The following is a 115,343-nucleotide window of genomic DNA, read 5'->3' as shown; positions in this document are numbered from 1 at the left end:
AAAAAGGCCAACACCACCGGGACAATCCCCATAAACAGCGATAGCCTTGTGCCGAGAATCAGCCTTGATAGCATATCGCGCCCGAGCTCATCGGAGCCCAGCGGAAAGCCGTCGGTGCCGATCGGCTTGAGGCGTAAAAACATCGACGTTTGATACGGATCTTTAACGATCAGCCAGGGGCCGAACAGCGCCAGCGCCAGCAGAACGAGAATGATCGCGCCGACGAATACCCCGCCCGGGTCGCGCAGCAGGCGGCCAAACACGCCGCGCCAGTAGCCTTGCCTGGCAACCGTCCTGGCAGGGACGGCAATGCCTTTGGTCGTCACGGTATCCACCATCGTCAGCTCCTCTTAATTCGCGGGTCGAGACTGGTTTGCAGCATATCCACCAGCAGATTGAGCAGGACAAAGAACAGCGCCAGTACCCAGATGGTGCCCTGCAATAGCGGCAGGTCGCGCTGGAAAATGGCGGTGTTCAGCAGCAGGCCGGTGCCGGGCCAGGAGAAAACCGTCTCCACCAGAATCGAGCCGCCCATCAGATAGCCGACCTGCAGCCCCATCACCGCCAGCGCGGTCGGAGCGGCATTCTTCACCACGTGCAGAAAGATCCGCGATTCGTTGAGCCCCCGGGCGCGCAGGCCGACGATAAACTCCTGGCTGAGAATGTCCGCCACCTGCGAACGAACGGTGCGGGCGATGATGCCGGTCGGGATCACCGACAGCGTGAAGGCCGGCAGCAGCATGAACTGCAGGTGTTCCCAGTCCCACTGCCAGCCCACCTCGCCGATTGGCCCGCCGCCGGTTGCCGGTAGCAGCGCGAATTTGACGCTAAAAACGATAACCAGCAGCATCCCCAGCCAGTAGTGCGGCACGCTGACGCCGAATACCGACAGCACCGAGGCCAGGCGGTCAATAATGCTGTTACGAAAATAGCCGGCGACAAAACCAAACAGGCTACCCAGTACAAATCCGATCGCCGTCGCCAGCAGCGCCAGACGCAGAGAGTAGGTCACCGCCGTCATGACCTCGTCGATGACCGGACGGCCGGTGGCGACCGACATGCCCAAATCGCCGTGCAGCGCCCGCCATAGCCAGTGCACAAACTGCAGCGGCAGCGGTTTATCAAAGCCGTAGGCCTGCATTAAGGTCTGACGCAGCGATTCCGAGGCGTCCGGCGGCATCACCGACACCAGCGGGTCGCCCGGTGCTATCTGCACCAGCATAAAACAGATCACCGCGACCCCGAGCATGGTGGGGACGGCCAGCAGGATGCGATATAGCAGGGTATTGATCATCTCTTGCTCCCGAATCAATTACTCTTTTTTGCTCACCAGGCTAAGGTCGATAAACCAGCTTTGCGGCTGCACCACTCCGGTGACGGCAGGCGAAATCGCCCTTGGCCCGACATCGTGAGCGACGAACAGGAACGGCACCTGATCGACCAGCGCGGCGTGCAGTTCGCCCGCGGCTTTATCCATTTCAGCCGGGGTAAACGCGTGCTTTACCGCCGCCGCCAGCTTTTCGGTTTCCGGCGTCGAGAAATAGCCCCAGTTGGTCGCTACCGGCGGGAAGGCTTTCGCGGTGGAGAAGCGGATCATGCCGAAATAGGGATCGTTAACTGCGGCGCTAACGTTGATCGCGTCGATCCCTTTCGCCGATGGATCTTTCGCCCCGAGACGCCAGTTGGTAAACAGGGTGTTCCATTCATTAACTTTAATGTCGACGTTAAAGAAGCAGCTTTTCAGGCTCTGCTGGATGTACTCGTTCATCGGCAGCGGCTGCATCTGCCCGGAGCCGGAGGCCGAGGTGGCAACCGTGACGTGCAGCGGTTTACCGGCGCTATAGCCAGCTTCGGTCATCAGCTTGCGGGCGGTTTCAGGGTCATATTTGATCTGGAAAGTGGGCTTGCCGTGCCACGGGCTGTCGGCCTCGTAGACGCCGGTCGCTTCGGTCATATAGCCGCCGAGATAGCTTTTAAGCTCGGCGCGGTTCAGGCACAGGTTGGCGGCTTTACGCACGCGAATATCTTTCCACGGCGATCCCTCTTCAAAGGAGAACTGCCACGGCCACAGGTGCGGCTGGGTGTTGGCATAGATTTTAAAACCCTGCGCTTTTATCTGATCGACCGCGTCCGGAGCCGGAGCTTCAATCCAGTCCACCTGCTTCGAGAGCAGCGCCGCGGTGCGGGCGTTAGCTTCCGGCAGCGGGATCAGCACCACTTTATCCACCCGTGGAATTCGTTCTTTGTTCCAGTAGTCGGGGTTCTTATCGAGGATCAGCTGCTGGCGGGGAACCAGTTTTTCCATTTTGAACGGGCCGCTGCCCACCGCATGGGCGGCGAACTCGGTCCATGCCTGTTTGCTGCGCGCCGCGGTATCGCCAGCGCTTGCCGGCACCGCGTCATACAGCTTTTGCCACGCGGTGGGCGAAACGATAAACAGATTGGTGATGTTGTAGGGCAGCAGCGCGTCAGGTTCGGCGGTGGTCAGCGCCACGGTATGGTCATCAATTTTCTCCGCGCCGGTCAGGGTCGGCATGCGTGAGAGAGTGTTGCCAATCTGGCCTGGCGCATACTGCGGCGCGGCTTTATTCAGTACCTTCTCCACGTTCCAGACGATGGCGTCGGCATTGACCTCCGAGCCATCGTGAAATTTAACCCCCGGGCGCAGGGTGAAAATCCAGCGGCTTTGATTTTGCGGGTCAACGTGCCACTCGGTTGCCAGTCCCGGCACCAGACCGCTGGGCTTTTCGCCTTGCGACAGATCCCATTCAACAAGGGCGTCGTAAAGCGGAATGCCGGTGAAACGGTTCCCTTCAAAACCCTGATCGGGCTGCCCGAGGGTCAAAGGAATATCGGCGGCAGTCATGGCGATCCGCAGAGTTGAGGCATGGGCCGACACGCTGGCAAACAACGCCAATGCCCCGCTAACAGCAACGGCGAGATGGCATCCAGGCGAAAATATTTTTTTCTTCAGCATCACATTGTCCCTGTTAAATAAAAGTCGCTAACTAACAGGCAAGATGCATACCAGTTCTGCAAGGGCGGGAAATAAGGGCGAAACGGCGTATAAAATAAGGATGACTTATATTATCTCGATGATTTTCATTGAAAAATAGAATCAGCTTATCTTTTTGCACCACTGACGGGAAATGTGTTGCAGGATTGCACCAGCCTTACTTTCTTTTGAAAGGGATAATCACGTGGCGTTATTTTCTATAAATTAAATTCATAATATTCGGCAAATCATCAGTTTGAGGCGTTGTCTTCTATACTTTCTGATAAAGAGAAAGAGGGAGTCGCCATGCCGTTACCTGATTTTCACCGCTCCGAGCCGTTTACCCTTGGCATCGAGCTGGAGCTCCAGGTCGTCAACCCGCCGGGCTTCGATCTGAGCCAGGACTCTTCCGCGCTTATTGATGAGGTCCAGGGCACGCTGAAAGCGGGCGAGGCCAAACATGACATCACCGAAAGCATGCTGGAAATCGCCACCGGCGTCTGTCGCGATATCCATCAGGCCACGGCGCAACTGAGCGCGATCCAACAGGCGGTGCTGCGTGCCGCCGCCCGCCATCATGTGCAAATCTGCGGCGGCGGAACGCATCCATTTCAAAGCTGGCAGCGCCAGCAGATCAGCGATAACCCGCGCTACCTGAAAACCGTTGAGCACTTTGGTTACCTGGCGAAGCAGGCGACTATTTTCGGCCAGCACGTGCACGTGGGCTGTCAAAATGGCGATGATGCGATTTATCTTCTGCACGGCCTGTCGCGCTTCGTGCCGCATTTTATCGCGCTGAATGCGGCCTCTCCCTGGCTCGACGGGACCGATAGCGGCTTTGCCTGCTCGCGGCTTAATCTTTTTGCCGCTTATCCCGATAACGGCCCGATGCCGTGGGTCAATAACTGGCAGGCGTTTATCGGCCTGTTTCGTCGTCTTAGCTATACCAGCATGATTGATAGCATGAAGGATCTGCACTGGGATATTCGCCCTAGCCCGCGCTTTGGCACCGTTGAGGTACGAGTGATGGATACCCCGCTGACGATTACCCAGGCGGTAAATATCGCCGGGTTTATCCAGATTATTGCCTGCTGGCTGCTGACGGAACGGCCGTTTAAACATCAGCCCGAAGATTACCTGTTGTACCCCTTCAACCGCTATCAGGCCTGTCGCTATGGCCTGGATGGGATCAACACCGATGTGAACGGCGGCGAACAGCGAACCTTTCGCGAAGAAATTCTACAGCTGGCGGATAAACTGGCGCCCAGCGCCCATAAGCTGAATGCCGGCAGCGCGCTGGAGGCGATTGTGCGCCAGGCGAAGCAGGCTCGCAGCGAGCCGCAGCAGATGCGCGAGTTCGTCGCCAACGGCGGTTCCTTAATCGGACTGGTGCAAAAGCACTGCGAGATCTGGACGGCGTAGCGGCGGTAACAGGGTATACTGCACGCTTTCGTCGTCTTTCTGGAACTTGTCGTGCGCTTTTTCTCTCTTCTGCCGCTGCTACTGGTATCTTTGCCCGCCTTCGCCAGCGGGAAATGCTCGCTGACCGATCCATCGCTCACGCTGCAAAGCTATCGCGTCGATCCGCAGCGCGAGCGCATTGTGATGTACTGGCAAAAAGAGGACGGCAAAGCCTGGGGGTCGCTGCGCTCGCTGCTGGCGGATATCGACCGCAACGGGCAGGTGCAGATGGCGATGAACGGCGGAATTTATGATAAAGCCTACGCGCCGCTGGGGCTGTATATCGAGAAAGGCCGGCAGTTGATCCCGCTTAACCGCGCCTCCGGCGGCGGCAACTTTTTTATTCGTCCCGGCGGGGTGTTTTATCTGCGAGGGCAAAACGCGGGAATTGTCAGCATTGATAAATTCAAGCCGTCGCCAGCCATTCAATACGCCGTGCAGTCGGGGCCAATGCTAATTGAAAACGGCAAGATCAACTGGCGGCTGAAGCCGTCCGCCAGCTCGCGCAAGTTGCGTAACGGTGTGGGCATCACCGGCGATGGCAAAGTGGTATTTATGCTCAGCGAGCGCGAAACCAATTTCTACGATTTCGCCTGCTACGCGCAATCCAGGCTCAACGTGCGCCAGATGCTCTATCTCGACGGCACCATTTCGAAGATGTACCGGAAAGGCGGCAGCGTGCCGTGGCAGTACCATCCGTTCGTCACCATGATCGCGGTGGAGAGCAGATAGTCTTAATAACATCGTCTGCGGGGAGTAGCCCCCGGGAGATTTTTATGCTGCTGTGGATATGCCTCTGAAACGACGTGATATGCAGCGATGCCCTGGCCCCCGCTGAAATCGGCGAACCGGAGGGCCGAAGACAAGGGCTGGCCGCCAGGGATGGCGGACAGAGGCGAATCGAGACACGACAAAATTGCCTGGGGCAATTTTGAACAGCGCTTGCGCTGGCCCCGTAGGGGCGAGTCCCAGGGATGGGACGAGTAAGGTCGAGTTGAGCCGACCGCAGGCTGAGGTCCGGGAGGTGAGCGCTGTGCGTAGCACCGATTTCTTTGCGGGACCGCGGGGATTGTAAAGGGGGAGACGGTTTTCTCCCCCTTTACCCGTTCACCTACCGCGGTGAGACATTTTCTGCGGAATAATAGTGAACGGAACCCCTCAACACCGTCCCGGAGGCGGCGCTTGACGCGCCTGTCCGGGCTACCAGGTCCGGGCCACCTACATCCGGCGGTGCGCCCACTCGCGCAGGCGCTGGAACAGCACGTACAGCGACGGAATAAACAGAATGCCGATCGCCGTCGCCACCAGCATGCCGCTGAACACCGTGGTACCGATAATCCGCCGGCTCTGCGCCCCGGCGCCGGTGGCGAGCATCATCGGCACAATCCCGATGATAAAGGAGACCGCCGTCATCATCACCGCGCGGAAGCGACGGGTAGCCCCTTCGCGGGCGGCGTCGACGATCGACATCCCCTCTTCACGCTTCGCCCGGGCAAACTCGACGATCAAAATCGCGTTTTTCGCCGCCAGCGCGATCAGTAGCACCAGCCCTATCTGCACGTACACATCGTTGGCATAACCGGCCCACCATAGCCACAGCAGGGACCCGCCGATAGCGAACAGCACCGACAGCATCACGCTCGCCGGCAGCGTCCAGCTCTCATACTGGGCGACGAGAAACAGCCACGCCATCGCCACCGCCGCCAGCACGATCCATACCGCCTGGTTACCGGTCTGCTGCTCCTGCCACGAGATGCCGCTCCAGGCATAGTCATAACCGTGCGGCAGATTCGATTGTAAAATCTGCTCCATCACCGCCATCGCCGCCCGACTGCTGACGCCTTCAGCCGCCGAACCGCTTATCGATACCGACGGGAACTGGTTATATTGCTGAATAAACGGCGCGCCAACCGTTGGCGTAATCGTCACCAGATTACTCAGACGCACCCGCTCGCCGCTGTCGCTACGCACGTAAAGCTCGCTAATCTGCTCGGCCCGCTCGCGCCACTGCATCTCATTTTGCATCACCACGTGGTAGACACGATTATTGATGCTGAAATCGCCGGCGCGGGTGCCGCCAAACGCGGTCTGCAGGCTGCTGAAAATTCTTGCCACCGGTACGTTCAACCGGGCCGCCTGGTCGCGATCGACGGTGAGCGTCAGCTGCGGCACATTGCTGCTCCAGGTGGTAAAGACCCGGCTAAGCTGCGGATGCTGGTTGGCCATTCGCAGGACCTGATGGGTGACCTGCTCCAGCTCCGCCGGCGATTGTCCAGCCTGCGCCAGAATGCGTAAATCAAATCCAGAGGCGTTGCCCAGCCCCGGCAGCGTCGGCGGCGCAAAAGCCATAATCGTCGCTTCCGGCAGCCCCAGCAGCTGGCCCTGTAGTTTTTCCATCACCGCGTCCAGCGGCGGCCGCTGATGCCACTCTTTCAGCATCACGGAGATAAACCCGCCGTTCGAGGCGCTGGTGCCGTTGAGAATATTAAAACCGGACACCTGAATCACATCCTCAACCGCCGGGTTCCTCAACAGCAGCTCCCGCGCCTGGGCCATTACCGCCTCGGTACGCTCCAGCGAGGCGGCTTCTGGCAGCTGCACGCTGGCAAAGAAATAACCCTGATCTTCCTGCGGCAGAAAGCCTTTCGGCATTGTGGTAAAGCTCAATACCACCAGCCCTGCCGCGGCTACCGTCGCCGCCAGCGCCAGCCAGGGACGGCGATTCATGCCCCCGACCAGACGCCCGTAGCCGTCCCGCACCGTATCCAGGCCGCGGTTAAAGCCGCGCCAGATGGCGGCAGGCCGCTCCGGACGCGGACGCAGCAGCAGCGCGCACAGCGCAGGCGTCAGGGTCAGCGCCACCACGCTCGACAGCGTCACCGCCGTCGATAAGGTGACCGCAAACTGGCGATACAGCTCGCCAACGATCCCCGGCAGCATTGCCACCGGCACGAACACCGCCAGCAGCACCAGGGTCGTGGCGATCACCGGCCCGGCGATTTGCCGCAGCGCTTCGGCGGTTGCGGCGCCGCGATCCAGCCCCTCCGCCATTTTTGTTTCCACATTCTCCACCACCACGATAGCGTCATCTACCACCATCGTCAGGGCGAGGATAATCGCAAACAGACTCAGGGTATTGGCGCTGTAGCCCAGCGCGTAGAGCACCGCGAAGGTACCGATAAGCGACACCGGGATGGCCAGCGCGACTATCAGCGTCGCCCGCCAGCTCTGCAGGAACAGGGAGACCACCACCACCACCGCCAGCAGGGTCAGCGCCAGCGACACGCCGATCTCTTTGATCGTCGCCGCAACAAAGCGGGTAGTATCAAACTTCACCTCCCAGGTGAGATCCGCCGGAAAGCGCGCATGCAGCCGGGTCAGCTCGGCGCGTACCGCAGTAGCGACCTGCAGCGAGTTAGCGGTGGGCGTCGGGTAGATGCCGAGATAAGCCGAGTCTTTGCCGTTGAGCTGCGCGCCGGAGCTGTAGCTGCGAGCGCCCAGTTCAATAGTCGCCACGTCGGACAGGCGTACCAGCTGGCCGCGTTCGCCGCTGCGAACCACAATTTGCCCGAAACCGGCGGCATCGCTTAATCGCCCAATACCGTTGATGGTCAGCGTTTGCTGCTGGCCGTTAAACACCGGCGGCGTGCCTACCTGCCCCGCCGCGCCCTGCACGTTCTGCTCGCGCAGCGCAAGGGCAATATCGTCGGTCGTGATATTCAGCGCGTTCATGCGGTCGGGGCGCAGCCAGATGCGCATGCTGTAGTCGCGCGCGCCGAACATCTGCACTTCCCCGACGCCGGGAAGACGCGCCAGCGCCTCGCGCACCTGGGTGCTGGCGTAGTTGCTGACAAACAGCGGCGACAGGGTGCCGAGCGGAGAGTAGAGACTCACCCCCATCAGCAGGTTTGTCGCCCGCTTTCGCACCTGTACGCCGTTCTGCTGCACGTCGGCAGGCAGCTGCGCCACCGCCTGCGACACGCGGTTCTGCACGTCGATTGCGGCTAAATCGGCGTCGGTTCCGGCAGCAAAGGTCAGGCTCAGGCTGTAGGTCCCCTCATCGGAACTGGTGGACTCCATGTACAGCATATGATCGACGCCGTTGAGCTGGGTCTCCAGCGGCGCGGCAATAGCTTCCGCTACGTCCGCCGCGCTGGCGCCAGGCCAGCTGGCGCTAACGTTGATGACCGGCGGCGTAATCTGCGGATACTGCTCGACCGGGATCAGCTTTAGCGAGACCGCGCCGACAAAGGTCATCAGCAGGGCAATCACCATCGCAAAGCGCGGGCGTCGGATAAAAAATGTCAGCATCCCCTCTCCCTTATTCACTCAGCAACTGAATGGCCGCGCCGTCACGCAGGCGCTGGGCACCTTCCGTCACTACGCGCTCTCCCGCTTTCAGGCCATCCGCCACCACGAAGCTCTGGCCATGCTGACCGGCGGGCGCTAAACGGCGCATCGTCACGGTGTTGTTCGCCGTTACGACCCAGCAGTAAAAGCCCAGTGCATCCTGCTGTAGCGCAGAGGCCGGGATCATCGGGCTCTCCTTAAGTTGCTGCGGACGGAAGAAAACCGTGACGTTGCCGCCCGGCAGTAAACGGTGCTGCGGGTTAGCAAATTCAGCGCGCAGCGCCACGCTGGCGGTGCGGCTATCAATACGGTTATCAACGGAGGTCAGGACGCCGTCTTCACGCCGTCCATCCAACTCCACCTGCGCCAGCCACGCCTGCTTCATCGCGGCGATATCCGTGTGCTGCCCTGCTTTCGCGAAAAAGGCGGATTCATCGAGCGAGAACGCCACGCGAATCGGATCGAGCTGGACCACTTCAACCAGCACGCCGCTGGCGGGATTGACCAGGCTGCCGACGTGAAAAGGACTATGGCCGACGCGCCCGCTCACCGGCGAGGTAATGCGGGTATAGCCGAGCGTTATCTGCTGGGCGGTAATGCGCGCCTGCGCCTGCTCTACGGCGGCGGCGGCGACATCGCGCTGCATCTGCGCGGTATCCACGTCATGACGGCTGATTGAATGGTTATTTTTCAGCTGCTGATAGCGGCTCAACAGCTGCTGGGCCTGGCGCAGGGAAGCCTGCGCGCTTTTCAGTTCGGCCTGTGCGAGCGCCAGCGCGGCTTTCGGCTGGGCGTCATCCAGCGTAAATAGCGGCTCGCCTTTTTTGACGTACTGCCCATCCTGGAAATGGCGCTGCACGATCGTCCCTTCGGTACGGGCGCGAACGTCGACGGCGTGAATGGCCTCAACGCGGCCGGAGATTTGCCGTTCATCGGCATGCGGCGCTTGTTCAACGGTGGCAACGCGCACCGGAATGGCCGGCGCGGCGGCGGCGATAAGCGCGTAGCCTGCCAGGCCGCAGGCCAGCAGGGCGGAGCGGATGATCTTGTTCATGGGGAATTCCTTACGACGATGCGGCGTCCCTTCCCCGCAGGAGAAGGGACGCCGGACGGGTCAGACACGCTACGCGGCTTTGCGGAAACGACGAGTCAGGCGCTTCTCAACTTCCACCACCAGGAACATCGCGATACCGATGACCAGGGTGATGAACCAGTAGCGCAGCGGCAGCCCTTCGGTGCCAAACATCGTCTGCATCACCGGTACGTAGATGATGACCAGCTGCATCAGTAGCAGCACGCCGCTCACCAGCCAGATGCCTTTGTTACGCAGAAGCCCCATATTCAGCGAGAAGCTGTCGCTGCTGCGGCAGTTAATCATGTAGACCCACTGCGCGGTGACCAGCATCTGCAGCAGGACGGTGCGGATAAACTCCGGGCTGTGGCCGCGCGGCGCCAGCCAGGCTTCAAGAATAAAGGCGGCGACGGCGATCATCGTGCCGACGAAGGCGACGCGCCAGACGGCGAAGGCATCCATGACGTGCTGGCCGGTTTTACGCGGCGGTCGGTTCATGGCGTTGCGCTCGGCGGCTTCAAACGCGAGGCCAAAGGAGAGCGTGGCGGAGGTGGCCATGTTCATCCACAAAATCAGTACCGGCGTCAGCGGGATAATGTTCCCCGCCAGCAGGGCGATGATAATCAACAGCCCCTGCGCCAGGTTGGTCGGCATGATGAACAGAATGGTCTTTTTCAGGTTATCGTATACCCGGCGCCCCTCTTTGACCGAGCTGGCAATAGTGGCAAAGTTGTCATCGGTCAGGACCATATCGGCGGCCTCTTTGGTCACCTCAGTGCCCTTAATGCCCATGGCGATCCCGACGTCGGCCTGACGCAGCGCCGGAGCGTCATTGACGCCATCGCCGGTCATGCCAACCACTTCACCGTTATCCTGCAGCGCTTTCACCAGGCGCAGCTTGTGCTCCGGGCTGGTGCGGGCAAAGATATCGAACTCCACGGCGGCTTTCGCCAGCTCGGCGTCATCCATGTGCTCCAGCTGGTAGCCGGTCATCGCCTGGCTGCTGTTGGTGATCCCTAACATCTGGCCAATGCTCATCGCCGTCTGCGGGTGGTCGCCGGTAATCATCTTCACGCGGATCCCCGCGTTCTGGCAGGCGTGGATAGCGTCGATCGCTTCCGGACGCGGCGGGTCCATCATTCCGGCAATGCCGAGGAACACCAGCCCTTCGCGCAGATCGTCGTGGGACAGCGTGGTGCTGCCGACGTCAGCCGGTTTGTAGGCGGCGGCGACCATACGCAGGCCCTGGCGGGCAAAGCGCGCCATCTCCTCTTCCCAGTACTGCGGCTCAAACGGCACCGCCCCCTGCTTGCTCATCTGCTGGCGGCACAGGGCAAAAATCACGTCCGGCGCGCCGGTAATCAGCACCTGCTCGACGTCGCCCATTTTCTGGTGGGTCGCCATGTACTTGTACTGCGAGTCGAACGGGATTTTCGCGACCAGGCGGGCATCGACGGGCTCCAGCCGCGCTTTCGCCGCCAGCACCTTCAGCGCGCCTTCGGTTGGCCCGCCGGTAATGCCCCACAGGCCGCGCTCGTCCTGAATCATCTGGCTGTCGTTACACAGATCGATGGTGCGCAAATAGGTTTCCAGCACGCTGCCCGGTTTAATTTGCACCGGCTCGTTGCTGCCTTCCAGGCAGATGTTACCCTGCGGCTCGTAGCTGTCGCCTTCGACGCGGTAGCAGCAGTCGGCGGTGATGATCGCTTTAACGGTCATCTCGTTCATCGTCAGGGTGCCGGTTTTATCCGAGCACACCACGGTCATGGCGCCCAGGGTTTCCACCGTCGGCAGTTTGCGGATAATCGCCCGCTGACGCGCCATTGCCTGTACGCCCAGAGAGAGAATAATCGAGATAATCGCCGGTAAGCCTTCCGGCACGGCGGCCACCGCCAGGCTAATCAGGGAGAGCAGCAGCTCGCCGAGAGGAATATCGCGCAGCGCCAGGCTGAAGACGAACAGCGCAGCCATCATCGCCAGGATGATAACGAAGATCGCTTTACCGAGCTTATCCATCTGCACCAGCAGCGGCGTACGGTGCTTTTCAATGCCCGCCATCATCTGGTTGATGTGGCCGAGTTCGGTATCCTGGCCGGTTGCGGTCACCACGCCAACGCCGCCGCCGGCGCTGATGGTCGTGCCGGAGAAGAGCATATTGGTACGGTCGCCCAGCGGCAGTTCGCCTTCCAGCGCGTCGGTGGTTTTATCCACCACCGTCGACTCGCCGGTCAGAATGGCTTCTTCAACCCGCAGATTATGGCTCTCAATCAGGCGCATATCGGCAGGCACGCGGTCGCCCGCGCGCAGAATCACAATATCGCCCGGCACCAGGTCGCGGGTCGGGATGGTTTCGTGTTTACCGCTGCGCTGCACGCGCGCGTCGCTGGAGAGCATATTGCGGATGCCCTGTAGCGATTTTTCGGCATTGCTCTCCTGGATATGGCCGATCAGGGCGTTGATCACCGTGACGCCAAGAATGACAAGGGTATCGACCCAGTGCCCCATAACCGCGGTGAGCGCGGCGGCGGCCAGCAGGACAAAAATCAGGACGTCGTTAAAGTGGGCAAGGAAGCGCAGCCAGGCTGGCTTGCCTTTTTTCTCCGGCAAGGCGTTCGGGCCGAAGGTCTGCAAACGCTCGGCGGCTTCAGCGGCGCTGAGCCCGTCGACATGGCTTTTTTTCTGCGCCAGCACCGCATCAACCGTCTGCTGATATGCCCGGCGTGGCGCGACATCCCCTGAGGGGGTGGTATTATTAGTTTTGATCATTTTGGTCAAAATATATCTCCCTTAAAATTCCGTGAGGCGGAAAGCCTGGAATCATTCCGGGCCAATGAGAAAAATTTTAAACAGGCGGGAGATAATTAGAGCTTGCGCAATATTTAATCTCTCGCAAATACAAAATTTATGGTAAGTTAATTCTATAGAACAACTATTGCAGAATATTAATAAACCTAAACTAAACGAGGTCTACTATGTTTGGAATCTATCGCGGACGCCGCCTGGTGCTGTACATTCTGCTGGCCATTATTATCGCTACTCTGGTGGGATATAGCACCTATACTTTTGTAAAAGCGCTGGCTTAATAATGACGTTAATTTACATTAAAGCGTAATTAACTTAATCACAAATAAGCCCAAAATAATTAACAAAGAAATGAGTGAGAACGTTTAAATATAATACTTAAAGCGTATTTTAATTGCGTACGAAACGATATTGCATTGATTCCCTTTTTACCGGACAATATGTTTTTAACTGATGATTAACAAATAATGAAACATCCGCTAGAAACGCTCATGAGTGCCGCCGGCATTCTCCTGCTGGCTTTACTCTCCTGTCTGCTGCTGCCGGCGCCCTCGCTGGGTCTGACGCTGGCGCAGAAGCTGGTGGCGACGTTCCATCTGATGGATCTCAACCAGCTTTATACGCTGATCTTTTGCCTGTGGTTTTTAGCGCTGGGCGCCATCGAGTATCTGGCGCTGCGCTGGGTCTGGCGTCGCTGGTTCTCTCTTGAGCGCTAATCCGCTCAGGTCGCGCATACCGTTGATCAGGCCTTCGCACCAGGCGACATAATCGTGGCCGCTCGAGGAGGGATGAAAGCTCACCGTATACCCCTTCTCGCTCAGTACCCGCCCGAACTCAAGCGTATTGGCATAAATACCGCCGTCCGGCCCGCGGGTCTCAAATCTTCCCGCCTGTAGCCAGAAACGGACCGGATAGCGCGGCGAGTGCTGATACTGTCGGGTCAGCCAGCTGGCCTCTTCCCCTTTCGGCGCCCACCAGTACGACCCGGACAGGCTCAGTACGTTGCCAAACTGCCGGGGATAGCGCAGCGCCACCCAGGACGCGGCCAGCCCGCCGTAGCTGGATCCTGCAACCACGGTTTTTTGCCGGGTCAGGCTGAGCCCCTGGCGGTTCAGCCAGGGCAGCAGCTCATGGGCCATAAAATCGGCAAAGTGCGGATTTGGCGGCAGCTCCTTTGCCCGCCGCGGATGATCGAGGCTATCGATAAACACCACGTTAATCGGCGGTAGCCTGTGGCTGGCGATCAGGGCGTCCAGCACGTTGGCGAAGCGGTATTCGTCCTGGTAAGTTTTACCGTCAAAGAGCAGCAGGGTCCAACGCGCGGGCTGCGGCAAACGTGGGCGATAAATCATGACTTCACGCGCGTTTTGCAAAAAGTCGCTGCGCAGCTGATGGCGGGTCAGCGTCCCGTAGCGTAGCGGCTGCGCCATCCGCGGCGCCGAGCAAAAACGCGCGGGGTTAAGAGCCAGCAGGGAGTAGCGACTCCAGCGGTCGTGGGCGGCATTGACGCTATTCGGGTTTAGCGGGTCGGCCTGGGCGCTGACCAGAATAGCCCGCCGCTGCTCGCGCGCGCCGCCGGCTACCTGCGGCACATCCGGGGCCAGCTTATACTGCATTAAGGTATCGGCAGGTACGACGTAGCTACGAAACCAGACGTCAGAATCACCGAGACGAAACAGCGGATCGTGATCCCCCGCCGGCGAACCCAGAATAAACACGTTGCGGCTCGCTCCGCGCCACAAGAAGGTCACCCGCTTATGGCTGGCGTCCACCGATTCCACCATGGGCGTTCCCTCCAGTTCACGCTCCCGCCAGAAAGTCGCCGTTGAGCCTCCCGCCGCCAGTTCCTTCTTCAGCAGCTGCAGGCGCGGGCTGACCGGGTCCAGCGTCTGGATTTTGGCCAGCGCGGTGGTTTCCCGCATCTGCCACTGAAAACGCCAGCGGGCTCCTTCTTCACCGTGGAGCACCAGCGAGGAGGCGCGGTTTACCGGCAGAGAAAATAGCAGGGTTTGCTCGCCGTCCGCCGGGCCGCCCGCCAGCAGCGTGCGCAGACGGCGGTTATGTTCATCCAGCAGTCGGGCATCGGTAACGCCGGAGAGCGTCGCCGCGACGTAGTTCTCTCCTAGCCTGGGCAAGTCAAAACAGACTTCACCGCTGGCGTCGAACTTCCCCTCCAGCTCTCCCTGTAACGAAGGGGATTCACAGTTCATCGCCGCCGCCGGTAAAGCACTTAACCCCAGCAGCAGACCGCTCCACGCCGTTTTCATTGCCCGATAGTTCCTTGTAAGAATTTGTTAATAACGCTAATGCAAATAATAACTATTTGCAATAACATTAAGGCCGTTAATGATGACCGCTGAAGGATTCACTTCGATGAGGGCGGTTTTTGATGGCGATTTAACCAAGGAAAAATCATAAATATGTTTAAATATAATAAGATAACAGCATTATGGACTGCGACTCTGGCGGTATCTTCGATCGGGAATCAGGCGCTGGCGGCGGAGGAAACGCTTGTCGTCACCGCGGGCAGTAGCGAAGATCCTACAGCGCCGCTTAAGGGAATAGTGGCCACCAGGACGCTATCCGCGACAAAAACCGCCGCAGAGATCGTCAAAACGCCGCAGTCAGTATCGGTGGTTACCCGCGATCAAATGCGCGCGCTGGACGTCACCTCGGTATCCCAGGCGCTGCGCTATAGCGCGGGCGTTTTTACCGAATATCGCGGTTCATCTAACCGCAACGACGAGGTTTTCGTTCGCGGCTTTAGCTACGTGCCCAAGTTTCTCGATGGCCTGAGCTACGGCGCGACGGCCTCCTCGCAAACCGGTACTTTCGACCCGTGGCTGCTGGAACGCGTCGAGCTGGTACGCGGCCCGGCCTCGGTGCTGTTTGGCCAGGTAAACCCCGGCGGGCTGATCGCCATGACCAGCAAACGCCCTGTCAGCCAGCCGATTCATGAACTGCAGTTCCGCACCGGCAATCATCATCTTGCCGAAGGCGCTTTCGATTTTGGCGGCCCGCTGAGCGATGATGGCCGCCTGCTCTATCGTCTGAACGGGATCGCCCGTACCCAGAATAGCCAGGTTGAAGATTATAAAGAGACGCGGATGGCCATCGCCCCCGCCCTCACCTGGTATCCTGATGACGCCACGCGCATGACGTTATTAACCAGCTATCAGAAAGACCCGGATGCCGGTTACCGTAACTTCCTGCCGCGCTACGGTACGGTGGAAAGCGTCGACGGCAGCTATATTCCGCGTGATTTTAACGTCAGCGATCCCAGCTACAATCAGTCGTGGCGGGAACAAACGATGATTGGCTATGAATTTGAGCACCAGCCAGACGATACCTTTACTCTGCGCCAGAACGCCCGCTACGCCACCATCAAACAGAAGTATCGCTACCTGGTTTATTCCAGTAGCCCCGCCAACAGCTCGGTACTCTCCCGCCGCGCCCAGCATGAAACGCGCCAGACCGATGAGTTTGGCATTGATAACCAGCTCGAAGCAAAGTTTGCCAGCGGCCAGGTGGCCCATACGGTGATTGGCGGTCTGGATTACAAAACCAGTAAAGATAAGCAGTATCTTGGCCGGGCCGGAGGCTCGCAGTACGATCTCGACTGGCGCAGCCCGACCTACGGCGTTAGCGTCGATGAAAGCGCCTTCAGCCCCGCCACTAATGAACAGCAAAATCTCGATCAGGCTGGGGTCTATGTTCAGGATCAGCTGAGCTGGCAGAACTGGGAACTGTTAGTTTCCGGGCGCTATGACTGGGCGGAAGTACGCACCACCGATTTTACCGATGCCAGCAGCACCCAGCAGAATGATAATAAGTTCACCTGGCGCACCGGCCTGCTGTACGCCTTTGATTCCGGTCTTTCCCCCTATATCAGCTACAGCACCTCCTTTGAACCTAACCTGCAAACCAACCGCGCGCCTGGCGTTGGACCGTTCGATCCCAGCGAAGGCAAGCAGGTGGAAGTCGGCGTGAAATACCAGCCTGACCCAAACGCGCTAATCACCCTTGCGCTGTATGATTTAACGCAAAGTAACGTCGCCACCTACAACAGCGCCGCCGGATGGTTTGAGAATAGCGGTAAAGTGCGTTCCAAAGGGGTTGAGGCCGAAGCGCACGCGACGCTCTTTGAGAATCTCAATCTGATCGCTTCATACACTTATACCGATGCAGAAACCGTCAACACTACCGTTGTCGGTACCGAAGGGAAAACGCCAGCGCGTATTCCGACCCATATGGCTTCAGCCTTCACCAGCTATACCCTGCCGGACGGCGCGCTGAAAAGCCTGACTGCGGGAGTGGGCGTACGCTATATCGGTACCAGCTATGGCGATGCGAAAAACACCTTTAAGGTTCCGGCAGTAGATCTGTATGACGCCATGGTCAGCTATGAATTGGGCGAGCTAAACTCGAGCCTGAAAGGCGCGCAGGTACAGTTCAACGTAAACAACATCGCGGATACCAGATATGTGGCCTCCTGCGCCAGCGATAGCGCCTGCTTCTACGGCATTGGTCGGACGGTGACGGCAACGGTCAGCTACGCCTGGTAAGAACAGCCTCCGCCGGTTTCCCCGGCGGACGCTTTTTCAGTGCGCGCGGCTGTGATTTTCTTTACGGTAGGCACCCGGCGGCTGGTTAAACGTACGGGTGAAGATGCGGGTAAAAGTTTGCTGCGAGTCAAAGCCGTATTTCAGGCAAATATCGTAAACCCGCTGATCGGTATCGCGCAGATCGCGCGCCGCCAGCAGCAGCTTACGCTCGCGGATATAGCGCCCCAGACTCTCCCCTTTGTACTGTAAAAACAGTCGTTGTAAATGCCACTTCGAATAACCGGCATGGCGCGCAATATCGTCAATACGTAGCGGTTGATGCAAATTTTCATCAATCCACTCGACGATAGTATCAATGACCTGAGCGGAAATAGTCATATGTCCTCTCTCCTCCTGAACCACTCTCATCGTTAGCGCCACCAGGCGTTAAATGATTGCGTTTTATCAGCGACCCAAACCGGCTCACCCAGCATAGGCGTCAGCAGTCGCCACGGTCGCCCTGTGCTGGCCTCCGCCAGTCGTTTATACGGATCGTCCCACGTGTGTTTTGCCAGCACGAAGCGCCCGGCATGGCCCGGCAGCACCGCGCGTGCATGAATATCATCAGCGGCCTGCGCCGTCTCTTCCGGCATCATGTGGATGTACTTCCAGTCCTGGTCATACTGACCGTTTTCCATGATCGCTAAATCCACTTCGCCAAACTGTTCGCCAATGGCTTTAAAGTGCGGGCCGTAGCCGCTGTCGCCGCTGTAGTAAATTTTCTGCTGCGGGGTAACGAACATAAAGCTGGCCCATAGGGTCTGGTTGCGCTTGAGGCCGCGGCCGGAAAAGTGGCGCGCGGGCAGGACATGTACCGTCAGCTCATCGCTCACCTGCAGCGCCTGATTCCAGTCCGCCTCGCTGATTATCGCGCTCTCCATTCCCCAGTAGCGCAGGTGCGACCCCACGCCCAGCGGCGTTATCACGCGCTTGACCTTCGGCATCAGGGCTTTGATGGTGGCGTAATCGAGATGATCATAGTGATCGTGCGAGATGATCAGCAGGTCGATCTCCGGCATTCCCTCAGCGTGCCATGGGTAATCCCCGGTAAAGGCCTTATTAATAAAAGAGAAGGGTGCGGCATAGTTGCTAAATACGGGATCAATCAGGATGCGTTTGCCCGCCAGCTGCAGATACCAGGAGGAGTGACCGAGCCAGACCATCGCGTCCTGCCCTGACGGCAGGCCCGCCAGATCGGTGTTCACCAACGGCAGCGGCTGGGCCGGTCTGGCGTTCTCGCGCCTGGCGACGAGAAACTCCCACCACGCGGCCAGCATATTTTTTTGCCCGGTAAAACCCGGCGTCGGGAGCTGATTGTGAAACTGGCCGTCATGATAGTGCGGCGACTGTTCCACCAGGCTGAGCTGCGCGCCCTGCGGCGCCTGGCCAAATCCGGCATTTAACACAAACGGCAAAGTTGTTGCTGACGCTAATAACATGATGGCGACCACGCTGAAAATGACACGGTTCATATCCTGACCTGGCGAAATCCTCCTTCCTGGAGGTTTTTGTTATAAGGGTTGATTATGAGTGAGTAAGCACTCATTATTAGGAAGAAGCTGAAAGTCGTCAAGACGATTTTCAAATTTTGACAGACACCGTTGCAGTGCCCGTACCGGGCATGCTTAGATCGTGGTTTTATAACCTGTGAGGTAAAGTGTAGTGGCTCGTCCTAAGAGTGAAGATAAAAAGCAAGCGTTACTGGAGGCCGCAACCGCCGCCTTTGCCCAGTCGGGAATCGCCGCCTCAACCTCCGCTATCGCCCGCAGCGCCGGGGTAGCCGAGGGGACGCTGTTTCGCTACTTTGCCACCAAGGACGATCTGCTTAACGAGCTTTATCTCTCTATCAAATCGGGGTTAGTACAGGTCATGGTGGCCAGTCTTAAACCGAACGAATCCCGTCCGAAAGAGAATGCCCGCAATATCTGGAACAGCTATATCGACTGGGGTATGCGCAAACCGATGGAGCATAAAGCCATACGCCGCATGTCCCTGAGCGAACGGATTACCGATGAAACGCGTACCCGGGTTAAAGAGATGTTTCCTGAGCTCAACGAGATATGCCAGCTTTCGGTTAAGCCAATTTTTCTTAGCGATGCCTATCGCACCTTTGGCGATGCGCTGTTTCTGTCGCTGGCGGAAACCACGATTGAGTACGCCAGCAACGATCCGCAGCGTGCCCCGGAGCTCATTGCGCTAGGCTTTGAGGCAATGTGGCAGGCGTTACATGAGGATACGCACTGATGGACCACCGCTCGCTGCATGACCACGCGCACCGTATTGCGCTGGAGCTTCCCTTTACCGAGCACTGCTGGCCGTTCGGCCCGGAGTACGATGTGTTTAAAGTCGGCGGGCGGATTTTTATGCTCACCGCAACGGTACGCGGCCGCGCGCTGGTCAACCTGAAGTGCGATCCGCAAAAATCGCTGCTTCATCAGGCCATTTACCGCAGCATCGAGCCCGGCTATCACATGAACAAAAAGCACTGGATCACCGTGGTTCCCGGCGAGGATATTAGCGTGGACCTGCTGGCGGAGCTGATTGATGATTCGTGGAATCTGATCGTCGATAAACTGAGCAAAAAAGAGCAGCAGCGGCTGCGCCCGGGGTGATTTTCAGCGCTGCGCGATAAGTGTTATCGCATTTTTGCCCCTTATCTTTTGCCCGCCATCGCTGTACTCTTCCTTCACGAAACGCACCCGCAAGGGGTTGTAAACAGTGAGGAAGAGTATGGATATCGTATCGGTTGCCTTAAAGCGCTACTCCACCAAGGCATTTGACGCCACCAAAAAGCTAACTGCCGAGCAGGCGGAAAACCTGAAAACGCTGCTGCAGTACAGCCCGTCAAGCACCAACTCCCAGCCGTGGCATTTTATCGTTGCCAGCAGCGATGAAGGCAAAGCGCGCGTCGCCAAAGCGGCGAGCGGCACCTACGTGTTTAACGAACGTAAAATTCTCGACGCATCGCACGTGGTGGTGTTCTGCGCCAAAACCGCAATGGACGACGCCTGGCTTGAGCGCGTGGTCGATCAGGAAGAGGCCGATGGCCGCTTCGCTAACGCCGAAGCCAAAGCGGCAAACCATAAAGGCCGCACCTTCTTTGCCGATATGCACCGCAAAGATCTGCATGACGACGACCAGTGGATGGCGAAGCAGGTGTATCTGAACGTCGGCAACTTCCTGCTGGGCGTGGCGGCAATGGGCCTGGACGCCGTACCGATTGAAGGCGTCGATTTCGCAATTCTCGATGCCGAATTTGACCTGAAGGCCAAGGGCTACACCAGCCTGGTCGTGGTGCCGGTCGGCCATCATAGCGTTGAAGATTTTAACGCCTCCCTGCCGAAATCACGCCTGCCGCAGGCGACGACGATTACCGAGATTTAATTCCCCTCTGCCGGGAACGCCCGGGCCATGGCGCAGCAGCGTCTCGCCCGGGACTTTCTCCCCCCACTCTTTCCCCCTCTTTTTCTGCCTTTTGTGCCAGGTTTCCGGCGTTAATAAGCCCGCTTGTGCCAGGAATAACGCCTTTAGTGTGAACCAGCCGCTTTAATTAATTGATAAATAATATTTTTTATTTCTGGCACGCCCTTTGCTCTTAACAGATACCACTATCTGGATGAAGGAGAAACCGGGTGAAACATATCTATGTGGCCAGCCACGGCCATTTTGCTCGCGGACTGGTGAACAGTTTATCGCTGCTGATTGGCGACGAACACGGCGTTATCCCGGTCTGCGCCTATGACGAAGATATCGTGACCACCGAACAGCTGGAGCAAACCCTGGAGCATCTCATCGTCCAGGCGAATGGTGATGAAGTGGTGATCTTTACCGACCTGCTTGGCGGCAGTATCAACAATAGCGCCGTGAGCGTCTTGATGCGCCATCGTAACGTTTTCGTGGTCGCCGGCATCAATCTGACTCTGCTGCTGGAGTTTCTGCTGTGCGAAGAAGCCACTACCGAGGCCGCGATTGTCTACGCCACCAGCGCGGCGCGTGAATCCATTGTTTTCATCAACCCTCTACTAACACAACCATCCTCTGACCCACAGGGAGAATCTCATGATTAAACTCGTGCGCATTGATTATCGGCTGCTGCACGGCCAGGTGGTTTTTGCCTGGACCCGAGCGCTGGATATCGATCATATCATCGTCGCTAACGCCAAAGCCGCGGCGGATGCCTTCATTACGATGTCGCTTAACCTGGCCAAGCCGGCGGGCGTCACGCTGGACATCGCCACCGTTGAACAGGCGGCGGAAAAGCTTAACGGCGGCAAGTTGGATCATAAAAAAGTCATGGTGGTCCTTGGCAATACTGCTGAAACCCTCGCGCTGGTAGAAAAAGTCCCGGGAATTAACGCCATTAACTACGGCGGTCTGCCGCAGAAGGAGGGCGCAAGACAATTCGGCAAGGCCATCTATCTGACCGAAGAGGAAATCGCCGATAGCAGAGCGCTGAAAGAAAAAGGCATTCGGCTGGAGATGCGTCAGGTACCCGCCCACTCGGCCGAGCTCCTCAACGAACAACTTTAACTTCGGAGGTCACTATGTTGCTCACCGCAACGTTACTCGGACTGATTGCCGCCCTGGGGATCCTCGATGGCCGCCTGCTTGGGGTATCGATGATCGACCGGCCGCTGGTGATGTGCGCCCTCACCGGTCTGGTCTGCGGCAATCTGCATGAGGGGATTCTGATTGGCGCTACGCTGGAGCTTATTTTTCTCGGCAACGTCGCCATCGGCGCCGCGCACCCACCCGATATCGTGACCGGCTCCGTACTGGCGACCGCGTTTTCGATCATGTCCGGCCGCGGTCCGGAGGCTGCACTCACCATCGCCATCCCCGTCTCAATGCTGGCGCAAACGCTGGGCATTCTGGTACGCGTGGTGAACGCCCGCTTCGGTCATCTGGCGGACCGCTATGCGGCGCAAGGTAATACCCGGATGGTCGGCCTGATGCACCTCGGCGGTCCGACGCTGCTCTATTTTTTAAACGGATTTCTGCCGGTTTTTTTCGCCATCCTGCTCGGCTCTTCGGCGGTTAGCTGGTTCCTTGAGGCGATTCCGCCGGTGATCACCAACGGATTGATCGTCGCCAGTAAGATCCTGCCGGCGCTCGGCTTCGCCCTGCTGATCAGCATGATGCTCAGCAGCAAACTTATGCCGTACCTCGGTCTGGGATTTTTGATAGCGGCATATACCAAACTGGATATCATCGCCATCGCGCTATTCGCCGTGGTGTTGGCTTTTATCATCAGCCAGTTTCTTAATCTTAAGCAGCAGGAGAGCTAATCATGAGTGAAATGACGCAGACCCTGTCAGGCGCCGCCCAGCCGCAAAGCGATGACGCAAGCCGGGTCACCGCTCGGGATTTACGCAGCGTGTTCTGGCGCTCCTTTACGCTGCAGGGCTCGTGGAACTACGAGCGCCAGCAGCATATGGGCTACGCCTTCGCAATGTCGCCGGCCCTGAAGCGTATCTATCAGGACCCGACGGAATTGGGGCGCGCCCTGCAGCGCCATCTGGTGCTGTTTAACACCACGCCGCACCTCTCCACCTTTATCTTCGGCTTGTCGATCGCTATGGAAGAGGAGAATCAGCGCAATCCCGAATTTAATGAAGAATCGATAAACGCGATTAAAACCAGCCTGATGGGGCCGCTGGCGGGTATCGGTGACTCCATATTCTGGGGGTCATTGAAGGTGATTGCCGCCGGGATGGGGATTTATTTCGCCCAGCAGGGCAGCCTCCTGGGACCGATAATGGCGTTGTTAGTTTATAACCTACCGCATCTGTTGTGCCGCTGGTATGGGCTGAAGCTCGGCTATCGGGCTGGCACCACCTGGCTGATGCGGATTTACCAAAGCGGACTCATGGATCGGGTCACCTATATCGCGTCAATCGTTGGCCTGATGGTCGTCGGCGCGATGACCGCCAGTATGATAGATATCACCACCCCGCTCAGCTTCACTGCCGGGCAGACGACCATGAAGGCACAGGAGTTTATCGACAAAATACTTCCTTCTCTGCTGCCTCTGCTTTTCACCCTTGGGATGTACAAGCTGATCCGTAAGGGAGTCAACATCAACTGGATCCTGTTAGGCACCATCGCGTTTGGCATGGCGGCCAGCGCGTTAGGCCTGCTTTAAGAAGAGGAATATTACCCATGCACGTAGAAGACTATATGAATGAAACCCCCGCTCGCCTGCTCGCTATGCTAACGCAGACGCGGGAAGATCTCTGGCAAGCGGCGAAAGCGCTGGCGGATCGCGGGATCTCTCGAATCATCCTGACCGGTTCCGGTACGTCTTACCACGGCGCGCTGACCGCGCGGTCGTTTATGCAGCAGTGGTGCGGCATCCCGGTCGATGTATACTGGCCCTTCCTGCTGGACGAGATGGCACTTTCCCTCAGCGGCAAAGCGCTGGTCATCGGCATTTCTCAGGGAGGCGGCAGCCTCTCCACTCTCGCCGCAATGGAGCGCGCCCGGGCAGCCGGGCACCTTACCGCTTCCATGGCCGGGGAAGCGCCAGCTGCCATCGACCAGGCGGCAGATTTGATCCTGACGGTCCCCTGTGGAGAAGAGCGCGCCGGCGCCAAAACCAAAGGTTATCACTGCACCATACTCAACCTGATACTGCTTGCGCTTGCCGTCGCCAGCCGCCAGCAGCGCCTGAGCGATGAGGAGCGCAAGGCGCTACTCGTCCGCATGGAGAGGACGTTCAATCATTTGCCGACGCTCATTGAGGCCTCGCAGGCGTGGGTTCTCAATCACGCCCGGCCGCTTATCGACAGCGCAGATATTCGCCTGACCGGCCCGGCAGGGCTGTTTGGCACCGTTCAGGAAGGCGCGCTAAAGATGCTTGAAACGCTGCGCTGCCCGGTGGCCGGCTATGAATTTGAGGAATTCATCCACGGGATCTATAACGCCTTCGATGAGCGTTCAACCCTGATTATGCTCGATCCGCATCCCGATGAGCGCCAGGATCGTCTGGCGGAAATACTGTCTGGTTGGACGCCGCATATTTATCGCATTGGCCCGCATGTTGACAATAACGGTAAGAACATGCCCTTTACGTTTATTAACGATCCAGACTTTGCAATCTTTGAATATATTATTCCATTGCAAATGGTTTGCGCCAGACTACCGCCAGTGAAGGGTATCGATCCCGCAATACCTAAGGATCCGCAGTTCCACCAGAAAATGAAAAGTAAAAAACTTAATTAAATAATGCCCTGTAAAAGTTATCCGCCATGCAGCGGAGGACCCTTTACACCTCAAGGAGACCAATATGTCTATAGCTCAGAAAAACGCCCACCATATTATTCGCGATATTTTAACCAGGCAACGTATTGAACGCGTGTGGTTTGTTGGCTGCGGGGGTTCGTTGACCGGCTTCTGGCCGGGGAAATATTTTCTCGATTGTGAAGCGAAAAAGCTGGCCGTCGGCTATGTGACCAGTAATGAATTTGTCCACGCGACGCCGCAAGCATTAGGGGAAAATAGCGTGGTGATCCTTGCCTCTCAGCAGGGCAACACCGCTGAAACGGTCGAAGCCGCCCGCATCGCGCGTCAAAAAGGCGCGGCTACGATTGGACTGGTATATACCCCCGGCACGCCGCTGTGCGAACACAGCGATTACACTATCGAATACTGCTGGGCTCGCTATCCCGAAACTGTCGATCCGACACAGCAAAAAGCGGCGTACAGCCTGTGGCTGGCGCTGGAGATCCTGGCGCAAACAGAAGGATACGACCATTACGCTGAGATGGTCAGCGCCTTTGCCAGTTTTGAATCCGTGGTGCGCGGCGCTCAGCAGCAGGTGCAAGCGGATGCGCAGCATTTTGCCGAAGCCTGGAAAAGTGAAAAGGTCATTTATATGATGGGCAGCGGTCCTTCGTTCGGCGCCGCGCATCAGGAATCCATCTGTATTCTGCTGGAGATGCAGTGGATTAACTCCGCCAGCATCCATAGCGGCGAGTATTTCCACGGCCCCTTTGAGATTACCGAACCGGGAACGCCGTTCATTTTATTAAAAAGCAGCGGCCGCACCCGTCCGCTGGACGATCGCGCGATCCGCTTTATCGAACGCTATCAGGGAAAACTGCAGATTATTGACGTGGAAAAAGTGGGAATTGATGCGCTTCACGCCAGCGTGCGCGAATATTTCTGCGGCCTGCTGCACAACTGCGTTCTTGATGTGTACAACCTGGCGCTGGCCACCGCCCGCAACCATCCTCTGACCACCCGCCGCTATATGTGGAAAGTCGAATATTAATTCGCTAACCCTCTGCCAGCCCCGGCGACCTGCTCCGGGGCTGCGCTGAGGATTACCAGCGAAAATCGTCAATGCGTAATTCAAAAATATCGTGAATATAACCAATTTCCGCTACCGGCAGCGTCACGTTATAGAGTATTTTCAGGCGCTGAAACGAGTGGTTCACCATAGCAATAAATTCTCCGTGCTGGCGAGAAAATTGCTCAAGATTTTTATAATGGGTAATTTCATTACGCATTACCAGACGCTCAATCATGCAGCTGAGATGCACATACAGGCTAATAATTAAATTATTATTAAAATTAAAGCTAAGCGTGTTTTGCCACTCTGCAATAATAGTCTCGATATGGCTCATCGTTTTACCGGCATTCAGTATCGTCAAGGAGTTGACGACGTTATGCAGAGAAAACTCACGAACCATATTTTTATTAATCAGCGCAATTTGCTTCTCATTGAGATAGCCGCTTAAGAGCTGACTGAGATGCCGATGCCCCTGCTCGCCCAGCAGCTCTTCAATACCTACCCATGGCACCCCCGCCAGCTGTGGGTCGTGCGTACCCACAACCGCAATCACTTCATACTGGTGGAGCAAGGATATCGCCGTGCGGCTATTTTTTAAGCGCGTATACTCGCAGGCGATAATGTTAATATCAAAGTCGCTGAGCAGGCTCTTCTCCATCAGATTTTTAAATTTAAACGCAGTACCGATTCCGGTAATGCAGGTCACCAGCAGAGCACGCTCTTTTTTTTCTGTCGGCCAGAAGACATCCCAGCGCGACTGATTGAGCGGCACGATCTCTTCGGCAATATGTTCGATATTTTTCCCCAGCGCGATCTCGCTGGCGACGTTCAGCGCCATGCGCGTCGTGACGTTATCCACCACCACCAGCGGGCCGTTAATCACCGACAAAAGCGCATCGGCAATCTCTTTGGTATAGCCCATATCGATAAGCACCATGACTCCGGCTCGGGTATCGGTATGCTGGAGATAATCAACCACGGCGCGGCTGACGTCGCTGAACGCCACCTCCATCGGCATGTCCATCGCCTGGTAGATCTTCTCGCCAATCAGGCGATTGGCGACCCCCGCAATGCTGCTGGCGGTCGAATAGCCGTGGGCGATAATCACCGCTTTCACTTTTCCGCCGCTGGTCGCATCAATCGCATTGCTGACGATAGCGGCAACCGCCAGGCGGTCAAGCGTATCGATGAGCAGATCGTATTTGTTATTGACGACATCCAGTAGTTTGCCCGCGATACGCTGCGCCAGCCCCGCTGAGGACTCCAGCCAGCGCTGCATCACCAGACGCGCGGGCTCGGCAACGCTGCGCGGAGCAAGAGGCAGGCTGGTCAGGTAGCGGCCAGTAAGATAGGCGAATTCGGCATTCAGCTGGAGATCGTAATTGGCGGCGATCGCCTTGCCCACATCCTCAATAAAGCGCAGCCGCTTGTCCTGAAGAGAGACCGCGCTCTCCTGATTCATCAACGCATCGAGATAGAGCGTCACGTTTTGATAAATGAGCTTTTCAAAGGTCCTTGCGCTGATATTGTCCTTCCCGAGTTCCTCGCAGAGGCTGCAAATATTTTCCGTTAGCCGTTGATACTCAAGATGACGACCGGAAAACAAAGGCTGCGCGTCGCCATCGCGGTAAATCATGACCCGTTCGCTATTTTGCTGAAGAGAAAAAGGCGCATCCGCCAGCAACCGGTCGGGCAGTAAACCCGCTTTTATCTGTAAAAGATCGCTATCCCGCTCGCCAAATGTCCAGGCGCTGGCGCAAATATTGCGGATCAAATTCTCTAGTCCGCCGACGTTACCCTCGAGCGTTTCGCGCATCAGCTGGCTGATGATTTCGCCGTCCAGCGCCAGATCGTGATGTAATCGCTGCGCTTCACGGCGAAAAAAGTGATGGATAAACGCCAGTCTTTCATACTGTCCACGCTCGGCGATCGGCAGGATTTTGACGATCACCGGAATACGACGAATAAAAGTCGCCAGGAAGTGCTTTTCCAGATCCTCCGTTGAAGCAAAAATCAGCCGTACCGTGGCGCTGCGCTCCTCGCTGCTCTCCCCCAGCCGCCGCCAGCTACCGTTATCCATAAAATGGAACAGCTTCTCCTGTCCTTCGGGGGGCAGACGATGAACCTCATCAATAAACAGTACCCCGCCGTTGCTGGTCTCGATAAGACCGGGGACTGATTTATCCGCACCGGTAAAGGCGCCCTTCGCGTGCCCGAATAATTTCGAGGTCAGCAGCTCTGGATTATTCGCGTACTCAGCGCAGTTAAACACGGTAAAAGGCGCATCAGCAGGCAAAACGCCCTGTTCCATCGCATAACGCCAGAGCTGGCGCGCAAGGAAACTTTTCCCCGTGCCGGTGGGACCGCGCAGCAGAAGCGGTAGACCTGCGCCGGGGTAGCTGATGGCGGCCTTGCACTGCCGCAAAGCTTCCTGCAGGCTGCCCTGAGCGCCTATCAGCTGCGCCAGACTATCCTGGCGCTCAGCGCACAGGGCCTGAAGGGAAGCGTATTCGCCGTGTCGAACCGCGAGGCGGTGGTGGTCGCGCAGCGCGGCAATGGGTAAAAACAGCACCGGGCGACCATTTACTTTGACCACCCGCTGCTCGCGATGGAGATTATTCAGATGATGGCTGATGATACTGCGTTTTTGCTTCAGGCTATCGGCAATCGCCATCGCATTAAACTCGCCAAGCGCTTCCGCGGTCAGCGGTCGCCCGACGATCCGTTGTTCTAGCTGGCGAAAAATCGACTCCTTATTCATCTTGCGCCCCTGTCAAAAGCGTAAAATTCGCTTATACGACAATTCGCGTAAGACGTCGCTGCCCCCTGCCACACTTCTTAAAAAAGCTTAATTATTCATGGGTTACCCTTCCCGCATGCCAGATGCGCTCCGCATAGCGGCCAATTACCGCCAGCGAGACTGCGAGGATCAGGAAAAATGCGACTTTGTGCATGCCATCCCAGAAGAACTCGAAGAAACGGGTATAGAGGTTGATCGCCAGGAACGTCAGACCGAAGCCGCGCAGCATGCCGTCGTCGGTTTTCAGGCTGATATAGATACAGATCCCCGCCGCCACGGCGAACAGCAGCCCCCACGGCAGCAGCTGCCTTTGCGCTATGCTGGACCAGCTATCCAGGTCATAGTTGCCAAAAATCGACAGGATCCACAGGGCGATAAACAGATAGATCAGCCCCATCGCTTTACTGACGGTAAACAGCTGGCGCTGGCGCAAAGCGTGTTGCGCGCCGTAGCAGAGCGCAAGCAGCGCGCCGCCGAACAGCACGAAGCGGATCGGGTAGTTCATGCCCAGCCAGTAGGCGCCCCAGCCCGAAACGTAGCCGGTTTCTGCACCGAACCAGTTGCCCAGCGACAGCAGAAAAAAGAGCCACACCAGCCCGGAGCGGGCAAAAAAGCCAATCGCGCCGTAAATCAGGCATCCGGCCAGGAACAGCGGCGCGACATGACCGCTGCCGGTATCCAGACGTTCGCCAAGCTGCCACAGCGCCACGGCGGTAAAAATAACCCCCAGAAAGAGGATCGCCTCGGTGCTGTAGTGCCACTGCGTTTCCCGCCGCTGGCGGCGAAAACCCCAGGCGTAGCAGGCCACCGCCAGCAGCGCGGGCAGGATGATTCGCGTCAGCGCCGAGCGGCTGAACAGGCTCAGCAGAAGCTCAATCAGGGCGCTGTCGGCAAACAGGCTGCCCAGCGCGACCAGCACGCAGGCCAGCGCGGTCCAGAACGCATAGCGGCTCAGCCGCTGCCAGTCGAAGGGAGAGACGCGCAGCGTTTGCGCCAGCCGCTGGCTATCCTCAGGGGCTAAATCGCCGCTGGCCTGCCACGCCTTTAGCGCGCGCTGAATAATGCGCTGCTCTTTACGGGTAATATTCATGGGCATTCCTTGAGACTGATGACAAACCTTTTTTTGGCTATTGTGCTCGCACTTCTGCCGGGCGGCGCCTTGCCGGACCTACGAAAAACCGCAATATCAACCTGCTATGCGATGCTCTGTAGGCCTGCGCAAGCATCGCGCCGCCGGGCTGTTCCTGAAGATTGCACTTTGTCAGCAATCTGATTCCTTGTCATTAGTGTTTATCCAGCCACGCCAGGGCCCGTTCGCCCATTTCATCCATCGGCAAATAGACCAGCAGGCGCGAGCCGTTGCGCGGGGCCGAGTACCAGTACATCTGCTGCAGGCTGAAGCGTCCGAGCTGCGGATGGTTAAAGTTTTTCACCTGATTTTCCACCCCGCGCACCTCATAGCGCTGATGCCAGAGAGACTCAAACTCCGCCGACGCGGCAAAAAAGCGCGCCAGCTTATTCTCCCACAGCGGATCGCCGCGGTGCTCCGCCATCGCCGCGCGAAAATAGGAGACAAACGTCGCCAGCACATCGCGATTTTCAATACGGCTGCGCCAGGTTTCATTGGTCAGATACAGATAAATACAGTTGCGATCCTCTTCCGGAATGGTGGCGAAATCGATGCCCATCAGGCGGCAGAAGCTGTCGTTCCAGGCCACAATATCGAAGCTCGGCTTCTGAATACTGGCGGGCTGAGGCATCAGGCTATCAAGCATCCGCCGGGTGCCGGGGCTGATGCCTTCGCATACCGTGACCTGCGCGGCTTCCGGCGGCGTCAGTCCGGCCAGGACAAACAGGTGCCGGGTCTCCAGCGGGCTGCACTGCAGCGCGTTCGCCACCGACACCAGCACGGACTCGGACGGATTAACGTCCCGCCCCTGCTCCAGCCAGGTGTACCAGGTGACGCCGACCTCCGCCAGCATCGCCACCTCTTCCCGCCGCAGACCCGGCGTGCGTCGTCGGCCAACGCGCGGCAACCCCAGGCGCTGCGGATCGAGGCTCTCACGCCGGGCGCGCAGAAATGCCCCCAGCTGTTTACGGGCATCATCGGGCGCGGCGATCGTCGATTCACGTTGCGGCATGGTCGTCATAAAACCTCCAGCATGGTAGTGCCAATACCAGTATAAGCAGGAACTGGTACCCGTTTAATTTATCGGTGATGCTACGGCCATCCGCTGAATGACGCAATGGAGAGATCCGATGAATTCGTCTGCTGTTTCACCCGGCCGCGCCGGTTTATTCCTTCTGTTGACCGGCCAGATGCTGCCGCTGATCGACACCTCGATCGCCAACGTCGCGCTGGACTCCATCACCCAATCGCTGAACGCCAGCGCCACCCAGCTGGAGCTGATTGTCGCGCTGTACGGCGTCGCCTTTGCCGTCTGCCTGGCGATGGGCAGCAAACTTGGCGATAACTATGGCCGCCGCCGTCTGTTTATGTGGGGCGTGGCGATTTTTGGCGTCGCCTCCCTGCTGTGCGGAATGGCAAACTCTATCACCACGCTGCTGGCGGCGCGCACGGTTCAGGGCGCCGGCGCGGCGCTAATCGTGCCGCAGATCCTCGCCACGCTGCATATCACCCTCAAAGGCAACGCCCACGCCCGAGCCATCAGCCTGTACGGCGGCATTGGCGGTATCGCCTTTATCGTCGGTCAGATGGGCGGCGGCTGGCTGGTCTCGGCGGATATCGCCGGTTTAGGCTGGCGGAATGCCTTCTTTATTAATGTGCCGATCTGCCTGCTGGTGCTGGCCTTTAGTCCGCGATACGTCCCGGAGACCCGGCGCGAAGCGCATTCGCGCATCGACTGGCAGGGCACCTTCAGCCTTGCGCTGATCCTCTGCTGCCTGCTGTTTCCGATGGCGCTGGGGCCGGAGCTGCACTGGCCGTGGACGCTGCAGCTGATGTTAGCTGCGGTGCTGCCGCTGCTGGTCTGGATGCGGGCCAGCGCGCTGAGCAAACAGCAGCGCGGCGAGCAGCCGCTATTGCCACCTCGCCTGCTGAAGCTCACCAGCATTCGCTTTGGCATGGCCATCGCCCTGCTCTTTTTCAGCGCCTGGTCCGGATTTATGTTCTGTATGGCGTTGACCATGCAGGCCGGTCTGGGAATGGCGCCGTGGCAGTCCGGGAATAGCTTTATCGCGCTCGGCGTGGCCTACTTCATCTCCGCGCTGTACGCGCCGAAGCTGATTGCCCGCTACAGCATGGGACGCATTTTGCTGACTGGCCTATCGGTGCAGATTGTCGGCCTGCTGCTGCTGTGCGCGACCTTTTATCGCCTCGCTACCCACACCAGCACCCTGGCGCTGGTCCCCTCCACGGCGCTTATCGGCTACGGGCAGGCGCTGATCGTGAATAGCTTTTATCGCATCGGGATGCGCGACATCAGCGCTTCTGACGCCGGGGCCGGGAGCGCAATTCTCAGCACCCTGCAGCAGGCGACGCTGGGCCTGGGCCCGGCAATTCTCGGGTCGCTATTCTTAACTCTCGCCCAGCGCAGCGGCGGCGACTATCCCCGGGCGCTGATCGATTTCCTGGCGGTGGAAGTGGTGATGATGCTGGTGCTGGGCGCCATCGCGCTGTGGCTACGCCGACACCTTAACGTCCGTCCGGCGGTAGCGACGCCATAATTCACATCGGCGTAACCTGCGATTTGCATAATAGACATCCAGCGGTCATCATAACCGCTGGATGTAAAGGAGACGTTATGCAGGAATTAATATCGCACATCGCCGCATTAGGCATCAAAATTACCCCCACCACCTCACTCATTATTATCTTCGGCATTATTTTTCTGACGGCGATTGTCGTTCACCTTATTCTGCACAAAGTGGTGCTGCGCACCTTCGAAAAGCGGGCGCAGGCCAGCAGCCACCTATGGTTGCAAATTATTACCCAGAACAAATTATTTCATCGTCTGGCCTTCACCCTGCAGGGGATTATCGTCAACGTGCAGGCGGTACTATGGCTGCAAAAAGGCAGCGAGGCGGCGGAAATACTCACTACCTGCGCGCAGCTGTGGGTGATGATCTACGCGATGCTGTCCTTCTTTTCGCTGCTGGACGTGGTGTTCAATTTATCGCAGAAATTCGCCACCGCTTCTCAGCTGCCGCTTAAAGGGATATTTCAGGGAATTAAGCTGGTCTGCGCGATTATTGTCGGCATTCTGGTTATCTCCTTACTGATTGGCCAGTCGCCGGCGATTCTGATTAGCGGCCTCGGCGCGATGGCCGCGGTACTGATGCTGGTGTTTAAAGACCCCATTCTTGGCCTGGTGGCAGGTATTCAGCTCTCCGCCAACGATATGCTCAAGCTCGGCGACTGGCTGGAGATGCCGAAATATGGCGCCGACGGCGCGGTGATCGACATCGGCCTGACCACGGTGAAGGTGCGCAACTGGGATAATACCATCACCACTATTCCCACCTGGTCGCTGGTTTCCGACTCGTTTAAAAACTGGAGCGGTATGTCGGCATCCGGCGGTCGCCGGATTAAGCGCAGCCTGAATATCGATACCACCAGCATTCATTTTCTCGATGAACAGGAGCAGCAGCGCTTAATTCAGGCCCGGCTGCTGAAGCCGTATATGGATTCGCGTCATCAGGAAATTAGCCTGTGGAACCAGCAGAACGCCACCGACCAGTCGGTGCTAAACCAGCGCAAAATGACCAATATCGGCACCTTCCGCGCTTATTTGCAGGAGTATTTACGCAACCATTCGCGCATCCGTAAGGACATGACGCTGATGGTGCGCCAGCTGGCTCCGGACGCCAGCGGCCTGCCGATTGAGATTTACTGCTTCACCAACACCGTGGTGTGGGCGGAGTATGAGAGCATTCAGGCGGATATTTTCGACCACGTTTTTGCCGTGGTTGATGAGTTCGGCCTGCGGATTCACCAGTCCCCCACCGGCAACGATATTCGTTCGCTGGCGGGCGCGGTATCCGGGTAAAACTCAGGTGCTGGCGCGGGGGATCACGCGCCAGTCCATCATCACCCGCTCGACCGCAGCGTCGGGATTATCGATTCTCTTCATCAGTAGCGTCACGGCGGTACGGCCAATCTCGCGCGAAGGCTGTTCCACGGTGGTCAACTGCGGTGATACCACTTCGGCCAGTTCGGTACCATCAAAACCGATTACCGCGATATCTTCCGGCACCCGCAATCCGGCCTGAGCGATAGCCCGCAGCGCGCCCGCCGCCAGCGAATCTGAGACCGCAAATACCGCATCCGGTTTCTCTTTCTGCGCCAGCAGCGTTTCCATCGCCCGGGTACCGGCGGCGGCGCTCAGGTCGCTGGCGTAGGTGACCTGTTGATACGCCAGCTCGCGAACGTGCAGCACGCTTTTGTAGCCGCGCTCGCGCAGGCGCGAGTAGCGATAGCTGAGATCGTGGTTGATTAAGGCAATGCGTTTTCGCCCGCCGTCAACCAGCCGGGAAACGGCGCCCTGCGCCGCGTCGACATCGTTGATGCCCACGCAGGAGATGCTGCCGTTATCGGCATATTCCGCGCACTGCACCCAAGGTGCGTCGCCGATCATGGTGGTCAGTTCCGGCAGGCTGGAGAGCGCGTTCATGGTGATGATGCCGTCGACCATTTTGCCGGAGAGCAGCTGCAGGCCAGAGGTAGAGCGGGCCAAATCCGAGCCGGAATTACACAGCAGGATCCGGTAGCCGTTCTTTTCCGCCTCTTCTTCAATACCCTTGACCACCTCGGCGCAAAAGGGGTTAGCGATATTAGAGACCATCACCAGAATCATATTGCTGCGGGCCGTTCGCAGCTGGCGGGCCAGCAGATTAGGCTGGTAGTTACTCTCTTTGATCGCCTGCAGCACACGTTCGCGATTCTTCGCTTTAACGGTATCGCTGTTATTCAATACCCGCGATACCGTCGCCACCGAGACGCCCGCCAGGCGAGCGATTTTCTGAATTGACATAGAGGCTGCACTTCCCGCATAGACGTTATATTTCGCAGGCTATCATAAATGAGCGCCGCCCGCGCCGTCAGCAGGTTTTGCGAGAATTGACGGGATTGATTAGCACGCTAAGGCCGTTATCATGATGGCCCAGGCGTTGTTTCGCCAGAAGCGAAACGAACGCGGGTCGTTGAACACTATCGGTATATAACTGGGGTATCTCTTGAACACCATAAAAAATATTCACATCGCGGCGGCAACGATCGTCGACGGTCAAGGACGCTGTCTTTTAGTACGCAAACGAGGGACTGAGTACTTTATGCAGCCCGGTGGAAAGCCTGAAATCGGGGAAACCCCGGAAGCGGCGCTGATCCGCGAGCTCAAAGAGGAGCTCAACTTTAGCGTTTCACCTGAAGAACTGGTTCCGGTCGGCCGTTTCACCGATACGGCGGCAAACGAGCCGGGCCATACGGTCTCTGCGGATATCTTTCAGATAGCCACCAACAGAGCGAATTTTACACCGACGGCCGAAATAGAAGAAGTTATCTGGTATACGCCGGGCCAGGATCGGCATATTAAGCTTGCTCCTCTTACCGAGAATCACCTGCTTCCTCTGCTGAAAGGGGCGTAAGCTCGCCGGACACCGCGAAAGAGTTAGCTCATTTGTCTGCAAGTCAAAATCCACGCTGCCATCGTCCCGGTGGCGCTACGGCGGCTTCCAGACAAAGCCAGTTCAGGCCGAAGCGCCCCATTTCACCGAGAAGCATTGCCCGCTTCTTCCGGTGAAGATTTAGCACATCCTTCTGATTTACTTCCCTGCAAACTGCGACGTGTTTTAGCGCTTAAAAACGCCTGGTTTTGTACGCCAGATCATATTTCGCCAGACAATCCTTTCCCCTATAATCCAAAAGAAAGCGGTAGACGCTGCGGGTATCGCACGCCATGATGCGGGCGATATCCTGACTGGAGTGCCCGTCCGCCAGCAGGCGCAGCGTCTTCATTTCATGCTCCGTCAGCGACGGTGTGCGCCGGCAGCGAAGATTTCGCCCCAGCATGATGCGTTTTATTTTCTTGATTAAGCTGCTTAAGCCATCGTTGACCTCTACCACCGACCATAATAACCCGGAGCGCAACATCCAAAAATTAGCCATAGGCAGCATGCTCTTATCCGCGAGTAAAATAACTTTCAGCCCGGTCTCCTGCAGTTTTTCAGCCCACTCCTCATGCAGAAAATACAAAATATTGTCGAGGGAGAAATCCACCACCACCATTCCTTCAGGCAGAAAACAGGTAATTTCACGGAAAACCAAATCATTAACCGCTCGCTTAAAATAATAGTTTTTATCTGGCCATACAGAAAATTTCCTCTCTCCGCAAAGGGATCGCTCCATTTTATCTTCCGCTTCAATAGGGCAGTTTAAACCACACGCCATACATTTAATCTCATGGTCACCTGCCGGCATTACGCTTACCTCTTGAGTGGTTAAAAATATTTTCCAAAAGATACAGATGGAATATCAAACATACTATAAACAAAAACCCCTGCCGCTATTATATTGACTATAAATATAGAAAATAAAAGACTAATTTATACTTCCAGACCGTAAGGAAAATAACGTTAACAGATCCTATTAAATATTTTAATAGAATCTCCATATAATTTAACTATATCATATAATATATATCAAAACATATGTGACCTGATTCCCTTAGTCGAAGCGAGCATAATATTTTTTTGTGACTTAATTTATCATCACGCAATACATAAAATTCGCAGGCTATCATCATTCTTTGGTTCTTGTGGGCAATGACCCCTTCACCGCCGCCGGGAATGTCTCCGCCAGCCAGTCGATAAATACGCGCAGCCGGGATGTGACATGGCGATTCTGCGCATAAACCACGTGGAAGGGATAAGGAGCCGGACGCCATTTATTCAATATTTCCACCAGTAACCCGTTCGCCAGCGCATTTCTCAGCGAATATGAGAAGGTCTGAACAATCCCCAGCCCAGCCTCCGCTGCCGCAATATGCGCGTTGCTCTCATTTACGCCAAGGTGATGTTCCGTTTTGATCTCTTGCGCGATGCCGTTAGCCAGAAAGCGGAACGGGAAGGCTCTTCCGCTGGCGGGAGATAAATAGCCGACCAGCCGATGTCCGTTCTTCAACTCATCGGGATACGCGGGAACACCATAAAGCCTGAAATAGCCAGGCGTGGCGCAGGTCACGATCGTCGCTTCGCCGATTTTGCGCGCGATCAGCGTCGAGTCGTCCAGCGGACCGCCTCTGATCGCGCAGTCGATATTGCCGCTGATAAGGTCCGAGGGGCTGTCGGCAACCGCCAGGTCGATACGAATATCCGGATAGGTTGCCATAAAATCAGCCAACAGCGGGATCAGCACGTCGCGAGCGGTGGAGCCGCCTACCGCGACGCGCAGATGCCCTTTTGGTTTATTGCGGGCAGCGCGAAATGAGGCATCCACCTCATCCAGTTCTTTCAGAATCCGCACCGCTTTTTCATAGTATTCACGCCCTTCCGGCGTGACGGTAATGCGTCGGGTCGTGCGCTGCAGCAGGCACACGCCAAGATGCGATTCAAGCTGTTGAATCGCTTTACTCAGGGTGGCATTGGGCATATTCAGGGAGTCTGCGGCCCGGGTAAAACTGTTGGCTTCGACAACGCGCGTAAAAACTTTAAGGGCTGAAAACCGATCCATTATTCATTTTTCCTGATAATAGCCGCTGATTATTCACCAGTGTGAAGAGTGTTTTTCACATTACTCCGTTTTTTGCATCCGTGGCTGACGGTAGAGTGACTCCCGTACTCAGTCGCCAGGTGGTCACGGTAAGTGGATGACTCAATTGGCATATTCATACTTTAGTTAAGGAAGTGCACCATGAGTAAAAAACTTTCGGCAAAAATCGCGTTAGTCACCGGCGGCACCTCGGGTATCGGCCTGGCATCAGCCCGGGAGTTGGCCTCGCAGGGAGCGACGGTCTATATCACCGGTCGCCGTCAGGAAGAGCTTGATGCGGCGGTCGCGTTAATCGGTCCCGCCGCCAGCGGGATCCGCGCCGATGCCTCGATATTAAGCGACCTCGATAGGGTGTTTTCGACCATTGCCAGTGAATCAGGGCGACTGGATGTGCTTTTTGCCAATGCGGGCGGCGGCGATATGATGCCGCTGGGCGCCATAACGGAAGAGCACTTCGATCGCATTTTCGCTACCAACGTGCGCGGCGTGCTGTTCACCGTCCAGAAGTCCTTGCCGCTGTTGACCCAGGGGGCTTCCATCATCCTTACCGGCTCGACCGCGGCGGTGAAAGGCACCGCGAACTTCAGCGTGTACAGCGCCAGTAAGGCCGCCGTGCGTAACCTGGCCCGCTCATGGGCGCTGGACCTGAAGGCACGCGGTATCCGCGTGAATGTGGTCAGCCCGGGGCCCGTCCGTACGCCCGGCCTGGGAGGACTTGTCGCGGAAGAGCAGCGCCAGGGACTCTTTGATATGCTGGCCGCCGACGTCCCGCTGGGCCGCATTGGCGAGCCCGAGGAGGTCGCTAAAACCGTCGCTTTTCTGGCGTCAGACGACGCGAGCTTTATTAACGCCGCTGAAATCTACGTTGATGGCGGGCTGGCGCAGATCTAAAAAATGCTGCCTGAAGCCCCTTGGATTCATGGGTCTTCAGGTGCTACCGTACATCTATAATTAGCCGTTTTGTTCTGTAGCCGAATGATCGGTGTACCTGTTCTAATAATTATGGATGATGATATCAATGAAACTCAAAATAGCGCTTATCGCGCTCGGCTGTTCGCTCACCGCCCTTTCCGGTTGTACCTCCTCAAAATCTTCCCCGGAACGCCACGCTTACTATTTTGTCTCACACCGCAGCGATTTCGTCGGCGGTAACTTCGTTAGTAACCGTCAGGAAAACTACCGCTTAAATCTGCCGACCTTTACCGAAATCTATGCCCGTGGCCAGCAGGACAAAAAATCGGGAATGAGCGAAGGCTATGCCCGTCGTACCGCCGACGCTATCAGGCAGCAGGTGGCTGAGGGCACAAAAACCCAGCACGCGTTCACCGGTAACGCCAGCGATAAATGGGACAACGAAATGGAAAATAAGGATGCCGTATTGTTCGGTAACGAACTGGCCGGGACGTATCTTGATGGCTATTTTGGCGTGAAATAACACAGCGGGTGCGCTAAATGCGCACCCGCCTTCTGCTATCTTTCCACCTTCACCCAGCGCTGCTGCTGATGGCTTTTCACTATCGCCGCAATGATGTACATCACGTCCGCCCCCTCGTAGAACGAAGCGAAACGCCGCGACGATGCCGGCGGCATTCGACCGGCGCGCACCGCCTGATAAAAGCTCAGCATCATATTTTTAAACGCATCGGGCCAGCCTTCATTATGCCCGCCGGGGAAGTGGGCGCTGGCGGCGGCCTCGTCGAGCATCAGGCTCGGATCGTCGCTCAGCAGCTGGTTTGGCCGCTGGCGATGGCCAATCCACAGCCGCTGCGGCACCTCCTGATCCCAGGCCAGCGAACAGCGGCTGCCGCCGATCTCCACCGTCAGGCCGTTTTTTCTCCCGGCGCTGACCTGCGAAACGATAAAGCTCCCCTTGCTGCCATCGTCGAAGCGAAACAGGACCGACCCCAAATCTTCGGTATCGACGGGCCGCGCTTCATACGCGGTACCATCGCGATGCTGGCTGAACGTCGCGTCGCCGGCCACGGGCGCCTGGCGCGTCGGCCAGACGATAGACAGATCCGCCATCACCTCCACAATGCGTCGGCCGGTCATAAACTGCACCGTATCGCACCAGTGGGAACCAATGTCGGCCATCGCCCGCGAGGCCCCGCCCTGCGCCGAATCCACGCGCCAGTTATAGTCACTCTCCAGCAGCATCCAGTCCTGCAAATAGCTGCCGTGCGCCGCAAACAGCCTCCCGACGTCGCCGTTGCGCATCATCGCCGCCGCCTGCTGCACCATGGCAAACTGGCGATACACAAAGCTGACCCCATGAACCACCCCGGCGCTTTCCGCCAGCGCCACCAGCTCGCGGGCCTCCTCGGTGGTCATGCAGAGCGGTTTCTCTGAAAAAACGTGCAGACCGGCGGAGAGGATCTGTCGGTTAATCCGCGCATGCAGGTGGTTCGGCGTACAGTTATGCACCACCTGCAATCCGGGATGCGCCAGAAGCGCCTCGACGCTACCGTAGGCGTGCGCCACGTTGAGCTGGCGCGCCTTCTGCTGCGCCACTTCCAGCGAACCGTCGCACAGCGCCACCACCTCGATGTCGCCCACCCGGCGCAGCGCTTCCAGATGCGCCGGCCCGATAAATCCGGAGCCAATAATGCCGACCTGAATCATTCTTCCCCCTCCTTGCCTGCGGCGAAATCATCAAACGCCCGCCCGGAGACCGGGATGATATGGCGGCGGATAAACTCGCTGCCTTCGCGCGCGCCAACCTCCGCATCCTTCAGGCAGCACTCCCACTCCAGCACCGCCCAGCCGTCAAAATCATATTCTGTGAGCTTGCTGAAAATCGTTTTGAAATCGATCTGCCCGTCGCCCAGCGAACGAAAACGCCCCGCTCGCTGCTGCCAGTTCTGATAGCCGCCGTAGACCCCGCTACGCCCGCTGCGGCGGAATTCGGCATCTTTGACGTGAAACGCTTTGATCCGCGAATGATAGATATCGATGTAACCCAGGTAGTCCATCTGCTGAAGATGTAGATGGCTGGGGTCATAGAGCATATTGCAGCGCGGATGGTTATCGACCCGCTGCAGGAAACGCTCAAATGTCACGCCATCATGCAGGTCTTCGCCGGGATGGATTTCGTAGCAGACATCCACGCCCTGCTCGTCAAAAACGTCCAGCAGCGGTCGCCAGCGCCGGGCCAGTTCATCGAAGGCCTCATAAAGAAGCGGCTGATTATGCGGCGGCCACGGATAAAAATAAGGCCACGCCAGCGCGCCGGAAAAGGTGGCGTGCGCCTTCAGGCCCAGACGCGCCGAGGCCACCGCTGCCTGGCGCACTTTCTCGACCGCCCACTGCTGGCGCGCCTGCGGGTTACCGCGCAGCGCCGCGGGCGCAAACGCGTCAAAGGCCTTATCATAAGCCGGATGGACGGCCACCAGCTGTCCCTCAAGATGAGTGGACAGCTCGCTGATCGCCAGGCCCTGTTCCGCCAGTATGCCGCTCACCTCATCGCAGTAGCTCTGACTTGCGGCGGCGCGTTCAACGTCGAAAATCGCCGGATGGTTGCAGGGGATCTGCAATGCCTGATAGCCCAAACCTGCGGCCCACTGCGCCACGCCCTCCAGGGTATTAAACGGCGCCTGCGGGCCGATAAACTGCGCCAGAAAAATGCCCGGTCCTTTAATGGTTTTCATACCACCTCCTGAAAAATTAACGCTGCTCTTTCTCGTTGTACTGGAAAGAGAAAAGGAAAATCAGCGCGATAACCGCAGCGGCCACCGCCGGGATCCACCAGAAAGTCACCCACGCCTGCGGCACGCTCTGGCCGGCGACCAGATGGTTATACAGCGCGCCGGAGATCTGCGATCCCAGCAGCATACCGATGCCATAGGTGAACATAACAATCATGCTCTGCGCCTGGCCTTTGACCTTCTCACCGGCCACGCGATCGGTATAAATAAAGCCGACTACAAAGAAAAAGTCGTAGCAGACGCCGTGCAGCAGGATGCCCAGATAGAGCAGGAACCGCCCCTCTTCGCTGACGCCAAGGGCAAAGAAGGCGTAGCGTACGAACCACGCCGCCATGCCGATCAGCAGCATGTATTTAACCCCCAGGCGGCGGAACAGCAGCGGGATCACCAGCATAAAGAAGATTTCTGACATCTGACCGAAAGACATCGCGGTGCTGACGTCCGCCACCCCGGCATCCGCCAGATAAGAGGCGGTGTAGGCGTAGTAGGTCCCGAGCGGAATCGAAATCAGCGTCGCGCAGAGGGAGAAAATGAGGAAGTGGCGCGTTTTTAGCAGCGCGAAAGCGTCGGCGCACAGCAGGTCGCGAAACTGTACCGGCGTCCCCTTCGCCGGAGCCGGCGTATGCGGCAGCGTCAGACTATAAACGGCCAGCGCCACCGAGCAGAGCGCCGCCAGGGTAAAAATGCCGGTGGTATCGGAGATACCGGTGACGCCGATAAAGATACCGGCGATGATCCAGCCGATAGTGCCGAAGACGCGCACCACCGGGAAGGTTTTATCGACGTTCGCCAGGCTGTGGAAAGCGATATTGTTGGTCAGCGCCAGCGTCGGCATATAGCACAGGGTATAGCCGAACAGCAGGCCGATCAGCAGCGCGCCGTTTTGCGCCACCAGCGCCTGCGGGACAAACCACAGAATAACCGCACCGGCCAGATGCATCACCGCCATCACCTTCTGCGAAGCGAAAAAGCGATCGACCAGCATCCCCAGCACAAACGGTGAGAGAATAGAGGCAATCGGCCCGGCGGAGAAGGCATCGCCAATCAGCAGCGACATCCCATAGCGGGTCATCACCAACCCCAGCGTCACCGACCAGCTTCCCCAGATAAAAAACTGCATAAACATCATTAACGACAGCCGCGGCACCAGAAAACGGTGGGCTACGCGGGGTGTTTCACGACCTTCGGTTGTTGTGACCATTTCGACCGCCCTCAAAAAGTAATCGATTACAAATACGCTCAAATAAAAAGTAATCGATTACAAAAAGAAGATCGCGGGCAAAATACGCTAAGCGCGAAGAAGATCACAATAAAAAGAGATAATGCCCCGCCGGACGACGGGGCGATCGCCCTACGCCGAACGGCGCAGGGTTTTAAAGGCCACAAACAGGAACAGGATCCAGACCGGCAGCAGAATCGCCGACAGGCGCATACCGTCAATCGTGCACATCAGCACCAGGATCAGCCCAAGAAAGGCGATACAGATATAGTTGCTGGCGGGCGACAACAGGGCTTTAAACTTCGATTCGCGCCCTTTGCGCCGCTGGGCGGCGCGGAACTTCAGGTGCGCCAGACAGATCATAATCCAGTTCAGCAGCAGCGTCGCTACCACCAGCGCCATCAGCAGACCGAGAGCTTTTTGCGGCAGCAGGTAGTTAAGCAGCACCACCAGCGAAGTAATGACTCCCGATAGCAGCAGAGAGTTAACCGGCACGCCGCGCTTGCTGACGCGGGCGAGAAACTTCGGCGCATTGCCCTGTACCGACAGGCCAAACAGCATCCGGCTATTGGAATAAACGCCGCTGTTATAGACCGACAGCGACGCTACCAGAATGACGAAGTTTAGCGCTGAAGCCACCACGTTACTGTCCAGATTATGAAAGATCATCACGAACGGGCTGCTGTCGGATTTAATTTCCACCCACGGATAGAGCGCCAGCAGAACCACCAGCGAGCCGATATAAAACAGTAGGATACGGTATACCACCTGGTTAACCGCTTTCGGGATGCTCTTTTCCGGATTGTGGGCTTCCGCCGCGGTAATGCCGATGAGCTCCAGCCCGCCGAAGGAAAACATAATGACCGCCAGCGACATGATCAGGCCGTGCCAGCCTGTGGCGAAGAAACCGCCGTGTTTCCACAGGTTATCGATGCCCGCTTTGCTGCCGCCGTGGCCGCCGAACAGCATCCACAGGCCAAAGCCGATCATGCCGATAATCGCCAGCACCTTGATCAGCGCAAACCAGAACTCCGCTTCACCGTACAGACGCACGTTCACCAGGTTGACGGCGTTGATAATGATGAAAAAAGCAGCGGCCCAGATCCACGTCGGCACGTCCGGCAGCCAGTACTGCATATAGATCCCGGCGGCGGTCAGTTCCGCCATCCCGACCAGCACGAACATTACCCAGTAGTTCCAGCCGGAAAGAAAGCCGGCGAACGGCCCCCAGTACTTATAAGCAAAGTGGGCAAAGGAACCAGAAACCGGTTCTTCGACGACCATTTCGCCAAGCTGGCGCATGATCAGAAATGCGATGATGCCGGCGACGGCATAGCCGAGCAGTACGGCCGGTCCCGCCATTTGAATGGCTGGCCCGATGCCGAGAAACAGGCCGGTACCGATGGCGCCGCCAAGGGCGATAAGCTGAATATGTCGGTTCTGTAAACCGCGGTGAAGCGTCGGGCCGCTTTCCTCTACGGCATCCGACGGCGTTGACGCGTCTTTCACGTCGATCCCCTGTGTGTTTATATGAAGGGGCACCTTGTAACACTTATCCCCGTCATACTTCAAGCCGCAGATGCCCTGGCTTCATACGTTCATTGATTTATCACAAGGGGCGAGCAGCCCTGCCCGCCCCAGCGTTTTGCTTAGAACTCGTAGCCGACCGAAACCTTGAACGTCCGTGGTTCGCCGCGGAACAGATAGGTTCCGCTGTCATCCGCGCCGGACCAGTAGTTCTCATCCGTCACGTTATCCACCCCCGCACGCACCGTCATCTGGTTCTGATTTTCATTAAGCGCGAGGCGATAGCGCACGCCGAGATCAAGGGTGGTGTAGCTATCAATCTTCTTGCTGTTCGCCTGATCGGCATACTGCGAACCGGAATGGTTGAGGCGCGCGGTGGCGGTCAGGCCGTCGATAGGCTTGATGTCATACTCTGCCCCAAGCACCGCGTAGAACCCCGGTACGCCGATCGCTGTTTTACCGTCGTTGATACCATCCTTGGTTTTCGACAGTTCGGCTTTCAGCCAGGTCGCGCTGGCGTTAAGGCGCAGACCGTACAGCGGTTCGCCGAAGACGTTAAATTCCACGCCGCGATTACGCTGCTCGCCGTTAAGGCCATAGCGTTTCTGGCTATCGAGGAATGCCGACGGCATTTTAATTTCAAACAGCGCCAGCGAGCCGCCAATGCGGCCAAAATCCGCCTTCATCCCGACTTCGTTCTGTTTGGAGTGAATAATTCCGACGCTTTCCCCATAGTTAGCGGCGGAGTTCGGCGCGTTGCTGCCCGGCTGCAGGGCTTCGGTATGGTTGGCGTATAGAGAGATAACCTGCCACGGCTTGTAGACCACTCCATAGGTTGGCATCCAGCGGCTGTCGTCATACGCATCGCTTTGCAGGCCGGTGGTTTTGTTGTAGTTACGTACCACCACTTTTTGATGACGCGCGCCAGCGGTGAACAGTAGCGTATCATCCAGCACGCCGAGGGTGTCGCTCAGCAGCCAGCCCTGGGAACGGGTACGGCCGCTGGTCAGCGGATCGTAATAATTACCGTCGGATGAAGAATAGGCCGGAGGCGCAACCTGCTGAGTATCGTAGATATTCACCAGCGGGTTATCCGCCGCCTTCGACATCCGCCATGCGGTTTTATCGTTTTGGGTTTTCGCCGAATAGCCGACGTTGACTTTATGCGATACAAAACCGGTGGCGAACTCGCCGCGTACCCCGGCCATACCGCTGGCGGTATCAATATAGCGGTTGGTATCCAGGCGCCCCGCCGTGGCGTTGCCCGCCCGGTCGATGAGCTTCGACGCGCTATATAAGCCGATTTCATGGGCGTGCTGCGCGCCTAAAGAGGCATAGGCGGTCCATTTATCGACAATGTCGTATTCCATCCTCAGCATACCAAACTCATTTTCGATATCGCTGTAAGCCCATTTTTGCGTGTAGTTGTGGGTGTTATCCGGCAGGCGCGGAATAAAATCGACGCCCGAAATGTTGATCCCCATCGGGCCGCCGTGGAAGGTTTTTTTCTGATAGCCAAAGTCAAACGAACTGCGCATGCGTTCGCCGCGATAATCGAGACCAATAGAAGCCAGCGTGGTTCTGCGTTTATCACTCTCCACCGCCGTCTCGCCTTCGCGGTGCACCAGGTTCACCCGCGCGCCGAACTGGTTATCATCGCCAAAGCGGCGACCCAAATCCAGCGAGCCGCCGACTTGAGAATCTGAGGTATAGTCCACGCCCACGCGAGCGGTCGGGATATCTTCCGCGCGCTTGGGTTCAAGGTTGATCATGCCGCCGACGCCGGAACTGGCTGCGCCGTTCAGCAGGGCGTTGGCGCCTTTAAAAATTTCCACCCGCTCAAGCATGGCGGTATCCACTACCTGACGCGGCACCACGCCCGCCAGCCCGCTCAGGGTCATATCGTCGCCGTCAAATTTAAGGCCGCGAATGCGGTAGGTCTCAGCGTAGTTACCGTAGCCCTGCACCGGCTGAACCCCGGCATCGTTACTCACTACGTCGGTGATGGTTTTCGCCTGCTGATCCTGAATCAGCTTCGAGGTATAGCCGATAATGCTGAACGGAACGTCCATCGCGTTTTGTTCGCCGAGCATTCCGAGGCGGCCGCCGTTGGCGACCTGGCCGTCGAGATAGGCGGGCACCACCAGGTCGCCGCCGGCTCTAAAGCGGCTGTCGGGCGTCGCCTGAACGACCATGGTTTCTTCGTTTTTCTGACGTTCGCCGGCGTCGTTTTCTACCGCAGCGGCTGAATGGGTGATCGCGCCAACGGTTAACGCCAGCAGCGTTTTTCGCAGTGGGAAGGCCGGAGAGCAGGAGCTACGCATAATTTGGTCCCATAGATAGGAAAATAAAGCCAGGGGCCCGTTGCCGGGCCAGATTTTTTATTTTGCGGTCAGGTCAATGCGGACAACGCTGTCCGGCCCTTTCGTCGAATGATCTTTATTGAACGGCTGTTTGACGGTGACAAACAATGTTTGCCCGTCGGCGGAGATCAGCAGGCTGTTGGGGTTAGCCGGAATATCCCATGATTTTTTTAACGCGTAGCTGCTGCCATCCAGGCTGATTACTTTGCCGGATTCACGCTGGGAAATATAAATCTCGTTGCGTTTTGGATTGAACTGCACCGCCAGCGAATCGCCCACTTCCAGCTGCTTAATCAGCTTACCGGTATGGATATCAAGCACCAGCGTGGTTTTCGCTTGCGAGTTGTCGGTGACGAACAGGCGGCCGGTGGCGCTATCTTCGGCAATATTCAGCAGCAGGGCTGGTTTAGCGCCCAGCGGCTTCCAGCGCTGCTCGATACGGTTGTTGCGTGGGTTAATCACCAACACCTCGCCGCTGCCGTTTGCCGCATAGAGACGTCCGGTTTGCGCAGAGTAGTGCAGGCCGGTCATCCATTTGCCGGTATTTTTAATCCGCGTTTTCAGCTTCAGCGTGTCGGCATCGACGACCCAGATTTGTGCCGGATCGGCCACCGCGCCCACGTAGAGCGTGTTATTGAGCAACAGGATCTGCCGCGCGCCGTACGGGAATCCCTCTTTGTTACGCTCGCTGAACAGCAGGCGTTTTTTGACTTTGCCGCTGGCAGTATCAATGGCGCTAATGCCGCCGTCCAGCGAGTTGGTCACGTACAGCGTACTGCCATCCGGACTAAGCTGTACGGCAAAGTTTTTCAGGTCTGTGTGGGTCATACCGAGGGTTTTCAGGGTCGTCGGGTCCAGCTTATAGACCGCCCCGCCCTGCACATCTTTAAAGCCTTCAGCGCTGGCCACGTATAGCGCATCGCCTTTCGGGCTGAGCGCCATTTCATACAGCCCCTCCGCCAGCTCGCGCTTCAGCGGCTGTGCGGGGGTAACCGCGCTTTTTTCAGCCACGTGTTGAGAAGCCGGAACGGTATAGGTGGCGGCGCAGCCGCTTAAGACAGCAGAAATAGCCAGCGCCAGCGCCGGGAGAGTGCATTTCATAAGATCAATCCTGAACAAAATCAACGATCCGATAGTGACTCCGCCGCCGAAATTAACGTTTCCGGTCTTGCGCCTGTGAGCCCCATCCTGTGCCTTCGCCGTTTCCCTGTGAGCCCGCGACGAACGCAGGTTATCTCCTGACAAAACCGCAAACAAGAAGAAGAATGAGAACTATACGCATTATCTTATCGTAATCAAGCCTGGCTTTTGGCGAATGGAAAAACGTTTCATTTTTCGGTGAAAGGGATTCGCCGCAGAGGGATGAGCTGAAGGTGAGGAACAATGCGCGACAAAACGCTGAGATGCAGAGGGCCGGACCCGCCAGGATCCGGCCTCAATGACTACGCGCTGGCGGTGTCCAGGCGCGCCAGCTGTTCCGCACTCAGGCTCAGCGCGGCGGCGCGGGCAAAGCTCTCTACTTGTGCAATGCTGGTGGCGCTGGCGATAGGCGCCGTCACGCCTTCGCGGGTCATCAGCCAGGCCAGAGCGACTTCGGCAGGTTTAGCGCCATTTTGCTCCGCGACCTCATCCAGGGTATCAATAATACGCAGCCCGCGAGGATTAAGGTATTTACCGATGCGGCTGCCGCGCTGGCTTTGCGCCAGATCGGACTGCTGGCGGTATTTACCGGTCAGGAAGCCGGACGCCAGGCTGTAGTAGGTCACCACGCCGATCTCGCGGCTGACGCACAAGTCGCAGAGCGCGCCTTCAAAAGCCGAGCGATGATAAAGATTATATTCCGGCTGCAGTACCTGCCAGGACGGCAGGCCGCTTTTACGCGACACCTCCAGCGCGCTCGACAGCTGCTGCGCGTCAAGGTTTGAGGCGCCCATCGCGCGGATTTTACCCGCCTGCTGCAGGGCGTGGAAGGCTTCGAGCGTTTCGGCAACCGGCGTTTCCGGGTCCGGCCAGTGGGCAAAATAGAGGTCAATATAATCAGTGTTCAGGCGACGGAGCGAATCGTCTACCGCCTGCTGGATCCAGGCTTTTTTCAACCCTTTATGGCCAGGAAGGCCTAAATCGGAACCCACTTTGGTGAAGATCTTCACCTTCTCGCGCATGCCTGGCCGCGCCTGTAGCCAGCGGCCGATAATGGTTTCAGACTCGCCGCCCCGGTTGCCATCCGCCCAGCGGGAGTAGACATCCGCCGTGTCGATAGCATCGAAGCCGTGGTCTATAAACGCATCAAGAATGGCAAAACTGGTTTTTTCATCGGTGGTCCAGCCAAAAACGTTACCGCCAAACACCAGCGGGGCGATGGAAAATCCGGTTTTGCCCAGGGGACGTGTGATCATGCCGTTCACTCCTTATCGCTTATATTCAGTATCCTTCGGAACGCCGTGAGGGCCAGAAAAGGACAATTACGGGATAGTAAGAAAAGGAAGCTAGAAGCGGGCTTTCCGCGCCCGCTGAATGCATAACAACATTATGTCCCGGAATAGACGTCAAAGCTAAAATATTTCCCGGCGAGCTTTTTATAAGTGCCGTCGGCAAGAATAGTGGCAATCGCGCCGTTAATCTCCTGGCGCAGAGCATCGTCCTCTTTGCGCAGGCCAATCGCCGCGCCGGCGCCGAACAGCTTGTCGTCCTTCAGGTGTCCGCCAACGAAGGTAAAATCTTTCCCCTGCGGCTGCTGCAGGAAGCTGTAGTCGGCCATCATGCCGGAAAGCACGGCGCCGTCAATACGCCCGGACTCCAGATCCTGAACCACGCGATCCGCCCCCTGATAGGCGACGATATTGATTCCTGCCGGACGCCAGTGCTGATTAACGTAAGTCTCCTGCGCCGATCCCTGCTCGACGCCAATGGTTTTGCCTTTCAACTGCTCGACGGTGTTTCCGGCCAGGCTGTTTTTACGCGCGACAAGGAATACCGGGCCGTTGTACAGCTTGTCGCTAAAGCCAATCTGCTCTTTGCGTTTCTCGGTCATATACATGCCGGAGAGGATCGCATCGAACTTACGCGCCTTCAGCGCCGGGATAATACCGTCGAAATTGCTTTCCACCCACACGCACTTCGCCTGCAGCTGTGCGCAAATCGCGTTGCCGAGGTCAATATCAAAACCCTGCAGCTTACCCTGCGGATCTTTCCATTCAAACGGCGCGAAGGTCGGGTCGACGCCAAAGCGAATTTCCTTATTTTCTGCGGCCAGGGCTGAGGTTGAGGCCATCAGCGCGACCCACAGCAGAAGAGATTTTTTCATTATTTATGGACTCCAGAGATCAACGGCAGTGTGTTTCAACTAACCGGGCAAACAGCGTCGCGCCGGTGGAAATAATATCGTCATTAAAGTCATAGCCAGGGTTATGCACCATACAGCTACCCTTCCCGCCTTTCTCGCCATTGCCCAGCAGGAAGTAGCAGCCGGGGCGCTGCTGGAGCATAAAGGCAAAATCTTCGCTGGCGTTCATCGGCGAGATGGATTCCAGCACGCCCTCCTCGCCAAAGACTTCCAGCGCCAGCGCTTTGGCGAATTCGGTCTCTTCAACGCTGTTGGTCAGTACCGGATAAGAGTCAAAGACCTCTACCTCGCTGCTGGCGCCGTAGCTTTTGGCGGTAAAATCAGCAAGCTCCTTGATACGTTTAATCAGCAGGTCGCGGATTTCCGGCTTCATCGCCCGCACGCTCAGCTCCATCACCACGTTCTCCGGAATGACGTTCGATGCAATGCCCGCCTGGAAAGTGCCGACGCTCACTACCGCGGTTTCGCCCGGCGGTACGTTACGCGCAACGATGCTTTGCAGATTCATCACCAGCGCCGCGCCGGTGACAATCGGATCGACGGTGCGCTCGGGGTGCGCGCCGTGGCCGCCGTAGCCGGTAATGGTAATTTTTACCGTATCCGCCGAGGCCATAAAATTACCGGCGTAAAAGCCAACTTTCCCTACCGGCAGGCCCGGCATATTGTGCAGGCCGAAGATGCGCTCGCAGGGAAAGCGCTCAAACAGGCCGTCTTTAATCATTAAATCCGCGCCGCCGATAGCTTCTTCGGCAGGCTGGAATATCAGGTGAACCGTGCCGTTGAACTGACAGGCCGGAGAGGCGATATACTTCGCCGCCGCCAGCAGAATGGTGGTATGACCGTCATGGCCGCAGGCGTGCATTTTCCCGGCAACGGTGCTGGCCCACGGGAGATCGGTCGTTTCGAAAATCGGCAGCGCGTCCATGTCGGCGCGCAGGCCGATAGTGCGCGGAGAATCGCCTTTGCTTAAGGTTCCGATTACCCCGGTTTTCGCCAGCCCGCGGGTCACCGTATAGCCCCACTCGGTGAGTTTTCCGGCCACCAGCTCGCTGGTATTAAACTCTTCCAGGCTTAATTCCGGATTGGCGTGTAAATAATGACGGATCGCAATCATTTCTTCTTCAGTGGCTTTAATTTCGGGAATTACACAGTCGGTCATGCCGGTCTCCGGGATATAGAATCAGGTGCTAAGCTTTAATAACTTAACGTGCTAAGGGTTTAATGCAAGCAGGATTTCTTATTCCACGCGGAGTTTTCATCGGATTTATTCATAGCGGTTTAACGATGAAGCGCATTCTTTTTTCTATCGCCCGAACCAGGACTCTTCTTAAATTCTCTGCTTTTTATTAATCATGAAGCACAATAACAATTCAAAATGCGCAAAGAAGCAGATAAAAAATCAAAAAAGACCCATCTCGGTGATATTTTCCGCTTTACAGCTTTCAAGCGAATTTGACGTGAGAACAAAGGCGGGTGCGATGGCGTAACGCTGGCCGATCTAGCGGCCCTCAGACGCAGGGACATCGGTAGACCGGGCAAGTACACAGCACCGCCTCCGGAGAGGCGGCGGCGAGGTTAAGGTAAAAAACGTTAGTTATTCAGCGCGCCGTTAATCAGGATTGAAGTAATAATCCCGGTGGCGGCGGCAATCAGCACATAGTTGCCGTCAATATACGACCAGTGCTGCCCGCGCGGTGGTGCCGGTAATCCGCGATCGTTCCAGTCGTTAATCCGATAATCATTACCGCGGAAACGTTCCGGAGCCGGCTGACCTTTGCGGAAATCGTGCCCGTTCCACGCAAAGTGATCCTGCTCATGACGCGCCTGAGGTCGACTATCATGCGCCTGGCCCCCGCGCCCTTTATCGCCGCGATCCGGGCCACGGTTATCACCGTTCCCCTGATGATTATTGCCCTGATGGTTGTTGGCCTGCGCCCCCTGCTGGCGGTTGCCGTCCGGGCCGCCGCGGCCAGCGTCTTGCTGCCAGACCTGCTGCTGACCGTGGCTGTTGCCGCCAGGGCCATCCGCCCATGAGGCGGAAGTAAAAGTACACGATAAAATAATTGCCAGTGAAAGAATCTTTTTCATAATACACCTCCTGATATATTTCCTTTGTACCGGGAAAATGTGGAGGAATAGTGAGTAACACTATAACCAGGACAATTCCTGGCTAATATCCTTCATCGTTTAAGTTGTTTTTTTGTCGGCTGCATTCATTCACCTTTGTTACAGCGTTACCCGCGCGCATGGGAAAAGATGAACTGGCCGCCTTAATGCTGCCCGGAATCCAGGGGGTAGAGCCGTATAACGTATTAATCAATATTATCCCGGTGCTGAATTAAATGCCCTGAATAACAAAAAAGGCCGCTTTCGCGACCTTTTTTAGCAAATAGTCAGTGATTATTCAGTGACTTTTGTTTTCAGCTCTTCGGCACCCTGCTTGGTTTTATCCCAGCCTTCTTTGCTGACCTCTTTGGTCTTATTCCAGCCTTTTTCGGTGCCTTCTTTAGTGGCGTTCCAGCCTTTCTCAGTCCCTTCTTTGGTTTTGTTCCAGGTTTTCTGCGCGCCTTCGCTGACTTCACTGCCTACGCTATCGCTTTTGCCTTCTGCCGCATGTTTGGCTTTCAGCTGCTGCTCTTCACCCTGGTGCTGGGCCTCGTGCAGTTTTTCCTTCGCGGTGTTCGCCCCTTCGTGGGCCGCCGCGACGGTATCATCGGTTGCGTGTGTCGTTGCAGCAAAAACAGGAGCTGCTACCAGAATCGCAGATAACGCAATCATTGCTTTTTTCATATTGTCCTCTCTCTAACGAACTTAATGTTATGAGTCGCATTCAGCATGGCACAAGATTCTGCCGTCTGGCTTTAGGGATTGTTCTTAAAACTATTTTAAGACTTTTCTATCCGCTTTTTACCTGCCGGATCCAGGTGCCGGCTGCTCAGCCAGCATTCCTTTCATGGGCGACGTAGCGTAACCGTCCGGGCTGACGCTCGATGCCGCTATGCAGATGGCGGCGATCGGCATGACCCTCCGCGCGGCCAAATCACCGCGGTTTTGCAAGGCCGCTCACGTTTTTATACCCGGAATCGCACTTTTCCGCCTGCAACGTTCCCCTCACTCTGTCGCTATGCTTTAATGTGCTAAACCGGTTTAATTAAGTTTAGCTATGGAGAATTTTCAGCATGAATACAAAAGTTTGGGTTCTGGGCGACGCGGTAGTGGACCTGCTGCCGGAGAGCGAAGGCCGCCTGCTGCAGTGCCCCGGCGGCGCGCCGGCTAACGTAGCGGTAGGCGTCGCCCGCCTTGGCGGAAACAGCGGGTTTATCGGACGCGTCGGCGACGATCCGTTTGGCCGCTTTATGCGTCATACCCTGCAACAGGAGCAGGTCGACGTCAGCCATATGCACCTCGACGGCCAGCACCGTACCTCCACCGTGGTAGTCGACCTTGACGATCAGGGGGAACGCACCTTTACCTTTATGGTGCGCCCCAGCGCGGACCTGTTCCTCACCGAAGAAGACCTGCCGCCGTTTGCCGCCGGGCAGTGGCTGCACGTCTGCTCTATTGCGCTCAGCGCCGACCCCAGCCGCAGTACCACCTTCGCGGCTATGGAGCGCATCAAATATGCCGGCGGTCGGGTCAGCTTTGACCCCAATATCCGCCCGGATCTCTGGCAGGATCAGGAACTGCTGCACGCCTGCCTCGATCGCGCTTTGCGGATGGCCAACGTGGTGAAGCTATCGGAAGAGGAGCTGGTATTCATCAGCGGCAGTGATGATTTAGCGCATGGAATCGCCAGCATAACCGAGCGCTATCAGCCGGAATTGCTGCTGGTGACCCAGGGTAAAGCGGGCGTGCTTGCCGCCTTCCAGCAGCAGTTTACCCATTTCAGCGCCAGGCCCGTTGTCAGCGTGGACACCACCGGCGCGGGAGACGCATTTGTCGCCGGACTGCTCGCCAGCCTTGCCGCCAACGGGATGCCGACGGATATCGCCGCGCTGGAACCGACCCTCACGCTGGCGCAAACCTGCGGCGCCCTGGCGACAACGGCGAAAGGCGCGATGACCGCCCTGCCTTATCAGCGCGATCTTAATCGCCAGTTTTAATCGTTACAGCCGCCCTGCGCGGCTCACTTTGTTGCATCCATCACATTTATTAAACCGGTTTAGCAAATTCATTTTAAAAATGTTAAAGGTCGGGCTTAACATAGCGCCTAAACCGGTTTAGCAAAAAACACTACTTTTCATTTTACTTTTGGGATGCGACCAGCATGTATAGAAAAAGCACACTTGCGGTTCTTATCGCTTTGCTAACCGGCGCCGCCTCAGCCCACGCGCAAACGGACCTCAGCACCATTGAAGCCCGGCTCATCGCGCTGGAAAAGCGCCTGCAGGAAGCGGAAAACAGGGCGCAAACGGCGGAAAACCGCGCCGAGTCGGCGGAGAAAAAAGTCCAGCAACTCACCGCGCAGCAGCAAAAAAACCAAGACACGACTCAGGAAGTGGCTCAGCGTACCGCCAAACTTGAGAAAAAGGCCGATGAGAAAAGCGGCTTTGAGTTTCACGGCTACGCCCGCTCCGGCGTAATAATGAATGATTCCGGCGCCAGCACCAAATCCGGAGCCTACATGACGCCAGCGGGGGAAACCGGCGGAGCAATCGGCCGTCTGGGAAACCAGGCCGATACCTATGTTGAAATGAACCTTGAACATAAGCAGACCCTGGATAATGGGGCCACCACCCGCTTCAAAGTGATGGTCGCCGACGGGCAAACCACTTATAACGACTGGACGGCAAGCACCAGCGATCTGAACGTTCGTCAGGCCTTTGTCGAACTGGGTAACCTGCCTACGTTCGCCGGGCCGTTTAAAGGCTCCACCCTGTGGGCCGGGAAACGTTTTGACCGCGACAACTTTGATATTCACTGGATCGACTCTGACGTCGTGTTTCTCGCCGGTACCGGCGGCGGTATCTACGACGTGAAGTGGAACGACAGCCTGCGCAGTAATTTCTCCCTTTACGGGCGTAACTTCGGCGACATCGATGATTCCAGCAACAGCGTGCAGAACTATATCCTCACCATGAACCATTTCGCCGGTCCGCTGCAGATGATGGTCAGCGGTCTGCGGGCGAAAGATAACGACGAGCGTAAAGATACCAACGGCAATCTGGTGAAAGGCGATGCGGCAAATACCGGCGTACACGCGCTGCTCGGCCTGCATAACGACAGTTTCTACGGCCTGCGCGACGGTAGCAGCAAAACCGCCCTGCTCTACGGTCACGGCCTGGGCGCCGAGGTTAAAGGTATCGGCTCTGACGGCGCCCTTCGTTCGGGAGCCGACACATGGCGCATTGCCAGCTACGGTACCACGCCGATCGGCAAAAACTGGTCTATCGCCCCGGCGATCCTGGCGCAAAGCAGCAAAGATCGCTATGTCGATGGCGATAGCTACCAGTGGGCAACATTCAACATGCGCCTGATCCAGGAGATCAATCAGAACTTCGCCCTCGCCTACGAAGGCAGCTACCAGTATATGGATCTCAAACCCGAAGGTTATAACGATCGTCATGCGGTGAACGGTAGCTTCTACAAGCTCACCTTCGCTCCAACCTTTAAGGTCGGCAGCATCGGTGATTTCTTCAGTCGTCCGGAGATTCGTTTCTACACCTCCTGGATGGACTGGAGCAAAAAACTGAATAATTACGCCAGCGATGACGCGCTGGGCAGCAACGGTTTTAACTCGGGCGGCGAATGGTCGTTCGGTATGCAGATGGAAACCTGGTTCTGACGGTTACATCAGACGACAGGAACCGCCGGGGCGGCAAAACGCCTTCGTCGCCCCGGACACAATAACGACGCAGAAACTGCGCCCCCGTGAACACGGGACGACAACACGAAAATGTTTACGCATTCAGAGGGTACTATGGATTTTGAACAGATTTCCCGCTCGCTGCTTCCGCTTCTGGGAGGCAAGGAAAATATCGCCAGCGCCGCGCACTGCGCCACGCGCCTGCGCCTGGTGCTGGTTGATGACGCGCTGGCTGACCAGCAGGCCATCGGCAAAATTGAAGGGGTTAAGGGCTGCTTTCGTAATGCCGGGCAGATGCAGATTATTTTCGGCACCGGGGTGGTGAATAAAGTCTATGCCGCTTTTATTCAGGCGGCAGGTATTAGCGAGTCCAGTAAATCGGAAGCCGCCGACATCGCGGCGAAAAAGCTTAACCCGTTCCAGCGCATCGCCCGCCTGCTGTCAAACATCTTCGTGCCGATTATCCCGGCCATCGTCGCCTCCGGTCTGCTGATGGGCCTGCTGGGAATGGTCAAAACCTACGGCTGGGTTGACCCAGGCAACGCTATCTACATCATGCTGGATATGTGCAGCTCGGCGGCGTTTATCATTCTACCGATTCTGATTGGCTTTACCGCCGCCCGCGAATTCGGCGGAAACCCCTATCTCGGCGCAACGCTCGGCGGCATTCTGACCCACCCGGCGCTGACGAACGCCTGGGGAGTCGCCGCCGGTTTCCATACCATGAACTTCTTCGGCCTCGAAATCGCCATGATCGGCTATCAGGGTACGGTGTTCCCGGTGCTGCTGGCGGTCTGGTTTATGAGCATCGTTGAAAAGCAGCTGCGCCGCGCGATCCCCGATGCCCTGGACCTGATACTGACGCCGTTCCTGACGGTGATTATTTCCGGCTTTATCGCCCTGCTGATTATCGGCCCGGCCGGTCGCGCGCTCGGCGACGGTATTTCGTTTGTCCTCAGCACCCTGATTAGCCACGCCGGCTGGCTAGCTGGTCTGCTGTTTGGCGGTCTCTATTCGGTTATCGTCATTACCGGTATTCACCACAGCTTCCACGCCATCGAAGCCGGACTCCTCGGCAATCCCTCCATCGGCGTCAACTTCCTGCTGCCGATTTGGGCGATGGCTAACGTCGCTCAGGGTGGCGCCTGCCTGGCGGTGTGGTTCAAAACCAAAGACGCAAAAATTAAAGCCATTACGCTGCCCTCAGCGTTTTCCGCCATGCTTGGCATCACCGAGGCGGCGATTTTTGGTATCAACCTGCGCTTTGTGAAGCCGTTTATCGCGGCGCTGATCGGCGGCGCGGCGGGCGGCGCGTGGGTAGTATCCATGCACGTCTACATGACCGCGGTAGGCCTGACGGCGATCCCCGGCATGGCCATCGTGCAGGCCAGCTCGCTGCTGAACTACATTATCGGAATGGTTATCGCCTTTGGCGTCGCCTTTACGGTTTCCCTGGTGCTGAAATACAAAACGGACGCTGAATAATGTCACTTCCATCACGGCTGCCTGCGATTTTGCAGGCCGTTATGCAGGGCCAGCCGGGCGCGCTGGCCGATAGTCACTATCCGCGCTGGCACCATGCGCCAGTTACCGGGCTGATGAACGACCCCAACGGCTTTGTCGAATTTGCCGGACGCTATCACCTGTTTTATCAGTGGAACCCGCTCGCCTGCGATCATAAATTTAAGTGCTGGGGGCACTGGAGCTCCGCCGATTTACTGCACTGGCAGCATGAGCCGATTGCGCTGATGCCGGACGAAGAGTATGACCGTAACGGCTGCTACTCCGGCAGCGCGGTGGATAACAACGGTACGCTCACCCTGTGCTATACCGGCAACGTGAAGTTTGCCGATGGCGGCCGAACCGCCTGGCAGTGCCTGGCAACGGAAAACGCCGACGGCACCTTCCGCAAAATTGGCCCGGTCCTGCCCCTGCCGGAGGGCTACACCGGCCACGTACGCGACCCGAAAGTCTGGCGGCACGAAGGACGCTGGTACATGGTACTGGGCGCGCAGGATCGGCAAAAGCGCGGCAAGGTGCTGCTGTTCAGCTCCGCAGACCTCCATCAGTGGACGAATGAGGGCGAAATCGCCGGCTACGGCCTCAATGGCCTCGACGACGCCGGCTATATGTGGGAGTGCCCGGATCTGTTTCCGCTCGGCGACCAGCATATTCTGATCTGCTGCCCGCAGGGGATGGCTCGCGAAGAAGAGCGCTTCCTCAATACCTATCCGGCGGTATGGATGGCCGGTGGTTTCGACTACGACCGCGCCGCTTTCAGCCACCGCGAGCTGCACGAACTGGACGCCGGGTTTGAGTTTTATGCCCCGCAAACCATGCACACCCGCGATGGCCGCCGTCTGCTGGTCGGCTGGATGGGCGTGCCGGACGGCGAAGAGATGCTTCAGCCGACTCTTGCCAACGGCTGGATCCATCAGATGACCTGCCTGCGTGAGCTGGAGTTGATCGACGGTCAGCTCTACCAGCGTCCGCTGCGCGAGCTGACCGCTTTGCGCGGCGAAGCGCACGGCTGGCCGGGGAACGCCCTGCCGCTGGCGCCGATGGAAATCGCCCTGCAAACCGCCCGGAACGATACGTTAAGCCTCGATTTCGGCGGCGCGTTGACCCTTGAGCGCGATACCCGCGGGATTCGCCTGGCGCGACGCAGCCTCGCCGGCGACGAGATGCACTATCGTTACTGGCGCGGCGAGGTCCGTTCGCTGCGGATTTTCATCGACCGGTCGAGCGTGGAGATTTTCATCAACGACGGCGAGGGGGTGATGAGCAGCCGCTGCTTCCCGGCTTATCCGGCGCAGCTGATTTTCTCCGGCAGCGCGCCGGACGCATTCTGCTACTGGCCGCTGCGAACATGCATGGTAGAATAAGCGTTTTGCTTTCAGGCTCATGGCGTCGTAATGAAAACCAAACGCGTAACCATTAAAGATATCGCCGAACTGGCGGGCGTTTCCAAAGCGACCGCCAGCCTGGTGCTGAACGGGCGTGGCAAGGAGCTGCGCGTGGCGCAGGAAACGCGCGAGCGCGTGCTGGCGATTGCCCGCGAGCAGCACTATCAGCCGAGCATCCACGCCCGCTCGCTGCGCGACAACCGTAGCCACACCATCGGCCTGGTGGTGCCGGAAATCACCAACTACGGCTTTGCGGTCTTTTCCCATGAGCTGGAGATGCTGTGCCGCGAAGCGGGCGTCCAGCTGCTGATCTCCTGTACCGATGAAAACCCCGGTCAGGAGAGCATGGTGGTCAATAACATGATTGCCCGCCAGGTTGACGGTCTGATCGTCGCCTCCTGTATGCACAACGATGCCGACTACCTGAAACTCAGCGAACAGCTGCCGGTGGTGCTGTTTGACCGCTGTCCTAATGAAAGCGCGCTGCCGCTGGTGATGACCGATTCGATTACCCCAACGACGGAGCTGATTTCCCGCATCGCGCCTCAGCATAGCGATGAGTTCTGGTTTTTAGGCGGTCAGCCGCGTCTGTCGCCCTCCCGCGATCGTCTGGCCGGGTTTACGCAGGGTCTGGCCCGGGCGGGTATTGAATTGCGCCCGGAGTGGGTGATCAACGGCAACTACCATCCCAGCTCCGGCTATGAGATGTTCGCCGCCCTCTGCGCGCGTCTGGGAAGGCCGCCAAAGGCGCTATTTACCGCCGCCTGCGGGCTGCTGGAAGGGGTGCTGCGCTATATGAGCCAGCACCATTTGCTCGACTCCGACATCCACCTGGCGAGCTTTGACGATCACTATCTCTACGATTCGCTGTCGCTGCGTATTGATACCGTACAGCAGGATAACCGCCAGCTCGCCTGGCACTGCTACGATTTAATCAGTCAGCTGATCGAGGGCAACACGCCTGAACCGCTACAGCGCTACCTGCCGGCGACGCTGCAGTTTCGGCATCGGTGATTCACGCATCCAGCCCCGCGATCCGCACCAGATGAACGGTGAGCCACAGCAGCTCGTTGCCGCCGAGGGTGATATCGAGCTGGGCTTTGACGTAGTCGCGGATCAGCAGCGCGCAGCGGTAAGCCTCCGGATACGCCTTAATCACCTGCACCAGCAGAAAGCTGTCCCGCGCGCCGTCCAGCTCCCCCTCCTGTAAACGCTGGAGGAAAAACTGCATATGGACCAGAAAGCGCGAGTAGTTTATCGATTCGGTGTCTATCTGCTGCTTAAAGTGGTACTGCACGAGATTAAAAATATCCTTCAGCATTTTCACCGACTGCATGGTCTGCGCTACGTCGTCGCCCTCGCTCTGGCCGTTAACCAGATGAAAGGCGATATTCCCGGCTTCCTCCTCCGGCAGTTCAATCCCGTACTGCTGGCGAATAATCGTCACCGCCTCACTGGCGACGCGGAACTGCTGCGGATAAAAGCGCCTGACTTCCGGCAGCAGGCGGTTCTGAATAGCGATACCTTTGCGGCTGCGCTCGATGGCGAAAGTCAGATGGTCGGCGAGGGTAAAGAAAATCTGCTCGCGGACTTTGCTGGCGAGCTGCATATTGGCGCGGGAAATAATCATTGCGGCCATCTCAATGACCTCATCCGGAATGGCGGAGAGCGCCTCAAGATAGCCGCTGCGCGCGCCGAGCGCCTGGGTTACGAATAGCTTCTCTATCTTCTCCGGGGCGATTGCATCGCCGGGCCTGCTATTGAAACCAATGCCTTTCCCCATGACGATAACCTCCCTGTTATCGTCGTCCATCGAGAGCACGAGGCTATTATTGAGCACCTTCTGAACAATCATCTCTGCGACTCGTCGTGGTTGCCGTTTTGCGCGATGACATCCTTATACCACCAGAAGCTGCGTTTGCGGATCCTTTGCAGGCGCTTCAGGTCATCCTCGCCGCGATCGACATAAATAAAACCGTAGCGCTTGGCGTATCCCTGGTGAGTGCTGACCACGTCAATTGCCGCCCACGGACAGTAGCCCATCAGCTCGACGCCGTCGGCAATCGCCAGCCGCATCTGTGCGATATGCGCGTCGAGGAAAGCGATGCGATAGTCGTCATTCACCGTCCCGTCAGGCTCCAGCTTGTCCGGCGCGCCCATCCCGTTTTCGCTAATCAGAATCGGCAGACCATAGCGCTCGCACACTTTACGCAGCGTCAGACGCAGCCCAACCGGATCGACCACCCAGCCGTAGGGGGTTTTGCCGACCCATGGATTTTCCGCCGGACGATAAACCCCCTCTTCGCCCAGCATAATTTGCTGATCGCCCGCGCGGGGCGCAACGTCCCCGCCGTCGCCCCGGCTGGCGGCAATGGTGGCGGTCGAGTAGTAATTAATGGCGATAAAGTCCGGCCTCCCCTGCTGCAAAATCAGCGCATCCTCCGGCTGCAGTTCCGGCGCGAGGCCGCGATCCTGCATATAGGCCCACGCCAGGGCGTTGTAGCGCCCATGCACCGCAACATCCAGAAAGCTCCAGCAGCGCAGCGTCTCCCAGTTATGCGCGGCGATGGCGTCCTCCGGCTTACAGCTTTCGGCGTACATCGACGTGGTGTTTATCGCCGGGCCGATGCGCAGCCCGGGGAACTCACGGTGGCACAGGGCGAAGATCTGCGCCTGGGCCAGCATCATATGATGATTCTGCTGGTACAGCGCCTTCTTATCCGGCAGTTCACGATCGGCGGGCACGCCAATCGCGCCGGGATGCAGAATCATGGTGTTCTGTTCGTTGATGGTCAGCCAGAGCGGAACTTTGGCGGCAAATTCGCTGAACAGCAGCCTGGCATAGCGCACGAATGCCTCCCCGGTTTTGCGGTTCAGCCAGCCGCCTTTTAGCTCCAGCGCCCACGGCAGGTCGAAGTGGTAGAGCGTCACGATGGGGGTGATCCCGTGGCGCGTCAGGGTGTCGATCAGGCGGTGATAAAAGGCCAGCCCAACCGGATTCACCGGGCCATCGCCGTCAGGTATCACCCGCGACCAGGCCACCGAAAAACGGTAGGCCTTCAGCCCCATCTGCGCCATCAGCGCGACGTCCTCCTCCACGCGATGATAGTGGTCGCTGGCGATGCGGAAGTCCGCCGTTCCCGGCGGATGGCTAAGCATGTCGACTACCGACGGTCCTTTACCGTCTTCATTCCACGCGCCCTCAACCTGATAGGCTGAGGTGGACGCGCCCCACAGAAAACCGTCCGGGAACCGGGCCTGCTGTTGATAAATCATGGCTGCGCCTCCTTAACGGATTGCACCATCAGCGTCTCGCCGTAATCCACCCGGGCGGCGTCGGTAAAGCGCAGAGCGTGCTGCCCGTCGCCGTTGACCACAATGACTGGCGTAATCAGGTCGTATCCGGCCTGTTCGATGGCGGGAATATCAAAGCGGATCAGCACCTGCCCCGCCTCCACCCTATCCCCCACCTTCAGCGATGAGCTAAAGTGCTGGCCGTTAAGATTAACGGTATCAATACCGATATGGATCAGCAGCTCAACCCCGCTGTCGCTCTGCAGGCCAACGGCGTGGCAGGAGGGCAGAAACATCATCACCGTGCCGCTAAACGGCGCGCGCAGTACTCCCTCTTCGGGACGAATCGCCAGCCCCTCGCCCAGCAGACCGCCGGAAAAGACGTCGTCGTTCACTTCACTTAGCGCCACCACCTGACCGCGCAGCGGGCTTAATACTTCCGTCTCCCCCTCGCTTTTAGCGCTCGCCGCAGGCTGCGGCGCCTCGTCCACCGCTTCTTGTTCCTCAGGAACATCTTTGAAGGCGATAAACCAGGTCAAGGTAAAGGTCACCACGATGGAAATCGCGCAGGTCACCAGCGCATGAACGATGTTCATCGGGTTTTCACCGATAAACGCCGGCAGCGCCGCGAGGCCTGGCGAGACAAACGCGTAGCGCACCAGCCCGCTCACCCCGGCATAGACCCCGGCGCAGCCGCCGCCGATCATCGCGGCAATCAGCACGCGGCGGAACTTGAGCAGCACCCCGTACAGCGCCGGTTCGGTGATCCCCAGCAGTGCGGTAAATCCCGACGAGGAGGCCAGCTGGCGCAGGTTGCTATTTTTGGTTTTCAGCGCCACGCACAGCGTCGCCGCGCCCATCGCCACGTTTGAGGCCAGCATCCCCGGGCCGTTAATCATCTCGTAACCGCTTTTACTCAGCTGACCGGTGGCGATCGGCGTCATCGCCCAGGCGGTGCCGGTAATGATCAGGAAGGGCTGCAGGGTGCCCATCAGCATCGGGATTAACCAGCTGGCGTGGCGGTCGATAGCGCCCGCCCCCGCGGCCACCAGGTCGTTAAGCAAAATGCCCGCCGGGCCGACCACCACCAGCGCCAGCGGCGCGGTAATCAGCAGAATCAGCATCGGCTTAACGAAAAACTTGATAATCGATGGCGACACTTTTTCGGCGAAGCGCTCCACCCACGACATCAGCCACACGGTCAGAATAATCGGCAGCACCGAACCGGCGTAATCGGAAAGCAGGACGTTGATGCCGACAAAATCCACCGCTTTACCGGCCGCCAGCATCTGGCCGATGCCCGGATGCAGCAGCACGCCCGCGAGGGTCATCGCCAGAATCGGGTTGCATTCAAACTTCAGCGATGCGCCGTAGGCCAGCAGCACCGGCAGGAAGAAGAAGGCGGCGTCGGCAATAATATTCAGCAGCTGATACGTCGAGCTGGTTTCGCTAATCACCCCGGTGAGCTTGAGAATGGCCAGCAGCGCTTTAATCATCCCCGCGCCGGTAATCGCCGGGATCACCGGGGTAAAGGTGGTCGAAATAACGCTGATAATCCGGGCGACGATGCCGGCCGGCTTCGCGTTTTTATCGCCGCCTGCCGGGCCTTTTTTCTCCGGCAGCGCCTTATTGAGCAGGCGATAAACCTGCTGCACCTCATTGCCGATAACTATCTGGAACTGGCCGCCCTTCTCCACTACGCTGATCACGCCGGGAAGGGCGCCAATCTGCGCATCGTTAACCTTTGCGCGGTCGTTGAACTCCATGCGCAGCCGGGTCGCGCAATGGGTGAGCATACGGATGTTCTCCGCACCACCCACCGCGTGGAGGATTTTGTCTGCTGTTTCGTTATAGTTCATAGTGTTCCCTGGTGTTGGGGCAAAAAAAAAGACCAAAACAGAGACGCTCCCCTTGGCGGGAGAGCATTTCTATTTTGGTCTTGCCTGCTTTCGCAGTAGCACGCCATCATAAAAATGGGTTATTTCGGCGGATTATCTAAGCGGCCTTTGATGAATTCAATGATGACCGGACAAAAGTGTGAGCTGGATTAAGTAAATTCTTAAGTAAATATCAGCCGAAGGCCTGCTGACGAAGCCAGCTTTGTAATAGTTTGCCATTGGGGGTCATCTCGCTATCCTGGCGCACGCAGAGATAATAATCCCGGCCATCATCTATTGCCGCATCGAAGATTTTCACCAGCTCGCCGCTCTTCAGATAGGGAGCGATCAGCGGCTCGCGCATTAGCGCACAGCCCAGCCCGGCCTGTACGCCCGCCAGGGTTAGCAGACCATCCTCAAACATCGGCCCGGTCGATCGCGGCGGGCGCTTCACTCCCTGCTGCACAAACCACTGGTTCCACGTGGTGCGCTCCTCATCATGCAGCAGCGGCATCTGTAACAGCTGTTCCGGGGTATCAATATGCCCATGGAGGCGGAGAAAAGCCTGACTGCATACCGGAACCATTCTGCCGGAGATCAGCTTTTCGCTTTGATAGCCAACCCAGTGACCGTTGCCAAAGCGGATCGACATATCGGAAGCGTCGCTAAGATAGTTGCGGTGGTTGGCGTAAACCACGTTGATTTCGGTATGCGGATTCGCGTGCACGAATGACGGCAGCCGGGGAATAAACCAGCCCATGCCAAACAGCGGGATCAGGCTGATCGTCACCTGCTGGGTTTGCACCTGATCGACCAGGTGCTCAGTGGCCTGACGCAGCACGTTAAACGCCGCGCGGATCGAGCGGTAATACTCCCGCCCCTGCTGGCTGAGGGTCAGCCGTCGCCCCTGACGTTCGGTGAGCGGGATCTGCAAATAGCCTTCCAGCACTTTGAGCTGATGGCTGACCGCCGAGGGCGATATCGCCAGCTCCTGCGCCGCCAGGGTTACGCTGCCGAGGCGTGCGATCGCCTCGAAGGCGCGCACCGCCCGCAGCGGGGGATCGTTGGCCAACGTACTCTCCGACCAGCTAACCGGCCCCTCTGATTGTTCTGTTTTTTTCATATGTTGATTTTCTTAGCGCATTTCGCTATCCGATGCATTATTGAATTATATTTAAAATCATAAAGATAGTTAACCACACATTTATAATAAGAAAGAATATATGCGTATTTTACAATTTAATTCATTTGTTGGATGGTAGCTATTATTTGAGCACCTTGTCGGAACAATCAGTTGGACACACTCATACAACAAATCATCAACGGGGTCATGCTCGGCAGCATCTACGCCCTGATCGCGCTCGGCTACACCATGGTGTACGGCATCCTGCGCATTATTAACTTTGCCCACGGCGATATTCTGATGGTCGGCGCGTTGACCACGCTTTCCGGGATGCACGCGCTGAACGCCCATTTCCCCACTTTGCCGCCGCTGGCGCAGCTGGGGCTGGCGCTGGTGCTGGCCATGGCGGTCTGCGCCCTGCTGGCGATGGCGGTCGAACGCTTTGCCTACCGCCGCCTGCGCAACGCCCCGCGCCTGGCGCCGCTGATCTCCGGGATCGGCGTCTCGGTACTGCTGCAAACCGTGGCAATGATCGTCTGGTCGCGTAATCCGCTGATGTTCCCGCAGATCCTGTCAATGGATGCCATCGCCGTGACCCACGGCAGCACAGCGCATCCGCCGGCTCTCGTTACCGTCACCGGTATCGTCACCGTCGCGCTGGCCTTCGCGGTAATGCTTGGCTTGTGGCTGCTGGTGGAGTACACCCGTTTAGGTCGCGGTATGCGCGCGGTAGCGGAAAATCCGCGCATCGCCACGCTAATGGGCGTTAACCCTAACGCAATTATCGCCCTCACTTTCGCCATCGGCGGCATATTCGCCGCGCTCGCTGGCGTCATGATGGCCAGCAACTACGGCAATGCCAGCTTCTCCATGGGCTTTCTGCCCGGCATTAAAGCCTTTACCGCCGCGGTGCTCGGCGGCATCGGTAATATTCGCGGCGCGATGATCGGCGGCCTGCTGCTGGGCCTTATCGAATCTCTTGGCGCAGGCTATCTCGGGGACCTGACCCACGGCGTCTTCGGCAGCAACTACCAGGATATCTTCGCCTTTATGGTGCTGATCCTGGTGCTGGTCTTCCGCCCGGCCGGTTTGCTCGGCGAACGCGTCGCGCACCGGGCTTAGGAGAAAAATCATGACAACGGCACAACTCGATACGCCTGTCGTCTCCCGCCGCTTCTGGTCCGGGATGACCCTGTTGGTCTGCGCGCTGCTGGTCGCGCCGATGGTCGCCAGCCAGCTCGGCGGCAACTACTGGGTGCGAGTCATCGACTTCGCCCTGCTCTACGTTATGCTGGCGCTGGGGCTGAATATTGTGGTCGGCTACACCGGCCTGCTGGATATGGGCTTTATCGCCTTTTACGCCGTCGGCGCGTATCTGGCGGCGCTGCTGGCCTCGCCGCATCTGCTGGACGTCTTCCCGATTTTAAATAGCTGGTTTCCGGACGGCCTGCACACCTCCTGGCTGGTGATTATTCCGCTCGCCGCGCTGCTGGCGGCAGGCTGCGGTATCGTGCTGGGCGCGCCGACGCTCAAGCTGCGCGGCGACTATCTGGCCATCGTCACCCTCGGGTTCGGTGAAATTATTCGCATCCTGATGCGCAACCTCGACCGTCCGGTCAACATCACCAACGGCGCAAAAGGCATTTCCGGGGTCGATTCGCTGAATCTGTTCGGCCTCAAGTTTAGCGGCGTCTATCACTGGTTTGGCTTTAAAGTCCCGGCGCTGTGGCTGTGGTACTACCTGCTGATGCTGGCGATCGTGGCGATTATTTTCGTCTGCCTGCGGCTACAGCATTCACGCATTGGTCGGGCCTGGCACGCGATCCGCGAGGACGAAGACGTCGCCCGCGCGATGGGCATCAACCTGCGTAATTACAAACTGCTGGCTTTCGCTATCGGCGCCTCATTCGGCGGCGTGGCGGGCGCGCTGTTCGGCGCATTTCAGGGCTTTGTTTCGCCGGAATCCTTTACCCTGCAGGAGTCGATTGCGGTCCTGGCGATGGTGGTGCTGGGCGGGATGGGGCACATCCCCGGCGTGATCCTCGGCGCGGTGCTGCTGACCGCGCTGCCGGAACTGCTGCGCAGCCAGGCGGCGCCGGTACAGCAGGCGCTGTTTGGCGAAGTGCTGATTGACCCGGAAGTATTGCGCCAGCTGTTCTACGGTCTGGCGCTGGTGCTGGTCATGCTGCTGCGCCCGCAGGGCATCTGGCCCGCGCGACATCAAGGAGCAAAAGCATGAGCCTGTTAAGCGTACGCCATATGACCAAGCGTTTTGGCGGTCTGACGGCGGTCGACAACGTATCGCTGAGCATCAACGAGGGCGAAATCTACGGCCTGATTGGCCCCAACGGCGCGGGAAAAACCACCTGTTTTAATCTGATTACCGGGCTTTACCCGGCGGACAGCGGCGAGTTCGCTATCGGCGGCGAAGCCTATTTTCCGAAGAATATTGAGAAAGTGACCGCCGCAGGGATCGCCCGCACTTTTCAGAACGTGCGGCTGTTTAACGACATGTCGGTGCTGGAGAACGTAATGGTGGGCCGCCACGTGCGCACCCGTAATGGCCTGTGGGCCGCGCTCTCCCGCCATAAACGCGCCCGCGCCGAGGAAGCGCAAACCCGCGAGCTGGCCTGGCACCTGCTGGATTATACCGGTATCGCGCAGTTCGCCCACTACCGCGCCTGCGACCTCGCCTACGGCCACCAGCGGCGGCTGGAGATTGCCCGCGCGCTGGCGACCGATCCGCGACTGTTAGCGCTGGATGAACCAGCGGCCGGGATGAACGCCGCCGAGAAGATGGCCCTTGGCGAACTGCTGCTGCGTATTCGCGACGACGGCAAAACGCTGCTGATGATTGAGCATGACGTCAAGCTGGTGATGGGGATCTGCGATCGCCTGATGGTGCTGGATTACGGCAAAACGTTAACCAGCGGCACGCCGGATAGCGTACGCCGAGATCCGGCGGTGATCGCCGCCTGGCTGGGAGGCAGCGCCCATGTCTGATTTATTAACCGTTAACCAGCTTAGCGTCCACTACGGCGGCATCCAGGCGGTGCGCGACGTCTCATTCAGCGTGAAAGAGGGCGAGCAGACCACGCTTATCGGCGCCAACGGCGCGGGCAAAAGCTCCACCGTCCGCGCCATTACCGGGCTGGAACCCTTTAGCGGCGAAATTCTGTTTAACGGCAAACCGATACGCAAACGTCGGGCCGAATCCCTGCTGCGCGAAGGACTCGTGATGGTGCCGGAAGGACGCGGCATCTTTGCGCGCATGACGGTGCTGGAAAACCTGCAAATGGGCGCCTGGCTACGACGCGACGCGACGGCGGTCAAACAGGAGATGCGCGCCATCTTCGCTAATTTCCCGCGCCTCGCCGAACGCCAGCATCAGCTGGCGGGGCTGCTCTCCGGCGGTGAACAGCAGCTGCTGGCGCTCAACCGCGCCCTGCTCAGCCAGCCGCGCCTGCTGATCCTCGACGAGCCGTCAATGGGCCTGGCGCCGCTGATGGTCGAGAACATTTTTCGCGTTATCGCCACCCTGCGCCAGCGCGGCGTCGCGCTGCTGCTGATCGAGCAGAACGCACGCCTGGCGCTGGAGGCGACCGACAGCGCCTGGGTGATGGACAGCGGCAGCATCGTCGAGCGCGGTCAGTCGCAAACGCTGCTGGCCGACGATCGTATTGCACAGATTTATTTGGGCGAAATGCCCGTTTAACACACCAACCAGCATCAGGGAAAAACAATGAAAACCGTAAAAATCAGCGCGCTCAGCGCCGCTATTCTGCTCAGTGGTTTTGCCTCATCCGCCGCGTGGTCCGCGGCCAGCGAAACCGTCATTATCGGCCTGGCAGGCCCGCTCACCGGCCCTTCCGCGCGTATCGGCAAGGATCTGGAAAACGGCGCGCAGCTGGCGATTGACGATATCAACAAGCAGCACCCGACCATCGGCGGCAAGGCGGTGACCTTCAAGCTGCAATCGGAAGACGATCAGTCCGACCCACGCACCGCCGTCGCCGTCGCCCAGCGTCTGGTGGATAGCGGCGTCGCGGGCGTCGTCGGCCACTGGAACACCGGCACCAGCATTCCCGCTGCGCGGGTTTACCACGATGCGGGCATCGCCCAGGTCGCGCCGGTCGCCACCGGACACGCCTACACCAAACAGGGTTTCGACACCAGCTTCCGCGTGATGGGCCACGACGATGACGGCGGACAGTTTGCCGGACAGTACGCGGTACAAACCCTGAAGGCCAAACGCATCGCGGTCATCGATGACCGTACCGCCTTCGGCCAGGGGCTGGCGGATGAGTTTATTAAGTCGCTGGAAGCGCAGGGAATCAACATCGTCGACCGCCAGTACGTCGATGACAAAACCGTCGACTTCAGCGCCGTGCTGACCGCTATCCGCAGCAAAAACGCCGATCTGATTTTCTTTGGCGGCGTCGATAGTCAGGCCGCCCCGCTGGCGCGCCGCATCAAACAGCTGGGCATGAACGCCACCCTGATGGGCGCAGGCGGCTTCGTTAGCCAGACCTTCCTCCAGTTGGCGCAAAAAGAGGGCGACGGCGTGGTGGCGCTGGAGCCGGGACTGCCGGTTGAGCAGATGCCGGGCGGTAAAGCCTTCGAGCAGGCCTACCAGTCGCGCTATCACACCCATATCGAACTGCACGCGCCGTTCGCCTATGACGCTACCCGCGTGCTGGTCGCGGCGATGGAAAAAGCCGACTCCGTCGATCCCGCCGACTATCTGCCCGCCCTGCGCGCCATTAACTACGCCGGCGTGACCGGACAAATCGCCTTTGATAAAGAGGGCAACCTGAAATCGCCAACCTTTACCGTTTATAAAGTCGTCGACGGCAAATGGCAGCCGCAAACCGTACTCGGCGGCGCAACAACGAAGTAACGCAGTGAGGCAATGTGATGAGTGATAATAACGAGCTGGGCATTCTCGCCCGCCGCAAAATTGAAGCAGAAATAATCAAGCCGATTTACGACATCCTGGTGCGGGAGATAGGTAAGGCTCGCGCCCAGGCGGTCATCGGCGAAGCGATTGAAAACGCTGCGATTGAGGCGGGGAAAGCCTTTGCCCGCCAGGAGCCGAACGGCGCGGATATTCGCAGCTTTGTCGCGCTGCAGTATCTGTGGGAAAAAGATAACGCCCTGGAGGTCAAGGTACTGGACGCCGACGACCAGCAGTATAACTACAACGTGAACCGCTGCCGCTACGCCGAGATGTACCACGAAATGGGCCTCGGCGAGATTGGCCATCTGCTCTCCTGCGCCCGCGACGATAAGTTTATCGTCGGCTATGCCCCGGATGTGGAGCTGACCCGTACCACCACCATTATGCAGGGTGGAAAGTGCTGCGACTTCCGCTATCGCGTGAAAAAGGATAAGCCATGATAACCGTCAACGGCGCACGTCTGTGGTCGACGCTCAACGAGATGGCGCAGCTCGGCGCCACGCCGGCGGGCGGCGTGACCCGACTGGCGCTTAGCGAAGAGGACCGCCAGGCGCGCAATCTGCTGCGCCAGTGGGCGCGTGAAGCTGGCTTCCCCTGCGAAGTCGACAGTATGGGGAATATGTTTATTCGCCGCCGCGGTAAACATTCGCATCTGCCCCCGGTATTGACCGGTTCGCACGTCGATTCCCAACCGCTCGGCGGCCGCTATGACGGCATTTACGGCGTCCTCGCCGGGCTGGAGGCGCTGCGCACGCTGAACGACCGCGGCATTGCGACCGAACGCGATATCGTGCTGGTGAACTGGACCAACGAAGAAGGGGCGCGCTTTGCCCCGGCGATGCTGGCGTCCGGCGTCTGGGCCGGGCAGTTTAGCGAGTCCTTCGCGCTCGCCCGCGAAGATCGCGACGGCATCAGCGTCGGCGAGGCGCTGGAGGCTATCGGCTATCGCGGGGAGCGTCCTGCCACCGCCTGCCCGCTCCACGCCTGCTACGAAGTGCATATCGAACAGGGGCCGATTCTGGAAGAAGAAGGCGTTGATATCGGCCTCGTTCACGCGGCAATGGGCCAGCGCTGGTTCAACGTCACCCTGGAGGGCTTTTCCGCACACGCCGGAACCACGCCGATGGGCAGCCGCCGCGACGCGCTGACCGCCTTCGCCGAGCTGGCGCTGGCGGTGGAGCAAATCGGCATCGCCCATAATCCAGACGGGCGCGCGACTATCGGGATGGCGCAGGTCATTCCGGGATCGCGCAACGTAGTACCGGGAGGCGTGGCGTGCAGCGTCGAATTTCGTCATCCGCAATCCCCGGCGCTGGAAGCCATGGAACGGGCGCTGCATCGTGCCGCTGAAGCGCTGGCGGCGCGCGGCGTGGCGGCAAACGTCGAGCGCATTTTTGATTATGCGCCCATTGCTTTTGATCGCGAGTGTCTGGCGCGCAGCCAGCGAGCGGCGGACGAACTGGGCTATAGCGCGCGAACCATGGTCTCCGGCGCCGGTCACGATACCTGCTATATCAGCAAGGTCGCGCCCGCCAGCATGATTTTCATACCCTGCGAGAAGGGAATTAGCCATAACGAGGCGGAAAATATTCTGCCCGCATGGGCCGAGAAAGGGGCTAACGTGCTGCTCAACAGTTTACGCCTTGCCGCCGATGAGCTGCCCGCTCGCAGCGCGACGTAAAACGCGATACAGCCCACGCCAGCCAGGGCCGTGGGCTATTGCCGATCAATGCTTTTTGCGGTTGCGGCGCATATCGATAGTCACCGCCGCGACGATAATGATGCCTTTAATAATATCCTGCACGTAGGCGTCAACGCCGACAAAGGTAAACCCGCTCTTAATCAGGCCGAGGATCATGGCGCCGATTAAAGTGCCGGTGATGCGCCCTACCCCGCCCATCAGGCTGCTGCCGCCGATAACCGCCGCGGCGATCGCATCCAGCTCGTAGGACATTCCCATGCTCGACTGGCCGCTGCTGACGCGCGCCGCCAGCACTACGCCTGCAAGGCCGGAGAGCGCCCCGGCGATGGTATAGACGATCACCAGGTATTTATTCACGTTGATACCGGAGACCTTCGCCGAGGTCATATTGCCGCCGATAGCATAAACGTATTTACCGTAGCGGGTATGCTTCAGGGCGATGTGGAAGACCGCAGCAACGACGAAGAAAATAATCACCGGCATCGCGCCCTGACCGATGGCGGTGAAGCTGTCGGATAAGAAGCTAATCGGGTTGCCCTGAGTGTAATACTGCGCCAGACCGCGCGCCGACACCATCATCCCCAGGGTGGCAATAAACGGCGGGATGCCGGTGCGGGTCACCAGAAAACCGTTGGTTAAGCCGCACAGAAGACCGACGCCGATGCCGGCGCCAATCGGGATTATCGCCGGCATATTGACCAGCGACGGGAACATCGGCGACAGGCTGTCGGAGGTTTGCGCGAGGCTCGCCGCCACCACGGCGGCGAGCGCGATCACCGAACCGGAGGAGAGGTCAATCCCGGTGGTAATAATGACCTGAGTAACCCCGACTGCGATAATACCGATAATCGCTACCTGTAAAACAATTAATATCAGGCGATTGGTGTTTAATAAAAAGGACTGGTCGCGGACGTACCAGCCGGCAATTTCAAAAGTCAGGGCAATCACCAGCATGACGATAAATATGCCGGTATCTTTCGGCAGCCGGTGGCGTAATTGCCCAAAGAAAGAGGGTTTCTCATCGATCGGGGTCGCCGTTATTTTCATATTGCTCATTCTCTGTGCCTCAATGGGATGCCAACGACAAAATGGTTTCCTGATCGGCGTCCTCTTTATCGAGGATGCCGGTAATCCGACCTTCATGCATCACCATCACCCGGTCGCTCATCCCGAGAATTTCAGGTAATTCAGAAGAAACCATAATGACCGCCACGCCGCGGTTGGCCAGTTCGCTAATCAGATGATATATTTCCGCTTTCGCCCCGACGTCAATTCCGCGGGTCGGCTCATCGAGAATGAGTATTTTCGGCTGAGCCAGCAGCCAGCGGGCAATAAGCACCTTCTGCTGATTGCCGCCGCTAAGGTTATTAATAATCTGATCCATGGTGGGGGTTTTAATATTCAGGCGGCGGATCTGCTCCATACAGTCCTCGGCCATTTTTAGGTGCTGAACAAAACCGGTTTTACCGATATATTCCGGCATTTTGACGATACTCATATTCTCCAGCACCGACAGTACGAGGAACAGGCCGGACTTTTTGCGGTCTTCCGTCAGCAGCGCCATCCCTTTTTCAATCGCCGTTGAAGGCGAATCAATAGTGACCGGCACACCGTCAATCAGCACTTCGCCGCTATCGGCTTTCTCCATGCCGAACAGGCTTTCCATCACTTCGCTACGCCCGGCCCCCACCAGCCCCGCCACGCCGAGGATCTCCCCGCGGCGCACGCTAAAGTTGATATCGTGAAAGACCCCCTTGCGCGACAGGTTGCGCACGGTCAGCACCTCTTCGCCAATGGTATTATTGAATTTGGGAAAGAGCTGGGTAAGCTCCCGCCCGACCATCCGGGTAATCAGCGACTGGCGGGTAAACTCGGTGGTAGGTTGACTTCCTACCCAGGTGCCGTCGCGAAATACGCTGATCTCATCGGTAATGGTGAAAATTTCATCCATCTTATGGCTAATATAAATAATGGCTTTTCCCTGCTGGCGTAAATCGCGAATAATGGTAAACAGATGCGCCACTTCGCTCTCGGTTAATGCCGAGGTCGGTTCGTCCATAATCACAATATCCGCATTCCACGAAACCGCTTTGGCAATCTCCACCATCTGCTGGGCGGCGATGCTTAATTCCCCTACCAGGCGATCGGCGGATAAACGAATATTCAGTTTATTCAGTAGTTCCTGAGTCTGCCGGGCAAGCTGGCGATGATCGACGAAACCGTATTTCATCGGCTCGCGACCGAGCCAGATATTTTCAGCCACCGTCATATGCGGTACCAGATTAAGCTCCTGATGGATCATCGAGATCCCGGAGCGCAGCGCATCCATCGTATCCTGAAACTGGACCGGCTCCCCTTTGACGCGGATCGCGCCCTTATCGGGACGGTAGATCCCGATCAGGCATTTCATCAGCGTGGATTTCCCGGCGCCGTTTTCGCCCATCAGCGCGTGCACCGTCCCCGGACGCACGCGTAATGAGACGTTGTCGAGCGCCTTCACGCCGGGGAAGAATTTGCTGATCCCTTCGGCTTCAAGTGCAAAAGCGTTCATACTTCACCTCCGTACCCTGAATGACTATTTCTGGTTGCGATTGATGAATTCAGCCATGTTGTCTTTGGTGATCAGCTGGTAAGGGACGTCGATGACCTTTTCCACTTTTTCGCCATTGGCCAGCTTAATAGCGGCATCTACCGCGCCTTCGCCCTGCCCTTTGGCATCCTGGAAAATCGTGGCGATCATCTTGCCGTTTTTAAGCATTTGCAGGGCATCTGGCGTTCCGTCCACCCCGGCAATCAGGATATGGTTGGGGTTTTTCCCCAGCGCCTGCAGCGCGCCGATGGCCATTTCATCGTTATTGGAGGCGATCGCCTGAATGTCTTCGCCGCTGGTCATCCAGTTGCTGACTACGTCAACGGCGTCGTTACGCATAAATTTGGCGGTCTGCTTCTGCACGATTTTGATATCGGGGTATTTCGCCACCACCTCTTCGACCCCTTTGGTCCGGTCGCGGGTCGATTCATTCGCCAGGTCGCCGAGCAGAATGGCTACGTTGCCCTTGCCGTTCATCGCTTTGGCTAGCGCTTCCATCTGTAAGCGCCCCGCCAGCACGGAGTCGGAGCCGACGTAGGCCATTTTATCGGTCAGCTGCGCCTGCGGACGACGGTTAACGAAGATCAGCGGAATGCCCGCTTTGGTCGCCTGGTCCATAATCGGTTTGACCGCGTTGGTATCGACCGGGTTAACGATAATGGCGTCGACGCCCTGGCCAATAAAATTCTGCACCTGCTGTAGCTGCTGCGAGACGTCGCCCTTCGCATCTTCCATCTGTGACTTCACGCCCTCTTTTTGCATCTCTTTTTGCATGGCGGTGCGCAGAATGGTCAGGAAGTTGTCATCAAAAAGCGCCATAGAAACACCGACCGAAATATCTTTCGCCATCACGACCGCTGGCAGCATGCAGGCTATCAAAGAGGCAACAACCGTTTTCTTGATATTCATAGTTGATCCTTTATTCACAGGTACATCGGTTAGGTAAGGTAAAATGAAAAATTAGTTTCATTAATTGTGCATTAAGCGCCTGCTTTTTCAGCGTTTCGGAAAAACAGGCTTCGCGCTACGTCATTTTTTAATGCCGACCGCCATCACAAAATTCAGTTGTTTTAAAATGATTTTCTGAAACATCAGTCCATTTATAACGAGGTGAAAATTACAGACCGTTTATTTCATTAACAACACATATGAAACGTTTATAAGTAAATAACCGAAATGAAAATTTTAAAACTGCGTGTTAACAGAACTTTGACACACATCTAACATTGACGCATAAATGCGCAAAAAATGAGAGGCAGGCGACGGTTTGCCGCCCGGCGCGGCGATAGCGGCAGCGGTTTAAAACGGGACAGGAGATACGGTGTAAAAAGGGATGTCGCCCGGCAGGCCGCGGGCGCTCAGTCGACGTTTTCAGCGCTATAGAGGATAAACTCGACCTTGCCGTCACGAAAGAGATGGGGCTGATAGCCGGTTTCCAGGTGGCGCAGGGCCAGCTCCACCGCCAGCCTGGCATGCTGATGAGGATTTTGATCGACCGTCAACGCCATCCCACCCTGCGCCAGCTGTTCGCGGGTGGTGCTATAGCGTTCATGAGTAACCCAACAGCACTTACCATAACGGCGATGGCGGGCCAGCGCCTGCGCCACCAGACTATTGCCCAGACCGGTATTGTAGATGCCCACCGCGTCGCGGTTACGGTTCAGAGCTTCTTCCAGCAAACGGTCGATCCGCTGCCGGTTATCCTCACCCGCCAGCACCTCACCAAGCTGCAGATGCGGAAAGCGCTGGCTTATCACCTCGCGAAATCCCTGAATCCGCGAGCGGTGGGCGCTGAAATCCTGACGACCGCTGAGCATCAACACTTCCCCGGGCTGATGGGCCATCAGCCCCATCATCATGCCCGCGGTACGTCCCGCCTGCTGCTGATCGATTCCCACGTGGCAAAGCCTCTGCGCGCCGGGCAGGTCGGTGACCAGCGTAATTACCGGTACGTTTGCTTCGCGACACTGGCGCAGGGCTTCGTAGACCAGCGGATGTTCGTTGCCGAAGACAATTATCGCATGGCGCTTTTTACTGCTGCGAAGAAGGCTTTTCGCCAGTTTTTCCGGGGAGGATTCCGCCACCAGCGTGCGGTGCAGCGTCAGTCGGCGATAGCCAAGGCTATCCGCCACGTCGGCGAAATCCTGCGTCAGGCGAGAGAAAAAGCGCGAGTCGTTAGCGCTCAGGAACACTTCGATTTGCCAGGGCAGACGACGTTCTTCCGGCAAAATACGCTTTAAACCGGCTTCACGCGCCGCCTGCAGCACCCGGCGCGTGGTTTCCGGCGACACGCCGCCGCGTTCGTTAAGCACCCGGTCAACCGTCGCCACGCCCACGCCGATCCGTTTAGCCAGCGCCGCCAGTGAAATGCTTTTCATCGTTCCCCTCACCCATGATGGAAATCCATCAAAACGCCCGTGTTGGTCAGTGTAGCAAACAGATTAATTTGGCAACGCTAAATCCCTCTTTCTGGAGAACAAAATGACCTGCATTCGTTTTGCGTTATTAGGCAGCGGTTTTATAGGCCAGGTTCACGCCGCCAACCTCGCTCGCCATGAGCGAACCGTTCTGGCCATGGTGGCGGACGCCGAGCCCGAGCGGGCGAAAACGCTGGCCTCCCGCTACGGCGCGCGGGCAACAACCGTCGCCGAGGCCATCAGTAGCGATGCCATTGATGCGGTGCTCATCGCCAGCTCGACCCCTTCACATGCGGAACTGCTGGAGGCCGCCGCGCGCGCCGGGAAGGCCGTTTACTGCGAAAAACCGATCGACCTTTCGCTGACCCGCGCGCGCCAGGTTGTCGACAGGGTTTTGCCGCTCGGCGTGCCGGTGACCGTGGGCTTTAACCGCCGCTTTGACGCCAGCCACCAGCAGCTGCGTCGCCAGGTCGAGGCTGGCGTTATCGGTAAAATTGAACTGGTGCAGATGGTGTGCCGGGCATCGGTTATGCCGCCGCTGGCGTATCTGCGCAGCTCCGGCGGCCAGATGCGCGACCAGGCAATCCACTTTTTCGATCTGCTGCGTTTTCTTACCGGCGATGAAGTGACAACGGTTGCCGCCATGGGAGAGGCGCTGGCGCTGCCGGAGCTCGCCGGGATCGGCGATGTCGATACCTCCATTCTCATGCTGCGGATGCGCGGCGGCGCGCTGGCGCAGCTGGACAACACCCGGCGCACCGGCCACGGCTACGATGAACGTATCAGCCTGCTCGGCCCGGAGGGCGTGCTGGAGTCCGGCAGTCAGGCCTCGCGCGGCGTGACGCTGTGGCAGGGAGCGCGCTGCATTCAGCCCGGCCTCTATCCGGACTGGTTCAGCCGCGTCGAGGAGTCGTACTACGCGCATCTGGATGCTTTTGTCCGCTCGCCAGGCGGAGAAGAGGAGCCGGACCTGCCGGGGCTGCTGGACGGGCTGCGGGCGCAGGCTATCGCCGAAGCCGCCGTGCTTTCCCTGCAGCAAGGGCAATTTGTCAGCGTCGAACCGCTGGCGTAAAAAAGCCCCGTATGCGGTCGGCATACGGGGCAACGGCGCGCCGTTAACGCTCCTCGTTAAATATTACGCCAATCTGCCGCCGCACTTCATCCATGACGCTCAGGTTTTCCAGAACTCTGGTCAGCGGGCGAATCGGCGAATCCGTGAGCCCTTGCCCCACGCACCAGGCAAAATGTTCGGCCTGATAAAACAGCTGGTCGTAGCGGTTACGCGGCTCTTCCCAGCGCAGTACCTGTCCCCCCTGGCTGGCGGCGAGGGTAAAATTCCCCGGCGCATAGAATTGCCCGTCAAGGACCAGGGTCGCGTCGCGCCCGGCCACCACCGCGCCGCCCGGCGTATTGCTGAATAGCGTGGTGTTGAGCAATCCCTGTAAGCCGTTTTCCCAGTTAAACAGCATCGAAATTTGCCCATTGATGCCCCTTTGGGCGGGGCGCCCGCGGGCGACAATGTCCTGCGGCACGCCGCCGACCATCACGCTGAATGAGGTCAGATAGCTGCCGAGATCCATCATCGGTCCACCGGCAAGATCGGCATTAAAAATGCGATGATCCGGAGTAAAATATTCACCGTGATCGGCGAGCAGCGTATGCAGATCGCCCAGCACGCCGTCATCCAGCAGCTGGCGAATCACGTCATATTTCGGTGCGTAATCGCACCACATCGCCTCCATCGCCAGCTTCCCCTGTTTCAGGGCTTCTGCTTTTAGCGCCGCGCCTTCCCGCCGGTTCAGCGCAAACGGCTTTTCAATCAGTACATGTTTGCCCGCCTGCAGAACCCGCAGCCCGTCCGGGAAGTGGTGGTTATGCGGGGTGGCAACGTAAACCGCATCAATCTCCGGCCGCGCCAGCATTTCATCCACCTGAGCGTAAGCCTGCGGGATCCCCCAGCGGGCGGCAAAGCTGTCGGCCTTTTGTTGCGTCCGCGAGGAGACGGCAACCACCCGCTGGCGGCTGAGCTCTTTTAACGATTTCACAAAGCGCTCGGCAATCCAGCCGGGGCCAATAATGGCCCAGCGCAGCGAGGGGATCGCCGCAGCGGCAGGATGGCGCGGTTTTGGTAACTGTGACGGGAACATAGCGGCTCCTTATTTTTATGGGTCTGGCGAGACACTATAAGCAGGCGCTGGAAGGACAAATATCGAATTGATGATGGAATTCCATCATCAATAAATTGCTTGTCAAAATAGCGGGAGTCGCAGATAGTCCGCTGCGACTTATCACTCTCAAGGAATCAGAAATGATAAAAAGTTCGTGGCGTAAAATTGCAATGCTAGCCGCCGCCGTTCCGCTGCTGCTGGCGAGCGGCGCACTGTGGGCCAGTACCGATGCTATCCATCAGAAGCTGACAGATCTCGAGAAGCGTTCAGGCGGCAGGTTGGGCGTGGCGCTAATCAACACGGCAGATAATTCTCAAATCTTATATCGCGGCGACGAGCGTTTTGCCATGTGCAGCACCAGTAAAGTGATGGCCGCCGCCGCGGTATTAAAACAGAGCGAAAGCAATAAAGAGGTGGTAAATAAAAGGCTGGAGATTAACGCAGCCGATTTGGTGGTCTGGAGTCCGATTACCGAAAAACATCTCCAGAGCGGAATGACGCTGGCTGAGCTAAGCGCGGCGACGCTGCAATATAGCGACAATACGGCGATGAATCTGATCATCGGCTACCTTGGCGGGCCGGAAAAAGTCACCGCCTTCGCCCGCAGTATCGGCGATGCCACCTTTCGTCTCGATCGTACGGAGCCCACGCTGAATACCGCCATCCCGGGCGATGAGCGTGATACCAGCACGCCGCTGGCGATGGCTGAAAGCCTGCGCAAGCTGACGCTTGGCAATGCGCTGGGCGAACAGCAACGCGCCCAGTTAGTCACCTGGCTGAAAGGCAATACCACCGGCGGGCAAAGCATTCGCGCGGGCCTGCCTGAAAGCTGGGTGGTCGGCGATAAAACCGGCGCCGGAGATTACGGCACCACCAATGATATTGCGGTTATCTGGCCGGAAAATCACGCTCCGCTGGTATTAGTCACCTACTTTACCCAGCCGCAGCAGGATGCGAAAAACCGCAAAGAGGTGTTAGCCGCAGCGGCAAAAATCGTGACCGAAGGGCTTTAAGCCGGGAACAGGTCCGTTCTGCAACACTCTGTACTCTGCTCCCGGGGGCGGCGCTCAACGCGCCTTGCCGGGCTACGGGTTCATTGCCGTCTGCGGACCGGTAGCCCGGACAGGCGCAACGCGCCGCCCCCGGGACAGCCTGAACAGACAGCCGCCCAATATTAGTCGGTGATTTTAAACGTCAGCGCATAACCGCTGGTTTTACCTTCATCACGCGCGCCGCCCATCTGATAGACCCGCACCGTATATTGACCGCTGACGGCCAGACGCTGCTCAAAGGTATCTCCGCTCATTGAACCGTTATAAATGGCATTATTATCAGGCGCGATAACATTAAAATAAGGATGCGGCCACGGGCTCGTCATGCTGATATGCATCATCTGGCCCGCTTTCGCCATCAGCGTAAAATCATTGATATCGTTCCCGGTCACGGTACTTTTTATTATCGTACCGCTGCTGCCTTTATCAAAATGGACGGCATTACTGTTTATTTTATCACTTGCCATTGATAACACTGACGCTAATAAATAACTTGCACAGATCACGCTGCCAACAATTAGCTTTATTTTTTTCATTTAATTAACACCTTATGTTTTTTATGCGCGCTGTTATAGCATATAAGATGCATGGAGTAAGCTACTTCTAAATAGAGTCACGTATTTAAGGTTTAAAATCCGGAGCGGTATTTTAAAAAATCGCTATGCCTGTTCATCAGAAAAGGGGGAAATTTCGTACGTAATACAGCCTCGGAGATCGCTGCGATAGGTTTCCTAATCGCAATCCTGCTTCCTTATAACCTGCTGTAAGGCAGCGGGTTAGCTCTTGATGAAATGCGAGTGCAGGATGAAAGTCGCTTTGTAAGTGCTAAAAAACCCCGGCAGGCCGGGGTTTTGCTTTCACGCCACGCAATCACTTCTGCGGGCGCATTGCCGGGAACAGGATCACGTCGCGGATGGTATGGCTGTTGGTAAACAGCATCACCATGCGGTCGATACCAATGCCCAGGCCAGCGGTCGGCGGCAGGCCATATTCCAGCGCGGTGACGTAGTCTTCGTCATAGAACATCGCTTCGTCATCCCCCGCCGCTTTGGCGTTGACCTGATCCTGGAAACGCTGCGCCTGATCTTCCGCATCGTTAAGCTCGCTAAAGCCGTTGCCTATTTCACGCCCACCGATAAAGAACTCGAAGCGGTCGGTGATTTCCGGGTTCACGTCGTTACGGCGCGCCAGCGGCGAAACCTCCGCCGGATACTCGGTGATAAAGGTCGGCTGGATCAGATGCGCTTCCGCGACTTCATCGAAAATTTCGGTGACGATACGCCCCAGTCCCCAGCTCTTCTCAACGTGAATACCGATGGATTCCGCCAGCGCTTTTGCCGCATCGAAGTTATCCAGATCCGCCATCTCGGTTTCCGGACGGTATTTCTTGATCGCTTCGCGCATGGTCAGTTTTTCAAACGGCTTGCCGAAGTCGAACACCTGGTCGCCGTACGGCACTTCGGTTTTACCCAGCACGGTCTGCGCCAGCGTGCGGAACAGAGACTCGGTCAGTTCGATCAGATCTTTATAATCCGCATACGCCATATAGAGTTCCATCATGGTGAACTCTGGGTTATGACGTAAAGAAATACCTTCGTTACGGAAGTTACGGTTGATCTCGAATACCCGTTCAAAGCCGCCGACCACCAGCCGTTTCAAATACAGCTCCGGCGCGATGCGCAGATACATATCCAGATCGAGCGCATTATGATGGGTGATAAACGGACGCGCGGAAGCGCCGCCGGGGATCACCTGCATCATCGGGGTTTCCACTTCCATAAAGCCGCGCGCGACCATGAACTGACGCATGGTGGCGAGGATCTGCGAACGCACTTTGAAGGTGTGGCGCGACTCTTCATTGGAAATCAGATCCAGATAACGCTGACGATAGCGCGCTTCCTGATCCTGCAGGCCGTGAAACTTGTCCGGCAGCGGGCGCAATGCCTTGGTCAGCAGGCGCAGCTCGGTACAGTGAATGGAGAGTTCGCCGGTCTGGGTTTTAAACAGCTTGCCGCGGGCGGCGATGATGTCGCCGAGATCCCATTTCTTAAACTGTTCGTTGTAGACGCCTTCCGCCAGATCGTCGCGCGCGACGTACAGCTGAATGCGGCCGCCGACGTCCTGTAAAGTGACGAAAGAGGCTTTACCCATAATGCGGCGAGTCATCATGCGGCCAGCCACGGAGACCTCGACGTTCAGAGAGGTGAGCTCGTCGTTTTCCTTACCATCGAACTCCGCATGAAGCTGGTCAGAAGTGTGGTCACGGCGAAAATCGTTCGGGAACGCCACGCCCTGCTCGCGCAGCGCGGCCAGTTTTTCACGACGGGTTTTCAGTTCATTATTAAGGTCAATTGCCTCATCGGCACCTTGTGCTTGTTGTTCTGACATGTTGGTTCCTCATAACCCTGCTTGCAAACTTGCTTCGATAATTGAACCAGGTGCTATCCAGCGCGGCCTGTCCCGGTGACGACACCAAAGAACAATCTTCAGGAGCCTGGCTTCAATTCCGGCTGATTTCACTCAGCCATCGCTTCAGTAATACTTTTTTATCTTCGGCTTCCGCGCTCGCCAGAATATCCTCCTCCTGTTCAGTAAAGGGTGCAAGGAGCGGCTTGTCGCTCCGCTGTTGAGATTGCCGATCCCCGGCTCGCGGCGTAAACGCCTTAGCCGGGCTACCAGGCAGCACAATTTTGTCGCCCCGGTAAGCGCAGCGCGACCGGGGGGAGATTTCCCGCAAAGCCGCATCTATCGCCAGCCGAAGGCTAGGCGCCGCCTCCGGGAAGCTCACCGGCGGCCGCGCGGCGTTTGCCAACGCTGAACGCGGCGGCGAAGGCGACGACGACAATGATCGCCACGCAGCCCAGCGTCCATTCGCCCATCTGCGCAAAGAAGTGCTGATACGCGGCAATTGCCGTATCGCTGATTTGCGACTCGGTGGTCTGCTGGGCGACGACGCCCGCCAGCCAGTTAGCGACCGCGCCGGTCGCCAGCATATAAATGCCGGTCAGCATGCCGGTAACGCCGGGCATATTGAGGCGGGTGATCTGCGCCATCGCCACCGGGTCAATAAACAGTTCGGCAAAGCCCATCAGCGCCAATCCGGCCACCATCATGCCCATCGATGCCTGCCCTTGCGCCGCGCCGTGGCGTGCATTAAGCGCCAGCAGCATAAAGCCGCAGCCCATCAGCACCAGGCCAAAGGCGAACTTCAGCCATACGCGCAGCGCCGAGCGAACGGAACCTTCCGGACGCATCAACCACGCCAGTACGACGCCCGCCGCCATCACCGCCACGGCGTTAACCGACTGGAAGAGCGCGGTCGGCACTTCAATATTCAGCAAGCGGCGGTTCACAAAGTGGTCGATGAACAGGCTAATCGAGCTCCCGCCCTGCTGCGCCAGAACCCAGAACAGGGTACCGGCCAGCATCAGCAGAACGATCTGCCACAGCGCGCGGCGATGTTCCGGGGATTTGACCATAATGCGGGCTACCATCTGGGCGGCGAACACGCAAACTATCGCCAGCAGATAGCCGGACCAGTTATTTTCCAGCAACAGCGTAAAGAACACCGGCGCAACGCAGAGCATCACCACCAGCCAGCCCCAGGTCGGCAGCACAAACTTCACCGTCCGCAGCGCCTGTTTATCGACGCCGCGGGTATCACGGAAGTAGCGGCTACCGCTGAGGAAGATCATCAGGCCGACAAACATGCCGATCCCCGCCAGCGCAAAACCGATATGCCAACCGTACCACTGCGCCGCCAGCCCGCAGGCGATGGGCGCGGCGATGGAGCCGACGTTACCGGCGGCGTACAGCAGCGAGAAACCGCCATCGCGGCGCCGATCGTCAACGGCATAGAGTTCGCCCAGCAGGCAGCTAATGTTGGATTTGAACAAGCCGTAGCCGCAGATAATGATCGCCAGCGCGAGATACAGGCTCCAGGTGGAAGTGGATTCGACGCCCAGCACCACGTGGCCAAGCGTCATTAACAGCGCGCCGGCAATCACCGCCGTGCGGTTGCCGAGCAGGCGGTCGGCAAGCCAGCCGCCGAGAATAGGAGTGACGTACACCAGAGAGGCGTAAGCGCTGAACAGGCTGATGGCATGGCTGTCATCAAAGCCGAGCTGATGGGTGAGATAGAGGATAAGCAAGGCACGCATGCCGTAAAAGCTGAAATATTCCCAGATTTGGATCGCAACGATGTAATAAATCGCGCGCGGCTGTGAGGGTGTTTTCATATGTTCTCCTTGCAGCGTGAAAAAAGGGAAGTGGCAAGCCACTTCCCTGTTGTGCATCGATTATTTGTTGTTTTCTTCTTTCAGCACTTTAACGGTGTAACGACCATCCGCCTGACGATAGGCGCCGTGGATATCGGTTTCAAAGCCCGGGTAGTGGGCGCCGATTTCGCACAGCATCTGCAGGAACTCCAGCACCGGACGGCTCTCTTCGGTGATCATTTCACCCGGCATGACCAGCGGCACTCCCGGAGGATACGGCAGGATCATGTTGGCGTTAACGCGACCCACCATCTCTTCGAGATACACCTCTTCGGTCTGACCGTGCAGCTCTTTCTGGAACGCGGCGTACGGCGTGATCACCATGGTCGGCAGCACTTCGAACGCGCGGAACATCAGGTCCGGCAGGTTGTGATGCTCAATCAATTTGTGAATGTTCTGCGCCAGTTCCTGAACGCGCATGTTTTCGTAGAATTCAGGATCTTCACGATACAGCGACGGCAGCATGTTTTTCACGCGCAGGTTCAGGTCGAACGCGCGTTTGAAATCGGTCAGCGCGCGCAGCAGGCTCAGCGCTTTGGTTTTATCGATACCGATACTGAACAGGAACAGCAGGTTGTACGGGCCGGTTTTTTCGACCACGATACCGTGCTCGTCGAGATACTTCGCCACGATGCTGGCCGGAATACCGAACTCATCCATGGTGCCGTCTTTCTTCATCCCCGGGGTCAGCAAGGTGACTTTAATCGGGTCGAGATACATGTGCTCGTTGTCGATGTTTTTGAAACCGTGCCATGCGCTGTCGGAACGCAGCGGCCAGCATTCAGGACCATCGATATGTTCCGGCTGCCAGACGTCGAAGAACCAGCCGTCGGACTCGCCTTTCAGACGTTTGATCTCTTTACGGAACTTGATAGAACGTTCGATAGAGCCGTCGATCAGGCGCTTACCGGCGTTGCCTTTCATCATCGCCGCCGCGGTTTCCGTAGAAGCCACCACGCCGTAGTGCGGAGACGTTGTGGTGTGCATCATGTAGGCTTCGTTAAAGGTTTCTTCGTTAACGTCGCCTTTGACGTGGATCATCGAAGCCTGAGAGAACGCCGCCAGCAATTTGTGCGTGGACTGGGTTTCATAAATCACTTTGCCTTCAACGCGGCCGCCGCTCATCCCGCATTTGCCTTCATAAATCGGCGAGAAGTTGGTGTAAGGCACCCACGCGGAGTCAAAGTGGATGGATTTCACATCCAGGGTTTTCTTGATGTAGTCCGTGTTGTACAGCAGACCATCATAGGTGGAGTTGGTGATCACCGCGTGCACCGGCCAGGTCGCGTTCGGGGTTTCTTTTACGCGCTTCGCGATGGTCGCATGCTGGAATTCGCTCTGCGGAATACCGCCGAGGATACCGTAGGCGTTACGCGTCGGGCGGAAGTAGATTGGCGTAATGTCGCTCATCATCATCAGATGGGTCAGCGATTTATGGCAGTTACGGTCAATCAGTACGGTGCTACCTGCTGGCGCAGAGTACATCCCGACGATTTTGTTAGCGGTAGAGGTCCCGTTCGTCACCATGTAGCTGCGTTCCGCGTTGAAGACGCGAGCGATGTACTCTTCCGCTTCTTTGTGCGGGCCGCTGTGGTCCAGCAGAGAACCAAGTTCAGATACCGAAATGGAGATATCGGATTTCATGGTATTGGAACCAAAGAAATCGTAGAAGATGCTGCCGACCGGGCTTTTCTGGAACGCGGTACCGCCCATATGGCCTGGCGTACAGAAGGTATATTTGCCTTCACGTACGTATTTAAACAGCGCTTTGGTCAGCGGCGGCAGAATGGTGTCGATATACTCGTCAGTATTCTGTTTGATTTTGTTCGCAATGTCTTCCGCGGCGCCCAGCGCATATTCGAAGAAGCGAACCTGCATCCGCAGATCGTTGAGACTGACGTCCAGCGTTGAGTAAGTATTTGCAAAGGCATACAGCGGCATATATTCGTTCATTTTGCTGATGTCTTCGCACAGTTCGAGATTGTATTTATCCCAGTCGAAGATAACGCCGCACAGACGCGCATTGTTTTCGATAAGTTTTAATAAGTCTTCACGGTCGTTCGGGTAGACAATACGGAAGTCCAGGCGTTCGAGGGCGCGATGCAGTTCACGGATGGGTTCTTCTTTGAAGTAGACACCCATGTGATTCATGATTGCGATAACGTTCATAGTCAAATCTCCAGATAAAGAAAGCCCCTCCCGCCACGTCGTGACAGGTGATGGAAGGAGCCTCAGGAATAGGGTTGCTGATTAATGCGCGCTGGCGGTGTTGCTATCTGCTGAGTTGTCGTTGTTCTGGCGCTGGTGCATTTTGCGACCGTAGAACATCAGGATAATCAGGCTGACGATAAAGGTACCGGCCAGTTCGAAGGAGCTTGCCCCCATCAGGGCAATGAAGCAGAACGCGCAGCCGAGTACGGAGCAAATCAGGCTGACGAAGTTGCGTACATTGATGCCTTCGAAGCGAATCAGGTCAACGCAGGAGTAGAAGTAAGGCAGCATAGTCAGCAGTACCGCGATACCGGTCAACTCGCCGAACAGGTCAGAAGCTTTGCCGCCGGTAGAGTTCATCAGGGTAATCAGTACCATCAGCGCCGTCATTTTCACCGCGGCCAGCAGCAGGCCTTTTTTCGGGATCCCGTTGCTGTCGACTTCGCCATACACTTTCGGGAAGTTACCGTCATTGGCGGCACGTACGCCGGCCTGACCCACCAGCATCATCCACGAACCGAGCGAAGTCAGGCACGCAAAGGCGGTGAAGGCGGAAACCATCGGCGCAGCCCAACCGCCGAGAATAGTGGAGGCGCTCACTGCAAACGGCGCACCGGATGCGGCCATCTGAGAAGCAGGATACATACCCGCAATAACCTGAGTCGCTGCGATGTAGACGATACCGGCCATCGCAGTGCCCAGCATGGTAGCCAGCGGCACGGTGCGTTTCGGGTTTTTCACCATTCCGGTACTGACGGCGGCGGATTCCACCCCGACAAAGGCCCACAGGCAGAGCAGAATACTTTTGATTACCGCATGACTGTCAGTAGTGCTGGAGGTGTTCCAGTTTGCCTGATAGGTTGCGGCATCAAACCAGTGCCAGCCGACCACGGCGGTCATAACTACCGGAATAAGTACCAGCACCAGGCCAATGGTTGTCAAGCGGCTAACCCAGGTCCCGCCGAGCATATTCACGAAGGTGAATATCCATACGATGGCAATACAGGCAATACCTGCCGGCACCGGGTTATTTAAAATTGGGAAGAACGTTGATAAATAAGAGACGGCGGTAATGCCGATTGCCAGATTACCGATCCAGTTGGCGTGATAATAAAGCACACCGGTCTGGAAACCGAAGGCCGGAGATATTTCACCGGCGTAGGCAATAGGGCCGCCCTGCTGCGGGTTCTTGGTCGCCAGTCGGGCATAAACATAAGCCAGAGACATCGCGCCAATAATAGAAATCACCCAACCCCAGATGGCAATACCACCGATGCTAGCGAGGTTTGCAGGTAATAATGCGATACCGCTCCCCATCATATTACCGGCGACGACGCCGGTACAGGCAAATAGCCCGATCTTCTTGGCAGAACTCATGTTTGCTTTTCTCCTAAGTTTATTTGGGAGGTACAGATCATGATGATGAACCTTTTATTGACCCGACCAACTGCCAACAAGATTACGGATTAGTACGAGATAAGTCCTAAAGATAAAGTGAAATAACTGCAAACATCAGACAAATGATATTTTGACCTTTTTCGTGCAACATATCAGGATGACACGTTGATATCAGGAAAAGATAAATGAAGTTATTTTTCAATAAGTTGTGAACTCTAAATCGTGTTGAAAAGGTGTTACATGCGGGACCGTACTGGTTATAAGATATAACAATCTGGCGGCTCATGAGAAACATAATTTTAACCTCATCACGGCCAAAACCATGGCCGTGATGAGGGTTTACTTATTCTGAAGCGAGGAAATTATCGAGATACGGTACCACTCGGGTTACGGAGGTCTGGAATACCGCGTTTTCAATCCAGTAAAACGTATTCTCTCCCGGCCGTAAATTAAACGCCGTCAGATAGGCATCGGCAGCTTCCCGGTTCTGTCCTTTCATTTCGTACACTTTGCCCAGCAGCACATAGTTCATCCACGACATTTCCAGATCAATCCCGGAATTAATCGCGCTGTAGGCTTCATCGACTTTGCCTTTACCCAGCATGTCTACCGTTTTAATTTGATAAAATATTGCCATATCTTTAATCCCCGGCATATTACCCACCCGGGTTATTTCGCTGTAAAGATCGGCCAGTTGTTTATCATCTAACGGCTGCTGGGAATGGCGTAATACATCCACCAGCGCCTTTTCCGCCCAGGCGTAGGTAAAGTCCGGCGACTGCTTATTCACATCGGCAAGCAGGCTACTGGCTTTGCCCAGCGAATCGACGTCTCCGTTCATTAATAACTGATGTGCCTGATAGAAATGCGTGAGCGCGATACTTTGCGACGGCTGATACTGCTTAAGCATCTCCTGCATTCGCGCCGGCCATGGCTGCTTAAGCGCGTCCGACAGGCTACTCAGCAGGTCGTTTTGAATCGACAGCTGGTTGTCGCTGGTCACGAAGTAACGCTTGTCCATCATCGTCGATCCGTCGGCATTATCCACCACTTTGACCGACATAAAGCACTGCTGCGCGCGATAGTGCCGCTGGTTGACGAACTCGATGGTCAGGGTTTTTCCGGAACTGCTCGGCTCATTGATGTTGTAGTTGGTTTTATCATGCACCATAAAGGTGGAGAACGTGTTCAGCGAGGTGGTAATCAGGCTCCCCAGGCCGATGGCATAGGAGTGCTGCGATGACCAGTTGTTACAGGTATTGCCGCTGAGCAGGTGGATATCAACATCCCGCGGGTTGAGCAGTATGCGGGTTTTTGTGACCGGCGGGCGCGACTCCAGGGTGGATAATGCCACCAGCGCCACGCAGCTTGCGAGCGCCAGCAAAAACAGGCCCCAGACGATAAAGGTACTCAGCCGCTTACGTTTTTCCGGCTTCGCCACCGGCGCCATCTCTGGCGCAGCCGCCTCAGGCTGCGGGGAAACCGATGGCGCGTCCACGGCGACCGTCGGCGTTTCTGCAGGAATAACCGGCGTCAGTTCCTCCCCCTCTTCCGTACACCAAATCACCGGCACCGTTAGCTTATAGCCGCGTTTAGGAACGGTAGCGATATATTCCATGCTGCTATCGTCGCCATCTTTCAGCGACTTACGTAGCTCAGAAACGCTTTGCGTGACGACGTGACTGGTCACAACGTTGCGGGTCCAGACGTTGTCGATAAGCTCATCCCGACTCAGTACTTCATCAGGATGGCGGGCAAAGAAAACCAGAAGATCGATTAAGCGCGGTTCGAGAGTTAGCTGACGCCCCTTGCGGCTAATTTGGTTAACAGAGGGAGTAACCAGCCATTCTCCAACGCGAACAACAGGTTGTTGCATAAAAAAGAGCCCCAGGACGAAAAGGGAAAGGCGGGATGATAACACATTTCCCCTACCTATTAATGATAGGGGTCATGACCATGAACGCAATATATTCTTCTCCGTTTTCGAAGCGTGACAAACTTTCATTTGCTAAAGACTTTCCTTTGATTCACCGCGATGTTCCTTGAGGAGACGAAAGTCTGCCCTTTTTGACCTTATTTTCGCCGAATGTGTGACCTGAGCAAAGCTTAGGCACGACAATCGTCGCCCAACCGTGGGGATATGCTATTTTTAGGTCGCCCGGCACAGATCGGACCGCCGAACAGATGGCCGAAAAACAGCGCCTCACCCGCAGCGTAAAGGAATGTCGACGATGAACTACAAATTAGATAAGCAAATTGTGCACAATGACGTTTTAAGAAATAGCTTCATTGATCTTGCGATTAAAACCTTCGATCTCTCCTTTAAAGAGTGGTACCGCAAAGGATACTGGACCGACGCCTATATTCCCTACGCCCTCGTCAGCAACAATAAAGTGATTGCTAACGCCTCCGCCAATATTATCGATCTGGTCTGGCAGGATGAACCCCGCCGCTATATTCAAATCGGTACCGTGATGACCGATGTCGATCATCGTAATAAGGGCCTCGCCGGTCAGCTCGTGAATGCCATTCTGGCGGACTGGCAGGATAAAGCCGATGCTTTCTTTCTGTTCGCTAACCCAAACACCGTTGATTTTTATCCAAAATTCGGCTTCGAGCGCACCGAGGAGCATCAGGCTATCCTGCCGGTAATGCCGGCGGCGGGCGACTTCCGCAAGCTCGATATGGATCGGCCGGAGGATGTCGCGCTATTACAGCGGTATTATGAAAAATCGAATCCCTTTTCGCAGCTGCGCGTACAGAATAACTTCGGTTTATTGATGTTTTACTGTTCCGCGTTTATGAAGCACTTCGTCTTTTATTCCGAGAAAAATCAGGCTATCGCCATCGCGATGCAAAACGGACCGGCGCTGATCTGTTTTGATATTTTTTGCGACAGCGACCGTTCTTTGTCGGCCATTATTAATGAGCTCGCCGATGAAAATACCTATCAGGCCGTGCTGGGCTTTACTCCCAAAGAGAACCGGGTTGGTGAGTATGAAAAAATTGAAGGCGAAGATCTTCTGTTTATCTACGGACAAAAAGAAAATATCTTCAAAGCGCATAAGCTGATGTTCCCGCTTTTATCCCACGCCTGACCGAGACCAGGGCCCGCGTTCGGGCCTTATTGCGCCAGTAGCCACTGTTCAAACGCCTGTAGCGCCGATTCATTGATCCCGGGCTCCAGCGGTTTAACCAGACAAAAGCGCTTGCTCAGGCTGCGAGCCAAAGGCCAGGGCGCAACCAGCAACCCGTTTTCAAGCTCTTTTTCAACGTACACGTGCGGTACCAGCGCAACGCCCTGCCCGGCCAGCGCGGCGGCTATTGCCATCTCATGCAGATCGTAGCGCACGCCCCGCGCCGGATGATCCAGCGCGATCCCACACTCTTCAGCATAGCGCGGCCAGGCGTCGGGGTTTTGCCGTCGGTGAATGCGCGGTAACAGGTTCAACTGGCTCAAGGCTTCGCCTCCCGTGAACAACGCAGAATGGCATACCGGCACCAGCCGCTCCTCAAACAGAAATTGCCGGCGCATTCCGGCCCATGCGGGATGCTCAAAGTGCACCGCCGCATCAAAACCACTGCCGGTAAGAATAAACGGCTCGGTTCTGACCGCGATGTTCAGCATGATGTCCGGGTAGCGGCGATGAAAATCCCCCAGACGGGGAATCAGCCAACGGCTGGCAAAGGTCGGGGGGGAGGCGATTTCCAGGCTTCGGCTGCCGTCCGCGACGCCCATCAGATACTGAGCGTCGCGTTCCAGCCGCTCCAGCGTCTCGCGCACATGGTGCGCATAGCGCGCGCCGTTAGGATTCAGCCGCACCCGGCTTCCCGTCCGTTCAAACAGTTTGCAGTTCAGCAGCGATTCCAGGCGGGCGATTTGCCGACTTATCGCCCCTTCGGTAAGCGACAGCTCTTCCGCCGCGCGGGCAAAATTACCGTGCCTGGCGGCGGCCTCAAAGGCCTGCAGAGAGGCGCTGCTGGGGAGTTTTTTTCGCATACGGGTATCCGGTTTACGCGGTACATTGATGACAAAAGGTCATTGAAGGATGAAATAATATCGTTTCAGGCCGCTCAGTGCAGCACGTAGGATGATTAAACGTCAATATCACCCTTCAATCATGCAGAGGCTTGCCCATGCTATATATCGTTGAGTGCAGTTACGCCGATCCGGAAAGCGAAGCCAGCTGGAATACGTTTTACAGCCAGCACAAGCTGCCGGCGCTGGTTTCCGTCGGCGGTTTCCGCGCCTCGCAGCGCTTTCGCGCCCTTTCCTCCCGCAGCCCGCTCTATCTGGCGATTCATACCATTACCGATGCAGCCGTTATCGCCAGCGAAGAGTATCGGCTTAAAGGCGGCGGCAACTTTTCGCGCTGGCAGGCGCATATTTGCGACTGGCGCCGCAACCTGTATCGGTACGACGGTGTATTTCCGCAGGTCTCACAGGATGAGGTTCTGCTACTCAGCCCGGCGCCGCTGGACTTCATTGACGCAGAACTGGGGTATCCGCCGACCATACTGCACGCTGCCGGGCTGGATAACAATCCGCCGCAGCGCGTGGCCTACATTCTGCCGCGTCGGGAGGCCAGGCTGCTTGCGGGACAGGAAAAATACCGCCTCTACGAGACCATGGGCGCTCAGCTGCTCAGCTCCCTTGATAATCAACCTGATGCACGTTAAGAGGCCATAATGCGCAATCCCGCTTTTATCTCCCGCCAGATTGGCGACTTTCAGGTGATGGCCCTTAGCGACGGCAGTATGGCCGCCAGCCTGACGCTGCTTTCCGGTATCAATAGCGATGATGCTCTGGAAATCCAGCGCCATGCCGGCATCATTGCGCCGGATGATATCGACATTAATGCCTATCTTATTCGCGGCCAGGGAAGGACGATTCTGGTCGATGCAGGTACAGGAGGCGGCACGCTTGCCGCGAGTTTGCAAGCGGCGGGGGTTGGAGCAGAAGAGATCGATACCGTACTACTGACCCACGGCCACCCGGATCACATTGGCGGCCTGTTGGATGCTCACGGCGCGCCATGCTTTCCCAACGCCCGTCTTCATCTGCATCCTCTGGAAGCGGAGTACTGGCAGGATGACGGTATGTTGAATCGGGCAAATGAGCGGGGACAGCGCAACTTCGCCCTCGCCCGCCGAACCCTGGGCGCGTGGGCCCACCGCCTCAGCTTTCTCGATGAGAGAGAGGTCGTCCCGGGTATCCGCCCGCTTTGGCTACCCGGACACACGCCGGGCCATTGCGGGTTTCGCATCGACTCAGCTCCGCAAAGCCTGCTGATTTGGGGGGATATTGTCCATTTTCCGCATGTTCAGACCGCCCGGCCCGCCGCTGCCATCGCTTTTGATAGCGACCCCGCGCAGGCCAGAGCGACGCGGGAATCGCTCCTCGCCCGGGCCGCAAGCGAAAACCTGCTCGTCGCCGGTATGCATCTTGGCGGCTCGGGATTTGCACATGTGCTACCGACCTCCAGCGGCTATCGTCTCGATTATGCCGCGCAGTAACAGGAAATCTGGCCAGCGAGGTTTACTTCTGGCCGAGTTTCTCTTATCCAACCCACATTTGTTTAGCACCTGCTGAAAGATTGAGCTGACTCGCGTTTATTTTCCAAAGCAAATATAAAATAACATTTCACTATAAATGAATTATTGTTTTGTTTTCCCATGAGATATGACATTAAGGAAAATATATGCGCAATACCTTTCGACCTTCACGCCCTATGCTGGCGCTGACTATCGCCCTGGCCGGACTCGCAGGCGGCTGTAATGACAGCGGCGTAAGCCGCGATAACCCGGCGGAAGCGCCCGCCTCCGCGCCGCAGAACGTCATGGTTCCCGTCCTGTCTGCTGATGAAAATAGCCTGGTGCTGGTTTGGGAAAAGCCGGAATCAGAGACGCAGCAGGTGGTGGACTACGCGATTTACCGCCAGGGCGAGCGGCTGGGTCTGGCGCGCGAAAATCAAAACCATTTTTCACCGGCCAAACCCTATATTGATAACTTCTATCAGCGGATTGCCAGCGATGGCTGGCAGCAGCCAATCGATTTGCGTACCTTTACGGTCACTCACCTGCAGCCGGATACGGAATATGCCTTTACGGTGCGCGCGGTCTACGCCGATGGCCAGGAATCTCCGGACAGCGCGGTGGTTAAAGCGCAAACCCGCAAAACGCCGCACGTCATCGAAGCCAGAACCTTTGGTGCAAAGGGTGATGGCACTACGCTGAATACCCAGGCGCTGCAGCAGGCGATCGATAACTGTACGGTCTCGCACTATCCTCAGGGCTGCAAGGTGCTGATTTCCGGCGGCATATTCAAGAGCGGCGCGCTGTTCCTGCACAGCGATATGACCCTGGAGATTGCGGCTGACGCCACCCTGCTGGGTTCAGACGATCCGGCCCAGTATCCGCTGGAAAAAGGCTATTACCTCTATCCCTACAGCGATCATCCGCAGCCCCGTCGCCCGCCATCATTAATTAACGTGCTGGAAGCGGACGATAAGGGCGAGTCTCCGGCCGGGACGTTTCGCAATATTCGCATCGTCGGTCAAGGTACGATTGACGGCAACGGCTGGACCCGGGGCGTCAAAAGCGGCGGCGAGGCCACAATTATCGATGAAATGGGCAATGAACTGCCGCAGTACCGGGCCAGTAATGCCAATAAAGTTGGCGCAGACGGTATTCTGGCAAAGCATCAGACCGAAACGGCTATTGCGGAAGGCATCGAAAGCAATAGCGCCTATAAAAATCGCCGCTCCAGCCTGATGACTCTGCGCGGCGTGCAGAACCTCTATCTTGCCGGGCTGACAATCCGCAACCCCGCGTTCCACGGGGTAATGGCGCTGGAGTCAAAAAATATCACGCTCAATGGCCTGGTTCACCAGACCTTTGACGGCAATAACGCCGACGGCGTGGAGTTCGGCAATAGCCAGAATGCGCTGGTTTTCAACAACTTCTTTGATACCGGGGATGATTGCGTCAATTTCGCCGCCGGGTTTGGTAAAGGCGCGGAAACTTTTCATCAACAGCCGCAAAGCGGGGCGTGGATCTTTAATAACTATTTCCGTAAAGGCCACGGCGCCGTGGTGACCGGTAGCCATACCGGAGCATGGATCGAAAAAGTTCGCGCCGAGGATAACGTCATGTATATGACCGATGTCGGCCTGCGCATGAAAAGCCGCCCTTACTACGGCGGTGGCGTAAGGGATGTGCTGTTCCGCCATAATGCGATGAAAGATATCGCCAAAGAGCCGTTCGTTTTTACTATCAAATACAGCGCCGACGTGAATGATACGACCCCTGCCGACGAGCCCGCTCAGTTCCGCGACGTTCAGGTGCAGGACGTCACCGTCGATGGTACTTCGGCTAAGCACAGCATCCTGATTGACGGCATGACGGTAGCCGAAATGTCAGAATCATTTGGACTGACCTATTCTCGCGATGCCTACCACCAGAATCTGCGTTTTTCCAACGTCAGTTTCCGTAACACCAAAGCGACCAGTATCTCCTTCCTGCGCGACAGCCAGTTTGATGAGGTAACGTTCGCTAATACACCGCAGGCCTGGGCGTTTTTCGCCGTCAATGACGTGACGCTCGCTGATAGCCTGCATCAGCAGAGCATCACCCGGGGAGAAAAGGACAAACTTATCCTTGAGGGGGCAATAAAGTAATGGCGTTGCCGGCGGCGTCAGTCGCCGGGTTTTATCAGCGCTTCTGCCTCGACAGAGATCTGTCGCTCAGTGATCCAAAGTAAAGACGCAGGTCATAACCGGCGTATTCAGCGTTCCCCAGACTATATAATCCCGATTTTTAGCAAAGATAAAAATGGGTGATTTCCCGGATAAGCCCATGATATCATAAAGTGGCATTACAAGATCATCAGGAACATCTCCATATTTATTAGTATCTTGTTTACCTGGCAATAATTTATACCGGCCCTCACCCACCGCCATGTAGTCAAAGTTGATGTCCTGTGACAGATAGTAAGTCTCATCGCCATCGACTATTTTTCCGGACAAGGAAACATAACCAGTGTTATTATTCATATCAAATAAAACATGACCATCAAATGTATATGAATCATTTAAGGATGATATATTATAGTATACATTGGCCTCACATGTTTTCATTTTGCTTTTCTTACTGAATAAGCACAACACATAAATAATCAGAACAATGATAGCGCAGCCTAATAAACCGCAGGAACGGTAGAGCACGTTGTTAGTCATGCTGCCTCCATTGACTTACATAAACGTTATTACAATAAATTATTTTCTTATTTACACTATCCATAGGGCAAAAAGATGAAAATATCCCCCCAGACTTACCCTGCAAAACGTTTCTTTGTGCATATATTATCAACCTGGCTGGACTGCTTTGGCAATGTTCAAGTAACCCAGGATGGTGCCTAACCAAAATATTAAGTAATTTTTCCTGCATACTTTCAGGGATCTGAACATAAGATCTTATTTGACACTTACCGATTTCTTCCAGGTTATTTGAACTCTTAGCCAGAATCGATGTTGCGGCCACTTCATACCTGGCAAAAAAAACAATAATCAAACTGGCTATCAAAGCTACCACGCCTCCGTGTTTTAGGTAACGAAATCGTTGCTGACGTAATTTTTCTGAAGGTAGTCCTTCCTGGCTTGCGTCATCATACCGTTTGACCTTGATGTCTTTCGAGAGATAAAAACCAACGCCGGGGCTTGTCAATATAATATTATCTTTTCTTATCAGGAATGATAATTTCTTTCTGAGGATACTAATATATTGGTTTAAAGATGAATTTGATGCCTCGTGTCCACGGGATTCCCAGACTTGCTCTAAGAAACTTTGTCGAGAAACGACCTTCCCATGTGACGCCATCAGTATAGCCAGAATATGGTTAGCCGTTTTGGTTAACTGGTGTTTCTCCGTTACACCGATATCAATATAAATAAGCTCACCAGACTCAGCGTTATAAAACAATTTGCTTTCAATTAAGTACTTCATATGTTATCTGCATCCTGTGAATAGCAGGGTATGCTGATAAAAGGCAAGGAGCTATTGGGCCCTACAGCATCCCGGAGAAAGTGAAGTATTGTCAACACGTTGTGCCAGCTTTTTAGAGGCTTATAGCTCATCAGTGGAGCCCTGATGTTCGCTCTTCGACACCCGCTCATCCCTGCTAACGGCGCATACATCACAAAACTACTCTTTAGCAGTAAACCAATAGTAACAACAAAAACATAATAAATGTTATCACCATTTTTTATTTAATTGGATTCTGTGTGCCGTTTCAAATTCTTTGCGCCAAATGAAACAACAACCAATACTTTTGAATGAACTAGAAATAATCTATAACAAAAAATTACATCATGCATTAATTAACCATGCCCGATACCTATTAAATTTATTTAAAAAAACTTTAAATCTCGCACAAAAATCGCTTTTAAAGTTAAAACAATGGTTATAAGAAAATGATAATTAATTTCTTACGCCTGATATGTTTATAATTATTGATTAGTAAATCTTCCATTGCAGTAATCCTTGCCTCCTTATATATTTTAAAAAGTAGTTTCCTGGCACTCAAAGCGAATAATATGTAGATTTTAATTTAATGATTAAACAATAAGTAATAAGAGGCATATCATGTACAGCTATCGTTGGGCCAAATTTCTGGTTGCTGGCGCAAAATATAATGACAGTCATTTCCTGCTGGTAGAGTTTTATATTCATCACGAACTCGATGGCGTCATTAAACCAGGCATTTGCAGAAACAGACAATGGGTATTAAGCCAATTAGTTAATGGTTCTACTTTATTTACTTTAAATCAAAACAATAATAAATGGGAAAAGAAGGATAGAATAATTCTCAACCAAGTTGCTGGTAGATATTATATTAGGACGAATCCCTCTCCTCATCCCGGCGATGATATAGGCTATCATTTTACTCAAGGCTGTATGATATAAATGAAAAACTTGTTTTATCAACTACAGGTATAATGACAATGTGGAAAATATGTTCGATTCTGGATATTATTCGCAGTAGCAATGAGACACCATTGATAATAATTGTTAACGACAGTATGCATCTCCGACTTATCAGACCCTCTCTCTCATGTGAGCAAATCAGGAAGATAAGCATCGAACAACTTGAGGAGATCATCATCAGAGAATTGTAACGTACTGGGCTGACGCTAAATTAGCGCATTAATCATTTTAATTCCTCATTTTCACTATCATTACGCTTACCAATACACCCGATATCGGGTGTATTGGTACCGCCAACGTGAAAGAGAACCAGCGGCCACATAATTTACATTTTTATACTAATCAATGTTCAAGGGCAAGCGCGCAGACATGATCAACATGAGACAGATCGTGGTATAAGTCAGGTAAGGTCATTTTCTGGCGAATAACCATTTTCAAATTAACCTCAATCTTTCCCTTTTTAAGGTCTCTAATCGTAATATTTTCGATAATATTTTTTTGCTGATGGATACGGCTTATCAGCTTTTCAAGGGCCCCTCGTTCATCAAGCACCACCCGTACTTTCACTTTTCCGGGGAACTGATTTTTAGTTTGCAGGAATATAATGAACGGGCTTAATTTTATCGCCAATAAGAACAAACCCGTGGCGAAAAAAGCATGAAAATAAAAACCGGCGCCGCAGGTAATTCCAACCCCGGCTGATGCCCAGACAATGGCCGCCGTCGTCAGGCCTGAAATAGCATCGTCGTGTCGATGCAGAATCACTCCCGCCCCAAGAAAACCGACGCCGCTGATAATCTGGGCCGCCAGGCGCATCGGATCGCTACGAATGTTCGTCGAAATTTCAGCATAGTATTCCGCCGACTGTATTGAAACGATGGTTAACACACAGCTGGCGACAGACAAAATGACGCAGGTTTTGAATCCGACAGGTTTCCCTTTCGATTCTCTTTCCAGGCCAATGATGCCTCCCAGAATAAACGCAATGCTGATTTTGACGATGGTCAATAACGGAAACCATCCGTGATCGACGATCGTGGCGGCCAGATTATTCATATCATTACCTTAATGAAAGATCCGTTATCAATCAGGAGTTCGCTTTCTTCAATGCGAGATCCGTTTTGCGTTTTGACAAATCGTCGCGGAAGAAAATCAGGAAGAAGACGCTCACTACCGCGGCGACACCGGCTGAAACTAACCAGAATGTTTCCCATTGCGGTAACGCTTCCGGCCCTTGCTCTGTCACGGTACTGTTAAAAATCTGCCCGCAAACGGTAGAAGCAAACAGCAGCCCGACGCCGTTAGAGACGATAAACCTCAAGCTTTGCGCCTGCGCTTTGATCTCTGGCGCGGCTTTGCGGTCAACATAAATATCGCCGACGGTAAAGAAAAAGTCCCAGCAGAATCCCTGTAACATCAGGCCGATCAGCACAAACATCATGTTGGCATCCAGCGAGGCATGAGCAAACAACAGCGTGCGGATGATCCAGCAAACGGCCCCCAGCATCAGCGTGATTTTAAAGCCGGCTTTTAGTAAGAAGAACGATAGCAGGAACATGAAAATCACTTCGCAGGCAATCCCGATCTGCATCATTGATGCGGCATTATCTAACCCCAGCGCTTTCAAAAAGACCGGAATATAGGCGGAATATGCGGTTTTGGGGATCATTAAGACAAAGATACTCAGCATCAGCACGCTGAAGCTACGATCTTTGAAGAGTGCCAGAGCATCGAGACATAACAGATCGCGCAGCGCGAAAGCGTTTCCTTTTGCTTTTGGCGGCGTATTCGGCAATGTGAAGCAATATAAGCCCAGGACGACGCCGGAAGCTGCCGCAATATACCAGGTAACTGTGTTGCCGGAATAGCCCATTTCACCAATGATAAAGCCGATTGCCATAAAGCCGAAGGTGCCAAAAACGCGGATGAATGGGAAATATTTAACCCCATTGATATGGCTGAAACTGATACTGTTAGCCAGCGCCGTTGTCGGATAAAACAGCAGACCGACCAGGAAAATCATGGTCAGCGTCATGCCGGTATTTTGCGCTTCAATAAATTGCGGAACAAACAGCAGCACGCCAGCATTGACTAAGTGCAGGATCGCCATGACCTTTTGTGATGCAAAGAAGCGATCGGCCACCATACCAATAAATAACGGTGAAATAATCGTCGCTAATCCGAGCAAGGCATAGGATGAGCCGATTATGGTCGCCATTCCATAGGTACTTAATACCAGCCCCATGGTCATATTCCAGGCGCCCTGCATAAAGTACTGTATGAACATCATAATTAACAGGCGTGGTGTTTTATTAAGGTCCATATTGCATATCCTTTATTGGTTAATGCTCAGGTTAAGCCCGTCCCAGGCGACAAGAATGTTCTCTTTATCGCATGCTGCTACTAGCTCATCGTGCAGGAGACCGCCGCTGTGTGAAATATGCGAGACGATAAGTTGACTTGTTTTCTTCAGGCAGCCCAGTTCCGCCAGTCTGTCTCTGGCAGCGAACACCGTTTCCAGACTCATATGGTTATTAGTACGATTTTCTCCATTAAAGCCGTAGGTACACTCCAGAACGGCCAGATCGATTTTTTTCCCTTCCAACCACTGCCAGGTGAGCTCAGGAAACCAGCCAGAGTCATGACCGTAAAATATTGACTGGCCCTCTTTTTCGATAAACCAGGTATAGCAAAGCTCCCATTTAGCATGGTTAGCCAGCAGCGGGGTTATCCGATAACCACGGGTTTCTACGGTGACGAAGGGCACCAGGCAATGAAAGGCAAAGCGCTCTGCGCTATAGCCCGGCAAAACCTCTGCCGCACCGTTAATCGCACGATCGTTACCAAAGATATTCAGCGGATGGGTAATCTCAAATCCGTAACCCTCCATTCGGCTGAAAAGATCGCCGACGTTGAAATGATCGGGATGAGTATGGGTAAACAGAAGCGACCTGATTTCAGTTGCGTCCATGCCGTCGCGCAGCAGCTGCTGGCTAAATTCCGGCGCGACGTCAATCAACAGTTGATCATCAATAATCGCGGAAGAGTGTGTACGAATGTCTTTTCCCTTACGTATACGGGCTTGCTGACAGTGCTCGCAGCGGCAAAACGGGTTAGGTATCCCTTCAGACGCTGCCGTTCCCAGAAAATGGATCTTCATGATTTCCTCTTATCACTAACAGGTTGCTGTTTTTATCATCAGAAATGTAATCAAACGTAATTGGAACGTGTCAATTATGATTCTGCCATTTAACAGGAACAACGATCTTTTTTCCCAGAAGTGATCCCCTTCAAAAACTTATTTTATTTATCTTAAATTTCAACAAATTGTCATTTTTACTACATCGTTACTCGTCTCAAGCCGGAAAAGATTAATATTTTTAATGTCTATAAATCACACAAAATAATTTTGTAACGTTCAAATACCACCGGCAACGATAGTTTTCAGCGGTATGCCGTGCTAGCATCAACGCATGAGGGTAAGGATTAAAATATGCCAACAATCAAAGACATAGCAAAGATAGCCGGTGTGTCACACGGCACTGTCTCGAACGTACTTAATGGCAGAGGAAATGTCAGCGTTGAGAAGATTGAAGCGGTTCAACGAGCGGCTAAGGAAGTGGGCTATCAGTTAAATGCGCAGGCGCAATCGTTAAGAGCCAGTAAAAGCCAGGGGGTGGCGCTGCTGCTGCCAGACATTAATGCGGAGCAGTATTACCAGCTTTACCGGGGCTTACATCAGGTCTGTCAGCCATCATTAAGCGAACCGCTGGATCTTTACCTGACCAACGATCTGCCCAACCTGGAACTGGAGATTCTGCAAACGCTGGCGGCAAAATCTTACCAGACCATTGTTACCGTCAGCTGCCTGAGCAATAGCCAACCTTATTATGAAATGCTCAAGCTGCCCGCGGAACAGATCCTTTTTGCCTACCGGCAACCTGCCGGAGCTGACAACTATTTCAGCCTCGATTACGTCACTGCGGGTGAACACCTTGCGAGAAGAGCGCTCGCACAGCGGCCGGGCCATATCGGTATCTTCTGCGAACCCCTTGAATATGCTCATAGCGCATGTTTTATTCAGGCGATACAGGAGACCTGCCGGACAGTCAGTCCGCAGACTAAGCTCACCGTTTTATCCTCGCAGGCGGGCGAGTCTAACACCGTAGCGTTTGATTTTTTCCGCGGCGTTGCCCCCGATATTTTCATCACTCAGGATAGTGATAAAACGCGAGCCGTGACGCAGGCAGCCTGGTTTGGTAGCGCGCAGTCCTGTCCACCGATACTGCAGTTGAGTGATAATCTTCCGGCAGCCTTCGACGGCGTCACAAACTACCAGATGGACTATGGTCGCCTGGGTACCGCCATCGCTTCCCATATTCGCCAGCCTAAAAAACAGGTAACGCATCGAATTCTGACAAATAGCGGATTTTCATTAGATGGCCAATCCGTCCAGCCGCCTGAGACCGAGGCGACGCTGAATATGTTAATTTTGCCCAGCCCCTCAACCGATGCGCTGAAAAAACTGTTACCTCACTTTTATCGTCAGACCGGTATCAAGGTAAATCTTGCGGTTTATCCTTATGATGAAGTGTTTGAAATTCTTTCCCATCTTCATCTGCATCCCTATTACGATCTCCTGCGCATCGATATGGCCTGTTTTCCCTGGTTTGCAGAAAAAGCGTTATTGCCGCTGGAGTCGATTTCCCCTGCGCTGCCGCAGCTGCTGACTCATTTTTCTGACCAGATTCGACAGCACTTCAGCATGGTGAATGGCACCGCGTGGGCCATCCCCTTTGATGCCAGTATGCAGCTCCTGTTTTACCGACGCGATCTCTTTGAAGATGCGACGATAAAACGGATGTTCTACGAAACGACGGGAAAAGAGTTAACGCTACCCGAAAACTTTGCGCAATTTGATGAGTTAGCGGCTTTCTTCAGTCGCCAGCATCAGCCGGATAACAGACTGCGCCCGATGGGCACGGCGGTGACCTTAGGCAGCTCAGGGCTTATCGCCACGGAATATCTGCTGCGTTACTACGCGCTCGGCGGACGTCTGGTTCGCGAAGGCGAACCGGTTCAACTGGAGACTTCGCTTGCCGCTACGGCGCTTGAACAGTACCTGCAACAGCTCTCCGTCGCCGTGAATCTCTCAGGAGAATGGTGGAGTGACGCCGTTAAGCAGTTTGAGCGCGGCAACCTCGCCATGTTGATCATGTATCTCAATTTGTTCAATGACGTCGCGCATAGCCCTATCGCCCCCACTATCGGCTATGCTTCAGTCCCGGGACAGCTTCCACAGTTGGGAGGGGGATCCATTGGGATGTCCCGCTACAGCAAAAAGAAAAAACAGGTTGAGCAGTTCTTCCACTGGCTTTATTCCGATGAAATTGCGCGTCATCTGGTTCTGCTCGGAGGAAACTGCGCCTGGTCAGGGGTTTGTCACGATCAGAACGTCCTTAACCTCTATCCATGGTTTAATTTATTGAATGAAAAGGGCATGATCGGGATAAGAGAGTCGCAGGATACGCAGGGTAAGCCCTTCAACCTGCGCCAGGCAGAAATTATTATCGGCCAGGGCGTGACGAACGCGATAAATGGGATTATGGATGTCTCTCAGGCCGTGGAATACATTAACAGGCGAATAAAAAATGAAACCGGCGCCTGAGGCCAGGAAAACGAGCGTGCCATTCACCGTTTTTCTTCAGGCGTGCCCCGGTGTCCTGGCAAAATGCTGTTTTAGCTGCGGCTGCGCCCGAGACGAAGCGCAACCGCATGGATAGCGTGTCAATCCACTTCCAGGATGCTCTCTCTGCAGCGCAGGCGCGACATCCAGTTATTGATATTTTTTAACACGGCGATTGAGTAGAATGCGCCATTAACGTCATGTCATCAGCCTCTACTAATATCATTCAAAAGCAGGGATTCGCTTCTTTACAGATAGCAAAATATGCAGCTTAAACCACTCACCAAAGGTCGTTTTCATAGCATTTGGCAACAGGATGATGCATTTATCGAGAGAACGTTTCGCGAGCTACTCTCAGATAAGCAGCTTATTGCCGAAAATGAGCATCTTTATCATCAGGGCCAGGTTGTTGACCGCTTAATCATGGTCGAATCGGGCAGAATATCTCTGCGTTACAGCGCGGAAAACGGCCGTCGCTTCCAGCTGGGTGCAATGGAATGCGATGAGCAACTCTTTGGTGAAATGGAGTTTTTCACAGGCTATCGCTGTCAGCTGGATATCGTAGCAGAGGAACCACTTACCGTTGCGGTATGCAGCTGCGAGCGGCTCGAAGAAGCATTGAATCAACATCCTAAACTGGCGATATTTTTTGCCAGCGCCATGGCGGTAGACTACCAGGATATGCTGGAAATCTTCTTGCATCGCATGCTCTACCCCATCGTTCATAATGTTGCCTATGACCTCTACCGGCAGCACCTGAACAAACAGCCAATGGATGGATTCAGTAAGAATTATCAGGAAGCGGAAAGATTCGGCACCACCGACCGCGTTTATCGCCGCGCGGTTAAAGCGCTGATTGATGCCGGACTGGTAGTACGAACTATACAAGGCATTGCAATTCAGGATCTTGATGGGTTGCGGAAGTTTCTCGGCAACGATATTGCTGAATGACGCGCCGGAGACGGCGCGCCATTCATATCCAATTAAAACTTCCAGGTGAGACTAAAGTAGTGCCCAAGCCCGGTTGTACGGCCTGCGCCGCCGTGGTTTTGCATCAACGCCATATTGCGGAAATATTTCAAGCCGTAACCTACGGCATAATTTTCCGTATGCCAGTAGATACCGTTATACCATTCAATCGCATTGTTACTGTAAAGCGACCGATCGCTATTTTTATTCGCCGCAAACTGATAATCGAAATACCCCTGGTAATTTAAATAGCTACCATTGGCAAACTGGTAAAAGGGGGTTGACCAGTTCGTGGAGAACATATATCCGTCCCACTTGCCTTCGTTTTCGGCGCCATAGTTTTCCCGTACATAGTGAGCATAGACGTTCATCCCTACCATCCCGAACCACGGGACTTTCACATCCGTACCAAGCCCTATATAGTGCTCAAATAATTCGCGATCGCCAATGTTATTGACCGTTGCGATATAAAACTCGTTGAATGGGCCGACGGATAAATCTTTGTTGAAAATGGCATCCAGTGAAAAACGCGGCGATATCTTAGCAAAAAAGTTATCTCCGCCATGGCGATCGTCATGTTTACTGTCAAAGATGTCAAAAATATCAACATAGCCGTAAAGATCGACAATACCCGAGCGCGCGCCAAACTCAAGTTCAAGATAGGTATCGTTGCGAATTCCGTATGGGACTTTAGCATCCACGCTCTGCATAAGATTCATTTGCATCCAGCTAAAGTCATTCTTTCTGATATTGCCGTCACGATAGTCAGCTGCTATTGCCTGAGAACAGCCAACGCTAATTATCATTGCTAATAATGTTTTTTTGGCATTAAACATATTCCATTCCTTTGATAAAACCTGAGCCTTATTGCTCCTGCAATGGAGCAATTCCGCAAAGTTAAACTGAAAAGAGAGATGGTTTTATTGTACTACTTTACGTTTTAATTTAAGGGTAGCCACCAGCATGACAAAAATAATGAAATATAAAACAGGTATCGCATACATGATTTTCTGCAGTCCCATCGTTTTTTCCATTAACGCGCTGATCGCCGGGCTAAACATGGCGCCCGCGCTTCCGCTAATTAATATATAAGATACATTTTGACTGCTGGCGCGTTTAACAAAGGATACGCCATAGGCAATAAACGAGTTGTAAAGCGCTGCACATACAAAGCCATAGCTGTAAGCCAGGTAATCTAAGCCAGAAAGCGTTTCTTTAGTGACGATAATCGTCGTAATGACGCAGGCCAGTAAAATAATGCTCAACAAAAAATAGTGTATCTTCACCCGGGCGACAATACCGGTTGAAACTAATGCCCCCACCAGCGCGGCTCCCCAATATTGAGTAATGATGTTTCCAGCCTCTTCAAAGGGAATGCCAAATTTGTTTTTCACAAACAGCGGCGCCCATGTCAGGAAGGTATAAAGCGCCAGCATGCCAAGAAACAGGCCAATCCCGCCGCTGATAATTCCAGGGTTCCATTCGGATTTTACCGCGTCTGAGGGGCCCGAAGAGGGCGCTGCTTCACAGGCATTGAAGCGGGTCAGGGCCACAATCCCCAGCGTGACAAGCGCCACCATACCGACGCTCAGGTAACTGTAGCTCCATGACATGTTGTGCGTCAGGGCAAAGGTGGTGATCAGCGGGAAGATCACGCCCGCAACGTTGAAGGTGGCATCCTGGACCACCAGCATCGTGCTCTGGATACGGTCCTGCCAAACGGAAACCACGATGGTACCCGCTACGCACAGGCCAATGCCGCCGCAGAGCCCCACCAGGGTCATCGCCACCATAACAGACCACAGTTCACTGCTTACATGCATCGCCAGCGCGCAAAGGAAAACCACGGAGTAGATCATCAGCGTCATGCGTTTTACGCCGATTTTTTCAATAAGGAAAAATGCCGCTATCGTCCCTGCCAGGGCTCCTCCGTTGAGTAAAGAGAAAATAGACGCAACCGCGTTGATATCCGCATTATAATGCTCTGCAATGGGCTCAATCAGCATGCCAAACTGGCTGGCAAACCCCGCCATAATAAAGTTCGCCAGAAAGCTAATTAGGGTAAGTGAGAGTTTATTTTTCATATAAAACACCCCTGCTGGTGTCAATTGAACAAGAGCTAAGCTGTAATCGCCGTATTCAGAGCCAGCTCGATCATATTATTGAAAGTTAACTGCCGCTCTTCAGCCGTGGTCTCTTCTCCGGTGAGGCAATGATCGGAGACCGTTAAAATGGCAAGAGCTTCAATTGCAAACTGATGAGCTAAGGCATAAAGACCGGCAACTTCCATATCAATCCCCAGCACTCCAAACTTCTCCAGCGCAGGGATCAGATTTTCATCCGGGTCGTAATAGAGATCGCCGCTAAAGACGTTGCCAACTTTTATATCAATGCCACTTTTTTGCGCAATCAACCATGCCTGATGCAACAGTTTAAAATCAGCGGATGTCGCCATTGAATAACCTGAACTGCGTTTCAGGTTGGTGATAGAATCTGTCCCGGCGGCAACAGCCAATATAATGTCACGCATTTTAACATGCTGCTGAGTCGCCCCCAGGCTGCCTACGCGAATGATTCTCTTAACGCCAAAGTCATTAACCAGTTCATGGGCATAAAGCGTCATTGATGGTATTCCCATTCCATGTCCCATCACCGATACAGGCTGCCCGAAATAATAACCTGTGTATCCCAGCATATTGCGAACGTTCGTCACTTCCCGATAGTCCAGCAGATAATTTTCAGCGATAAATTTAGCGCGCAAGGGATCGCCAGGCATAATAACAGTTGAAGCAAAATCGCCGGATTTGGCATTAATATGTGCAGTCATAACAGCTCCAGAATTTTATTAGTGAAGATATGCTGAAAGTGTATCCTGCGGTAAGTCAGGTACGGAGGACAAAAGTCCTGCTCAAACGATCGGCTTCTCATTTTTGAGAGTTATTCTTTTAAGCGGCACGAATACCCGGCTTTACAAATAATAAAAAGACGCATCCGCATATTCGGAAAAGACAGCTCCTTTTGCTACATAGATCCGGGGACGTTCTGAAACGATTGTTATTCTCGATACGAAGCCCCCCTTCTACTCGCTTGAGATTTACGCCAGGGAATAATGAAGCGTGGCCCACAGCGCTATAATAACGTCCGGATGCAGAATAATAATAAGATGAAAGCCCCGGCTTTTCTGCCAGGGCTTTGTCAGCACTCTGCGTCCTTAAGGAAAAAAACCGGACTCAGTAATAGTACACGTAGGGCCTGGAGCGATGAGGAAATAAGATCCCGTCAGGATCGCCTCCTTTCATGATTCGCCGGAGCGCTACGAACTCCTTCGCCCGACGGGGTCTGGTCATAAACATACGCGTCCAGGTCGACGGGCAATGACAAGTGTTAAAGTCGGGCCAAAGCCAGGAAGCGCGATGACGATGGTGCATCATCTTTCCTTCGAACCCTGGATAGCCAACATGGCAATGTGGTTTGGGTTTACCGTTACGATCGCGGTCTCTTCGTGAATTAAAAACAGACATTAAAGGTTCCTGCTATGGATAGTTACCTCATATGTCCTCCTTATATTTTGCCTGCGCGCGCTGCTCCTGTATGCCTGGTCCATACCAGTCACGCTTGTGCCCACACATCCAACAGGAACAACAACATGGAGTGGTATAGTGGCGCCCCTGATCTTTTGGACTGCCGTTACGCACAGCGTTGTCGTTTCGCCGTTTATGCCTCATGCGACGCATGTGATGGCGTCGTTCCGCACGGGTTCTTGCCATGGTTCTTCCTCATATTGAGCGCGGTCATCAACCGCGTGGATATGAAGAAAGTCCTTTTGGCGTTCAATGGGGCCATATTGACTCGCTCAGGATGCCTCGTTAAGCGGTTTGCAGTAGATATTGTCAATGTAGTGGACAAGGGCAGGCACGTCAGAAAACCAGTTTTGTTCTCCGCGAGCGAGAAAATCAGCAATAGCGCTTTCAATTACACTCCGACTGAGCACTTCAGCGTCAACCACCATTTTCAAGCCGATTCCTGCTGCGTAGCCCGGCAATATGCGGTAACCGCAATAAACTGGCGGTGGATTAGTACGCGCAATTTCTCGCGCACGTTTATCGGCAAAATCACTTATGGATAATCCCTCAAGCTGCGAGTCATTCCGTTGAGGCTTTCGTCCCCATGTATAGCTAATCGTTTTTCCATCGCGATTAATATCTGGTATGAAATCGAGATGCATTGCCTGACGCTGGCTGGCAGCGTCAAGCCGCAATAGCGCCTCATTGAAAGCAGCCTCTTCTATCTCATCGCTAAAAGCCACATTCGCCGTGATGATCTCCGCATTCCAGAAAACGGCTGGGTCACGACCGAGAAAAACTATATCGCTCCAGGTCCAGCCCCCGCTGGCAACTGCCGCATCATGTTCGCATTCGTCATAGAAGACGCCGCCCCAGACAGCACGCTCTTTGTAGATAAGATTTTTGATTTTGAGAGTCGCGCTCCGACGTTTACGGCGCGAAAGTGAGGTGAAGAGAACATGATTGCGGGCCATGGGTATCTCTGCGAATTGTCGCTGGGAGAAATCCAGCCGCACAGAATACAGGGGAGAGATTTAAAGTAAAAGATTTTTGTGCTGGTCAAAACAACGTAGTGTTCCGCCAGCAGATAGGGCTGAATAATGGCTAAGCAGGCAGAATAATAAACGACCTTATCGCACTGAAATCAGCCAACCTACTGAATTTAAGGCATAAAAAAAGACGTAGAATAACGTCTGTTTACTGCAAAATGGTACGCCCTACAGGGTTCGAACCTGTGACCTACGGCTTAGAAGGCCGTTGCTCTATCCAGCTGAGCTAAGGGCGCATTGAGAAGCGGGAGCTTCGTGATGTGCAATCGCCGGAATTATACGGTCCACGCCTGATGAGTCAATGTATTTTGCCGCGAAACTGCGGTTGTCTGCGCAACCTGCCTGGTTTAGCTGCGAAAGGAGTATAAAGTTTATTCAACCTTATGTTTATGCACGGTAACTTTGCTTTCGACTCCATGCGCTTTTTGGCTCCGCTCGCGGCAGGATTATGCAGGGATTGCAGCGGTCGCCTTACCAAAGCAAGATAAAATCTTAAACGAAGACTGACAGCGAGGCTGGCTTCTGACAAAATATCGCCATCCCCCTTTCGTAAAGATACAGATGGAATCCTCTCTCTGATGGCAGCAAAAATTATTGACGGTAAAACGATTGCGCAGCAGGTACGCTCTGAGGTTGCGGAAAAAGTGAAGGCTCGCGTGGCGGCCGGATTTCGAGCACCAGGCCTGGCCGTCGTGCTGGTCGGCAGCAACCCGGCATCGCAGATTTATGTCGGCAGCAAGCGCAAAGCGTGTGAAGAGGTAGGCTTCGTCTCCCGCTCGTACGATCTCCCGGAAACCACCAGCGAAGCAGAGCTGCTGGAACTTATCGACACCCTGAATGCGGATAGCGCTATCGACGGCATCCTGGTTCAGCTGCCGCTGCCCGCCGGCATTGATAATGTCAAAGTGCTGGAGCGCATTTCGCCGGACAAAGACGTTGACGGTTTCCACCCGTATAACGTTGGCCGCCTGTGCCAGCGCGCCCCGCGCCTGCGTCCATGCACGCCGCGCGGGATCGTCACGCTGCTCGAGCGTTACAACATTGATACCTACGGCCTGAACGCGGTGGTCATTGGCGCCTCCAACATCGTCGGACGCCCGATGAGCATGGAGCTGCTGCTGGCAGGCTGTACTACCACCGTAACCCACCGTTTTACCAAAAACCTGCGTCATCACGTTGAAAACGCCGATCTGCTGATTGTGGCTGTAGGTAAACCGGGCTTTATTCCGGGCGAGTGGATTAAAGAAGGCGCGATCGTGATCGATGTCGGGATTAACCGCCTGGAAAGCGGCAAAGTGGTTGGCGATGTCGTTTATGAAGATGCCGCCGCGCGCGCGTCGTACATTACGCCGGTTCCCGGCGGCGTCGGCCCGATGACCGTAGCCACGCTCATTCAGAACACGCTGCAGGCGTGTGAAGAGTATCACGATATTCAGGAGGCCTGAGATGGCGAATTTTTCTTTAGGCAAACACCCGCACGTTGAACTGTGCGATCTGCTGAAGCTGGAAGGCTGGAGCGAAAGCGGCGCGCAGGCTAAAATCGCTATCGCCGACGGTCTGGTCAAAGTCGACGGTGCGGTGGAAACCCGTAAACGCTGTAAAATCGTCGCCGGTCAGACGGTCAGCTTTGAAGGTCAGAGCGTTACCGTTACCGAGTAACACGTTCAGGCGCCGCAACCGGCGCCTGTCCCCCCACCCCGACAGATGGTCTCTCGTTTTCCTGCACTTCAGTCAGCGCCGCCATCTTCCGATACCACGTCCTTTGTAGCACAGCCGGTCCCCTGGCTGCCTCCGGCAACCTGCACTTCCGCCTGCGACGAACGCTTCAGCCGCTGGTTAGGAGCGTGCGAAGGCGAAATCAGAACCGCGCTTCGTTTCTTAGCCTGAGTCAGGGCAAAAAAATGCCGGGGATGGCCCCGGCTAAAAAGAGAGAATGAGACTACTTACGGCGCCAGGTGGTACCCTGCGGGCCATCTTCCAGCACGATGCCCATCTCATTGAGACGGTCACGAGCGGCATCCGCCGCCGCCCAATCTTTCGCTTTACGCGCGTCCAGACGTTGCTGAATCAAAGACTCGATTTCCGCCACTTCCCCGTCGTCCGCCTGCGCGCCGCTCTGCAGGAAGGCATCCGGCTCCTGTTCGAGCAGACCGAGCACCGCAGAGAGCTTACGCATATGCGCCGCCATCGCGTTGGCCGCGGCGGCATCTTCGGTTTTCAGGCGGTTAACCTCACGCGCCATATCAAACAGCACGGAATAAGCCTCCGGAGTATTAAAATCGTCGTCCATCGCTTCAATGAAGCGCGCTTCAAACGCTTCGCCGCCGGCCGGCTCTGCGGTTTTATCGGTTCCGCGCAGCGCGGTATACAGACGCTCCAGCGCGGAACGCGCCTGTTTTAAGTTCTCTTCGCTGTAGTTCAGCTGACTGCGATAGTGGCCGGACATCAGGAAGTAGCGAATGGTTTCCGCGTCATAGAACTTCAGGACGTCGCGCACGGTAAAGAAGTTGCCCAGCGATTTTGACATCTTCTCGCGGTCAACCATCACCATCCCGGAGTGCATCCAGTAGTTCACGTACTCGCCGTCGTGGGCGCAGGTGGACTGGGCGATTTCGTTTTCATGGTGCGGGAACATCAGATCCGAACCACCGCCGTGAATATCAAAATGGTTGCCCAGCTGTTTGCAGTTCATCGCTGAACACTCAATGTGCCAGCCTGGACGGCCCGCGCCCCACGGCGACGGCCAGCTTGGCTCTCCCTCTTTCGACATCTTCCACAGCACAAAGTCCATTGGATTATGCTTGACGTCAACGACATCAACGCGCGCGCCGGCCTGCAGCTGGTCGAGATCCTGACGCGACAGCTGGCCATAGTTCGGATCGGTCGGCACATCGAACATGACGTCGCCGTTGTCGGCAACATACGCGTGGCCTTTAGCGATCAGCTGCTCGGTAATCTCAATAATTTCCGCAATGTGATGAGTCGCTCGCGGCTCCATATCCGGGCGCAGGATATTCAGCGCGTCGAAGTCTTTGTGCATCTCGGCAATCATGCGGTCCACCAGCGCAACAAAGCTCTCGCCGTTTTCATTGGCACGCTTGATGATTTTGTCGTCAATGTCGGTGATGTTGCGCACATACTTTAGCTTGTAGCCTAAAAAACGCAGATAGCGCGCAACCACGTCGAAGGAGACGAAGGTACGGCCATGGCCGATGTGACAGAGGTCGTAAACGGTAATACCACACACGTACATGCCAACTTCCCCGGCATGGATAGGTTTAAATTCTTCTTTTTGGCGCGTCAGTGTATTAAAAATTTTTAACATCGAAGATTCCGTGTAGACGTGTGTGGATATAAGTCGCGTATTCTAACCTTAATTCAACCCCGAAGCAGCACACATTGCAAGGTGATCCAACCTCGCGGTTATGCTATAACAGCCCCCTATATCTCACCCGACACCGGGTGCAGGCACCACAATCATCGGAACAGGATGCAAAAATGGTTACTTTCCACACCAATCATGGCGATATCGTAATCAAGACGTTTGACGACAAAGCGCCGGAAACAGTTAAAAACTTCCTGGACTACTGTCGTGAAGGTTTCTACGACAACACCATTTTCCACCGTGTCATCAACGGTTTTATGATTCAGGGCGGCGGTTTTGAGCCGGGCATGAATCAGAAAACCACCAAATCTCCTATTCAGAACGAAGCTAACAACGGTCTGAAAAACACCCGCGGCACCCTGGCAATGGCCCGTACTCAGGCGCCTCACTCCGCCACCGCGCAGTTCTTCATCAACGTCGCCGATAACGACTTCCTGAACTTCTCCGGCGAAAGCCTGCAGGGTTGGGGCTACTGCGTATTCGCAGAAGTCGTTGAGGGTATGGACGTGGTCGACAAAATCAAAGCGGTCGCCACCGGCCGCAGCGGCATGCATCAGGATGTGCCGAAAGAAGATGTTGTGATCAAAAGCGTCACCGTCAGCGAATAATTCGTGGCGACACTTTTTATTGCGGATTTACATCTGCAAACGGAAGAACCGGCGATTACCGCCGGTTTTCTGCGCTTTTTACAGGGGGAAGCCCGCAAAGCGGACGCCCTGTATATCCTCGGCGACCTGTTTGAAGCCTGGATCGGCGATGACGATCCCAACCCGCTGCATCGGCAAATTGCTTCAGCGCTGAAAGCGCTGGCCGATTCCGGCGTCCCCTGCTACTTCCTTCACGGCAACCGCGATTTTCTCGTCGGTCAGCGCTTTGCCCGCGAAAGCGCCATGACCCTGCTGCCGGAAGAGAAGCTTCTCGACCTCTACGGGCGCAAAGTGCTGATTATGCACGGCGACACCCTCTGCACCGACGATGCCGGCTATCTGGCGTTTCGCGCGAAAGTGCACAATCCCTGGATCCAACGCCTGTTTCTGGCCCTGCCGCTGTTTATCCGCCGCCGTATCGCTGCCAGAATGCGCGCCGACAGCAAAGCGGCCAACAGCAGCAAGTCGATGGAAATTATGGATGTGAATCCACAGGCGGTCGTTGACGTTATGGAAAAACATCACGTTCAATGGCTAATTCACGGGCATACGCACCGTCCTGCCGTCCATCCGCTAGAAGCCAACGGTCAATCCGCATATCGCGTGGTTCTGGGCGCATGGCATCACGAAGGCTCCATGGTCAAAGTGACGGCCGAAAAGGTCGAACTGATTCAGTTCCCCTTCTGAGTTCCAGCAAGCACTATTCCGAAAAAGCACTTCAGGCAGCAGAATGGCTGTCCTGACGTTTAACCCCAGGTTAATTTTCCAGCAAACCACACTCAAGGAACGAGCATGCAAAAATGGAGTCAGCCCCTAATCTGGGGCATGGTTATCGCCGTCATCGGCCCGATTACCGCCAGCTATTTTGGCCTGGTGTTTATCTACTTCGGTTCGCTGACCGTGCTGGGAATCGCAGCGCTACTTTGGATCCTCTATTTTTACGCGATTTATCTGCTTTGTACGCGGCCGCACGATGAGCGCTTTGTGCAAATCTACATGCTGGTCATGAGCATTCTTATGCTGCCCTGGGGAGTGGTGCTGGTTTTTACCTTTTTTGCCAGCGCGACCACCGCCCATAACCGGCGCGTTGCCCCCAGTCACGACGAGACAAAAGAGGGCTAGCCATGCGCACGCAACCGTTTTCCTTGCCGGGAGTTCATGCTATTCTCTGTGGCCTCTAAAGCAGTGTGCAACACACCCACAGGAGTTTTAAGACGCATGTCTTCCCGCAATAATTCGGCGCGTATCGCCATCGTGATGGGGTCCAAAAGCGACTGGGCTACCATGCAGTTTACCGCAGAAATCCTTGATGCCCTGAACGTTCCGTACCATGTCGAAGTGGTCTCCGCCCACCGCACCCCCGATAAACTGTTCAGCTTCGCCGAAGGCGCGCAAGGCAATGGTTTTCAGGTGATTATTGCCGGTGCGGGCGGCGCGGCGCATCTGCCGGGCATGATTGCGGCGAAAACGCTGGTGCCGGTGTTGGGCGTGCCGGTGCAGAGCGCAGCGCTGAGCGGCGTAGACAGCCTCTACTCCATCGTTCAGATGCCGCGCGGTATCCCGGTTGGTACGCTGGCTATCGGTAAAGCCGGCGCCGCCAACGCCGCCCTGCTGGCGGCGCAGATCCTCGCCCAGCACGATGCGGAACTGCACCAGCGCCTCAGCGCCTGGCGCCAGGCGCAAACCGATGAAGTGCTGGATAACCCGGATCCGCGGGGTGCGGCATGAAACAAGTTTGCGTTCTCGGTAACGGCCAGCTAGGCCGAATGCTGCGCCAGGCTGGCGAACCGCTGGGTATTGCGGTCTGGCCGGTCGGTCTCGAAGCTGACCCGGAAGCGGTGCCGGTACAGCAAAGCGTGATTACCGCAGAGATTGAACGCTGGCCGGAAACGGCGCTGACCCGCGAGCTGGCGCGTCATTCCGCCTTCGTCAACCGCGACGTTTTTCCGGTTATCGCCGACCGTCTGACGCAAAAGCAGCTGTTCGATAAGCTGGAGCTCGCTACCGCGCCGTGGCAGCTTCTGGCGGAGAAAAGCGAGTGGCCGGCGGTATTCGCCCGTCTCGGCGAGCTGGCTATCGTTAAGCGCCGCGTCGGCGGCTATGATGGCCGCGGTCAGTGGCGTTTGCGGGAAAATGAAACCGCGCAGCTGCCGGATGATAACTACGGCGAGTGTATCGTTGAGCAGGGAATTAACTTCTCCGCCGAAGTGTCGCTGATCGGCGCACGCGCCCGGGACGGCAGCACGGTCTTCTATCCGCTGACCCGCAACCTGCATCAGGACGGTATTTTACGCGCCAGCGTCGCCTTTCCGCAGGCCAACGCCCGCCAGCAGGAGCAGGCCGAACAGATGCTGTCGGCGATCATGAATGAGCTGGGCTACGTTGGCGTGATGGCGATGGAGTGTTTTGTCACCGCTGATGGTCTGCTGATTAACGAACTGGCGCCGCGCGTGCACAATAGCGGCCACTGGACGCAGAACGGCGCGTCCATCAGCCAGTTTGAGCTTCATCTGCGGGCGATTACCGATCTGCCGCTGCCGCCGCCGGTGGTCAACAGCCCGTCGGTGATGATCAACCTGATCGGTACCGATCTCAACTATGACTGGCTGAAGCTACCGCTGGTGCATCTGCACTGGTACGACAAAGAGGTGCGTCCGGGACGTAAAGTCGGCCACCTGAACCTGACCGACAGCGATACCGATCGCCTGAGCGCGACGCTGGAAGCGCTGAAGCCGCTGCTGCCGCCGGAATACGCCAGCGGTGTATTCTGGGCGCAGGCGCAGCTGGCGTAATCCAGCTCTCCACAGTCCCGGAGGCGGTGCTGCGCACCTGCCCGGGCTACCTCTCTGGCATAATCCTTCGCCTGAATCCCGGCTTGCGGCGCGCTGCGCCTTAGCCGGGCTACCAGACCAACCATCATTTGCCCCTTAGCCATTCAACCAAATCCGCAAACTGCACGAACATGTAGCCCGATGTGATGGACACCTCCCCCTTACGGCATCAAAGTGCCAGACTGAG

At 55.9% G+C, this 115,343-nt stretch carries 98 protein-coding genes, 1 tRNA gene and 1 pseudogene (1 of these 100 running past the window's edge); 47 read left to right on the top strand and 53 right to left on the bottom strand.

The window, feature by feature from the left end; genetic code table 11:
* The 3 genes in view from ABLV12_RS17690 to ABLV12_RS17680 are tightly spaced (at most 18 nt apart) and all read right to left on the bottom strand, a layout consistent with a single transcriptional unit that may run on beyond the window.
* Positions 1–338 carry the beginning of an ABC transporter permease gene (locus ABLV12_RS17690; RefSeq protein ID WP_016809132.1) on the bottom strand. The gene continues 556 nt to the left of window position 1, outside the view, so only the first 338 of its 894 coding nucleotides appear in the window; the start codon lies at positions 336–338; its stop codon lies beyond the left edge, outside the window.
* Positions 339–340: 2 nt separating this feature from the next.
* The gene (locus ABLV12_RS17685; RefSeq protein ID WP_004111182.1) at positions 341–1,294 is read right to left on the bottom strand and encodes an ABC transporter permease; all 954 of its coding nucleotides are present in this window, start codon (positions 1,292–1,294) and stop codon (positions 341–343) included.
* An 18-nt stretch (positions 1,295–1,312) separates the two neighbouring features.
* Positions 1,313–2,977, bottom strand: coding sequence for an ABC transporter substrate-binding protein (locus ABLV12_RS17680; RefSeq protein ID WP_004111180.1), 1,665 nt, complete (start codon positions 2,975–2,977; stop codon positions 1,313–1,315).
* Positions 2,978–3,301: 324 nt separating this feature from the next.
* Between ABLV12_RS17680 and ABLV12_RS17675 the strand changes: the two genes are divergently transcribed.
* Positions 3,302–4,417 (top strand): YbdK family carboxylate-amine ligase, encoded by a 1,116-nt coding sequence (locus tag ABLV12_RS17675; RefSeq protein WP_064344999.1) that lies wholly within the window; start codon positions 3,302–3,304, stop codon positions 4,415–4,417.
* 39 nt (positions 4,418–4,456) lie between these two features.
* On the top strand, positions 4,457–5,188 hold the full coding sequence (locus tag ABLV12_RS17670) for a phosphodiester glycosidase family protein (protein WP_168217107.1): 732 nt from the start codon (positions 4,457–4,459) through the stop codon (positions 5,186–5,188).
* A 486-nt stretch (positions 5,189–5,674) separates the two neighbouring features.
* On the opposite strand, the gene ABLV12_RS17665 is transcribed toward ABLV12_RS17670, so the two are convergent.
* From ABLV12_RS17665 to ABLV12_RS17655, 3 genes are all read right to left on the bottom strand, one after another.
* Positions 5,675–8,767: an efflux RND transporter permease subunit gene (locus ABLV12_RS17665; RefSeq protein WP_049591165.1), complete on the bottom strand. Its 3,093-nt coding sequence runs from the start codon at positions 8,765–8,767 to the stop codon at positions 5,675–5,677.
* Positions 8,768–8,777: 10 nt separating this feature from the next.
* A complete protein-coding gene (locus ABLV12_RS17660) occupies positions 8,778–9,860 on the bottom strand; it encodes an efflux RND transporter periplasmic adaptor subunit (RefSeq protein ID WP_016809129.1) in 1,083 nt (360 codons plus the stop codon).
* Between the two features lie 69 nt (positions 9,861–9,929).
* Positions 9,930–12,644 (bottom strand): cation-transporting P-type ATPase, encoded by a 2,715-nt coding sequence (locus ABLV12_RS17655; protein WP_097365599.1) that lies wholly within the window; start codon positions 12,642–12,644, stop codon positions 9,930–9,932.
* Between the two features lie 503 nt (positions 12,645–13,147).
* On the opposite strand from ABLV12_RS17655, the gene ABLV12_RS17650 reads away from it, so the two are divergent.
* Complete coding sequence (locus ABLV12_RS17650) at positions 13,148–13,396, top strand: DUF1158 domain-containing protein (RefSeq protein ID WP_004100000.1); 249 nt, start codon at positions 13,148–13,150, stop codon at positions 13,394–13,396.
* Here the strand turns inward: ABLV12_RS17650 and ABLV12_RS17645 are convergent.
* The gene (locus tag ABLV12_RS17645) at positions 13,325–14,947 is read right to left on the bottom strand and encodes an alpha/beta hydrolase-fold protein (RefSeq protein ID WP_023320518.1); all 1,623 of its coding nucleotides are present in this window, start codon (positions 14,945–14,947) and stop codon (positions 13,325–13,327) included. The two genes, ABLV12_RS17650 and ABLV12_RS17645, sit on opposite strands and share 72 nt — an antisense overlap.
* A gap of 153 nt (positions 14,948–15,100) precedes the next feature.
* Between ABLV12_RS17645 and ABLV12_RS17640 the strand changes: the two genes are divergently transcribed.
* Positions 15,101–17,245 carry a TonB-dependent siderophore receptor gene (locus tag ABLV12_RS17640; protein ID WP_004099998.1) on the top strand — a complete coding sequence of 715 codons (2,145 nt, stop codon included), beginning with the start codon at positions 15,101–15,103 and terminating at the stop codon, positions 17,243–17,245.
* Between the two features lie 36 nt (positions 17,246–17,281).
* Here the strand turns inward: ABLV12_RS17640 and ABLV12_RS17635 are convergent, their stop codons facing one another.
* Both ABLV12_RS17635 and ABLV12_RS17630 read right to left on the bottom strand, forming a co-directional pair.
* Positions 17,282–17,623: a RamA family antibiotic efflux transcriptional regulator gene (locus tag ABLV12_RS17635; RefSeq protein WP_004099996.1), complete on the bottom strand. Its 342-nt coding sequence runs from the start codon at positions 17,621–17,623 to the stop codon at positions 17,282–17,284.
* 32 nt (positions 17,624–17,655) lie between these two features.
* Positions 17,656–18,756: an MBL fold metallo-hydrolase gene (locus tag ABLV12_RS17630; RefSeq protein ID WP_004111167.1), complete on the bottom strand. Its 1,101-nt coding sequence runs from the start codon at positions 18,754–18,756 to the stop codon at positions 17,656–17,658.
* A 190-nt stretch (positions 18,757–18,946) separates the two neighbouring features.
* Between ABLV12_RS17630 and ABLV12_RS17625 the strand changes: the two genes are divergently transcribed.
* From ABLV12_RS17625 to ABLV12_RS17585, 9 genes are all read left to right on the top strand, one after another.
* Positions 18,947–19,528, top strand: a complete 582-nt coding sequence (locus ABLV12_RS17625; protein ID WP_004111165.1) for a TetR/AcrR family transcriptional regulator — start codon at positions 18,947–18,949, stop codon at positions 19,526–19,528.
* Positions 19,528–19,896, top strand: a complete 369-nt coding sequence (locus ABLV12_RS17620; protein ID WP_004099993.1) for an MmcQ/YjbR family DNA-binding protein — start codon at positions 19,528–19,530, stop codon at positions 19,894–19,896. Before ABLV12_RS17625 ends, ABLV12_RS17620 begins: the two co-directional genes overlap by 1 nt.
* 118 nt (positions 19,897–20,014) lie before the next feature.
* Positions 20,015–20,668 carry an oxygen-insensitive NAD(P)H nitroreductase gene (gene nfsB / locus ABLV12_RS17615; protein WP_004111163.1) on the top strand — a complete coding sequence of 218 codons (654 nt, stop codon included), beginning with the start codon at positions 20,015–20,017 and terminating at the stop codon, positions 20,666–20,668.
* A 248-nt stretch (positions 20,669–20,916) separates the two neighbouring features.
* Positions 20,917–21,351, top strand: a complete 435-nt coding sequence (locus ABLV12_RS17610; RefSeq protein ID WP_004099989.1) for a PTS sugar transporter subunit IIA — start codon at positions 20,917–20,919, stop codon at positions 21,349–21,351.
* The gene (locus ABLV12_RS17605; protein ID WP_004099987.1) at positions 21,344–21,814 is read left to right on the top strand and encodes a PTS sugar transporter subunit IIB; all 471 of its coding nucleotides are present in this window, start codon (positions 21,344–21,346) and stop codon (positions 21,812–21,814) included. Before ABLV12_RS17610 ends, ABLV12_RS17605 begins: the two co-directional genes overlap by 8 nt.
* A 14-nt stretch (positions 21,815–21,828) precedes the next feature.
* Positions 21,829–22,572 carry a PTS mannose/fructose/sorbose/N-acetylgalactosamine transporter subunit IIC gene (locus tag ABLV12_RS17600; protein ID WP_004099986.1) on the top strand — a complete coding sequence of 248 codons (744 nt, stop codon included), beginning with the start codon at positions 21,829–21,831 and terminating at the stop codon, positions 22,570–22,572.
* A 2-nt stretch (positions 22,573–22,574) separates the two neighbouring features.
* Positions 22,575–23,429, top strand: a complete 855-nt coding sequence (locus tag ABLV12_RS17595) for a PTS system mannose/fructose/sorbose family transporter subunit IID (RefSeq protein WP_004099982.1) — start codon at positions 22,575–22,577, stop codon at positions 23,427–23,429.
* Positions 23,430–23,446: 17 nt separating this feature from the next.
* Positions 23,447–24,508 (top strand): SIS domain-containing protein, encoded by a 1,062-nt coding sequence (locus ABLV12_RS17590; RefSeq protein ID WP_325905311.1) that lies wholly within the window; start codon positions 23,447–23,449, stop codon positions 24,506–24,508.
* Positions 24,509–24,572: 64 nt separating this feature from the next.
* Positions 24,573–25,559, top strand: coding sequence for an SIS domain-containing protein (locus ABLV12_RS17585; protein ID WP_004099979.1), 987 nt, complete (start codon positions 24,573–24,575; stop codon positions 25,557–25,559).
* 52 nt (positions 25,560–25,611) lie between these two features.
* On the opposite strand, the gene ABLV12_RS17580 is transcribed toward ABLV12_RS17585, so the two are convergent.
* From ABLV12_RS17580 to ABLV12_RS17570, 3 genes are all read right to left on the bottom strand, one after another.
* Positions 25,612–28,341, bottom strand: coding sequence for a sigma 54-interacting transcriptional regulator (locus ABLV12_RS17580; RefSeq protein WP_348867190.1), 2,730 nt, complete (start codon positions 28,339–28,341; stop codon positions 25,612–25,614).
* A gap of 91 nt (positions 28,342–28,432) precedes the next feature.
* Positions 28,433–29,470 (bottom strand): DUF2157 domain-containing protein, encoded by a 1,038-nt coding sequence (locus ABLV12_RS17575; protein WP_070557258.1) that lies wholly within the window; start codon positions 29,468–29,470, stop codon positions 28,433–28,435.
* A 193-nt stretch (positions 29,471–29,663) separates the two neighbouring features.
* Entirely contained in the window at positions 29,664–30,530 is an 867-nt protein-coding gene (locus ABLV12_RS17570) for a helix-turn-helix transcriptional regulator (RefSeq protein ID WP_023320516.1), read from the bottom strand.
* A gap of 109 nt (positions 30,531–30,639) precedes the next feature.
* On the opposite strand from ABLV12_RS17570, the gene ABLV12_RS17565 reads away from it, so the two are divergent.
* Positions 30,640–32,067, top strand: a complete 1,428-nt coding sequence (locus ABLV12_RS17565) for an MFS transporter (protein ID WP_004099971.1) — start codon at positions 30,640–30,642, stop codon at positions 32,065–32,067.
* A 77-nt stretch (positions 32,068–32,144) separates the two neighbouring features.
* Complete coding sequence (locus ABLV12_RS17560) at positions 32,145–33,389, top strand: mechanosensitive ion channel family protein (RefSeq protein WP_004099968.1); 1,245 nt, start codon at positions 32,145–32,147, stop codon at positions 33,387–33,389.
* A gap of 3 nt (positions 33,390–33,392) precedes the next feature.
* Here ABLV12_RS17560 and ABLV12_RS17555 read toward each other — a convergent pair whose 3' ends face one another.
* The gene (locus ABLV12_RS17555) at positions 33,393–34,373 is read right to left on the bottom strand and encodes a LacI family DNA-binding transcriptional regulator (RefSeq protein WP_004099966.1); all 981 of its coding nucleotides are present in this window, start codon (positions 34,371–34,373) and stop codon (positions 33,393–33,395) included.
* Between the two features lie 211 nt (positions 34,374–34,584).
* On the opposite strand from ABLV12_RS17555, the gene ABLV12_RS17550 reads away from it, so the two are divergent.
* Positions 34,585–34,983: an NUDIX domain-containing protein gene (locus ABLV12_RS17550; RefSeq protein WP_029496859.1), complete on the top strand. Its 399-nt coding sequence runs from the start codon at positions 34,585–34,587 to the stop codon at positions 34,981–34,983.
* Positions 34,984–35,263: 280 nt separating this feature from the next.
* Here ABLV12_RS17550 and ABLV12_RS17545 read toward each other — a convergent pair.
* Positions 35,264–35,877 (bottom strand): annotated as a pseudogene (locus tag ABLV12_RS17545) (LuxR C-terminal-related transcriptional regulator); the annotation flags it as partial.
* A gap of 259 nt (positions 35,878–36,136) precedes the next feature.
* Entirely contained in the window at positions 36,137–37,066 is a 930-nt protein-coding gene (locus tag ABLV12_RS17540; protein WP_032727914.1) for a LysR family transcriptional regulator, read from the bottom strand.
* A 180-nt stretch (positions 37,067–37,246) separates the two neighbouring features.
* On the opposite strand from ABLV12_RS17540, the gene ABLV12_RS17535 reads away from it, so the two are divergent.
* Positions 37,247–37,996, top strand: coding sequence for an SDR family oxidoreductase (locus tag ABLV12_RS17535; RefSeq protein ID WP_004099957.1), 750 nt, complete (start codon positions 37,247–37,249; stop codon positions 37,994–37,996).
* A 127-nt stretch (positions 37,997–38,123) separates the two neighbouring features.
* A complete protein-coding gene (locus ABLV12_RS17530; RefSeq protein WP_348867189.1) occupies positions 38,124–38,540 on the top strand; it encodes an Exc2 family lipoprotein in 417 nt (138 codons plus the stop codon).
* A gap of 35 nt (positions 38,541–38,575) precedes the next feature.
* Here ABLV12_RS17530 and ABLV12_RS17525 read toward each other — a convergent pair whose 3' ends face one another.
* The 11 genes from ABLV12_RS17525 to ABLV12_RS17475 all read right to left on the bottom strand — a co-directional run bounded on the left by ABLV12_RS17525 (position 38,576) and on the right by ABLV12_RS17475 (position 52,051).
* The gene (locus tag ABLV12_RS17525) at positions 38,576–39,727 is read right to left on the bottom strand and encodes a Gfo/Idh/MocA family oxidoreductase (protein WP_049591172.1); all 1,152 of its coding nucleotides are present in this window, start codon (positions 39,725–39,727) and stop codon (positions 38,576–38,578) included.
* Positions 39,724–40,752: a sugar phosphate isomerase/epimerase gene (locus ABLV12_RS17520; RefSeq protein ID WP_064396887.1), complete on the bottom strand. Its 1,029-nt coding sequence runs from the start codon at positions 40,750–40,752 to the stop codon at positions 39,724–39,726. Before ABLV12_RS17520 ends, ABLV12_RS17525 begins: the two co-directional genes overlap by 4 nt.
* 16 nt (positions 40,753–40,768) lie before the next feature.
* Positions 40,769–42,010, bottom strand: a complete 1,242-nt coding sequence (locus tag ABLV12_RS17515; RefSeq protein ID WP_325905313.1) for an MFS transporter — start codon at positions 42,008–42,010, stop codon at positions 40,769–40,771.
* A gap of 150 nt (positions 42,011–42,160) precedes the next feature.
* Positions 42,161–43,537 carry a phenylalanine transporter gene (gene pheP / locus ABLV12_RS17510; RefSeq protein ID WP_004099947.1) on the bottom strand — a complete coding sequence of 459 codons (1,377 nt, stop codon included), beginning with the start codon at positions 43,535–43,537 and terminating at the stop codon, positions 42,161–42,163.
* 140 nt (positions 43,538–43,677) lie between these two features.
* Complete coding sequence (locus tag ABLV12_RS17505) at positions 43,678–45,879, bottom strand: TonB-dependent siderophore receptor (protein WP_064396889.1); 2,202 nt, start codon at positions 45,877–45,879, stop codon at positions 43,678–43,680.
* Positions 45,880–45,936: 57 nt separating this feature from the next.
* Entirely contained in the window at positions 45,937–47,019 is a 1,083-nt protein-coding gene (locus ABLV12_RS17500) for a YncE family protein (protein ID WP_064396890.1), read from the bottom strand.
* Positions 47,020–47,360: 341 nt separating this feature from the next.
* Positions 47,361–48,314 carry an aldo/keto reductase gene (locus ABLV12_RS17495; RefSeq protein WP_004099940.1) on the bottom strand — a complete coding sequence of 318 codons (954 nt, stop codon included), beginning with the start codon at positions 48,312–48,314 and terminating at the stop codon, positions 47,361–47,363.
* A gap of 131 nt (positions 48,315–48,445) precedes the next feature.
* Positions 48,446–49,222, bottom strand: a complete 777-nt coding sequence (locus ABLV12_RS17490) for an ABC transporter substrate-binding protein (protein WP_064396892.1) — start codon at positions 49,220–49,222, stop codon at positions 48,446–48,448.
* Positions 49,223–49,241: 19 nt separating this feature from the next.
* Positions 49,242–50,420 (bottom strand): M20 aminoacylase family protein, encoded by a 1,179-nt coding sequence (locus ABLV12_RS17485; RefSeq protein ID WP_160885778.1) that lies wholly within the window; start codon positions 50,418–50,420, stop codon positions 49,242–49,244.
* A 431-nt stretch (positions 50,421–50,851) separates the two neighbouring features.
* A complete protein-coding gene (locus ABLV12_RS17480; RefSeq protein WP_004099918.1) occupies positions 50,852–51,349 on the bottom strand; it encodes an RcnB family protein in 498 nt (165 codons plus the stop codon).
* Positions 51,350–51,661: 312 nt separating this feature from the next.
* Positions 51,662–52,051, bottom strand: coding sequence for a hypothetical protein (locus ABLV12_RS17475; protein ID WP_004099916.1), 390 nt, complete (start codon positions 52,049–52,051; stop codon positions 51,662–51,664).
* 389 nt (positions 52,052–52,440) lie between these two features.
* Here ABLV12_RS17475 and ABLV12_RS17470 point away from each other — a divergent pair, with 389 nt between their 5' ends.
* The 5 genes from ABLV12_RS17470 to ABLV12_RS17450 all read left to right on the top strand — a co-directional run bounded on the left by ABLV12_RS17470 (position 52,441) and on the right by ABLV12_RS17450 (position 58,987).
* Entirely contained in the window at positions 52,441–53,364 is a 924-nt protein-coding gene (locus tag ABLV12_RS17470; protein ID WP_064396895.1) for an aminoimidazole riboside kinase, read from the top strand.
* Between the two features lie 164 nt (positions 53,365–53,528).
* Positions 53,529–55,046, top strand: a complete 1,518-nt coding sequence (locus ABLV12_RS17465) for a carbohydrate porin (protein ID WP_004111112.1) — start codon at positions 53,529–53,531, stop codon at positions 55,044–55,046.
* Positions 55,047–55,181: 135 nt separating this feature from the next.
* Positions 55,182–56,552, top strand: coding sequence for a sucrose-specific PTS transporter subunit IIBC (locus tag ABLV12_RS17460; protein WP_004111111.1), 1,371 nt, complete (start codon positions 55,182–55,184; stop codon positions 56,550–56,552).
* On the top strand, positions 56,552–57,952 hold the full coding sequence (locus ABLV12_RS17455) for a sucrose-6-phosphate hydrolase (RefSeq protein WP_348867188.1): 1,401 nt from the start codon (positions 56,552–56,554) through the stop codon (positions 57,950–57,952). Before ABLV12_RS17460 ends, ABLV12_RS17455 begins: the two co-directional genes overlap by 1 nt.
* A 30-nt stretch (positions 57,953–57,982) precedes the next feature.
* Entirely contained in the window at positions 57,983–58,987 is a 1,005-nt protein-coding gene (locus ABLV12_RS17450; RefSeq protein WP_064344971.1) for a LacI family DNA-binding transcriptional regulator, read from the top strand.
* Between the two features lies 1 nt (position 58,988).
* Here ABLV12_RS17450 and ABLV12_RS17445 read toward each other — a convergent pair whose 3' ends face one another.
* From ABLV12_RS17445 to ABLV12_RS17430, 4 genes are all read right to left on the bottom strand, one after another.
* The gene (locus tag ABLV12_RS17445) at positions 58,989–59,828 is read right to left on the bottom strand and encodes a PRD domain-containing protein (protein WP_016809099.1); all 840 of its coding nucleotides are present in this window, start codon (positions 59,826–59,828) and stop codon (positions 58,989–58,991) included.
* The gene (locus tag ABLV12_RS17440; protein ID WP_064396898.1) at positions 59,825–61,249 is read right to left on the bottom strand and encodes a glycoside hydrolase family 1 protein; all 1,425 of its coding nucleotides are present in this window, start codon (positions 61,247–61,249) and stop codon (positions 59,825–59,827) included. Before ABLV12_RS17440 ends, ABLV12_RS17445 begins: the two co-directional genes overlap by 4 nt.
* Positions 61,246–63,126, bottom strand: a complete 1,881-nt coding sequence (locus ABLV12_RS17435; RefSeq protein ID WP_004111108.1) for a beta-glucoside-specific PTS transporter subunit IIABC — start codon at positions 63,124–63,126, stop codon at positions 61,246–61,248. Before ABLV12_RS17435 ends, ABLV12_RS17440 begins: the two co-directional genes overlap by 4 nt.
* Before the next feature lie 211 nt (positions 63,127–63,337).
* Entirely contained in the window at positions 63,338–64,267 is a 930-nt protein-coding gene (locus tag ABLV12_RS17430; RefSeq protein WP_004099887.1) for a LysR substrate-binding domain-containing protein, read from the bottom strand.
* Between the two features lie 171 nt (positions 64,268–64,438).
* Between ABLV12_RS17430 and ABLV12_RS17425 the strand changes: the two genes are divergently transcribed.
* Genes ABLV12_RS17425 through ABLV12_RS17395 form a run of 7 tightly spaced genes read left to right on the top strand, consistent with a single transcriptional unit; the run spans position 64,439 to position 70,908 of the window.
* Positions 64,439–65,389: a branched-chain amino acid ABC transporter permease gene (locus ABLV12_RS17425; protein WP_064396900.1), complete on the top strand. Its 951-nt coding sequence runs from the start codon at positions 64,439–64,441 to the stop codon at positions 65,387–65,389.
* Between the two features lie 10 nt (positions 65,390–65,399).
* The gene (locus ABLV12_RS17420; RefSeq protein ID WP_026055971.1) at positions 65,400–66,506 is read left to right on the top strand and encodes an ABC transporter ATP-binding protein; all 1,107 of its coding nucleotides are present in this window, start codon (positions 65,400–65,402) and stop codon (positions 66,504–66,506) included.
* Positions 66,503–67,270: an ABC transporter ATP-binding protein gene (locus ABLV12_RS17415; RefSeq protein ID WP_016809094.1), complete on the top strand. Its 768-nt coding sequence runs from the start codon at positions 66,503–66,505 to the stop codon at positions 67,268–67,270. The genes ABLV12_RS17420 and ABLV12_RS17415 overlap by 4 nt, the downstream gene beginning before the upstream one ends.
* Positions 67,263–67,982 (top strand): ABC transporter ATP-binding protein, encoded by a 720-nt coding sequence (locus tag ABLV12_RS17410; protein WP_004111101.1) that lies wholly within the window; start codon positions 67,263–67,265, stop codon positions 67,980–67,982. The genes ABLV12_RS17415 and ABLV12_RS17410 overlap by 8 nt, the downstream gene beginning before the upstream one ends.
* A 27-nt stretch (positions 67,983–68,009) precedes the next feature.
* Positions 68,010–69,167: a branched-chain amino acid ABC transporter substrate-binding protein gene (locus tag ABLV12_RS17405; RefSeq protein ID WP_023320490.1), complete on the top strand. Its 1,158-nt coding sequence runs from the start codon at positions 68,010–68,012 to the stop codon at positions 69,165–69,167.
* Positions 69,168–69,184: 17 nt separating this feature from the next.
* Complete coding sequence (locus tag ABLV12_RS17400) at positions 69,185–69,667, top strand: L-2-amino-thiazoline-4-carboxylic acid hydrolase (protein ID WP_004099867.1); 483 nt, start codon at positions 69,185–69,187, stop codon at positions 69,665–69,667.
* A complete protein-coding gene (locus ABLV12_RS17395; RefSeq protein WP_348867187.1) occupies positions 69,664–70,908 on the top strand; it encodes a Zn-dependent hydrolase in 1,245 nt (414 codons plus the stop codon). Before ABLV12_RS17400 ends, ABLV12_RS17395 begins: the two co-directional genes overlap by 4 nt.
* Positions 70,909–70,953: 45 nt before the next feature.
* Here ABLV12_RS17395 and ABLV12_RS17390 read toward each other — a convergent pair whose 3' ends face one another.
* The 4 genes from ABLV12_RS17390 to ABLV12_RS17375 form a co-directional block, all read right to left on the bottom strand.
* Positions 70,954–71,976 (bottom strand): ABC transporter permease, encoded by a 1,023-nt coding sequence (locus tag ABLV12_RS17390; protein ID WP_024273870.1) that lies wholly within the window; start codon positions 71,974–71,976, stop codon positions 70,954–70,956.
* Positions 71,977–71,995: 19 nt separating this feature from the next.
* On the bottom strand, positions 71,996–73,480 hold the full coding sequence (locus ABLV12_RS17385; RefSeq protein ID WP_004111095.1) for a sugar ABC transporter ATP-binding protein: 1,485 nt from the start codon (positions 73,478–73,480) through the stop codon (positions 71,996–71,998).
* Positions 73,481–73,504: 24 nt separating this feature from the next.
* Entirely contained in the window at positions 73,505–74,428 is a 924-nt protein-coding gene (locus ABLV12_RS17380) for a sugar ABC transporter substrate-binding protein (protein ID WP_004099858.1), read from the bottom strand.
* Between the two features lie 449 nt (positions 74,429–74,877).
* Complete coding sequence (locus ABLV12_RS17375) at positions 74,878–75,897, bottom strand: LacI family DNA-binding transcriptional regulator (protein ID WP_160885764.1); 1,020 nt, start codon at positions 75,895–75,897, stop codon at positions 74,878–74,880.
* 103 nt (positions 75,898–76,000) lie between these two features.
* Between ABLV12_RS17375 and ABLV12_RS17370 the strand changes: the two genes are divergently transcribed.
* Positions 76,001–77,008 (top strand): Gfo/Idh/MocA family oxidoreductase, encoded by a 1,008-nt coding sequence (locus ABLV12_RS17370; protein WP_064396909.1) that lies wholly within the window; start codon positions 76,001–76,003, stop codon positions 77,006–77,008.
* A gap of 43 nt (positions 77,009–77,051) precedes the next feature.
* Here the strand turns inward: ABLV12_RS17370 and ABLV12_RS17365 are convergent, their stop codons facing one another.
* On the bottom strand, positions 77,052–78,083 hold the full coding sequence (locus ABLV12_RS17365; protein WP_064396912.1) for a Gfo/Idh/MocA family oxidoreductase: 1,032 nt from the start codon (positions 78,081–78,083) through the stop codon (positions 77,052–77,054).
* Between the two features lie 161 nt (positions 78,084–78,244).
* Here ABLV12_RS17365 and ABLV12_RS17360 point away from each other — a divergent pair, with 161 nt between their 5' ends.
* The gene (locus tag ABLV12_RS17360) at positions 78,245–79,117 is read left to right on the top strand and encodes an extended-spectrum class A beta-lactamase OXY-2-18 (protein WP_064396914.1); all 873 of its coding nucleotides are present in this window, start codon (positions 78,245–78,247) and stop codon (positions 79,115–79,117) included.
* Positions 79,118–79,278: 161 nt separating this feature from the next.
* On the opposite strand, the gene ABLV12_RS17355 is transcribed toward ABLV12_RS17360, so the two are convergent.
* From ABLV12_RS17355 to cadC, 6 genes are all read right to left on the bottom strand, one after another.
* Positions 79,279–79,692, bottom strand: a complete 414-nt coding sequence (locus ABLV12_RS17355) for a hypothetical protein (RefSeq protein ID WP_064396917.1) — start codon at positions 79,690–79,692, stop codon at positions 79,279–79,281.
* Positions 79,693–80,026: 334 nt separating this feature from the next.
* Entirely contained in the window at positions 80,027–81,544 is a 1,518-nt protein-coding gene (lysS, locus tag ABLV12_RS17350) for a lysine--tRNA ligase (RefSeq protein ID WP_348867186.1), read from the bottom strand.
* A 374-nt stretch (positions 81,545–81,918) separates the two neighbouring features.
* Positions 81,919–83,394: a dipeptide permease DtpD gene (gene dtpD, locus ABLV12_RS17345; protein WP_004099848.1), complete on the bottom strand. Its 1,476-nt coding sequence runs from the start codon at positions 83,392–83,394 to the stop codon at positions 81,919–81,921.
* A gap of 60 nt (positions 83,395–83,454) precedes the next feature.
* Positions 83,455–85,602, bottom strand: coding sequence for a lysine decarboxylase CadA (gene cadA / locus ABLV12_RS17340; protein ID WP_004099846.1), 2,148 nt, complete (start codon positions 85,600–85,602; stop codon positions 83,455–83,457).
* Positions 85,603–85,683: 81 nt separating this feature from the next.
* A complete protein-coding gene (cadB, locus tag ABLV12_RS17335; RefSeq protein ID WP_004099844.1) occupies positions 85,684–87,021 on the bottom strand; it encodes a cadaverine/lysine antiporter in 1,338 nt (445 codons plus the stop codon).
* Positions 87,022–87,385: 364 nt separating this feature from the next.
* On the bottom strand, positions 87,386–88,918 hold the full coding sequence (cadC, locus tag ABLV12_RS17330) for a lysine decarboxylation/transport transcriptional activator CadC (RefSeq protein WP_016808755.1): 1,533 nt from the start codon (positions 88,916–88,918) through the stop codon (positions 87,386–87,388).
* A gap of 355 nt (positions 88,919–89,273) precedes the next feature.
* Here cadC and ABLV12_RS17325 point away from each other — a divergent pair, with 355 nt between their 5' ends.
* Positions 89,274–90,140, top strand: coding sequence for a GNAT family N-acetyltransferase (locus ABLV12_RS17325; protein WP_049593431.1), 867 nt, complete (start codon positions 89,274–89,276; stop codon positions 90,138–90,140).
* Positions 90,141–90,166: 26 nt separating this feature from the next.
* Here the strand turns inward: ABLV12_RS17325 and ABLV12_RS17320 are convergent, their stop codons facing one another.
* Positions 90,167–91,042 carry a LysR substrate-binding domain-containing protein gene (locus ABLV12_RS17320; protein ID WP_064396921.1) on the bottom strand — a complete coding sequence of 292 codons (876 nt, stop codon included), beginning with the start codon at positions 91,040–91,042 and terminating at the stop codon, positions 90,167–90,169.
* Between the two features lie 137 nt (positions 91,043–91,179).
* On the opposite strand from ABLV12_RS17320, the gene ABLV12_RS17315 reads away from it, so the two are divergent.
* The 3 genes from ABLV12_RS17315 to ABLV12_RS17305 all read left to right on the top strand — a co-directional run bounded on the left by ABLV12_RS17315 (position 91,180) and on the right by ABLV12_RS17305 (position 94,721).
* A complete protein-coding gene (locus ABLV12_RS17315; RefSeq protein WP_032727901.1) occupies positions 91,180–91,722 on the top strand; it encodes a hypothetical protein in 543 nt (180 codons plus the stop codon).
* Positions 91,723–91,731: 9 nt separating this feature from the next.
* Complete coding sequence (locus ABLV12_RS17310; protein ID WP_064396925.1) at positions 91,732–92,559, top strand: MBL fold metallo-hydrolase; 828 nt, start codon at positions 91,732–91,734, stop codon at positions 92,557–92,559.
* Positions 92,560–92,744: 185 nt separating this feature from the next.
* Positions 92,745–94,721, top strand: a complete 1,977-nt coding sequence (locus tag ABLV12_RS17305; RefSeq protein WP_160885750.1) for a glycoside hydrolase family 28 protein — start codon at positions 92,745–92,747, stop codon at positions 94,719–94,721.
* A 66-nt stretch (positions 94,722–94,787) separates the two neighbouring features.
* Here ABLV12_RS17305 and ABLV12_RS17300 read toward each other — a convergent pair whose 3' ends face one another.
* Entirely contained in the window at positions 94,788–95,279 is a 492-nt protein-coding gene (locus ABLV12_RS17300; RefSeq protein ID WP_004099834.1) for a hypothetical protein, read from the bottom strand.
* Positions 95,272–96,045 carry a helix-turn-helix domain-containing protein gene (locus ABLV12_RS17295; protein ID WP_004099833.1) on the bottom strand — a complete coding sequence of 258 codons (774 nt, stop codon included), beginning with the start codon at positions 96,043–96,045 and terminating at the stop codon, positions 95,272–95,274. Before ABLV12_RS17295 ends, ABLV12_RS17300 begins: the two co-directional genes overlap by 8 nt.
* 639 nt (positions 96,046–96,684) lie before the next feature.
* Here ABLV12_RS17295 and ABLV12_RS17290 point away from each other — a divergent pair.
* A complete protein-coding gene (locus ABLV12_RS17290; RefSeq protein WP_004099830.1) occupies positions 96,685–97,005 on the top strand; it encodes a hypothetical protein in 321 nt (106 codons plus the stop codon).
* Positions 97,006–97,368: 363 nt separating this feature from the next.
* Here the strand turns inward: ABLV12_RS17290 and ABLV12_RS17285 are convergent, their stop codons facing one another.
* From ABLV12_RS17285 to ABLV12_RS17275, 3 genes are read right to left on the bottom strand one after another with little or no spacing between them, the layout of a single operon-like run.
* Positions 97,369–98,082 (bottom strand): MgtC/SapB family protein, encoded by a 714-nt coding sequence (locus ABLV12_RS17285; RefSeq protein ID WP_004111083.1) that lies wholly within the window; start codon positions 98,080–98,082, stop codon positions 97,369–97,371.
* A 31-nt stretch (positions 98,083–98,113) separates the two neighbouring features.
* On the bottom strand, positions 98,114–99,349 hold the full coding sequence (locus ABLV12_RS17280) for an MFS transporter (RefSeq protein WP_348867185.1): 1,236 nt from the start codon (positions 99,347–99,349) through the stop codon (positions 98,114–98,116).
* 12 nt (positions 99,350–99,361) lie between these two features.
* Positions 99,362–100,186 carry an MBL fold metallo-hydrolase gene (locus ABLV12_RS17275; protein ID WP_023320474.1) on the bottom strand — a complete coding sequence of 275 codons (825 nt, stop codon included), beginning with the start codon at positions 100,184–100,186 and terminating at the stop codon, positions 99,362–99,364.
* 333 nt (positions 100,187–100,519) lie between these two features.
* Here ABLV12_RS17275 and ABLV12_RS17270 point away from each other — a divergent pair, with 333 nt between their 5' ends.
* A complete protein-coding gene (locus ABLV12_RS17270) occupies positions 100,520–102,694 on the top strand; it encodes an extracellular solute-binding protein (protein WP_064396933.1) in 2,175 nt (724 codons plus the stop codon).
* A 282-nt stretch (positions 102,695–102,976) separates the two neighbouring features.
* Entirely contained in the window at positions 102,977–103,663 is a 687-nt protein-coding gene (locus tag ABLV12_RS17265; protein WP_348867184.1) for a Crp/Fnr family transcriptional regulator, read from the top strand.
* A gap of 32 nt (positions 103,664–103,695) precedes the next feature.
* Here ABLV12_RS17265 and ABLV12_RS17260 read toward each other — a convergent pair whose 3' ends face one another.
* From ABLV12_RS17260 to deoD, 3 genes are all read right to left on the bottom strand, one after another.
* On the bottom strand, positions 103,696–104,517 hold the full coding sequence (locus ABLV12_RS17260) for an outer membrane protein OmpK (RefSeq protein WP_004099814.1): 822 nt from the start codon (positions 104,515–104,517) through the stop codon (positions 103,696–103,698).
* A gap of 84 nt (positions 104,518–104,601) precedes the next feature.
* Positions 104,602–105,765, bottom strand: a complete 1,164-nt coding sequence (tsgA, locus tag ABLV12_RS17255) for an MFS transporter TsgA (RefSeq protein WP_004099812.1) — start codon at positions 105,763–105,765, stop codon at positions 104,602–104,604.
* Positions 105,766–105,800: 35 nt separating this feature from the next.
* A complete protein-coding gene (gene deoD, locus ABLV12_RS17250) occupies positions 105,801–106,508 on the bottom strand; it encodes a purine-nucleoside phosphorylase (protein ID WP_016808742.1) in 708 nt (235 codons plus the stop codon).
* Positions 106,509–107,055: 547 nt separating this feature from the next.
* Here deoD and ABLV12_RS17245 point away from each other — a divergent pair.
* The gene (locus ABLV12_RS17245) at positions 107,056–107,187 is read left to right on the top strand and encodes a hypothetical protein (protein WP_257020572.1); all 132 of its coding nucleotides are present in this window, start codon (positions 107,056–107,058) and stop codon (positions 107,185–107,187) included.
* Positions 107,188–107,534: 347 nt separating this feature from the next.
* On the opposite strand, the gene ABLV12_RS17240 is transcribed toward ABLV12_RS17245, so the two are convergent.
* Together ABLV12_RS17240 and ABLV12_RS17235 are read right to left on the bottom strand one after the other, a co-directional pair.
* Positions 107,535–108,218: a hypothetical protein gene (locus ABLV12_RS17240; protein ID WP_004099802.1), complete on the bottom strand. Its 684-nt coding sequence runs from the start codon at positions 108,216–108,218 to the stop codon at positions 107,535–107,537.
* A gap of 234 nt (positions 108,219–108,452) precedes the next feature.
* Positions 108,453–108,529, bottom strand: a tRNA-Arg gene (locus tag ABLV12_RS17235).
* A 342-nt stretch (positions 108,530–108,871) separates the two neighbouring features.
* Here ABLV12_RS17235 and folD point away from each other — a divergent pair.
* A complete protein-coding gene (gene folD / locus ABLV12_RS17230) occupies positions 108,872–109,738 on the top strand; it encodes a bifunctional methylenetetrahydrofolate dehydrogenase/methenyltetrahydrofolate cyclohydrolase FolD (protein WP_004099791.1) in 867 nt (288 codons plus the stop codon).
* A gap of 1 nt (position 109,739) precedes the next feature.
* Entirely contained in the window at positions 109,740–109,952 is a 213-nt protein-coding gene (ybcJ, locus tag ABLV12_RS17225; RefSeq protein WP_004099787.1) for a ribosome-associated protein YbcJ, read from the top strand.
* A gap of 280 nt (positions 109,953–110,232) precedes the next feature.
* Here the strand turns inward: ybcJ and cysS are convergent, their stop codons facing one another.
* On the bottom strand, positions 110,233–111,618 hold the full coding sequence (gene cysS, locus ABLV12_RS17220) for a cysteine--tRNA ligase (RefSeq protein ID WP_049591192.1): 1,386 nt from the start codon (positions 111,616–111,618) through the stop codon (positions 110,233–110,235).
* A 173-nt stretch (positions 111,619–111,791) separates the two neighbouring features.
* Here cysS and ppiB point away from each other — a divergent pair, with 173 nt between their 5' ends.
* The 5 genes from ppiB (at position 111,792) to purK (ending at position 115,117) form a co-directional block, all read left to right on the top strand.
* Positions 111,792–112,286, top strand: a complete 495-nt coding sequence (gene ppiB, locus ABLV12_RS17215; RefSeq protein ID WP_004099775.1) for a peptidylprolyl isomerase B — start codon at positions 111,792–111,794, stop codon at positions 112,284–112,286.
* Between the two features lie 3 nt (positions 112,287–112,289).
* Positions 112,290–113,012 (top strand): UDP-2,3-diacylglucosamine diphosphatase, encoded by a 723-nt coding sequence (gene lpxH, locus ABLV12_RS17210; protein WP_004099773.1) that lies wholly within the window; start codon positions 112,290–112,292, stop codon positions 113,010–113,012.
* A 105-nt stretch (positions 113,013–113,117) separates the two neighbouring features.
* Positions 113,118–113,447 carry a hypothetical protein gene (locus tag ABLV12_RS17205; RefSeq protein WP_004099771.1) on the top strand — a complete coding sequence of 110 codons (330 nt, stop codon included), beginning with the start codon at positions 113,118–113,120 and terminating at the stop codon, positions 113,445–113,447.
* 96 nt (positions 113,448–113,543) lie between these two features.
* Positions 113,544–114,053 carry a 5-(carboxyamino)imidazole ribonucleotide mutase gene (gene purE, locus ABLV12_RS17200; protein WP_024273859.1) on the top strand — a complete coding sequence of 170 codons (510 nt, stop codon included), beginning with the start codon at positions 113,544–113,546 and terminating at the stop codon, positions 114,051–114,053.
* Positions 114,050–115,117, top strand: a complete 1,068-nt coding sequence (gene purK / locus ABLV12_RS17195) for a 5-(carboxyamino)imidazole ribonucleotide synthase (protein WP_348867183.1) — start codon at positions 114,050–114,052, stop codon at positions 115,115–115,117. Before purE ends, purK begins: the two co-directional genes overlap by 4 nt.
* The last annotated feature ends 226 nt before the right edge of the window (positions 115,118–115,343 follow it).

Source organism: Klebsiella sp. CN_Kp100 (assembly GCF_040065315.1).
Classification (GTDB): domain Bacteria; phylum Pseudomonadota; class Gammaproteobacteria; order Enterobacterales; family Enterobacteriaceae; genus Klebsiella; species Klebsiella oxytoca.
This window is presented reverse-complemented; position numbering and strand designations above follow the sequence as displayed.

Excerpts from the sequence above, each read along its gene's own strand:
- lysS (WP_348867186.1), bottom strand. The coding sequence starts at position 81,544 with ATGTCAGAACAACAAGCACAAGGTGCCGATGAGGCAATTGACCTTAAT.
- ABLV12_RS17450 (WP_064344971.1), top strand. The coding sequence starts at position 57,983 with ATGAAAACCAAACGCGTAACCATTAAAGATATCGCCGAACTGGCGGGC.
- ABLV12_RS17355 (WP_064396917.1), bottom strand. The coding sequence starts at position 79,692 with ATGAAAAAAATAAAGCTAATTGTTGGCAGCGTGATCTGTGCAAGTTAT.
- purK (WP_348867183.1), top strand. The coding sequence starts at position 114,050 with ATGAAACAAGTTTGCGTTCTCGGTAACGGCCAGCTAGGCCGAATGCTG.
- ABLV12_RS17495 (WP_004099940.1), bottom strand. The coding sequence starts at position 48,314 with ATGATCACACGTCCCCTGGGCAAAACCGGATTTTCCATCGCCCCGCTG.
- ABLV12_RS17530 (WP_348867189.1), top strand. The coding sequence starts at position 38,124 with ATGAAACTCAAAATAGCGCTTATCGCGCTCGGCTGTTCGCTCACCGCC.
- ABLV12_RS17620 (WP_004099993.1), top strand. The coding sequence starts at position 19,528 with ATGGACCACCGCTCGCTGCATGACCACGCGCACCGTATTGCGCTGGAG.
- purE (WP_024273859.1), top strand. The coding sequence starts at position 113,544 with ATGTCTTCCCGCAATAATTCGGCGCGTATCGCCATCGTGATGGGGTCC.
- ABLV12_RS17665 (WP_049591165.1), bottom strand. The coding sequence starts at position 8,767 with ATGCTGACATTTTTTATCCGACGCCCGCGCTTTGCGATGGTGATTGCC.
- ABLV12_RS17595 (WP_004099982.1), top strand. The coding sequence starts at position 22,575 with ATGAGTGAAATGACGCAGACCCTGTCAGGCGCCGCCCAGCCGCAAAGC.
- ABLV12_RS17465 (WP_004111112.1), top strand. The coding sequence starts at position 53,529 with ATGTATAGAAAAAGCACACTTGCGGTTCTTATCGCTTTGCTAACCGGC.
- ABLV12_RS17580 (WP_348867190.1), bottom strand. The coding sequence starts at position 28,341 with ATGAATAAGGAGTCGATTTTTCGCCAGCTAGAACAACGGATCGTCGGG.
- ABLV12_RS17485 (WP_160885778.1), bottom strand. The coding sequence starts at position 50,420 with ATGACCGACTGTGTAATTCCCGAAATTAAAGCCACTGAAGAAGAAATG.
- ABLV12_RS17420 (WP_026055971.1), top strand. The coding sequence starts at position 65,400 with ATGACAACGGCACAACTCGATACGCCTGTCGTCTCCCGCCGCTTCTGG.
- ABLV12_RS17205 (WP_004099771.1), top strand. The coding sequence starts at position 113,118 with ATGCAAAAATGGAGTCAGCCCCTAATCTGGGGCATGGTTATCGCCGTC.
- ABLV12_RS17470 (WP_064396895.1), top strand. The coding sequence starts at position 52,441 with ATGAATACAAAAGTTTGGGTTCTGGGCGACGCGGTAGTGGACCTGCTG.
- ABLV12_RS17565 (WP_004099971.1), top strand. The coding sequence starts at position 30,640 with ATGAATTCGTCTGCTGTTTCACCCGGCCGCGCCGGTTTATTCCTTCTG.
- folD (WP_004099791.1), top strand. The coding sequence starts at position 108,872 with ATGGCAGCAAAAATTATTGACGGTAAAACGATTGCGCAGCAGGTACGC.
- ABLV12_RS17460 (WP_004111111.1), top strand. The coding sequence starts at position 55,182 with ATGGATTTTGAACAGATTTCCCGCTCGCTGCTTCCGCTTCTGGGAGGC.
- ABLV12_RS17265 (WP_348867184.1), top strand. The coding sequence starts at position 102,977 with ATGCAGCTTAAACCACTCACCAAAGGTCGTTTTCATAGCATTTGGCAA.
- ABLV12_RS17245 (WP_257020572.1), top strand. The coding sequence starts at position 107,056 with ATGACAAGTGTTAAAGTCGGGCCAAAGCCAGGAAGCGCGATGACGATG.
- ABLV12_RS17305 (WP_160885750.1), top strand. The coding sequence starts at position 92,745 with ATGCGCAATACCTTTCGACCTTCACGCCCTATGCTGGCGCTGACTATC.
- ABLV12_RS17240 (WP_004099802.1), bottom strand. The coding sequence starts at position 108,218 with ATGGCCCGCAATCATGTTCTCTTCACCTCACTTTCGCGCCGTAAACGT.
- ABLV12_RS17680 (WP_004111180.1), bottom strand. The coding sequence starts at position 2,977 with ATGCTGAAGAAAAAAATATTTTCGCCTGGATGCCATCTCGCCGTTGCT.
- ABLV12_RS17560 (WP_004099968.1), top strand. The coding sequence starts at position 32,145 with ATGCAGGAATTAATATCGCACATCGCCGCATTAGGCATCAAAATTACC.
- ABLV12_RS17405 (WP_023320490.1), top strand. The coding sequence starts at position 68,010 with ATGAAAACCGTAAAAATCAGCGCGCTCAGCGCCGCTATTCTGCTCAGT.
- ABLV12_RS17490 (WP_064396892.1), bottom strand. The coding sequence starts at position 49,222 with ATGAAAAAATCTCTTCTGCTGTGGGTCGCGCTGATGGCCTCAACCTCA.
- ABLV12_RS17515 (WP_325905313.1), bottom strand. The coding sequence starts at position 42,010 with ATGGTCACAACAACCGAAGGTCGTGAAACACCCCGCGTAGCCCACCGT.
- ABLV12_RS17685 (WP_004111182.1), bottom strand. The coding sequence starts at position 1,294 with ATGATCAATACCCTGCTATATCGCATCCTGCTGGCCGTCCCCACCATG.
- deoD (WP_016808742.1), bottom strand. The coding sequence starts at position 106,508 with ATGACTGCACATATTAATGCCAAATCCGGCGATTTTGCTTCAACTGTT.
- ABLV12_RS17635 (WP_004099996.1), bottom strand. The coding sequence starts at position 17,623 with ATGACTATTTCCGCTCAGGTCATTGATACTATCGTCGAGTGGATTGAT.
- ABLV12_RS17645 (WP_023320518.1), bottom strand. The coding sequence starts at position 14,947 with ATGAAAACGGCGTGGAGCGGTCTGCTGCTGGGGTTAAGTGCTTTACCG.
- ABLV12_RS17375 (WP_160885764.1), bottom strand. The coding sequence starts at position 75,897 with ATGAAAAGCATTTCACTGGCGGCGCTGGCTAAACGGATCGGCGTGGGC.
- ABLV12_RS17455 (WP_348867188.1), top strand. The coding sequence starts at position 56,552 with ATGTCACTTCCATCACGGCTGCCTGCGATTTTGCAGGCCGTTATGCAG.
- ABLV12_RS17505 (WP_064396889.1), bottom strand. The coding sequence starts at position 45,879 with ATGCGTAGCTCCTGCTCTCCGGCCTTCCCACTGCGAAAAACGCTGCTG.
- ABLV12_RS17590 (WP_325905311.1), top strand. The coding sequence starts at position 23,447 with ATGCACGTAGAAGACTATATGAATGAAACCCCCGCTCGCCTGCTCGCT.
- ABLV12_RS17525 (WP_049591172.1), bottom strand. The coding sequence starts at position 39,727 with ATGATTCAGGTCGGCATTATTGGCTCCGGATTTATCGGGCCGGCGCAT.
- ABLV12_RS17390 (WP_024273870.1), bottom strand. The coding sequence starts at position 71,976 with ATGAAAATAACGGCGACCCCGATCGATGAGAAACCCTCTTTCTTTGGG.
- ABLV12_RS17360 (WP_064396914.1), top strand. The coding sequence starts at position 78,245 with ATGATAAAAAGTTCGTGGCGTAAAATTGCAATGCTAGCCGCCGCCGTT.
- ABLV12_RS17395 (WP_348867187.1), top strand. The coding sequence starts at position 69,664 with ATGATAACCGTCAACGGCGCACGTCTGTGGTCGACGCTCAACGAGATG.
- ABLV12_RS17540 (WP_032727914.1), bottom strand. The coding sequence starts at position 37,066 with ATGGATCGGTTTTCAGCCCTTAAAGTTTTTACGCGCGTTGTCGAAGCC.
- ABLV12_RS17275 (WP_023320474.1), bottom strand. The coding sequence starts at position 100,186 with ATGAAGATCCATTTTCTGGGAACGGCAGCGTCTGAAGGGATACCTAAC.
- ABLV12_RS17300 (WP_004099834.1), bottom strand. The coding sequence starts at position 95,279 with ATGACTAACAACGTGCTCTACCGTTCCTGCGGTTTATTAGGCTGCGCT.
- ABLV12_RS17415 (WP_016809094.1), top strand. The coding sequence starts at position 66,503 with ATGAGCCTGTTAAGCGTACGCCATATGACCAAGCGTTTTGGCGGTCTG.
- ABLV12_RS17640 (WP_004099998.1), top strand. The coding sequence starts at position 15,101 with ATGTTTAAATATAATAAGATAACAGCATTATGGACTGCGACTCTGGCG.
- tsgA (WP_004099812.1), bottom strand. The coding sequence starts at position 105,765 with ATGAAAAATAAACTCTCACTTACCCTAATTAGCTTTCTGGCGAACTTT.
- ABLV12_RS17320 (WP_064396921.1), bottom strand. The coding sequence starts at position 91,042 with ATGCGAAAAAAACTCCCCAGCAGCGCCTCTCTGCAGGCCTTTGAGGCC.
- ABLV12_RS17480 (WP_004099918.1), bottom strand. The coding sequence starts at position 51,349 with ATGAAAAAGATTCTTTCACTGGCAATTATTTTATCGTGTACTTTTACT.
- ABLV12_RS17435 (WP_004111108.1), bottom strand. The coding sequence starts at position 63,126 with ATGAACTATAACGAAACAGCAGACAAAATCCTCCACGCGGTGGGTGGT.
- ABLV12_RS17290 (WP_004099830.1), top strand. The coding sequence starts at position 96,685 with ATGTACAGCTATCGTTGGGCCAAATTTCTGGTTGCTGGCGCAAAATAT.
- nfsB (WP_004111163.1), top strand. The coding sequence starts at position 20,015 with ATGGATATCGTATCGGTTGCCTTAAAGCGCTACTCCACCAAGGCATTT.
- cadB (WP_004099844.1), bottom strand. The coding sequence starts at position 87,021 with ATGAGTTCTGCCAAGAAGATCGGGCTATTTGCCTGTACCGGCGTCGTC.
- ABLV12_RS17475 (WP_004099916.1), bottom strand. The coding sequence starts at position 52,051 with ATGAAAAAAGCAATGATTGCGTTATCTGCGATTCTGGTAGCAGCTCCT.
- ABLV12_RS17410 (WP_004111101.1), top strand. The coding sequence starts at position 67,263 with ATGTCTGATTTATTAACCGTTAACCAGCTTAGCGTCCACTACGGCGGC.
- ABLV12_RS17650 (WP_004100000.1), top strand. The coding sequence starts at position 13,148 with ATGAAACATCCGCTAGAAACGCTCATGAGTGCCGCCGGCATTCTCCTG.
- dtpD (WP_004099848.1), bottom strand. The coding sequence starts at position 83,394 with ATGAAAACACCCTCACAGCCGCGCGCGATTTATTACATCGTTGCGATC.
- ABLV12_RS17365 (WP_064396912.1), bottom strand. The coding sequence starts at position 78,083 with ATGTTCCCGTCACAGTTACCAAAACCGCGCCATCCTGCCGCTGCGGCG.
- ABLV12_RS17260 (WP_004099814.1), bottom strand. The coding sequence starts at position 104,517 with ATGTTTAATGCCAAAAAAACATTATTAGCAATGATAATTAGCGTTGGC.
- ABLV12_RS17555 (WP_004099966.1), bottom strand. The coding sequence starts at position 34,373 with ATGTCAATTCAGAAAATCGCTCGCCTGGCGGGCGTCTCGGTGGCGACG.
- ABLV12_RS17520 (WP_064396887.1), bottom strand. The coding sequence starts at position 40,752 with ATGAAAACCATTAAAGGACCGGGCATTTTTCTGGCGCAGTTTATCGGC.
- ABLV12_RS17585 (WP_004099979.1), top strand. The coding sequence starts at position 24,573 with ATGTCTATAGCTCAGAAAAACGCCCACCATATTATTCGCGATATTTTA.
- ABLV12_RS17655 (WP_097365599.1), bottom strand. The coding sequence starts at position 12,644 with ATGATCAAAACTAATAATACCACCCCCTCAGGGGATGTCGCGCCACGC.
- ABLV12_RS17500 (WP_064396890.1), bottom strand. The coding sequence starts at position 47,019 with ATGAAATGCACTCTCCCGGCGCTGGCGCTGGCTATTTCTGCTGTCTTA.
- ABLV12_RS17430 (WP_004099887.1), bottom strand. The coding sequence starts at position 64,267 with ATGAAAAAAACAGAACAATCAGAGGGGCCGGTTAGCTGGTCGGAGAGT.
- cadC (WP_016808755.1), bottom strand. The coding sequence starts at position 88,918 with ATGCAACAACCTGTTGTTCGCGTTGGAGAATGGCTGGTTACTCCCTCT.
- ABLV12_RS17570 (WP_023320516.1), bottom strand. The coding sequence starts at position 30,530 with ATGACGACCATGCCGCAACGTGAATCGACGATCGCCGCGCCCGATGAT.
- cadA (WP_004099846.1), bottom strand. The coding sequence starts at position 85,602 with ATGAACGTTATCGCAATCATGAATCACATGGGTGTCTACTTCAAAGAA.
- ABLV12_RS17660 (WP_016809129.1), bottom strand. The coding sequence starts at position 9,860 with ATGAACAAGATCATCCGCTCCGCCCTGCTGGCCTGCGGCCTGGCAGGC.
- ABLV12_RS17575 (WP_070557258.1), bottom strand. The coding sequence starts at position 29,470 with ATGAATATTACCCGTAAAGAGCAGCGCATTATTCAGCGCGCGCTAAAG.
- ABLV12_RS17295 (WP_004099833.1), bottom strand. The coding sequence starts at position 96,045 with ATGAAGTACTTAATTGAAAGCAAATTGTTTTATAACGCTGAGTCTGGT.
- ABLV12_RS17605 (WP_004099987.1), top strand. The coding sequence starts at position 21,344 with ATGATTAAACTCGTGCGCATTGATTATCGGCTGCTGCACGGCCAGGTG.
- ABLV12_RS17310 (WP_064396925.1), top strand. The coding sequence starts at position 91,732 with ATGCGCAATCCCGCTTTTATCTCCCGCCAGATTGGCGACTTTCAGGTG.
- ABLV12_RS17440 (WP_064396898.1), bottom strand. The coding sequence starts at position 61,249 with ATGATTTATCAACAGCAGGCCCGGTTCCCGGACGGTTTTCTGTGGGGC.
- ybcJ (WP_004099787.1), top strand. The coding sequence starts at position 109,740 with ATGGCGAATTTTTCTTTAGGCAAACACCCGCACGTTGAACTGTGCGAT.
- ABLV12_RS17380 (WP_004099858.1), bottom strand. The coding sequence starts at position 74,428 with ATGAATATCAAGAAAACGGTTGTTGCCTCTTTGATAGCCTGCATGCTG.
- ABLV12_RS17370 (WP_064396909.1), top strand. The coding sequence starts at position 76,001 with ATGACCTGCATTCGTTTTGCGTTATTAGGCAGCGGTTTTATAGGCCAG.
- ABLV12_RS17325 (WP_049593431.1), top strand. The coding sequence starts at position 89,274 with ATGAACTACAAATTAGATAAGCAAATTGTGCACAATGACGTTTTAAGA.
- ABLV12_RS17445 (WP_016809099.1), bottom strand. The coding sequence starts at position 59,828 with ATGATTGTTCAGAAGGTGCTCAATAATAGCCTCGTGCTCTCGATGGAC.
- ABLV12_RS17315 (WP_032727901.1), top strand. The coding sequence starts at position 91,180 with ATGCTATATATCGTTGAGTGCAGTTACGCCGATCCGGAAAGCGAAGCC.
- ABLV12_RS17385 (WP_004111095.1), bottom strand. The coding sequence starts at position 73,480 with ATGAACGCTTTTGCACTTGAAGCCGAAGGGATCAGCAAATTCTTCCCC.
- cysS (WP_049591192.1), bottom strand. The coding sequence starts at position 111,618 with ATGTTAAAAATTTTTAATACACTGACGCGCCAAAAAGAAGAATTTAAA.
- ppiB (WP_004099775.1), top strand. The coding sequence starts at position 111,792 with ATGGTTACTTTCCACACCAATCATGGCGATATCGTAATCAAGACGTTT.
- ABLV12_RS17280 (WP_348867185.1), bottom strand. The coding sequence starts at position 99,349 with ATGGACCTTAATAAAACACCACGCCTGTTAATTATGATGTTCATACAG.
- ABLV12_RS17535 (WP_004099957.1), top strand. The coding sequence starts at position 37,247 with ATGAGTAAAAAACTTTCGGCAAAAATCGCGTTAGTCACCGGCGGCACC.
- ABLV12_RS17600 (WP_004099986.1), top strand. The coding sequence starts at position 21,829 with ATGTTGCTCACCGCAACGTTACTCGGACTGATTGCCGCCCTGGGGATC.
- ABLV12_RS17400 (WP_004099867.1), top strand. The coding sequence starts at position 69,185 with ATGAGTGATAATAACGAGCTGGGCATTCTCGCCCGCCGCAAAATTGAA.
- ABLV12_RS17630 (WP_004111167.1), bottom strand. The coding sequence starts at position 18,756 with ATGAACCGTGTCATTTTCAGCGTGGTCGCCATCATGTTATTAGCGTCA.
- ABLV12_RS17675 (WP_064344999.1), top strand. The coding sequence starts at position 3,302 with ATGCCGTTACCTGATTTTCACCGCTCCGAGCCGTTTACCCTTGGCATC.
- ABLV12_RS17285 (WP_004111083.1), bottom strand. The coding sequence starts at position 98,082 with ATGAATAATCTGGCCGCCACGATCGTCGATCACGGATGGTTTCCGTTA.
- ABLV12_RS17270 (WP_064396933.1), top strand. The coding sequence starts at position 100,520 with ATGCCAACAATCAAAGACATAGCAAAGATAGCCGGTGTGTCACACGGC.